This window comes from Sulfurospirillum sp. hDNRA2 (assembly GCF_024206095.2).
Lineage (GTDB): Bacteria > Campylobacterota > Campylobacteria > Campylobacterales > Sulfurospirillaceae > Sulfurospirillum.
Genome location: NZ_CP159800.1, coordinates 57672 through 170429, shown reverse-complemented (window position 1 = coordinate 170429; position 112758 = coordinate 57672). Strand labels below are relative to the sequence as shown.

Genomic DNA, 112758 nt, shown 5'->3' with positions numbered 1-112758 from the left:
TGGCAAACGTATCGAGAGCGACGCGCGGTTTTAAAGGAGCGCCCTTAGCGCGCTCGCTCGGTACACCGATGGTACACCCTAAAGCTAAAAAGGTTTTTTGAGGAAGGTTAAAAAGCTTGGTAAACGCCGGCGAATTTTTGCGTACCGCTCCGATGCACGTTGTTCCGTATCCTAACGCACCTGCGGCACTTTGGAGATGGTCTAGCATAATGCCCGCATCAATCGCGCCTACCACAATGCCCTCGGCACTCTGTTCGATGACGTGTTTTCGCCCCACGCTCTCCACGATAGCACTCGTGCGATTAAAGTCGATGACGACACCTACAAAGACGTCCGCATCGGCAATATGCGCTTGTCCGCCGCAAAGTTCTGCGATGGTTTTAAGCTTCTCTTTGTTGCGCGTATAAACAAGGCTAATTTGCTGCCCGTTGATAGAGGTTGGAGCGCGTTGCGCAGTTTTGAAGATGGTTTGCAAATCCTCTTCGCTCACGCGCTCACCCGTAAAATGGCGGATTGATTTTCGATTTTGTAAAAGACTCAACATTGCATTTTCCATGATTTATCCTTTAAAATTTTCGCTCAACACTTCGATCAGTCGTTTTTTCTCCGCTTCGATGTTAAGATCGCCTTTGAAAATATCGTGAACGGAAAACGTTTTCATCGGTGTCGCGCCGCAAAACTGCCATGTTTTGTGTGTCGCAATATGGGCTTCATCCAAGCTCAAGCCGTCAAAAAAGCCCTCTTTGTCGCTAAACTCAGAGATGGGACAATTATACGTCAAGGAGAGCATATAGCATTTGCCTTGCATCAAGCCGCCGCTACCGTAACGCTTGCTCGCATCGCTTCTGCTACGTCCGTCATTGGCGTAAATGCCGTTGTTCGCACCTGCGGAGAAGACTTCATCGATGTACTTTTTCATCATCCACGGAACGCCCATCCAATAGACCGGATATTGAATGATGAAATAATCCGCCCACTTAAATTTTTCAACCTCTTCAAGCGCGTCGTAGTCACTTTGGGCTTTGGAATGCTTCACGTTAAAGCCTCGGCTTTTTAAAAAGTCCTCCGCCGTATCGATAAAGATTTGCGTCAGTTTTCCCTCCGCGACATGCGGATAGTATTGGTGTCCGTTGATGATGAGTACGTTTTTCACGGTATTCCTTTTGAGGGTATTTTTGTCAAGACTCTGCGTTGCTCAATGACGCTAACGCCGAATTTTGTTCGGCAAACGCCCTGTATTTTTTTGACATGTAACGATAAAAGTATAAAAAGCTTGCACTTAAAATATCCTTACGATACTTTAGTAATGTAAGGATAAATATTTTATACTATGCTATAATTCCGATAACAAAACGATGACCAAAGGAATGCTATGTACCGCGTTAACGGCAAGGAGTACGTCTGCTCCGTCGCTATTGCCCAAGATATTTTCAACGACAAATGGAAACTAGGAATTATTTGGCATTTACTCGAAGGCGAAAAACGTTACAAAGACCTTTTTGAGGAAGTGCGCGACATCACGCAAAAAACGCTCACGGTTAAACTGCGCGATTTGGAAGAAAAAAAATTGATCAAACGCGTCGTTTTTGCCGAGATTCCTCCGCGCGTCGTTTACTCCTTAACACCCGTCGGAGAAAAACTCCGCCCCGTGCTCAAAGCAATGTTCGAATGGGGCATCGAGTACGTCAAAGAGTGCGGATCGTTTAGCCAAGACAATGTGTGCGAAGCTAAATTATCCGATACCAAAGAGCTTTAATACGACGATAAGGAACCGCTTTGGAAAACAACAAACACCGCCTCATTTCCGAGTTTGAAAAAGACCTCAAACACTATGAAAGTTTCAGCGATAAAATGCATCTTTTACTCAAAGAGCTTCTGAGACAAGAGCATATTTCCTACCACTCTATCGAAAATCGGGTCAAAGAAAAAAACAGCCTTTCCAAAAAAATCGACGGTAAAAACAAATACCAAAATCTAAGCGACATTACCGACATCGTGGGGTGCCGCATCATCAGTTATTTCGAAATCGACGTCGAAAAAATCGTAGCGCTTCTTTCCAAAGAGTTCAAAATCGACGAAGAAAATTCCATCGACAAAAAGAAAATGCTAGACCCCGACCGCTTCGGGTATCTCTCTTACCACATCATCTGCTCCATCAGCGACGAGCGGGCCACGCTTCGGGAGTACCAAAACTACAAAGACCTCAAATTTGAAATTCAGGTACGTACTATTTTGCAGCACGCATGGGCGGAGATAGAACACGACATCGGGTACAAATCTAACATCGCCGTTCCACGGGAATTTCGTAGAAAATTTTCACGTATTGCGAGCATTTTAGAAATTGCCGACGACGAATTTAGCCAACTGAAACGAGATATCCACGACTACGTGGAAACCATTGCCAAACAAGGGTTTGAAAACATCGACATTAACGCCGAGAGTCTCAAGCTTTTTATCGAACAATCAAGCGACCTTGAAGAGATCGAAGCGTACGTCATCGACGCGTTGGCGCTGAAAAACCTCTCCTTTTCGGAGCAGATGCAATCGGCGAACATCAGTCTTTTTTTAAATATCATCAACACGTTTACCACGTTTAAAGAGATTTTAGAGATTCAAAATTCCCTTCAAAAGCATCAAGAGCGTATCAAAAAATTTATCGTTAAATGGGCACATGCAAGAGGGACTTTGCTAGAGCGCTTTCGTGAAAATTTTGAACAAAAAGACGGATTTATCATCGGTTATGCGCTGATGATCGAGTTTTTAGAAACCAACCATACCGAAGGACTTGCCGCGTTTTTTCCAAGTGCTTCCCTGCATGAAAAAAGCGAAGCCGTCGCATTAGCGATGAAACTCTACAGAGAAATTACGCACGCAAACTAAGAGCGATACTTGACATGTCAACAAGACTCAAAGTGCGAAAACGTAACTTTGAGTCTTGTGAAAGCCAAACCTCACAACAAAGAGAGCCCGCATTCGCCTAAAGGTAGTAATGGCAAGCAAAATTTCACAAGATCAACTCCGCTGCCTTCGTCTAACTCTTCTTCGATTTTGGTTTTGACGATTTTATAGCCCTCACCCTTAACCGTTTCGATAAGATGAAGCGGTAAAAGTTTAGCACGTAGTTGCCGTACGAGCGAGCGAACCCTTTCTTGGCTGATGACTTCGTTGAGATACACATAGCATTCGATTTCGTCGAACGTAACGACATGCGGCGATTTTGCAAGAAGGTATTTGAGAAAAAGCGCCTCTTTTCTCCCTAAAAAAATTTTTTTCTCATGGAAGAGAAATAAAGCATTCTTAAAATCGAAACAGATGTCTTTCGCAAAACAAAATACATCGTCGTTCCAAATATGACACAACTTGTAAATACGAAATGCAATTTCATCGGGAGAGAAATCTTTGACAATAAGATCATCGTAAGAGAGATAATAGAGCGTTTTCATAATGGTAGGATCGGTCTCTTTTTCCAAAATTAATAAGATAGGCGCTTCGTTGCCCGCTTGCCTGATAAATTTCATTATAGAAGGATCGACGGGATTTTTAAGGTTTAAAATAAACAAAGAGTAGCTTAAAAGATCAAAACCTTCTTTGAAAACATCCTCCTCTTTTTGTATCTTTTTCATGCTCATTTTTAAACGCAATCGATTCATAAAGATATCGATATTATCCGCCAATACTCGATCCGGTTCAAGAAAAAGAACTTTCATTTTTCTCCTTTCACAGTAAGTGTATTTTGATGCACGGCACGTTCATTATCATTCATAATGCCAAGGAGTACGAAAGTATATCATACTCCTTGTGTAAAAATATTATTTTAGAATTTATACGATAGGTAAAAACGGGCGTACGTAAAGCTGTCTTCACCCGGAACGTCATACGTGCCGTATCCTGCCCAAAGGCGCGTCGAAAGTCCTTTGAGCGCTCCGCTGAAGGCGTACGTCAAATCGATATTCACTTCGTCGGCATCGTCAAGATACATACGATTGCCTACCCTGCCCGACGTTGCAATCGTTCCGGTCGTACCGCTGTTCATATACCCTTTTTCGCTTTGGGTATAGTGCGCGAACTTAAGCCCCGAGTTAAAGCCCGCAATGCCGAAACCGTAAAGCGCTTCGATCGAATAAGCGTCGACACCCGCAAAAATAGCGTTATTGGTTAACATGTCGGTATACGCGATCGTATCGGGAACATGTCCGAAGGTTCCGGGAAAATTGGCTTCATCGTCCATCGTCGTATAGGCAAGATTGAACTTCACGCCGCTGAGTGCCGTTGAGACTTTAAATCCGTACAACGTCGCATCGTCGTTACCCGCAACGCTCGGAGTATCGTAGTGCGCGCCGGCATACGTCATCGCTAAAGAGAGCGGAAAATCGATCGGAAGTTTGTATTCTGCTTGGAGATAATATTGATCGTACCCGCCCGCATTCACGAAAATGGGAGCATCCCAAAGCTTTTTATTTTCATCGGTCGTTAGGTATTGCCCGTCCAACGCTAAGCCCGTCAGCGAGGTATTTTTAACAAAGACGGAGTACATGCCTTTATCGAAATGCTCGTCTTTTTGCGTAGGAGAACTGGTCGCATCGCTTCCGTATCGCATCTTCCAATCTTGAATATAAAGCAATTTAATCATCGTTTTGGGAAGATCGTTAATCGTTACGACCGCCGCATCAAACGAATCTTCAAGCGCGAATGCCGTACTGGTCATAATAAGCGGTAATTTAATTTTTTGACGACCCACTTTAATGTCCGACTTGGAAAACGTGTATTGAAGGTACGCTTCCGAAAGCAAGGTCGTACTGACGGAGTTACGCGCATCATCTTCGCTCGCATAGTCCGTAGCCCCCGTAGAGTCTCTTTTTTGCAAGTCCAAATCGTGTGCCGATTGAACACCGAGTCCGAGTTTAAATCCTTTGAAGTCATCCGTGACGTACTTCAACTCGGCGGCAATCGAACCGACGTTGACGTTGTTGACGGGAGCCGTCTGGTTGATCGCATCCGATTTGCTACCGCCTGTATAGACAAATCTAAGATCGCCCGTCACCTTTGCGTTTTTAAAGGCTTCTTCCAAAGAGTCGCCCGCAAACGCCGTCGTCCCCAAGAGCACCGCCGCCGTTAAAGATAATCTAACCCATTTCATCGTTGTCTCCTTTTGTACCCGCGTGACACCTTACATGTCACGCACGATTCCTACTTTGCCCATTGACGTATCGCTTCAACGGATCGCTTTTCATTTCATCTCTTCGGCCAATTTTTTTTCGACCGCATCTTTATATTTGTCTAATTTGCCTTTATAATAGTCATACTCCGGATGATAGTAATTGAGCATACTTCGTAACCCTTGATGCCCGATTTCCGCGTGACAAGAGGCACAACCTATGGACTGATCCGTGTTTTTTAAACTCGCATAATGCGCATGCATCGAGCGACCTTTTTCACTGATGTGCGTATTGTCTCGGTAATTGACGTGGCAATGAATACACCCTTCGTCTTTAACGAAACGATCTTTAGCGGCACGATTGGCGTACCAATCAATCGCATCGACGTTTCCGAAGAAGTGAATCGCTCCCTCCACGACGCCGTTTTTCGCTTTCGTGAAAATATAGCCCAACACGTTGTCTTGCGGTAAGTGACATGTCACGCACGTTACTTTGATGCCGCTTTTACCGGCACCGCCGTGAACGTCGTTACGATACGCCGCAACCATCGGTTTCATTTCGTGGCACACGATACAAAAACGATCGTCGCTGGTTCGGTGCAAGCCCTCGTAAACGCCCAAAGAGAACAACACGCCGATCAATGCACCCCCTAGCGTTATCCAGAGAAGTTTACTTTTGAAGATGAGAGCTAGTTTTTTCATCATGGCGTTTTCCTCATCCAAATTTTCACGTCGTTACTATGGCAACTCAAGCACATGTTGTCCGAGGGTTTATGCTCGTTGTGGCATTCGTCGCAATAGAGTTTCGGCCCGTCGTGAATCGAGTTGTGCGGATTGACATGTAAGGCATCCATAAATTTAAGTCTGTCCGCCAAATACTGCTTCGTTTTGTGGCACGAAAGACAACCTTCATCGCCGATCGCCTTGAAATCTTCGGGGTTATCGCCTTGTTTTTCATGACAATCGGTACACCTAAGCGAAAGCTTCGCATGGTGTGCCTTGATAGGGTATTTTTCTTTGAGCTCGGGCGTCATCGTGACGTGAGGGGAAGCCGCAGGCGGCGACCCTTCACCGGCGATTAAAAAACTCACCGCACTCAAAATAACAAAAAACCCTACGGTGAAAAGAGTTTTTCTACTACGCATGGCTAGATGTTCTCTCCCGCAATCAAACCGAACGTAAGACAATCGGTCACCGCAACCGTTCCTAAGCGGCTCGCACCGTGCGTTCCGCCCGTGACTTCACCCGCGGCAAATAAGCCGGGGATCGGTTTACCCGTATTGCCGGAAATGACTTGCGCTTTGGTATTGATTTGTAAACCGCCCATCGTGTGGTGAGGTTTGGGCATCAAACGAATCGCATAGAAAGGTCCTTTCATCTCGATCGCTTCTTTGCCTTTCATATCTTTGAGGGTTTGTTTTTTAAACTGATCTTCAACGCCGTTTTTAGCATCTTCGTTATATTTTTTGATGGTTTCTTTGAGCGCATCCGCCGGAATTTTATAGTTTGCCGCCAAGGCGTCAAGCGTATCGAACTTTTTCATCACGCCTCCGGTTAAGCCTTTTTCTATAATCGGATAAACTTGCTCTTCAAAGGTATTGTACGTTCCGATCGTAACGGGATAGGCTTTGGGGTCTTCTCGTAAGATGACGTATTCGGCATCTGCTCTGGTTTTGCGATCCGCCATTTCGTTCATAAAACGTTTTCCGTTTCGCACGTCGACCGCAACGCCGAGTTTAAAGAGTCCTTGTTGGGTGAGAAGCGGTGCAACGCCGAAACCTCTCTCATCCGGACTTGCCCACGGTCCTTGTTGAATCCAGTCGATATGTACGGGCATCGCACCGATTTGAAAGGCTTTTAAAAGCGCGCCTGCGGTCGCGCCGTCATGGTTGGTCGCGTCTTGATCGGGCGTGATACGAGGGTCTTGCAATTTTCGGAACATTTTATCCATTGAAAAACCGCCGCTGGCAAGTACGACGCCTTTTTTGGCTTTGTAAACTTTTTTCTCGCCGGTTTTGTTTTCGATGTCGTCGCTGAAGAGTTTGTTATCGAAGCGGTAGTTAATACGTGCCGTGACGCCCACGACGCTCGTGCCGTCCGCACTCATGACGAAATCGTCCATTTTCGTACGCGTCATGATTTTACAACCGGGCAGTTTTTCGACAAATTCGTGCATCGGTTTAATAATGCCCGAACCGCTCATATTATCCGTGACAAGCGATCTTGGAGCAGAGTGTCCGCCAAACCATGCGGGTTTCACGTCTTGCCATTTCGCACCGCATTTGATGGAAAAATCAAGGGCGTCTTGAGCGCGTTTGACGATGGTCTCAAGTAATTCGACGTGGTTGATGCCAAGTCCTGCTTTAAGACAATCTTTGATGAAGAGCTCGCCCGAATCTTCGATACCGTATTTTTTTTGCCACGTACTGTTGGGAACCGCCATACCGCCGCCGTTGATGACGGAGTTGCCGCCTATACGTCCCATTTTTTCAAGAATCAAGACTTTGTAGCCGCGTTCCGCCGCTTTAGCCGCCGCCGCAAGCCCCGCAAATCCCGTACCGATAACGATCACGTCGTACTCTTCGTCAAATTTAACGTCTTTTTCGGTGGGAGCCGCCGCCATGGCGTTACTTGCGCTTAACATCGCCAAACCTGCCGTACTCAAAGCTCCGAATTTTAAAGCGTCTCTTCGAGACATCGTCTCTTTACTACTCATTGTAATACTCCTTTTGAAATAGTGTTTTTTATTTCTAACTTAATTCTAATGATTAATCGTGAGATTTAATGTGAGATAGTTTCAAAAGAGTTTAATCAAAAAAAAGAGTGTTACATGTCACACAAAATGATGGAAAGGAGCGCGAAAACATTTTTCTTTCAAAGGCTTAAACGAGCCGTTTGGCTTCATTGTGTATCATTGGTATACATATTAATGTAAGGATTTAAGCCGATGTCGACGATTGAGGGAGATCGGGAGCAGTGTTACCGCTGTTACCGACCGAAAAGTTCGTGTATGTGCGCTTACGTTCGTGCGATTGAGACGCAAACCAAGTTCGTTATTTTGATGCATCCCAAAGAGTTTAAAAAAACTAAAAACGGCACGGGACGACTCACGCATCTCTCGTTGCCCAATTCCGAGCTGTTTATCGGTATCGATTTTAGCGACAATGCTCGCATTAACGACATTATAGCGATGCATGAGAGTTTTATTCTTTACCCCTCCGAGCACGCGATCAACCTCAACCGTCAAAATCCGCTCGCTACAAAATCTTTACATGTAAAGAAACTCTTGGCGATTTTTCTCATCGATTCGACGTGGGCATGCTCACTCAAAATGATGCGTGAGAGCCAAAATTTACATGGGCTTTCGCACATCAGTTTTGATACCACGAAGCGTTCAGAGTTTAAGATCAAAGAGCAACCCTCGCCCTATTGCCTCTCGACGATCGAGTCCGTGTTAAGGGTTTTGGAGCTTTTGACGCAATGGCAAATCGAAACGATCGCGCCTGCACAACGTGAAGCATTTCTAACGCCTTTTCACGCAATGGTCGATTATCAACTAAAGCGTATCGCGCACCTTCGTACCTGAAAAACGTAGTATAGCGGCGTTTGGTTTAACGGTAGGCAAATTTGGCTTGGCTGGGCATCACGAAGAAAAAACCGACCGAAGCGATGATGAGAAGATTGACCAAGGTCGAAAAATCGAGCGTCAGCATAAAAACGACGAGCCCTACAATCGCGACGGCGTCAAAAATTGCCAAGTGTACGAACATCTGCGTCGTATAGACTTTTCTAAAAAACGCCGATGCCGCTTCTTCACTCTCAAACGTTTGTGTTTTCATGGAAGCAACCAACGCTTTATAAACACGGTTGAAGTGTAGCATGCCGATTGCCAAAACCGTCACGGAAAGAGCATAAATCACCGTAAGCCACGTCAATCCTAAAAAGACGGGCGTGTGCAAAACTTTGGGCGTATAACGCGGTTTGTAGGCGGTGTACGCCATCAGAAAATAGCAAATCGCCCCGTACACGAAAAGGGCATTTAACATCGTAAACCAAAGGATTTTTAAGGTATTGAACGCTTTTGCGTCTTCGGAAGAGGAACTTTGCATGCTCGCCCTTTATGTTGATGAAATAATAAAAACTTTATTATAGCCGATACTCCGTATTTTCATACGCACGCATCTCATTGAAACAAACCCTCATTAGAGTTCTTGCAGAACTCTTGGCACGTCTTTAAAGCAAAGCTCTAAAGAGTGCGTTTTCTTCTTGCAAAATGCGTTTTGCAAGAAGTTTATTGTCAATTCGACACACACTTTCACCTTACTTCGCTCTTAACCAAACGCCAACCACACGCCCACGCCGAACATCAACGTCCCCGCAACGCGGTTCATCAGCCTGACGTTGTTGCTCTTTTGTAAAAACTTCCGCATCGTAGAACCGCCGCTTGCGTAGATAATCAAACAGATAAATTCCAAGACCAAGATAATCGCCAAAAGCACCGATACTTGCGGTATCAGCGGTTTGGTTTGGTTGATAAACGGCGGTAAAAGTGCGATGAAAAACGCCCAGCCTTTGGGGTTGGCGATGGCGGTGATAAAACCTTGCGTCGCAAGCGAAAACGCGGAAATGTTCGGCGTACAGTGCATTTCTGAGAGCGCCATTTTACCGCGATTCAGCCAGAGTTGCACGCCCAAATAGCCAAGGTAAAGCCCGCCTGCGTACTTAAAAATCGTAAAAATATCAGGATGGTTGATCATGATCGCCGCAACGCCGATAACCGAAGAGAGTGCAACAATCGCCACACCGATGAGCTCACCCGCCATCATGTAAAACGTGCGTTTCAGACCGATGCTCATACCAAGGCTCATCGCGAGCGTCATGCACATCCCGGGCGTTACGGAGACAAAAAAGAAGGTAGGAAGAAAAAGCGCCATAATCGAAAAATCAACTGCGAAAATCACGTGAAATCCTTTATGCAAAAAGGCATTATACCCCAGATCGACGCGAAAAAACGTACCGACATGTTAAGTTTTAGTTTTGCTACAATACGCAAAAACAAAAGGCAATCCTATGCGACTTTTAGGCAATATCATCTGGTTTTTATTCGGCGGCGTTTTTATGGGACTGGCATGGTGTTTTTTCGGACTTTTCGCACTCGTGAGCATCGTGGGTATACCGTGGGCGAAAGCCTGCTTCGTCATCGCTCAGTTTACCTTTTTCCCCTTCGGCAAAGAGGCGATCAGCCGTAAAACGCTCCATCAAAAAGAGGATATCGGAACCGGAACGTGGGGGCTTATCGGCAATGTACTTTGGTTTATTTTTGCGGGTTTTTGGCTGGCTATCGGTCACATCATGTCCGCGTTTGCGTGTGCGATTACAATCATCGGCATTCCTTTTGCTATCCAGCATGTAAAGCTTGCGATCATCTCGTTAGCACCCATCGGTATGAGTGTCATCGATACAGAAACGGCGGAAATCCTTCGTCAAAGAGACGTCAATGAAAGGCAAAACCGCTAAAAGAAACCTTTAAAAAAACGATTACGCACAAAGTTTAGTTGCGCCATGACCTAGCGGGAGTACAATGTTCGTATTCTATTTTACAAAGAAGGATTGAACATGTACACCATTTTAGTCGCAAGTTTAAATGAAAATATGAACTTAGCACGCAAAATCCGACAAACGCTAGAAGCGATGCACCTCAAAAGCGAAATCATTAACGTGGTCGATTTGAACGTTACGATGTACGACACCGACAAAGAAGCCGCTCATGGGATTCCAAGTGCCGTCCTTACTCTATCCGAAACGATGAAAAAAGCGACCGGCTACATTATCGTCGCACCCGAATACAACTACTCCATCCCGCCCGTTTTAACCAACATCATCGCATGGCTCTCTCGAAGCGGCGAGAGTTTTCGCGAACTCTTTGCGCTCAAATACGTTCAACTCGCCACGCATTCGGGAAGCGGCGGTAACGACGTGTGCAACGCGATGCGCACGCAATTTTCCAAACTCGGTGCCATCGTAGCCCCCAGAGAAATCATCGCCACCTACGACACCCCGATCGAAGAGGAAAGCTTGGGAAGAATTTTGAGCCAATTTGTGGGGATTTCGCAGAGGTAATAGAATGTTATTACGAGTTTGCATCGACAAAGATCAAAAACTCTTGAGGCGACATCACTTTGATGGCTGAGTTTTTAAAGCCTGTTGTGTCGCGCGTGACGATGACGTCTATCTTGGTGTGTTTTGCACTGGTGTAAATCACGCTGTCTTCAAAGTCGCTCCCAACACTTCGCACACTATCGACCAAAACGGGCTTAGTGAGGTGGGTTGTTTCAAACAAAGCCAGCAGATTTTCCATCGTTTGATTGCATTGTTTTTTATCAAGGTGTTTACCTAAAAGATAGTAAAGCGTAGTCAGTGTCGTGGGGCATAAAAAGCCTTCCACGTGTTTTGATTCTACGTTTAAAAAGATCGCTTGTGCGAGTTCACTAAAAGGTTCGCGGTCTAAAAGTAGGTCTAAAACAACGTTTGTATCGAGTAAAACTCTCATAAGTATTTCTTCTCTAAGTGCGCCAAATACTCATCTTCCCCAGCCCCTTTTAAAACACCTCGAAGCTGTGACGTTTTAGACGATGGCATCGTTTTTTCCTCTTTTTTCAAAATAGACTCAAAAAATTGCGTAACCATTTTAGAAACGGATGTGTTGTGCTTTTTTGCATAGAGTTTCATATTTTCGATCAACTGCACATCGGTGTAAAGCGTTATTTTCGAGCTCATTTTCCGCTCCTTTTAGTCGTATATATTTTTTATTATTATACGGTATTTTTTGTTGTGTGTCAAAAGGGAATTTAGAGATAATCTTGTATAATTGAAGAATGGAAGAGATTATTGAGAGTGGGCTGACAAAAAAGTTAAAAGGGGATTTTTTATGTTTGATATAGCAACTATATCCACAGCCGTTAGTAGTGTTAAAACTGCAATTAACATAGCAAAACTTATAAAAGAGAGTTCAGGGTCTCTGCAAAAAGCAGAGCTTGATTTAAAACTAGCGGAACTTATTACCTCTCTTGCTGATGTCAAACTGCAAATGGCAGATATTAAAGATGCCCTTCTTGAAAGTGAAAACGAGAAAAAAGAACTCAAAGCAAAATTGGCATTACAAGCCAAACTTGAATTTGAAATGCCTTACTATTGGACGATAGAAGAAGATGGTAAAAAAGATGGACCATTTTGCCAACGCTGTTACGACAACGAAAAGAAACTTATTCGGTTGCAAAATAAAAAAAATGGACAATGGCATTGTTTAGCTTGCAACAGCCATTTTCAAGATAAAAACTATAGATATCAACCTATAAGAATAGCCAATCTTTAATCCATATAATTTTTTACTTTATTACATGTAAGGAAAAATCCTTACATGTAAACGCTTTCACTCCTCAATTTTCTGCATCTTATAGTACAACACAGGAATCACTAAAAGCGTTAAAATAGCCGAACTTACCACGCCGCCGATCATCGGGGCGGCGATGCGTTGCATGACTTCGCTTCCGACACCATCCAGCCACATAATCGGTAAAAGTCCACCAAGGATGGCGAAAACGGTCATCAGTTTGGGGCGCACCCTTAAGACAGCGCCTTCAAAGATGGCTTCTTGAATGTTTTTTGCCGTTCTTTCTTTTACATGTAACATCGCTTCTTCAAGGTAGATGATCATCACGATCGCTGTCTCCACCGCGATGCCAATCAGCGCTAAAAAGCCTACAATAACGGCAATGGAGAGGTTAAAGTTTAGGTAGTCCACATACAAAAACCCGCCCACCGCGGCAAGTGGCAAGGTCAAAAAGACCAAAAGCGCGTTTTTAAACGAACCAAGCCCTAAGTAGATGAGCATAAATGTGATGAGCAGTGTCAAAGGAAGAATGAACTGCAAACGCTCCATGGCACTTTCCAAGTACTCGCTCTCACCTGCCCAACCGATGTAAAAACCAGTAGGAAGTTCCACGCTCTCTTTTAAGAGTTTACTCGCCTCTTCTTTGTACGTTTTCGACGAAAAACCCTCTTGAAGCGTGATGTAGATGTAGTTGACCTTTTTGCCCATTTCGGACTTCAGCTCACTAGCCCCCACATCGTAGCCAAGCTCGACAAAATGCCCTAAGCGTTGGAAACCATACGCTGTTTTAATGGTCAAATCGCTGATGGCATTCAGGTCTTTACGACTCTCTTCTTCCAGTCTTAGCGTGATCGCATAACGCTCAATGCCTTGGTAAAACGTGCTCACTTTGGAACCGCCGATGGCGTTGTCGACAAAATTTAGGATTTCCTCTTTCGTAAGCCCGTACGCGGCAATGTTTTCAGGCTTCAGCGTCATATTCAGATAGTAACCGCTGTTGGCTTTGTCCGCAAAAACGCTTTTCGTTCCCGCATAGTTTGCCAACACACTAGCGATCTTGTTCGCATTTTCTTCCAACGCTTGGTCATTGTCGCCGTAAAGTTTGATGCCAAGCGGTGTGCGTATGCCTGTGATGAGCATGTCAATGCGCCCACGGATCGGGTACGTCCATGAGTTCGTTAAGCCTCGTAGTTGCAGTGCTTCGTTCATTTCATCTCGAAGTTTTTCATAGGTCATACCCACCCTCCACTGCTCTTTAGGCTTAAGCTGTATGATCGTCTCGATCATCGAAAGCGGAGCAGGGTCTGTCGCACTCTCGGCACGCCCTGATTTGGCAAAGGTGCTCAGCACTTCAGGGAAACTTTTGATAATCTCATTGCTTTGCTGTGCGTACTCTTTGGCGAGTTCGATGCTAATGCCAAACGGAGTCACGGGCATATACATAAACGTCTGCTCGTTGAGTGGGGGCATAAACTCCCAGCGCTGTTTCGTAAACGTGTGATACCCTAGCACCAAAAAGCCAACAAATGCCGCAATCGCCACATACCAAAAGCGCATGTGCAGTTTTAAAAGCGGTGCGTACAGCCAGATAAACAGACGGTTGAGCGGATTTTTATGCTCTTCAAGGATTTTTCCTTTGACAAAATAGATCATCAAAAGCGGAACCAAGGTGATGGAAAGCACCGCGCCGATGAGCATCGCAAAGGTTTTCGTGTACGCAAGCGGTTTAAAAAGTGCTCCTTCTTGACCAGAGAGCGCAAAGATGGGCAAGAAACTGACCACGATGAGCAAAAGCGCAAAAAAGATCGGGCGACCCACTTGCTTCGACGAAGTGATAATAAGCGCTTTACGTTCCGCCTCATCGTTGACCTCGCCATGCGAGAGTTTTTTATGCACATTTTCGATCATCACGATGCACGCATCGACCATCGCACCAATGGCTATGGCAATGCCACCCAAACTCATGATGTTTGACTCCAGCCCAAAGAGCTTCATACACAAAAACGTCAATGCGATGGTGAGGGGCAAAACGATGATGACAACCAAAGCGCTTCTAAAGTGCAATAAGAAAAGCATCACCACCGCCAAAACCACGATGCTCTCTTCCAAAAGAGCACGTTTGAGGTTATTGATCGCTTTGGTGATAAGATCGCTTCTATCGTACGTCGTGACCACTTCCACATCGTTTACATGTAACGATGCGAGCTTCTCTTTGACCGCTTGAATGACCTTGTACGCGTTCTCTTTGTAACGCACGACGACGACACCGCCGACCACTTCACCCTCGCCGTTGAGTTCTGCCATGCCGCTTCGATAGGTTGGAACCACGCGCACATCGGCGATGTCGGAGAGTTTGAGAGGAATGCCATTCACCGTTTTGATGGTAATGCCCGCTATCTCGTCCAATGAGCGCGCAAAACCTCTAGCTTGAACGATCTGCTCGAAGCCATTTTCAAGCACCACGCGCCCACCCAAATCGTTGTTGTTTTTAGACAGTGCATTCATCAGATCGTCGATGCTCAGGTCGTACTTGTAGAGCGCTTCTTGACGCAAGGTGACTTCATAGTCTTTAACATATCCGCCCACGCTCGCCACTTCGCTCACGCCCTCAACCCCCAAAAGCGCGTAGCGGTAAAGGTAGTCTTGAATACTTCTTAGCTCATCTAGACTTCGATTTTTAGATGTAAGCGCATACTCAAACGCCCAACCAATGCCCGTCGCGTCAGGTCCTAGCTTGATGGTCGCGTTTTTAGGGGCATTTTTGGAGACATTTTGGATGACTTCATTGACTCTATCGCGCGCCCAGTAAAGGTCGGTACCCTCTTCAAAGATGATGTAAACGATGGCATTTTCATACGACGTAAACGCGCGCACCGTTTTGGTTTTGGCAGTCGCCAAAAGAGCATTGGTTAGCTCATAAATAATCTGATCTTCGATGATTTTGGGTGACTGCCCCAAATACTTCACATTTACAATGACTTGCGGTGGTGTCAGGTCTGGTAATGCGTCCAATGGCGTCTGCCGAATCGCCCAGAACGACAAAAATGCCGCAATGAGCAAGGTGAGCAGAAGTAGCGCCTTGTTTTTGACGCTTTTTTCAATGATAGACTCTATCATTGCATTGCTCCACCGTTGTTTTGCGCGTCGGCATCAAACATGAAAAGCGCGTTGGCAACCACCACATCGCCCTCTTTGAGTCCTGAGAGAATCTCAAAAGTGTCATTGTTCAGCCGTTTTGCTTCGATCTCTCTAGGCTCATACTCGCCTTCAAATTCGCCTTTGACAAACACACTCGTCTTGGCACCCTTAGTCATCACCGCACTTTTTGGAAGGGCTAGGTACTCACGCTTGGCGGTTCCAAAACGTGCCTTAGCAAACGCGTTTTCGTAGATTTCAAGCTCTTTGTTTTCGATCACCAAACGCACATCCACGCTTTTGGTTTGCGGATCAACCTTAGGGTAGATAAAATCGATTTTGGCTTTATAAGGTTTAGAGCTCATATCAAAAAATATATCCGCATTTTGTGCACGTTTGACGAATTCTAGGTCTTTTTCATAGACTTTGACGATGAACCATAAGCTCGTATAGTCGCTGATCTCGTAAAGTTTCATTCCTTTGGGAACGAACGCGCCTTGATTGACCGCTTTTTGGGTGACGATGCCGCTATAAGGCGAAACGATGGTGATAGACTCAGGCACATTTTTATCCGCCATGATCTTTGAGATAGTTTTTTCATCAACCCCTAAGAGTTTAAGCTTTTGCGTGATGCTCTGCACCATGCTCTCACTTTTGATACGTCCAGCGTTTACAAGCTCCAACTCTGCGGTGTAAATCTCTTGCGAATAGAGCTTCGCAAGCGGTTCGCCCTTCTTTACATGTAAAAAGTTTTTGTTCACATAAAGTTGCTCGATAAACGCATCATAACGAAGCGCGATCTCTTTCACACTCTCTTCATTGGCTTTGGTGTAGCCGTAAAACTCTTTCGCGGAGCCTTCCAGCACCTTTTTCACTTCAACGGTTTTGACATTGAAAGCCTGCTTGGCGCTTAGCGGCGCGCTTAAACACAAAAGTACGGTAAAAAAAAGGGTGGTCAATTTCATAGCGGCTCTCCTAAAAGCGTGTAGATTTTGATGACAGACTCGTTATACGCAAAACTATAGGCGTTAATCTGCTTTTGCGCTTCAAGCATCTGCGCAAGGACATTTAAAAGACTTAAAAGCGTATCGTTTTGAGACAGAGCCGTGCTTTGAAGCACCTCGTACATCTTCTCATTTTCATGCAACACCTCTTTAGCAAGCGAGAGTTTGTCGTACTGAAGCTCTTTGTTCAAAAGCTCATCTTTGAGCTCAAATAGCAGCTGTTTATGCGTGTTGAGCACACTTTGCTCCGAAGCAGAATGCGTGAGCGTGGCTTTTTGAATGGAAGCGTTTTCTTTGCCGTAAATCGGAAGCGGTACGGAGACACCTAAAAAGGCGTAGTCGTCTCTGCCTTGTCTTCGATTGTACCCTAGCGTTACCGTGACATCGGGTGTTTTGTTCGCTTTTTCATAACGCAGATTGAGCAGTTCTTTGGCACTTTGCAAAGTCTGTATCTGAATCTTTGGCGTCTTTTCCAAGAGTTTCTCTTCATCACTGAGCGTGTAAGGCAACAAACCCTCATGTCCGCTCATTTCAGGGACTGGTGCTACGATGATGCTCTCTAACTTTCGCTCTATGGACGCTTTGTCACGAAGCAATGTCTTTTTCTCGATGGCAAGATTTTTTTGCAAAATCATATTGTTCAGCGTATCGACATAGTGCGCGGCAGTGGTGTTATAAGAGAGGTGAGCGTTTTTGAGGTCTTCCAAGATTTTCTCATACTTTGCAACTAATGCTAAATCTTGGTTGATACGAATGTAGTTTTGCTCCAACACACCGATCTCTTGTTGCATTTCCAGTTTTTTGGCTCTTAGTTCCAACTTTTTGATCGCTACATCTTGCATGGCAATCGACGCTTTGATGTCCAGCTTTCCACCCGTTGGGATTGTTTGGGAAAGAGAAATCGCTTCGTTTTGCATCTCTTTGTTTCGGGTGAGAGGCTCATTTAAAAAGATGTCGTTGACCCCAAGAGAGAGCATAGGGTTTTCCCAAATCTTGCTTATATCAACCTCTTTTTCAAGCGCACTTACCTCAGCTTCGAGTGCCTTTAGCTCATAGTTATGCTCATACGCTAATGAGGTCAATTCGCTTTGCGCCAAAGCGTAGCCCCAAAGGGCTACGAGCATTAAAATGACGCGTTTCATTAGAGGTTCACGCTTGATTTTAAGCGTTGTTTTTTGCCATCATTTGTTTCGATGACAATGCTGATTTGCCATGTACCGTTCATGGAAAACACCACATGCGCCATATACGCACCGTTGACGAACATCGCCTCAGAACTTTGCTCCATCGCTGGCATCCCTGGCATCGCCGGCATCGAAGCGGTGACGCTTACTTTTGCATCTTTGATCTCTTTGCCGTTCTCTTTGACTTTGATGTTGATCATATTCATGCCTTGCGTTAGAGGCTTTTCACTGCTGTACTCCACCTCTAAACTGCCAGCCATTCCTTTTTTAGACAAAGCATCTGCCGCAAAAGCCGCACTAAGGCTCAACGCCACCGCTAAAAACACACCTAAAATCTTCTTCATCACGCACTCCTTGTAAAGTTATAAGGGAAGTATAGAGGGCGTGTGTGGAATATTTGTGGAATGCGTGTATAATGCCTCTTATGAAAATCCTACTCCTAGAAGACGACCCCATTTTAAGCGAGATAATCGAAGAGTTTTTAGTCGAACATGGTTTACATGTAAAACTCTTTTACGATGGGAAAGAGGCGCTTGATGCCATTTTTGAGGGCAAATTTGACATCTTGGTTTTGGACATCAACGTCCCAAGTCTGAGCGGTTTTGAGCTTTTAAAAACACTCAAAGAAGCCAACATCACCACGCCTACCATCTTCATCACGTCACTGGATCAAATCAGCGATGTGAAAAAAGGTTTTGCGTTGGGAGCGGAGGATTACCTCAAAAAACCGTTTGAACTTGAAGAGCTTTTGGTTCGCATTGAGCGCACGAAAAAGTTGCACCACATTGAAGAAAACGTACTTTTAAACCTCTCTTCAACCATCAGTTACGATCCGCAGAACTATCAAATATTCACGCCTGAAACGTTGTACAAACTTCGCAAAAAAGAGGCACAGCTTTTGGAGTATTTTCTCTCTCACCAAAACCGTATGGTGAGTTTTGAGGAGATCATCGAAGAGGTGTGGCGCTTTGATGAAGTGCCGACCCATGCGACGGTGCGCACCTACATCAAAAACCTGCGCAGTTACGGACTTGAAGGTCTTATAGAGAACATCAAAGGAGTTGGTTATCGCTTTAAGTGCCTATGAAAAACGCTCGCTTGCGAGGTTTTTACTCATCTACCTTGGCTCTATTTACGCGTTCATCTGCCTGCTCGCGTGGATGTTTTACACCATCGAGATCAAAAATCTACACGAAAACTACGCCTTAAAAATGCGCGCCACCGCTTCTAGCATTGCCCATAAAATCGTCACGGCGCACATGATGGAAGACGACACGCTTCAAAAATGCCTCGCCGAAAAGCCCACAGAGACGTGTTTTGGTTTAGAAAAAGCGTACCAGCTCGGACTCTTTGGAGAGGGCAACACACCTTTACATGTAAGCTTTTCAGAGCCTGTAGATTTTACCAAAACGTTTTACCTTGCCAATGACAGTTTTTACGCACTCGATGAGAGCAGTCAAGAACATCTGGGCATTCACACCATCGTGCTCAAATACGCGCATATCTCCAACGCCATCAACCTTCTTCGCTCGCAAGTGCTGCTCTACTTTTTACTCAGCCTCTCCTTTGCCACCGTGTTGGGGTACGTCCTTGCCAAACAGTTTCTCAACCCTATTCAAGAAGAGATCAACCATCTGGACACCTTCATCAAAGACTCAACACACGAACTTAACACGCCCATTACGGCCATTTTGATGAGCATCGGTACGCTTAAAAATGTGGATGAAAAAAAGCTCAAGCGCATTGAACTGAGCGCGAAACGCATCGCAACACTCTATGGAAACCTGAGCTACATGCTTCTGCACGACAAACAAAATGAGGACAAAAGCGATGTCGATGTGAAAAAACTCATCGTCGAGAGAGTCGAATACTTTGCGGATTTAATGGCAAGTAAACAGATCAACTTAACCCTAAAATTAGAAGAAAAATCTTTACATGTAAACGAAGAGAGCCTCATCAAACTCATCGACAACCTGCTTTCTAACGCGATCAAATACAACCGTCTGGGCGGAACCATTGAGGTTTCACTTGAATCTGAAAAACTGAGTGTTAAAGACAATGGCATCGGCATAGCAAGCTCCAAACTAGGCGACATCACCAAACGCTACAAACGTGCCAATAGCGATAAAGGCGGCTTTGGCATCGGTTTGGACATTGTGAACACCATCTGCAAGACCAATAATTTTAGACTTGAAATAAGCTCCACGGAGGGCGAAGGCTCGACGTTTAGCATCTATTTTTAATTTATTTTTTTCGTCACTTATGGTTTGGATGAGTTTAAAAAATTTTGCACCTATTTTAATCTTGACTGTTTTAATAATTTTACTTGACATTATTTAAAAAACCCGATATTATTCTAAAAATTTAAAGGAGGCAACATGGTAGAGCACAAAAAACGCAGCATCGTTAAAGCGATCTCTTGGAGAACACTCGGAACAGTTGACACCATGTTGATCAGTTTTATCGTCACGGGAAGCCCACTTGCGGCTGTCTCTATCGGGGGATTTGAGCTTCTCACCAAAACGTTGCTATACTATTTCCATGAAAGAGCGTGGAATAAAATCGATTTTGGTCGAGAAAAAACACAACCAGAGTATCAAATATGAGCCAAACATACGACATTAAGGTCGCAGAAGCGATCAACACTTTGCAAGAACTCGTCGGAGCCAAAGCGCTTAAGGTCACGTTGGCATTTAGCCATCAAAATGAAGATGCCATCAACATCTCTCTAGCGCAAAAAGCGGGCATTGCGTTTGATCTGTTTACGCTTGAAACACACAAGCTTTTTGATGAATCCTTAGCGTATGAAAAAGAGATCGAAGCCTTTTTTGACGTTGAAATCAAACGCTTTAGCGCAAGTGATGAACAGATCAAGGCATTGGAAGCAAAGGTCGGAGAGTTTGGCATTTTTGATAACATTGATCTTCGCAAAGAGTGTTGTCATGTACGCAAACTCATTCCTTTGGCGCGTGCGCTTGAGGGCTATGATGGCTGGATCAGCGGTATTCGCATCGCGCAATCCATCACACGAAGTGACACCAAATTGGTCGAGTTTGATGGCAAATTTGAACTCTTAAAGTTCAACCCACTCACCCATTTTAGCGATGAGGATGTTGAGCGTTATATGCGTGAAAACGCTATACCTCAAAATACCTTGTATGCCAAAGGTTTTAAAAGTATCGGCTGCAAGCCCTGTACACGCGCCATTTCTGCGGGTGAAGATATACGAGCGGGCAGATGGTGGTGGGAAAATCCCGAACATAAAGAGTGCGGATTGCATCTGCATAAAAAATAATTCTGCCTCAAAGAGGCAAGCTTTAGTGCCATAGCGGCTAGCGTAGCCAAACGGAGCTTTGCTCTGTTGGCGTTATCAAAAATAGAAAAGCGAAGCGCGGGCTCACTGCCGAAGTGAACTCAGCGTTAGCGTAGCATCAAGAGCTTTGCTTTTGGTGCGTGTAAAAAGAATTAAGGATAAAAGATGGATCATTTAGACAGACTCGAAGCCCAGAGTATCTATATTTTAAGAGAAGCATACCGAAGCTTCCCAAATCTTGCCATGCTTTGGAGCATCGGTAAAGATAGCACGGTACTGTTGTGGCTCACACGAAAAGCATTTTTTTCCCATGTGCCCTACCCACTCGTGCACATCGACACGGCGTTTAAAGTTCCTGAGATGATTCGCTACCGTGATGAAATCGCCGTGCAATGGGACTTAAACTTAGTCGTAGGACAAAACAAAGAAGCCTTGGCGAAAGGTGAAACGTTTGTGAATGGACTCGATCGTCTTAGTTGCTGTAAAAAACTCAAAAGTGACGCGCTCAAACACACCCTTGATGGTACATGGGCGCGCCGCAAATGGAACCCTTACAAAAAAGTCTGGGAAGATGAGTTAAACGGAGCCCCTTACACGGGTGTTATCGTAGGCGTAAGAGCGGATGAAGAGGGAAGCCGCTCCAAAGAGCGCGTCTTTTCAGCACGTGATGAAAAGAGCGAATGGGACGCCAGTACACAACCGCCAGAACTGTGGAATCAGTACAAAACGGATTTTGCGCCAGGAACGCATGTGCGTATTCACCCACTTTTGGAGTGGACGGAGCTGAACATTTGGGAGTACATTGAGAGGGAGAATATTCCTATTATCAACCTCTATTTTAACCAAGGTAATGGCAAACGTTACCGCTCTTTAGGCTGTTTTCCATGTACGGCTCCTGTGGATTCAGTGGCTCGTAATCCAAAAGAGATCATCGAAGAGTTAACCAGTGGGAAGTTCAAAGACATCGCAGAACGTTCAGGTCGTGCTCAAGATAAAGACGGTGGTGGCACACTCGAAGCACTAAGAAAAGAAGGATATATGTAATGCAAAGACTCAATATTGTCATCACAGGGCACGTCGATCACGGTAAAAGTACGCTCATCGGGCGTTTGCTTGCCGACACCGACTCATTGCCACAAGGAAAACTAGAGAGTGTGAAAAAGATGTGTGAAAACAATGCACGCCCCTTTGAGTATGCTTTCTTACTTGACGCACTTGCCGATGAGCAGAAGCAAGGCATTACCATTGACAGTGCGCGCGTCTTTTTTCAAAGTAAAAAACGAGAGTACATCATCATCGACGCACCCGGTCACATCGAATTTTTGAAAAACATGATCAGTGGAGCGTCTCGTGCGGAGGCGGCACTGCTTCTCATCGACGCCAAAGAAGGCGTAGCGGAAAATTCCAAACGTCACGGCATGTTGCTCTCGCTTTTGGGCATTAAACAAGTCGCGATCGTGGTCAATAAAATGGACTTGGTGAACTTTAGCGAAGTCGCTTTTAATAAGCTCAGAATCGAGTACAGCGAATACCTCGCAACGCTGGGCGTGAAAGCCGATGTGTTTATCCCTATCAGCGCGCGTGAGGGTGTGAACCTCATCGAGCATTCCACACAGACAGCGTGGTATCAAGGACCAACCGTTTTAGAGATTTTGGACAGTTTCACCAGTGTAGAGGAAAAAGCAAACGAAGACTTTAGAATGCCTCTGCAAGACGTGTACAAATTTACACGCGACAACGATGACAGGCGCATCTACGCGGGAACCGTCACGAGCGGAGAGTTACATGTAAACGATGAAGTCATCTTTTACCCCTCTTTGAAACGTTCACGTGTCGCGAGTATCGAGAGTTTTAACACGCCTGTGAAAAGCAGTGTCAAAGAGAGCGAAGCCGTTGGCTTTACGCTTCAAACGCAAATTTACGTGCGCAATGGCGAAGTGGTCGCACGTGCCGATCAGAGCGCTCCAAAGGTGAGTAACCGCTTTGAAGCCAATCTTTTCTGGCTGGGTGCAAAACCGTTAGAGCTGGATAAACCCTACAAGATCAAGATCGGCTCGGCGCAAAGCACGATCTATCTTGAAGACATCAAACGTGTCATCGATGGCGATACGCTCGATCGTGCCGATGAACCAAGCGTTGGGCGTCACGAAGCGGCGTGCGTGGTCTTTAGGGTGCATGATCTTTTAGCGATGGAACTTTTTGCAGAGAACCAAAAACTCGGTCGTTTTGTCATCGTTGATGAGTTTGACATCGCAGGTGGTGGCATCATCACGGAAGTGTTGGAACAGTACACCAACCGTCGCACGAAATCTTTACATGTAAATGATGTTTTAGTCGACAAAGCAAGTAGCAATGCGGAATTTGAAGAGGAGCTTTTTGCCCTACTTCGTAAACATTTCCCACACCAATTTAATTAAGGAATAAAGAATGAAATTAACCATTAACGGCGATGTAAAAGAGATTAAGGACGGTATCGTTCTTTCGGAATTATTGATTATTGAAGATGTTGAACAACCTGACATGGTCTCCGTACAACTCAATGACGAATTTTTAACCAAAGATACCTATGCAACAACAACGCTTAAAGAGAATGATGAGATCAACTTTTTATACTTCATGGGAGGTGGTGCGTGAAAGAGTTTAGCGATGAGGAATTAGAGCGTTATTCACGTCACATCATCCTCCAAGATGTGGGGATCGAAGGACAAGAGAAGATTGCTAATTCTAAGATTTTAGTGATCGGTGCAGGCGGACTCGGCTCTCCCGTAGCACTTTATTTAGCTGCCGCAGGTGTGGGTGAAATCGGCATCGTAGATGGCGATGTGGTCGATCTTTCAAACCTTCAACGCCAAGTCATTCACGCCACAGCAGACATCGGAGTTCCCAAAGTGCTCTCCGCCAAAGCGAAGATGGAAGCGATCAATCCCAATGTCAAAGTAACGGTCTATCAAAAATTTTTAGACGCATCGAACATCTTGGACATCGTGAAAGGCTATGATTTTGTCATCGATGGAACGGACAATTTCTCGTCTAAGTTTCTCATCAATGACGCATGTGTTTTAGCCAATGTCCCCTATTCACACGGTGGTATTTTGCGTTTTGGTGGGCAAACGATGACGATCAAACCTCACGAGAGCGCATGTTACGCGTGTGTGTTTGACAGCCCACCACCGGCGAATGCCATCCCCACATGTTCAAGTGCGGGCATCTTAGGTGCGGTTGCGGGTATGCTTGGAACGATTCAAGCCGCAGAAGCACTCAAATACATCGTCGGTGTGGGTGAGCCACTGTACAACAGACTTTTAACGTTTGATGCGAAAACGATGAACTTTAGAAATGTCAATTTCAAGAAAAACCCTAAGTGCCGTGTCTGCGGTGGTGAAGGCATCAAAGAGATCAAAGACTACGAAGCGGTGGTCTGTGAGGCAAAACTATGATCAAAATGCCCCAAAGCGTGTACGATGAGATCGTCGCGCACGCCCTTAGAGACAATCCCATCGAAGCATGCGGTTATCTTGCAGGGATCAATGGCGAAGTGAAGTATGCGATTCCTATGAAAAATACGGATGCGAGCAACGAGCACTTCAGCTTTGATCCGCAAGAGCAGTTTGATGCGTTTAAAAAGACGCAAAAAGAGAGTCTTAGACTCATTTCGGTGTACCATTCACACCCCGAAACACCCGCACGCCCCAGCGAAGAGGACATTCGTTTGGCGTATGACCCAAATGTTAGCTATATTATTGTTTCATTAGCAGGTGAAACGCCTGATATGAAGTCATTTATTATTAAAAATAAAACGGTTGAAAAAGAAGAAATTGAAATTATTTAAAGTCCGTAAAGCGCGATGAAAAATGTAAAACAGCTTACGAAATAACCTTCTATCGACACGGTTGAGGCACGATGGGAGCCCCGAAACGCTCCGCTTTTTCGTCCCATCGGCTCAAAGTGTCTCTTTCAGGTCATTTCTCCGCGTTTTACTCTGAACTGCTTTACTTTTTTACATGTAACATCAAAGGAGTTACGATTATGAGCAAATACATTATCCCCCAACTTGTCTACGATGACCTCGAAGTTTTCAAAAAAAACCATGCCGATTTTTTAGCAGGCACACTCGATGAGCTGACCTTTAAAACGATGCGCGTCCCTTTTGGCGTGTACGAGCAACGAGAAGCCAACACCTTTATGGTGCGCATCAAACTCGCAGGCGGTATCTTAACCCCATCTCAGCTTTTAACGCTCTCTGATTTGGCGGAAAAATACGCGCACGAGGCGATTCACATCACCACACGCGGTGGCGCACAGCTTCACTACGTCAAGATTGAAGACATCATCGACATCATCACAACCTTGCACAGCATTGGTCTGAGCGGTCGCGGCGGCGGCGGTAACACCGTGCGCAATATCACAGCAGACCCTCTAGCAGGCACTGCCCCCGATGAAGTCTTTGACGTCTCACCGTACGCGCTTGCTTTAACGACCAAGATGCTGGAACAAAAAGACTCGTTCGCGCTTCCACGCAAATTCAAAATTACCTTTAGCGGCTCCGAGGCCGATCGCGGTTATGCGACGATTCACGATGTGGGCTTTATCGCCAAGATCGAAAACGGTGTGAAGGGCTTTAAACTCTTTGTCGCAGGCGGTATGGGTGCGAAGTCTCGCGTGGGAAGCAAATTTCTTGATTTTGTACCCGACACCGAAGTCTTTTTATACTCTCAAGCGATCAAACAGGTGTTTGACCAAAACGGTAACCGCAAAAACAAACACGCCGCACGCCTTCGCTTCTTGATCGAAGAGCTTGGCATGGACGAGTTTAGAAGGCTCGTCAATGTTGAGATCGAAGCGATTAAAGCCAAAGGTGACTGGCACATGCCTATCACACAGATCGAGCGAACCATTGGCAACACAACAGATGAGCCTTTTACCGTTCCAGAAGCGTACGCAAAATGGTGGAACCGTTACGTTTACGCCCAAAAACAAGCGGGATTGTACGGATGCAAAGTGCCTGTTTACTTGGGCGATATTCACTTTAAACACGCACGCGCCCTTGCCAATGCGCTGCTTCCTTTTGGCGAAGACGTGCTTCGTTTTACCGGCGATCAAAACCTCTACATCCGTAACCTGACTGCCTCACAGATGATCACATTGCACGACATTCTTCAAGAGTTTTCCAAAGATGTCTCCAAACCGACGTTTTTCGGCGATATGGTGGCGTGTACGGGTGCGGCGACATGTCAGCTCGGTATCGCGCGTCCTCGTGGTGCGGTGGAGGCGATTCAAAAACGTCTTGAAAAACTCTTTGACGAGCGCGACTACGACGCATTGCAAGGCTTTAAAATCCACCTCTCAGGCTGCCCAAACAGTTGTGGTAAACACCTCATCGGCGATCTTGGCTTTTTTGGCAAAGTGCAACGCAACGAGGGCTACTCCTACCCTGCCTACAACGTCGTTGCGGGAACGCGCACAAGTGGCGAGGGCACAGTGTTTGCGCAAAAAGCGGGCGATGTCGCGGCGTTTCATTTACCTGCATTCGTTGAAGAAGTGTTAGACACATGGCTTAACCATGTAAAGGCTTACGAGAGCTTCGCCGACTGGATTGACGATGGCGGACTGAAAATCGTCGAAGATATTTCTAAAAAATATGTGGAAATTCCCTCATTCAAAGACGATAAAAATCCGTACTTCGACTACAATGCCGTTGAGCTTTTCTCACTGAAAGGCAGAGGCGTGGGCGAATGTAGTGCGGGTATGTACGACCTCATCGAAGCCGATAAAAAAGCGCTGAAAGAAGCTTTGGAAAAAGACGAGAAAGACTACGAGCTGATTCGTCTCTTAAGCGCTCGAATGCTTCTTGTGACACGAGGAGAAGATGCGCGCGATAAAGCGGGCGTTTTGAAAGCGTTTAAAACGCATTTTATCGACACCACGCTTTTGAATGCCTACTTTGGCACGATGCTAGAGGGTGACGCCGATGAGAAGTCGATAGAGCTTGCCGAAGAGGTGATGAAGCTTTATGCGAGCATGGATCACACACTTAAATTTGCGAAAGAAAAAGAGCTTGCGGCCGCCGCCGAAGTCAAAGAAGAAAAAGCGGTGCATTTTAAAGATCTCAGCGGCGTGGCGTGTCCGATGAACTTTGTGAAAACCAAGATGGAGCTTGCCAAAATCGGAAGCGGTGAAGCCTTGGAAATTTTACTCGATGATGGAGCGCCAATTGATAACGTGCCCAAATCCGTCGCAGGAGAGGGTCACAAAGTCGAAGCCACCACCAAAGAGGGTAACGGCTGGCGCGTTAGGATCGTGAAAAAATGAGTACCTTAGGCATCGCGCTCACGCCCAAAAAAACGCTTCTTATCGGTGCTGGCAAAGTCGCCGCCCAAAAAGCGCGCGTGCTCGATAGCCTTGATTTTGCCTATGAGATTGTCGCAACTGAAGTTTTGGACGACTATTTTGCGTCCAAAACGTTTACATGTAAAGCGTTTGAAGATGCTGATGCTGAGGGTTTTGAGGTGATTATCGACGCAACGGGCAATGAAGCGGTAACCAACCGCCTCGTGGCGTTGAAGCCTCGCCTGCACTTTTGGCTCAATGTCGTGGATGTGCCTGAACTGTGCGATTTTTACTTTAGTGCGCTTACACGTCGTGGTGAGCTTCAAGTCGCCGTCAGCAGTGGCGGCAGTTCACCCACACTCGCGCAAGTGATTCGTGATAAGATCGAGAAGATTTTACCGCGCGATCTCACTTCGTTGATCGAACGTCTGAAAAACGAGCGCAAAAAGCCTGAGCGTGATCTGGGAAAACTCAAAGAGATTGCCAAAGAAGGCGTGGGAAAAGTTTTTCTCATCAGCTGTGGCACAGGCTATGTGGGAAACCTTACGTTGGACGCTTTAAACGCATTTGAACTGCTTGATGTCGCCCTTGTGGACGCGCTGGTCTCTGAGGAGATTCGCGCTTTGATACCGCTTACATGTAAAGTGGTTGACGTGAGTAAAAAGAAAGGCTTTCACTCTAAAAGCCAAGACGAGATCAACGCGCTTTTGGTCGAATACGCCAAACAAGGACTCGTCGTCGGACGTCTCAAAGGAGGCGAAGCGCTTCTGTTTGGGCGCTTGGGCGAAGAGAAACAGGTATTAGCTCAGCATGGCATCGCGTTTGAAGTCATTAACGGGGTGAGTTCCGCGTTTCGCTCGTGTACGATCTCAGGCATTGTGCCGACCATTCGCGACATCTCCAAAGGGGTGACCATCGTCTCAGCGCACCTTCGGGAAACGCTGTTTAATGACGACTGGGTCGGCATTTTAAAACAGCCCTTGCACACGGTCATCGTTTTGATGGCGCACAGTTTTGCAGGCAAAATCGAAGATGCGATCAAAAAAGAGGGCATCAACCCCAACCTTCCTGCGGCATTTGTCTCAAAAATCGACCTAGCGGATCAAGTCACGATAGTAGGAACTGTGGGAAATTTAGCTAAAATGGCAACATTATGTGCCACTCCAGCGGTCTTAATCATCGGTGAGTGCGTCGCACGTGAGAACATTTTACCCGCTGAAAATAGCGGCAAAATCATTTACATGTAAAGGCTAATCGCGTAGAAACAATTCCGCACGAGACACTTTGAGCCGATGGGACGAATAAGCGGAGCGTTTCGGGGTTCCCGTCGTGCCTCAACCGTGTCGAGAAAGGGTTTTTTCGATAGCTGATTTACATTCAAAAGAAGGATATTTTATGGGATTTACGACCAAAGCATTGCATGCCAAACCTGCACACAAAGACCAACACGGTGCGATGCGCTTCCCTATCTACCAATGTTCAGCCTTTGAGTTTGACAAGTCTGAAGACCTTGAAGCTGTTTTCAAAGGGCAAAAAATGGGGCATGTCTACACGCGCTCCTCAAACCCTTCCATCGAAGAGTTTGAACTCAAAGTCAAAGCGATCAGCGGTGCTTTCGGGGTTATCGCTACGGCAACAGGAATGGCGGCGATTGCCAATACTTTTTTTGCACTTTTAAAAAGCGGCGATAATATCATCACGACCAACTATCTCTTCGGCAATACCCTTTCTTTTTTCGAGACCCTGCTGAGCGACTTTGGCGTGGAAGTACGTTATGTTGACGTCAACGACCTTATCGCCGTCCAAGCCGCGATCGACGACAAGACGCGTTTGCTCTTTTGCGAAAGTATCAGCAATCCGCAACTGATCGTGCCCGATTTTCTAGCCCTCAAAAGCGTCCTTAAAGAGCGTAACGTCCCTTTCATCGTCGATACGACCATGACGCCGTGGAATATCTTCGATGCGAAAAAACACGGCGTGGATATCGAAATCGTCTCCGCAACCAAATACCTCAGCGGCGGCGGTCACGTCTTAGGCGGTTTGATCGTCGATAACGGCACGTTTGAGTGGAAAAACCATGCGACCTTAGCACCTTATTATAAAAAATTCGGTCCCAATGCTTTTCTTGCGCGCCTTCGCAAAGAGACTTTTCGCAATTTAGGCGCTTCTTTGACCGCGCAAAGCGCGTACCTGCTCTCTTTGGGACTGGAAACGCTCGATCTCAGAGTGCAAAGAAGCTGTCACAATGCACTGGTCGTTGCCAAACACTTGTATGCTAAAAACGAAGTAATCCGCGTGGATTATCCTCTGCTTGAGAGTTCCGCTTCGTTTGCCGCTTCTTCGAAACAATTTAGCGGCGGCGGTGCTATCGTCACGTTTAGCCTAGCAAGCAAAGAGAAAGCCTATGCCTTTTTAAACGCGCTTAAACTGATTCGTCGCGGAACCAATATCCAAGACAATAAATCCTTAGCGATTGCCCCCTATCATACGATTTATGCCGAATACTCCGACGAACAAAAGAAGAGGTTTTGTTTGAACGAGGGAATGATTCGTCTTTCGGTGGGTATCGAGGACGTGGAAGACTTACTTTTGGACATCGATCAGGCATTTGACGTGCATTAAAACGAGCTATGCCCTCAAAAATGAGTGAATTTGAATAAAAAAAATAAAAATTCACTCAAAAAGGCATTTTTTTAAAATAAAACAAGTAAACATGTAGTAAAATTTTACCGTTGCTGGTGTAGCTCAGCTGGTAGAGCAGTTGATCCGTAATCAACAGGTCGGGGGTTCGAGCCCCTTCACCAGCTCCAGCTCTTCTTACTTTTTACTCACATGTTTCCCGTCTCAAATTGCCTATTGTGAACCGTATCGTTTTGTTTTCAAGGTATTTTTCAACATAAAATCGTGTTTTTCAACCAACGGTGCCCAATTTTGGGTCAAACGAAACGTAAAGACTTTTACTCTTTAGACGTCGATAAGCGTAGCGTGGGCTTTCTGCCGAAGAAAACTCAGCGTTAGCGTAGCTTTTAGAGCTTTGCTTTAAAAGCGTATCAAATAAAATAAAAGAGAACACACCTATGAAAATTGCACTCCTTATGAGCGGCGGCATTGACTCTAGTTACTCCGCGTATTTACTCAAAAACGAAGGGCACGAGGTCGTCGGCATTTATCTTAAATTGCACGACGATGAAAGCAAACATACGATCAACATCGCCAACATCGAAAAAGTATCCCGACATTTGGGCATTGAAACGCACGTTATCGATGCCAAAGCACTCTTTAAAGAGCATGTGTACGACTATTTCGTGCGCTCGTATGAACAAGGTCGCACACCCAATCCTTGCGCCTTTTGCAATCCACGGATGAAATTTGGCTTCGCGTTTGAAAAAGCGATGGAGCTCGGTTGCGAAAAGATCGCGACGGGACATTACGCGAGGGTCAAAAACGGTCGTATCCAAGAAGCCTTTGACATGTCAAAAGACCAAAGTTATTTTTTATTCGGACTCAAAAAAGAGGTCATCGAAAAGATCGTTTTTCCGCTCGGCACGATGAAAAAAGAGGCTATTAAACCCGTGGCTTTGGAAAAACTCCCGTGGCTCGGCACACTTGAGAGTTACAAAGAGTCGCAAGAGATCTGTTTCGTCACCGATACCTATATCGATATTTTGAAAAAACATCTCAACGTCGATCAAAAAGGACTCATTAAAGATACCAAAGGAAAAGTGATCGGCGAGCACAAAGGCTACATGCACTATACCATCGGCAAGCGCAAAGGCTTAACGATAGGCGGCGCACACGAACCCCACTTCGTCGTAGGTATCGATGCCAAAACCAATACCGTCATCGCCGGAAAAAAAGAAGAGCTCCTTCAAAAACGCGTCGTCGCGCAGAACTTTTCCTTACCCGACGATTTCAAAGAGGGCATCTACGGCGTTAAAGTCCGTTACCGAAGTCCGCAGGCCAAAGCACATGTCAAACTTGAAAACAACACCATTATCGCGGAGTTGGAAGAAGGAGCGTACGGCATTGCAAGCGGTCAAGCCTTGGTTGTTTATCAAGACGATCTCGTGCTTGGCGGCGGTTGGATCGAAGCGTAAAGGCCGCTAAGGCTCTTTACGCGTTAAAATCCTCTCCACCTCTTCCGCGGCGAATGCCACGAAACGGTCGCATTTACACACCTTGCAATTTTGGGCTTTAAACATCTCTCCGGCATGTTCGTCGCTCAGGGAAAAACCTAAAAGCGTTGCACATTCGCAACTCTCGAAAAGGGTTTCGAAACGTTCCTTAAAGTCGGCAACACTTCGATACAGACGGTCCAAAGGAACATCCGGAACCTGACGTCCCTGTAAAAGCGATAGTGCCATAACGCCGCCGCTAAATGCCCCGCAAAAGCCGCCGTTCGTACGAGCCATACCGCTTCCGAATGCCGATGCTATCGGTAAGACGGTATTACTGTCGATCCCTTTGGCTTCGGCGACGCTTTTGAGCACCGCTTCGCTACAGGTATATCCGCTTGAAAAATAATCCAAGGCTTTTTGTACGATATCGTGTTTCATAACGCTTTGTTTCCTTTATAACGCCGCAATCACTTGATTTTTACCCGCTTTTTTTGCTTCGTAAAGGGCATGATCGACTTTATGAACCAAACCGTCTTGGCTCTCTAAAGCACTGAGCATTCCCACGCCTACGCTCACACTGAGCGGTCTTTGCAGCAATGCGATCAATGCGGCATCGTTTTGAACGGCATTGCATATCTTTTGAGCGACTTCGAGCGCATGTTTTTCTTCGATATTGCTCAGTAAAATCGCAAACTCTTCGCCTCCCCAACGCGCAATCGTATCCGATTGGCGTAACTGTTCTTTCAAAATCCGTGCCGTATGCACTAACGTTTGGTCGCCGACCAAATGTCCGAATGTATCGTTGACCGACTTAAAGTCGTCGATGTCGATCAGCAAAAGCGTGAGCGAGCGAATCTCTTTGGGGTAGCGTTTGTAGTACAGCTCAAACACTTCGTTAAATTTTCTTCGATTCGCAAGCCCCGTCAATACGTCTTCGCTGGCAAGTTGAATCAGTTGGTTTTGGTATAAATTGATCGTATAAACAATAATCAGCGTCACCGCCAACGTCACCAAAAGCGACAAAAAGAGATTTAAGTAAAACGTCTTGGTCAGTTCGTCCATATACTCTTTTTTGTTGATCTCGACAAAAAGATGCAGTTTGAGTTTGTCGATGTATTTGGTATTGAGCAGGTATTCGCCGTCTTTGTTTTTATACTCGAATTGATTTTGCTCGCCTTTGAAAATCGCTTCTTGAATCTTTTGAAGCCCATCGATCGAAGCGATATTGCCGCGTTTGTTCAAGCCTTTGGAAAAAAGTGTAATTTCTCCGCGCTGATCGACGAAATAAACATCGTATTTGTACTTCGTTTTAAACGAACCGAGCATGGCTTCAATGTTAATCAACTTAACGCCAACGCCCGTCACGCCGATTAACCTCTTTTGATAATCCATGACTTTATAGTTGATGAACATAATAAGCGTATCGCTGAGATTGGCGTTATGATCGAGGTTGATCTCGTAAGGCTCACTTTGTTTGCTAAAGCGAAAGTACCACGCGTCGGCACTGTTGTGTTCGTTAATCGTATCGATCAAACCGCGCGGGTGGTAGTAATTTTTGGTTTTTTCGGAAACGAGAAAAGTCGTAAAAATATCGTATTTTTGCTGAATTTCGGTGAGGTAACGCACAATGCCGTCCATATCGCTCTCGCCGTCCATAATCCAATCGCGCAAAAAGGTATCGTGCGACATTAAGGACGATACGAGCAGAGGTTCGATCATACGTTGTTGGATTTCGGTGTAGATATTGTCCACCGAAAGCGGCAAGGAGGTGTGAAGCAACTGCTCTTGCGTCGCATCGACGCTTTTGACGTAGTTGATCAACGAGCCCACGATCGAAACACAAAGCAATAAGCTCGAAATAATCAAAACCACTTTGGTTTTTAATCGCATCGTATCTCCTTAAAGAGTGCGATTATAACACAAAATCATCGATGCAACGGTAAAACGCTTGACGGATTTGCCGAGAAGGCAAGTACAATCGACGCCAAAACCGTGCCGGTATTTTAGAAAATCTACGGCGTTACCGTGTGCGTTGCCTTGTACGCTTCCAAAAACTCTTTCGCATTGTCGCCGCGTAAAAAATCCGCCGTTTTCAAAAGCCCGTCATTGAGGTATTTGGCGTTATAGCCGTTGAGCGTTAGAAAAAGCCTCGCCATACTCGATCGGTCATAATGCGGGCAAGCGGTAATGATGAGCTTATCTTTGGGAAGTTCTTGTAAACGTTGGGGTAATTCGTTCAGCGGAATATTTTTAGCAAAATTCATATGCCATACTTCAAATTCTTCAGGAAAGCGAACATCCACTAAAATCGCTTTTCCCTCTTCGACAAGGACTAACATGTCAGGTGTTTTGATCTTCATAGTTTCGCGTTCTTGATAATCAAACGAACGTAAATACGCTTCAAAGTCTATTTTTTTGGGCTCTGTCGCATACATAAGCCCAACCGCCGCACAAAGAATAAGCATCGTTTTTATCATAGTCGTTTCCTATAAAATAGCGTTGAAAAGATACCCGATCCCCATAATTCCCACTGCCACGATACCGAAAAACGTCGCGATGAGCTTTACATGTAAGATGCGTTTTAAAATCATCGCTTCGGGCAAGGAGAGTGCGGTAATCGCCATCATAAAGCTCAAAGCCGTACCGAGTAACATCCCTTTGCCGGTTAAAACCTCGATCAACGGCATAACGCCGGCGGCATTGGAATACATCGGCACCCCCAATAAAACCGCTAAAGGCACGCTGTACCACGCATCGCTTCCGGCATATTTTACGATAAATTCCGTCGGTACGTAACCGTGAATAAACGCCCCGATGCCCACACCTACCATCACGTAGAGATAGATCTTTTTCACGATATCCATCGTATACGCCCACGACTCTTTGAACCTTGTGCGCAGCGTCATCCTAATCTCAACCTCTGCCAAATCGCCGCTCATCGGCACGACGGGAATTAAAACGTATTTTTCCATACCGAGTTTTCCCACGATAAAACCGCCGATAATCGCGACCAACAGTCCAAAACCGATGTAAAGTGCCGTGATTTTCCAACCGAAAAGCCCGAATAAAAGGGCAATCGCTACTTCGTTGTTCATCGGAGAAGAGATTAAAAAACTAAACGTAATGCCGATAGGAATGCGCGCTTGCATAAACCCCAAAAACAGAGGAATCGCCGAACAGCTGCAAAAAGGGGTGATGACGCCGAAAAGCGACGCCAAAACATTGCCCGTCACTTCACTTTTGCCTTGCAAATAAACCCGAACCTTTTCGGTATTGAAATAGGTTCGTAAAAAACTAACCGCAAAAATGATCAAAACGAGTAACATGTAGATTTTGAGGGTATCGTAAATGAAAAAGTGAACCGTCCCTCCTATGGAAGATGCTTTGTCCATCCCGAATAAATCCAAAATCAATAGATCGACGATTCTTTCCCACCAATCAAACATTCTACACCCTTTTAAAATACCAATGTATCTATCATTTTAATTCCTATCGCATAAAGCGATAGTGCAATAAACTTTCGTGTCTGTTCTACACTTAGTTTAAAAATCATAATGTGATTGCCAAGCACACCCCCAAGGGCTGCGGCAACGGCAACGACACCTAAGAGAATCCAGTCAATTTCTATCAAATAAGCATAGGTCGAAAAAGCGGAAAAGGTTGAAAAAGGAATCATAAAACTAACGGTTATTGCCGTCTGTTTTGCATCGTATCCCAAATAAATAAGTAAAGGAACGATCATCGCTCCTCCACCAATGCCTAAAAGCCCGCTCAAAAAACCAACAACACCGCCCATCAGTACCATTACCCACGCTTTCGTATACGTAATAGTGCCTTTTTTTTTCTGCCTTAGCATCATTGTTGCACTAAAAAATAAAAAAAGTGCAAAAAAGAACTTGGCATAATACGTATCCATCTGTGTTGCACTATACGCTCCCAAAGGAGCACAGGCGACCGACATCGACACAAACGGTAATACCTGCTTAACATCAATGCTTTTACGCAATACGTTCATTATCGACGCACCTATCGTAGAAGCCGTATTGGCAAAAAGACCGACCGCTTTGGCTATATCAAATCCGACGCCTAGAAAACTAAGTATCGGAATAAGTGCCACCGAAGAGCCGACGCCACCGATGGAAAAGAGGGTTGAGACCGCTAAAGTAATCCCGAAATAAAATACATACTCCACCCCTAAACTTCCAAATGAAGGTCTTTAGCCTTACCCCCTTTAAGACGTTCCATCAACGTTATCATTCCGCATGTAAGGATTTTAGCGTTAAACCCTTTGAGGGAAAGATACTGCTTGGCGATATTGGAACGACAGGCTTCAGGACATGCGCACACGATGATTTTATCTTTAGGGAGTTCTCCTAAACGATCAGGAAGTTCGTTAAGAGGAATATTACATGTAAAAGAGAGTCCCCATACCTTATGCTCAAAACCATAGCGAACGTCTAGTAAAATTGCCTCGCCTTTGTTGTACATTTCTATAAAACTATCGGCTTCTACTTTTGCACTCACGATAGCCTGCATATCGAGGCTACGAATATAATTGTCCATCTTTTCTCCTTAGAAAGAATACCTACTATACAAACAACAAACTAAGCAATACGATCAGTAAAACCGGCGGAGTAACGAGAAGTCCGAATTTTGAGTATTGCCAAAAGCTTATTTTGACGCCTTTTTGCGCTAAAACGTATAACCATAAAAGCGTTGCCAAAGAACCAAACGGCGTCATTTTAGGCCCTAAATTACAACCGATGATATTGGCATACGCCAACGCCGTATGCGGAATATCGCTGAGGGCTATATCCATAATCATCACCGTCGGCATATTATTCATTAGCGCACTCAACACGGCGGCGATAAAACCGGTCGCAATCACGGCAACCGTCTCACCGTAGGCACTAAGTGCTTTGAGCACGAAGGTCAAATACTCGGTTAACCCCGCATTTTTCAAACCGTAGACGACGATATAAAGCCCGATGCTAAACCATACGACTTGCCACGGAGCCGTTTTAATAATGCGCAAAGCATCGGTCGTTCGCATCAACGACGCAATCAATAAAAAAACAAGCCCGCCGCCGAGCGCAAAAAGACTGATCGGCAAACGGTACGCGTCGCCGATAAAATAACCGCCCAACAATAAGGCTAGAAAAAACCATGAAAAACGAAAAAGCGTTTTGTTTTTCAAAACCGAATCGGGCTCTTTCAATAAGTCCGTGCGTACATGTAAAGGAATCTCTTTACGCAATACGATCCACAAAACCGCGATCGAAACCACCGTACTGACGATGTAAGGTATCGCCATCGTGGCACTATAGGCGGCAAAACCGATATGGAAATAATTGGCGGTTACGATATTGGTCAAGTTAGAAAAAACAAACGGAAGCGACGCCGAATCGCTGATAAATCCGCCCGCCAGCAAAAACGCTACGATCGTTTTAGGCTTGAGCTCTAAAATGCGCATCTTCGCTAGTAAAATCGGCGTCAAAATCAATGCCGCACCGTCATTTGCAAACCAAGCGGATACCAAACTTCCTAAGAGAAGCGAATAAACGAACATGATATGCCCGTTTCCTCGACTCAATTTTGCCATATGGATCGCGCACCATTCAAAAAAGCCGATTTCGTCTAGAACCATCGAAAGAATAATGATACCGATGAAAGCCAAAGTCGCATCCCACACAATGCGTGTTACCGTCAAAACATCCGTAAAACTTACGACGCCGAGCACCAAAGCGCATACCGCGCCGATCAACGCCGTCGTACCGATTTGCAATCCGCGCGGCTGCCAGATGACAAAAATAAGCGTTACGCTAAATACTAAACCGGCAACAAACATCGCTCAACGCTCCTTTCACCAAAAGGGTAGTAAAAAGGTATCGGTAACACGGGATTACGCGAGTAAAGCGAGGATTTCATCGACGCTTAACACTTTACCGCTGCTTTTTACGACACCGTCGATAACCAACGCCGGCGTGCTCATCACGCCGTAATTCATAATCGCGATACTATCTTCCACTTTGTCGATTTGCGCAAATTTTCCGCTTTTAGCAACCGCCTCTTTAGTAGCTTGCATGAGTGCTTGGCATTTGGAACACCCCGTTCCTAAAACTTCGATTTTCATCGCTTTCTCCTTTTTTAATTCGGCTTGAATTACTGGTAAAAGCTCGGCTTCGATCGCTTGATATGTCAGAACGAACGCGCCGTAATCTTTACCGTCGGGATCGGAAAATCCTACGTGGATTTTAGGTAAGGGACGCGGAAACATCGGGCATGTTTCGTTGGCATGGTCGCACACCGTAACCACCAAATCAAAGTCGACATGTAAGACTTCATCCAAGGCTTTAGAATGATACGAATCCTTCCAAATACCCTCTTCTTCTAAAACTCTTTTTGCATAAGCGTTCACTTTTTTGCTTGCTCTCACACCCGCACTGTAGGCTTCAACACCTTCTAACTTGGCATTGACCAACGCTTCGGCGATAATGCTTCGGCAACTGTTTCCCGTACATAAAATCAGAACTTTTTTCATTATGAAACCTTACATGTAAACCATCGCAAGAATGGTAGCATAAAATTATCTTTATATCAAGATATATTGATATATTTATGCCGACAAAGCTTTTAAAACGTCATTTCGCCTTTTTAGGCGGTCTGCGCAATAAACGCTAAGACGGCTATTTTTATCTCTTCTTTCACGTGACGTATTTTCGCAAGTTGCGCTTCGTGATCGCCTTGAAACGTACTCGGATCTTCGAAACTCCAATGAATCCGTTTGGTTTGTCCTGGGAAAATAGGACATCTTTGACTGTTACCCTCATCGCAAACCGTAATAACGTAATTGAACAGCTTTCCGTCCTTAAATAAATCGAACACGGATTGCGTCTCTTTTCCGGCGATATCGATATCCTCTTCTTTTAGAATTTCCACGGTAAGAGGGTTCAATAACCCCGGTTGCAGTCCGGCACTCTGAACGTTAAAATGATCGCCGCCGTATTTTTTCAATAACGCTTCGGCAATTTGACTACGAGCACTGTTGTGAATGCACACAAATAAAACTTTGACCATCGTTTCTCCTTTTTAACATAGCTTTTCAAACGCAAACCAGTGTACAAGGGAAAATCTACAAAATGGTTACAACAAGGCGCCTAACGCGTTATTAGCCTTGTCTCAGGCTTCTAAAAGTGCCGCGTAACGCGTATCTTCCAGCGCACGCCCCGCACCTAAGATAATATTGTGCAAAGGATTTTCCACGCAGTGAAGATCGATTTTGAGCTTTTCGCCGATGTAGCGATCCAATCCTTGAAGCATCGAAGAGCCGCCCGTGAGTAAAATGCCGTGATCGTAAATGTCTTGCGCGAACATCGGCGGTAGTTCCGAAAGTATTTTATGCGTTAATCCGACGATTTTATCGGCTAAGGGCACAATGGCTTTGTGAATGTCGTACGAGCTGATTTCGACGCTTTGCGGCATGCGCGTCAACATATTTTTAACGCTGATACGGAGATGCTTCTCTTCCGTCGAACACAGATTTCCCAAGGTTTTTTTGAGCATTTCCGCGTCGCGCTGCGACATCAAAAGACGATGGTGCGTCTTAAAATGTTCGATGATCGCCTCGTCAAAATCGTTACCTGCCATACGTAGCGATTTATTCATCACGATACCGTTGCACGAAAGTAACGATATATCGCTCACGCCCGCTCCGATATCGAGAACTAAAACGCCCTGAGGCCGCTCGATCGCTTGAAACGAACCCAATGCCGCCGAGAAAGGATCTTTAATCAAAAATACGTCACGCGCGCCGCCTTCTTTGCACGCTTCGGTCACGGCATTGCGCTCCATGGCGTTTAGATCGCTCGGTACGCTTACCACGACATTCGGTCGGAACAAGCGACGCGGCGTCATACGTCTGATCACCTCTTTGATATATGCTTTTGCTACGGTTAAATTGGAGATAGCACCCTTTGAAAGCGGATGCATCACTTCGATATGCTCGGGGTTTTTTCCGAACATGCGCTTCGAGCTCTCACCGCAATCGAAAAACGAGCGACGCCTTTGATCATACGCGATCGACGTGGGTTCTTCTAAAATAATACCGCGATTTGGTTGATACACAAGCGTATTGTTGGTTCCCAAATCGATCGCAAACCCTTGTGAAAAACGCCCTGAAAATAGCATCGTTACGCCTCTTTTTTGACTGCTCTGCTTATGGATCGCTTAGCTTTTTTCTTGCGACTGTAGATATTGATCGATTCGACCGCCAACGAAAACGCCATCGCAAAATAGACATAGGCTTTTGAAATATGCAGATCAAGTCCTTCGGCAATCAACGTAACGCCGACTAAAATCAAGAATGAAAGTGCCAACATTTTAATTGTCGGATTCGCGTCGATAAACTCCGAAATGGCTTTAGAAGCGAACATCATCACGCCTACGGCAATCACGACGGCTAAAATCATAATGATAATATTATTGGCCATTCCCACGGCGGTAATAACCGAATCGAGCGAAAAAACGATGTCTAAAACCGCAATTTGAATCAGCGTATTCAAAAACCCTCGAGCACTTTTTTTCAACTCTTTGGTCTCTTCTGCGGGATCTTCTTCGACGTCGTGGTGAATCTCCATCGTCGATTTGGCAAGCAAGAATAATCCTCCGATAATCAAAATAAGATCGCGGCCGGAAATCTCTTGCGCAAACACCGTAAACAAAGGAGCGGTCAGTTTCATAATCCAAAAAAGCGACAACAAGAGCATAATACGCGTCAACATCGCCAATGCCAATCCGAAAACACGTGCGCGGTCGCGTTGATGCGCGGGTAAACGCCCGACCAAAATGGCGATGAAAATAATATTGTCGATACCCAAAACGATTTCCAACGCCGTTAGCGTCACCAATGCCATCAACGCTTCGGCGTTTAATAACGATTCTATCATCTCTTTTGATTCCTCACGATTTTTTGATCTTTTGTAGAACACTCGCGCTTTTACTTTCTCAAAAACACGTTCTTGCTAGCTCTATTGTATCAAGATAGTTCTATAAAGCCTCTTAGAAAGAGAATTTCGCCGCCATACGTACGAAGTCCGCTCAAGGTTGGCTATAATAGTCCCTTGACTTTAATTCCAAAGGAGTCGTTATGGTCTTTGGAAAGATAGATTACATCAATCTTCTTCCGTTTCACGTTTTTCTCAAAAAATCTTCTTTACCTAACGCTTTTAAACGCTCATGCGAACACCAAAAAGACGTTCCTTCCGTCATCAACCGCAAATTACGCAAACGCAAAGTCGATGCCGCTTTTATCTCCAGCATCGAGAGCAAACGCAAAACCGTTACGCCTCTAAACGTCGGTATCGTCGCACAAAAAAATGTTAAAAGCGTAATTATTTCGCAAGGTATGCGTAAAACAGACCCCGCTTCGGCAACGTCCAATATGCTCTGTCGCGTCTTGGGTCTAGAGGGGGAGGTGTTTATCGGAGATAGAGCGCTCAAACTCTATTTGCAAAACCCTACCGCATACGTCGATTTGGCGGAAGTTTGGCATACGCGCACGCATTTACCGTTTGTTTTTGCACGCTTTTGCGTCAATCGTCACCAAACGTTTTATAAAAAACTTGCCAAACGTTTTATCAAAGCTCCGATTAAAATTCCCCGCTACGTTTTGGAGACTTACGCAAGCGAACGCGCGATATCCGCGCGCGACATTCGTGAATATCTAAAGCTCATCAGCTATACGATTGCAACGAAAGAACAAAAAGCCCTTTCGCTATTTTTGAAAAAATCTCGCTTCCTCGACACCCATTTTGTTTCAAAGGAGTCTCATGCCGATTAAACACGTGATCGAACGTCTTTTACACACTACAAGACAAAGCACGCCCGGACAAGCCGAGTTTTATCAAGCCGTCGAAGAGGTACTTGTATCCTTAGAGCCTCTTTTAGCATCCGAACCGAAATACCTTCACAATAATGTTTTGGAACGTCTCGTTATTCCCGAGCGGCAAATTATTTTCCGCGTCGTTTGGATGGACGATAGCGGCAAAATTCAAACCAATATCGGTTACCGCGTTCAGTTTAACTCCGCCATAGGACCGTACAAAGGCGGCCTTCGCTTTCATCCGAGCGTCAATTTGGGAATCGTCAAATTTTTAGGATTTGAACAAATTTTCAAAAACTCCCTTACGGGACTGGCGATCGGCGGCGCGAAAGGCGGGAGCAATTTCGATCCTAAGGGCAAAAGCGAAGGTGAAATTATGCGTTTTTGTCAGGCATTTATGTCCGAACTTGCCAAATACGTCGGCGAAACCAAAGATATTCCCGCAGGCGATATCGGCGTAGGAGGCAGAGAAATCGGCTACATGTACGGCGAATACAAACGCCTCACGGGACGTTTCGACGGCGTATTAACCGGTAAAGGATTGAATTGGGGAGGCTCGTTAGCACGCACGGAAGCAACGGGATACGGCTCGGTCTATTTTGCGGAAAATATTCTCAACAAACAAGGCGATTCGCTCAAAGGTAAAATTTGTACGGTCTCGGGTGCCGGAAACGTCGCGTTATATACGATTCAAAAACTCTACGAAATGGGAGCGACACCCGTTACATGTAGCGATTCCAAAGGGATGCTTTACGATAAAGACGGTATCGATTTTAACACCCTTAAAACGATTAAAGAGATCAAACGCCAAGAACTAAGCGAGTACCTCAAACACTATCCGAACGCCCGCTACATTCCGGTCGATGCGTATGAAAAAGGAACCAACGGCGTTTGGTCGATTCCGTGTTTTGCGGCATTTCCGAGTGCGACGCAAAACGAACTTAACCTTCGCGATATTCAAACCTTGCATCACAACGGATGCCGTTTGGTCAACGAAGGTGCCAATATGCCAAGTACGCCCGAAGCCATCGCTTACATGTTAGCCAACCGTATCCTCTACGGACCTGCAAAAGCCGCAAACGCAGGCGGTGTTGCGACCAGTCAATTGGAAATGAGTCAAAACGCCAGCATGCAAAAATGGAGTTTTTCCGAAGTCGATACCAAGCTTCACGCGATTATGAAGTCGATCTTCGATCTTGCGTATGCCACTTCAAAAGAGTTCAACGCAGAAGGGAATCTCATGCTTGGAGCCAATATCGCGGGATTTCGAAAAGTAGCCGACTCCATGATCGATCAAGGAGCGGTGTAAAAAGATGAGCCCTTTAAAGGGCTCATGAGCGGTTATTTAACCGAAACGCCTTGGGTATTAAAAACTCTATCTCCCGCATCTCCAAGACCGGGAACGATGTACCCGTGTTGGTTCAATCCTTCATCGATACATGTCGTAAATACCGGAACGTCCGGATGAACTTCGTAAAAACGTTTCAAGCCTTCGGGTGCCGAAACAAGCGATAAAAAGCGAATATCTTTGACTCCTTTGGACTTCAAGAAATTCACCGCATCGATGGCGGTTCCGCCCGTGGCAAACATCGGATCGATAATAATCGCGGTGCGCTCGGTATGGTCTGAAGGAAGTTTCGCATAATAAAATTCCGCTTCCAAGGTTTGCTCATTGCGTTGAAATCCCAAAAAGCCCACACTCGCATCGGGAATTAACTTGAAAACGCTATCGAGCATACCAAGAGCCGCCCGAAGAATCGGGCAGATCATGATCTTCGCGTCAAGCTTTTTCGTTTGTGCGGTTGCTACGGGCGTTTTGACGCTCACGTCGCGCAAAGGCAAATCGCGCGTCGCTTCAAAGAGCATCAAATAAGAGATTTCATCGACCAAAAGTCGAAACTGAAACGGTTCCGTTCGTTCATCGCGTAAGATAGAAAGCTTGTGCTCAATCAACGGATGTTTGATGACATGGACGTTTTTCACTTATTTTTGCTCCGCATCGATGATGGCTTGAAGTTTTGCTTTGTACGCGTTAAGATCAAAATTTTCGACGCGTGCGACGCCGTCTTTGATCGCAGCTTCGGCAACGGCAACGGAAACCCATACCAAAACGCGTCTATCAAACGGTTTGGGGATAATATAGTTGTAGCCGAATTTCAACTCTTCGCCGTTATACGCCGCTTTTACGTAGGCGGGAACGTCCTCTTTCGCCAATTGAGCCAAAGCAACTGCCGCCGCCATTTTCATGCCTTCGGTCACTTTCGTCGCTTTTACGTCCAATGCGCCTCTGAAGATAAACGGAAAGCCTAAAACGTTGTTCACTTGGTTCGGATAGTCGCTTCTGCCCGTTCCCATCATAACGTCGTCTCTAACGGCATGTACTTCTTCGGGTAAAATCTCCGGCGTCGGATTGGCAAGTGCAAAAATAATCGGATGCGGATTCATCGATTTGACCATTTCGGCCGTTACGACGCCCGGAGCAGAAAGTCCTAAGAACATATCCGAGCCCTTCATCGCATCTTCAAGCGTTCGATCGCTTGTCTCAAGTGCAAATTCCGCTTTATAGGCGTTTAAGTCCGTTCTTCCCTTATGGATTACGCCTTTAGAGTCAATCATAACGATATTCTTCGCACCTAAAAGTTTGTACATTTTAGCGCACGCAATCCCTGCGGCTCCTGCGCCCGAAACGACGATTTTCATCTCTTCGATTTTTTTACCGCTGATTTCAAGCGCGTTAATCAATCCCGCGGAAGTAATCATCGCCGTACCGTGCTGATCGTCGTGCATAACGGGAATATTCACGCATGCTTGAAGTTTTTGTTCGATTTCAAAACATTTCGGTGCTTTAATATCTTCCAAGTTAATACCGCCGAACGTCGGAGCAAGGGCTTTACAAATCGCAATAATTTTATCGGTATCTTTTTCGTCTAACTCAATATCGAAAGCATCAACGTCGGCAAATTTTTTAAATAAAACCGATTTACCTTCCATAACGGGTTTTCCGGCAACCGCACCGATATCACCGAGTCCAAGAACCGCCGTACCGTCCGTAATGACCGCAACCAGATTCCCTTTATTGGTATACGTATACGCCAACTCGTTGTCTTTTTCGATTTCCAAGCACGGATGCGCAACACCCGGAGTATACGCCATAGAAAGATCTCTTGCACTGTCGCAACGTGTTTTAACGTTAATTGCGATTTTACCGCCGACGTGGTACTCTAATGCTTCTTCTTTCGTCACTTTACCTTTACTACTCACCTAAACTCCTTTTTTGTAAATGATTAATGCTTCAATTCTCTCGATAACATGTACAAAGCCGATAATTTCTAAAACTTCAAAAATCGAAGGGCTGATGGAATTACCGACCATGGCAATGCGTATGGCTTGCGCTAAATCTTTCAGCTTTAAGCCGCGTTCTTCCAAAAAGTTTTTTGTCAGTGTTTCAAATTCACTCGCTTTTTCAAGAGTGGGAGCGTTTTTAAGCGTATTTTTGTATTCACTCAAAATTTCTACGGCTTTTGTGTCCAAAAATTTCTCAATTGCCTTCTCGTCATAGGTTTTCGGAGCATCGACGATCTGTCGAATCATCGTTGCAAACTCGACCAAGGTTTTAGCACGATCGCGCACGGCATCAATCAAAAGCTCTTTTTTGGGATGCGGCGCAAGATCGACGTCAAAAAAGCGCAATGCTTCGATTAAACGCTCATAGCTTGCCTCTTTAATATAATGAGAATTCAGCCATAGCAATTTTTCTTGATTGTACGCCGAAGCCGATTTATTGATATGGGAAGGATCAAAAAAGGCGATCATCTCTTCCATCGAAAAGATCTCTTGATCTCCGTGGCTCCACCCTAAACGAATCAAAAAGTTCAGTAGCGTTTCGGGCAAATATCCCTCTTTTTGATATGCCATAACGTCCATCGCACCGTCGCGTTTGGAGAGCTTTTTTCCTTCGGGATTGAGGATCATCGGAACATGATAGAATTTCGGAACGTCAAATCCTAACGCCTCGTATAAAATAATCTGTTTGGGCGTATTGGAGAGGTGATCGTCGCCTCGGATGACTTCGTTCACGCCCATGAGCGCATCGTCGATAACGACGACGAAGTTATACGTCGGTGTACCGTCGCTTCGTGCAATAATAAAATCGTCTAACATATCGCTGGCATTAAAACTCACTTCGCCTTTAACGCCGTCCACAAACGAAATCACTCCGCTTGTCGGTGCTTTAATACGAATGACGGGCTCAACGCCCTTCGGAGGCGTACCCGTAAAATCACGGTATCGACCGTCGTAACGGGGACGTTCTTTTCGGGCACTTTGCTCCTCTCGGAGCTGATCCAATTCTTCTTTACTCATATAGCATTTGTATGCCTTTCCGGCATCAAGAAGTTTTTGTACGTAGCTTTTGTATAAGTCAAAACGCTCGGATTGATAGACGATTTCGCCTTCAAAATCCAACCCGACCCATTGAAATGCCTCTTTTATCGCTTCTGCCGCCTCTTTCGAGTTGCGTGCCAAATCGGTATCTTCGATACGGAGTAAAAATTTACCGTTGTTTCTCTTTGCCCATAAATAACTGTACAGTGCCGTTCTTAGCCCGCCGATATGCAAATATCCCGTAGGACTCGGGGCAAAACGTGTCACGATCATGACTAACCTTTATCAATTGAAGTGGAATTATGTAAAAATTATGTATCATTTTGTTACGAGAAAAACAAAAATTCTACGCGAGGAGCTTAATAACCGTTTTTTTAATTTTTTTTGTCAAAAAAAATGTTATCATTCGTGGCCTCTTATTTTTAATACAGTTACGATTATATAGCGATTTTTCTTAAAAAAAAGGATTATGGATGAAGCTTAAACGCACAATGTTAACTTTGGTAACTTTAGGGGTTACCCTATTTTTAACGCCATCGATAGTGACCGCCGCTACCTTAGACGGTGTTTCGGTTATTATCAATAAAGAACCGATTACGCTTTTCGACGTTTTCAAATATTCTCAACGTTTTCAAATTTCCAAAAAAGAAGCTTTAGATATTTTGGTTCGTCAAAAACTCGAAGATTCCGAAATTAAAAAACAAGGTATTAGCGTCGACGGTTTTGAAATCGACCAACATATCGACAAACTGGCGATCAACAACCAAATGAGCACCTACGACTTTTTAAATATGCTTCGTTCCAAAAATATCGATACTTTAGAGTACAAAGAAGAAATTAAGAAAAAATTGCAACGCGATAAACTGTATCAAAAAATCGTACGCGATAAGATGAAACAACTAAGCGACGGTGAATTGCTGGCGTATTACAACGAAAACCAAAACGAATTTTCGCAAGCCGCTTCCTTTGACGTTTCTATTTATTCGAGTGCCAATCAACAAAGCTTAACGACGATTCAAAACAACCCTATGAGTGCTATGAGCGACGTTGAGCTCAAAGATACGACGTTTGAAGCAACGAAAATGGATCAAAACTTAGCCGGATTGTTGAACAAAACGCCGGTCGGAAAATTTTCGTCCGTTGTTAAAACCGATCAAGGCTACGTGATGTTTTTTGTCAAAAACAAACATGACGTTAAAGCCATTTCGTTCGACAACGCTAAAAATTATATTTATGGAAAATTAGCCGACGGCAAAGAGAAACAATCGATCGACGATTATTTTGAAAAACTCAAATCTTCCGCCAATATACAAGTGGTACGAGCACCTTAACACTCTTAAACGTTTAAAAGAGAAGTACCCCAAAAGGGGAGTTTGCGGTTTAACGCAAACTCCCCTTTTTTTATGGGAATTGAGTAGTTCAGATGTTAATGATGGGAAAGATAGTTCGTGTCGAAGCGGTTGTCGATAAAATCTTGATTGTTCATCATTGCTAGATGAAAATCGCGGACGGTTTTAATACCTTCGATTTGTAACTCGCTGAGTGCTTGTTTCATCTTTGCGATGGCACGTTCTCGGTTCTCGCCCCACACGATCAATTTACCGATCATCGAGTCGTAATGCGGCGGCACGGTATAGCCTTGATACGCATGCGAATCCATACGGACGTTGCGCCCTCCGGGAACGATGTACTTCGTAATTTTTCCGGGGCTTGGGATAAACTTCACGGGGTCTTCCGCGGTAATTCGGCATTCGATAGCATGCCCTTTAAAATGAAGCGCGCTTTGATCGAAAAGTTTTTCACCCTCGGCAACGCGAATCATCCATTCGATAATATCGATACCGCTGACCATTTCGCTGACACAGTGTTCGACTTGCAAACGCGTGTTCATTTCCATAAAGTAGAAGTTTTTATCCGCATCCAAGAGAAACTCAAACGTTCCTGCATTTTCATAGCCGATGTATTTGGTGGCTTTAACCGCCACTTCGTGAAGGCGCGCTCTGGTTTTATCATCCAGCGCGATGGCAGGTGACTCTTCGATTAGTTTTTGGTGGCGTCGCTGCATGGAACAGTCGCGCTCACCGATATGCACCACGTTTCCGTGGCTATCGCCGATGACTTGCACTTCGATATGACGCGGATTTTTGATGTATTTTTCCATGTAAAGCGTACCGTCGCCAAAGGCACTGAGTGCTTCGCTTTCTGCGGCAAGATAGGATTTTTCCAAATCTTCCATTTTTTCAACCACACGCATACCGCGTCCGCCGCCGCCCGCACTGGCTTTGATGATGACGGGAAGTCCGATTTGCGTTGCGAGATCTTTTGCTTCTTGCACGTCTTTGAGCGCACCGTCGCTTCCTAAAATAACGGGAACGCCTGCTTTTTTCATCACTTCTTTGGCTTTGGATTTGTCGCTCATCAAAACCATCGAATCCACGGAAGGTCCGATAAATTTGATGTTATGGTGTTGGCATACCTCGACAAACGTTTGGTTTTCACTCAAAAAGCCGTATCCGGGAAAAATAGCGTCGCATCCGCTAATCTCCGCAGCACTAATGATGGAAGGAATGCTCAAATAGCTCTCGCTTGATTTTGCCCCGCCGATGCAAATGCTCGCATCCGCATGTTGAAGATAGAGCGCATCTTTGTCCGCCGTGGAGTAAACGGCAATGGCTTGTTTGCCCATTTCTTTGATGGTTCTTATTGCACGAAGAGCGATTTCGCCGCGATTGGCAATAAGAATTCTTTCAATTTTCATTACACTTTCTCCACCAAGAAGATCGGCATGTCAAACTCGACCGGCTGACCGTCTTCAACGAGAATATCTAAAATCTTACAATCAAATTCCGCTTCCAATTCGTTCATAATTTTCATCGCTTCGATGATCGCGATCGGTTGACCTTTACGGATAACATCGCCGATTTTGGCAAACGGAGCGGCTCCGGGAGACGGAGATTTGTAAAACGTACCGACCATCGGCGATTTGATGTTTAGCCCCGAAGGAGCGGCGTTGATGCTCGCTTCTCCGCCCATAGCCGGAGCGGAGGCTGCCGCAACCGGTGCAACTTGAGGCATTGTAGCAGGCATCGGCATCATAGGTGCGGGAGCACTTGCGTAACTGACGTTGCTTTCAAATCCCTTTTGAAGCTCAATGCTAAAATCGCCTTCTTTGATTTTTAATTTCGTAATATCGCTTTTATCAAAAATTCGCATTAACTCTCTAATTTCATTTTTGTCCATTCGGTTTCTCCTCAAATTTTGCCGTTTTTCGGCATGACATAAAATGTGTTATAATACCATACTAAAGATATACACTCACTTAATACGATAAAGGTACTTTTATGGGCTTAAAAGCAGACAGTTGGATACGGGAAAAATCACTCAAAGAGCGCATGATAGAGCCTTTTTGCGAAGACCAAGTCGGACGCGACGTCGTCAGTTACGGCGTGAGCAGTTACGGATACGACATCCGCGTCGGGCGTGAATTTAAGATTTTCACGAACGTCAATTCGACCGTGGTCGATCCTAAAGAATTTGACGATAAAAATGTGATTGATTTTGAAGGCGATATTTGTATCGTTCCGCCTAATTCGTTTGCGTTGGCACGCACGGTCGAATACTTTCGCATCCCCAAAAACGTCTTGGCGATTTGCCTCGGAAAAAGCACGTATGCACGTTGCGGCATCATTGTAAACGTGACGCCGTTCGAGCCGGAGTTTGAAGGTCACATCACTATTGAAATTTCAAATACCACGCCGCTTCCGGCAAAAATCTATGCTAACGAGGGTATCGCACAAGTGCTCTTTTTAGAGGGCGATACCGCATGTGAGACCACTTACAAAGACAAACACGGTAAGTACCAAGGTCAAACGGGCATCACTTTACCGCGCATCTTAAAATAACGCGCCATGCCTTTACATGTTAAAGCTTTAGAGCACGATCATACACAAGAGTTCGATGGCTTTTACGCCATCTACTCGACCGCGTTTCCGCTAAGCGAACAAAAACCCCGTGAGGTACTTTCGGCAATGTGCCGTGCCTCTTTTTACACCATTTACCTTGCCTATAACGACGAAAAAATTGTCGGATTTTGCATTATGTATCATCCGTGGGACGAAGACTTTTTTTTGTTAGAATATATGGCGGTCGATAAGACGCTTCGCGGTATCGGTCTTGGCTCGACGCTCTTAAAACAAAGCGTCGACGCACTGTATCAAAACTACGGTGTTCGTGCGCTTTTGATCGAAATCGATTCGCCTGAAAAGAGCTCCGCGGAGCAAGAAATTCGTGAAAAAAGGGAGATGTTTTACCGCCGTTTGGGCGCGTTGAAAATCGACCCGTTTGATTATATTTTGCCTTCACAAACAAAAGAAGACGCTCCGCCGATGGAGCTTTTGGTGTACCATCCAAGCCTGCGCGAAGTTTCGAAAGAGCGGCTTCAAACGTGGCTTGAAAAACTCTATACGAACGTTTACGGATGCAAAGCGAACGACGATCGTATCGCGCTTATGCTCAAAGACGCCCCGCACTCTTTTACTTTGATTTAAAAGGATCATCGATGGAAATTTTCCTGAATGACGAATATGAAACCATGTGGACGGCCATTAGTTCGATGATGGGCGTCGTTGCGACGTTGCTTGCAATTTTTGCACTTTTATACTCGATGCGCACCTACCGAAAGACGATGCAAGTTATGCACTACGGCGAATTGGATAAAATGTATTTTGAAATTCTCAAAGAAGCCCTTAGCAAGCCGCATCTCGTGCGCAAAGAGTTCGAAAGAAACGACGAACAAAAAGCCGAATACCGTCTTTACGCCTTTATCGTCTGGAACTTCCTAGAGTCCATTTACGACCGATGCATGCTCGATCACGATCTACAAAAAACATGGTTTCCCATCATCGAAGCCGAACGCTCCATTCACCTTGCATGGATTCAAGAAAAAGAAAATCGCACGAAATTCAAAGCCGAATTTTTGAGTTTTATCGATAAAGGGAAGTTTGAGATAGCTATTTAGTAACTTTAGATACTTTTCCCAAAAAGTCTTTATGTGAAAAATTATGTTCTATCTTTTCAATTTGAGAATTAGGAATGACTACTATATGGTCAGGTATTGTGTCATAGAAAAAAGAATATTGAGAAATACTTTTAATAAAAATTAGTGAATTTATATCTTCTTTATTTAACAATTTATAGTTATATACATTTTGAGTTTTACTGTCTAGTATTCTATTTATTTCATTTGTCGCATTTATGTAAATTTCCATAATAAAATATAAAAATGCCAAGATAACTGCTTGCTTCAATATATGGTTATTGATGCTTTTAAAAATTGATATTGTTTGGAATATTAATATACTTGAAAATAGAATGATTCCTTCTAATAAATTTAATGAAAAATTATTCAAAAAAATAACTATTATCAAAAAAACTAAAAGAATTATGGTTAACCAAACTTGCTTTATTTTATTCTTAATTTCAATTGATTGTATTTCTTGAAGCGAAAGTGAAACAGTTTGTTCATTATTTTTCTCAAATTTTTTAGGTAAATAATAAGCTGCAAAAAATGATATATAAAACACTATTGAAGAAATTAGCACTGTTCCTATAACATCTAAGCTAGAAGCAATATAGTCTGTAGTCGTAAAAAAATTACTAATTTTCAAATCAAAATAAGAAAAAATCAAGAAATTATATAAATATCCTCCAGAAATCAATAATGCAGATATTATTGATACAATGGAAGTAACAGAAGTCATTGAAAATAAGGTTGCTTCTTGCTTGTTTGGGATATTATTCATTTACTATTTCTCAACCCTGAGCAACAACCCATTCAGATAAAACGAAGCATTTGCGTTAATCAAACACGGATGGTCTGAGTCTTGTTGCATCTGTTCTAAGAGGATGTATTGCACTTTGAGGTCATGTGAGACTTCCATCGCGATCTCTAAGAGCTCTTTTTTACCCACATGAAACGAACACGAAAACAGCGCGATTAAGCCGCTATCTTTCACCGCTTTGGTGCTTTCCATCAAGAGGTGTTTGAAGCCTCGTTTAGCGCCGTTGGCTTGTTCTTTGGTTTTGGCAAACGATGGCGGGTCAAGGACGATCATATCAAAACTGTTTTTGTACTTTTTCTCTTTCATAAAAGTAAATGCATCGGCGGCATAGGCTTCGAAATGCTCCATCGTGTTGGCTTCTAAATTGGCTTTGGTTTGCGCTATTGCTGATTCGGAGATGTCGACAAACACGGCATTTTTTGCGCCCTTTAAGAGCGCGTAGATGCCAAAGCCACCCGCGTTACAGCAGAGGTCAAGCACGGTGTCATTCTCTTTGATATAGCCAGCACAGATTGCTCTGTTTTTGCGTTGGTCAAGGTAAAAGCCTGTCTTTTGCGCATCTTCGATGTCAACTAAAAAGTTCAAACCATTTTCGAGAAGAGTAAACTGCTTTATCGGTGTACCAAACAGTGTGCCGTTTTTGCTCTCCAAGCCTTCGATTTCTCGTGAATGTACGTCAGATTTTTCAACGATCCACGAGGGATTGAGCAACTGCTTAAGGGTGCTAATGATCAACTCACGAAATACTTCCATACCTGCGGTGTTGATCTGAACGGAGAGCGCATCGCCGTATTGATCGACGATCAATCCCGGTAAAAAGTCGGCTTCAGAGTGAACAAGGCGAACCGCGTTGGTACCGTGTAAAAGCGCTTTACGCTTTGCAATGGCTCTTTTGATGCGGTTATGGAAAAACTTTTTGCCGATCTCCTCTTTGCCAAAACTAAGGATTCGTGCGAAAATAGCGCACTTGGGATTGACGTACGCCGTTCCTAAAAAGCCGTCTTTTTTGGAAAAAAGTGCAACGACTTCGCCGCTTTGAAACTCTTCCGGATCGGAGTCAATTTCGTTGGCGTAAATCCACGGCGTAAACCGCCTTATTTTTGCAACGACGGAGTGTTTTACGTATACTTTATTCATCCATTTTTCCTAGTAAAATTTGTAATTGCGGGGTAAAATTCGGGTCGTCTAAGACCTTTTGATGCGTCGTTTGAGTCAATACGACATGCATAGGCTCGCAAGGCATTGCTTCTAGCAGTTTTTCCAAATGGTAACGCGGAATCATCCCATCGTTTTCCACTTCGATAATGCCGATAGGCGCGCTCACGAAAGGCATATAGCGCGTCGTCTCGAAAGGATGATTCAACAACACGGCAACCGGAAAAAGCGGGTATTTGCGTTGAGCTAAAGAGAGAATCGAATCGTACGGCGTGATCAAAATTAACCCGTCTACGACGCGTTTGCTTGCTAAAAACGTTGCGACGCACGTTCCTAAACTCCGCCCGATCACAAACACTTTACGCCCTTTGGCGTAGTGATCGTAAATTTTCAGGGCATCGTGAAACAAAGCTTCTTCGGAAGGCTTGCCCGTGCTTCCGACGTAACCGCGATAGTTAAATGCGATCATATCGTAGCCTTGCGGCGATTGCACGGCAAAATGCGTTGCATCGTCGCCGTTCCCTCCGAAATAGAGAATCAACGGCGCGTTCGGCTCTTCGTCTTTTTTCAACACTCCTTCCAAAACCGCACCGTCAGCGACATGTAAGCTCAAAGGGCTGATCGCATCGCTCATCGGCGGTGCTTCTTTGAGGACATGCTTTATCGGAAAAATTTGATCGTCTTGCGTCAAATATATATAGCCTATGGCAAGCACATACAGTGCCGCTACGCCTGCGAGCATACGTAAGATCATTCCGTCGCCTCTTTTAAAAGTAACACCGTAAAATCTCCCTCCATATAATCGTCTTTAATCTTCACGTCGTAAGCGAATTCATTCACGTATGCTTCAATTTCGTGCGGCAAAAAATAGTTAAAATGTCCCTCTTTATCTTCGCCTTTGAGCAAATTGAATACGAAACCTTTGCGCGAAGCTTCAAAACAACGACGAATAAACAAAAAAGTCTCGAAACGGTTTAAAATATTCATCGAACCGCTCGCGATGTAAAAGTCGGCATCTTCGAGCACGTCGTTTAAAATATCGCATTTGACGATGCGTTGCTTTGTGCGTTTGTGTGCCACGAAAACGGCTTCGTCCACAAGATCGTACCCGACGTAACAACGCGGGAGCGAACCTCTTTGTTTCAGAAAAAAATACAAATCCCCGAAACCGCAACCGGCATCGACGATTTTTGACGAGGATAGCGCATCGCCCACAAGATCGTGAATCATCTCAAATCGAAGGTATTGGGAGTATTTTGAGTTCCAGTTCAAGCCTCGCGCGGTACATCCGTACCGCTTGATGGCTTTTTCGTAAAATGCTTGATTGTTAATACGGGGCATTCAAAAAAAGGTTAGATCAACAGTGCCGAAATGCTTTGTTGCATCATACTGTTTTGGTGAATCTGAGACAAAACGGAGCTTGTCAGTTTGATCTCGTCGCTGTTCATTTGTGCGATCTTTTGATCTAAAGGTGTTTGTGAAATTTGAGAATCGGCGCTGCTCAAATTCGTAATCGTCGTTAACGCGTTGGTAATATCGCTAGTCGCACCGTTAATACGCGAACTTGCCGTTGCGGAAAGCGAAGCAATACTTTGCGAAAAATCGTTAATGCCTTGCTGATCGTCGATGCTTAACGTGCTTAATCCCGAGACGTCGAGCCCGTAGCTTTGCGAAAGCAAATTAATGCCGTTATACGTCGTTTGGTTCGCGATGTCTTGCATCGATTGGTTGATCGCGTCGAATTCTTCTTGAAGCATCGCTTTTTGATCGCTGTTTAAAGAAGCACTGTTATAGCGTACGGAAAGATCGTTCAGTCGCTCCGTCCCCGCACCGATCGCTTGTAAAGAGCTGTCCGCGATTTGGTACATACTAACCGTTTCGTTGGCGTTTTGGACATTTTGACTGATAGACGAAATCTGTGAAGCGAGGGCATCGGAAATAATCAGGTTTGCACTATCGGCTCCCGTTAATTCGCGTGTTGCCGCAAGTTTTTCCAAGGTCGTATCGGCAGAGTTTTTATTTTGAGAAATGAGGTTTAAAATTTGGTTATTGGAACTGCTTGAAATGGTCATCACAGGCTCCTTTTGTAAAGATCTCTTTATTATACTACTCCAAAGATACGCTTGTCAAATGACGAAGCGGAATCAAAATTGCTTTTTAAAATTTTAATACATTGAATTCTTTCGAGAAAGGCTGATCGTGTTTAACGGAAAAAATATTCTTATCACGGGCGGAACAGGCAGTTTTGGCAAAAAATATACCGAGATTCTTTTAAAAAATTACAAACCCAATAAAATCATCATCTACTCCAGAGATGAGCTCAAACAGTACGAGATGGCACAGCAATTCAGCGATCCTTGTATGCGCTTTTTCATCGGCGATGTGCGCGATGTCGATCGTTTGAAAAATGCGATGTACGGCGTACATTATGTGATTCACGCCGCAGCACTTAAGCATGTTCCTATTGCCGAATACAACCCGATGGAGTGCATCAAAACCAACATTTACGGAGCGCAAAACGTCATCGACGCCGCACTGGAATGTGGTGTGCAAAAAGTCATAGCACTCTCCACCGACAAAGCTGCTAACCCCATCAATCTTTACGGTGCGACTAAACTTGCGAGCGATAAACTCTTCATCGCCGCCAATAACATCAGAGGTGCGCGAAGAACCCAGTTTGCTGTTGTGCGTTATGGCAATGTTGTAGGAAGCCGCGGCTCCGTTGTGCCTCTATTTAAAAAACTGATTGCCGAGGGGGTTAAAGAGCTTCCCATCACCGAAGCGGAGATGACACGCTTTTGGATTACGCTTGAGCAAGGAGTTAATTTCGTGCTTAAAAACTTTGAGCGTATGCAAGGCGGTGAAATATTCATCCCTAAAATTCCATCGATGAAGATGGTCGATCTTGCCAAAAGTATGGCGCCACAGTTGGGCGTGAAGATCATCGGTATTCGCCCCGGTGAAAAGATGCACGAGGTGATGGTGCCCAAAGATGACAGCCACCTAACGCTGGAGTTTCACGACCATTATGTCATTCAGCCGAGCATCGCTTTTACCCAACGCAATGACTTTACATGTAACGTGCTTGGAGAGAAGGGAACTCCCGTCAAATACGGCTTTGAGTACAGCTCAGAGACCAATACCCAGTGGCTAGACGCCAAAGGCTTAATGGAGATGATAAACGCATGATTCCTTACAGCAGACAAAGTATCGACCAAAGCGACATAGACGCGGTTGTTGAGACGCTCAAAGGCGATTTTTTAACGGGTGGGAAAAAAGTGAGTGACTTTGAAGAGGCACTCGCACGCTATATTGGAGTCAAGCATGTGTGTGTGATGAACTCTGCCACGTCGGCGTTGCATGTTGCGTATCAGATCATCAATCTTCAAGCGGGTGATGAAGTCATCACCACACCACTGACTTTTTCCGCCACTTCTAACACTGCCATCCAATGCGGCGCAACCCCTGTATTTTGCGACATCCATTACGATGGAAATATAGATGAGCGCAAACTAGAGGCATTAATCACGCCTCGAACCAAGGCAATAGCGCCTGTGGATTTTGGCGGAAATCCACTGCCTATTGACACCATCAAAGCACTGTGTGATAAACATAAACTCTTTCTTATCGAAGATGCGAGCCATGCGCTTGGCAGTGAAATCAATGGGCAAAAAGTGGGAAATGTGGCAGATATGACCATCTTTAGTTTTCACGCGATTAAACCCATTACCACCTTTGAAGGTGGTGCGATTGCCACGAATAACACCGCTTTTTACGAACACGCCAAATTGCTTAGAAGTCACGGCATTGTCAAAAAAGAGTTGTGGAATTCGGATATGGTGATGCTGGGTGAAAACTACCGCCTTAGCGACGTTGCGTGTGCTCTTGGGCTTTCACAGCTTAAACGTTTGGAGCGTTTCATCGCCAAACGCAACGAGATCGCGCATTACTACGATGAGCGCTTTTTAAACAATCCTTTTTTTACGACGATTGCCATCGATCAGACCAAACGAAGCACTTACCATCTCTACCCAATTTTACTCGATCGCTCGCTGTGGTGTTCCAAAGAAGACATCTTCAAAGCGTTACATGTAAAGGGTTTAGGTGTGCAAGTTCACTACAAACCTGTGTACCACTTTAGCTACTACCAAGAGCGTTTTGGCGAGCAACGTTTAGAGACCACCGAAGATTTTTACCGAGCAGAACTCTCCATTCCTTGTCATCAAGGTATGAGCATGGATGACGCGAAGATGGTCGCCGATACCTTGCTTGAAGTGCTAGCTTCCATCAAAGGATGCCACCTATGAGACTTGCCATTATCCCCGCGCGAGGCGGTAGTAAACGCATTCCTCGTAAAAACATTAAAGCATTTTGTGGCAAACCGATGATCGCCTATAGCATTGAAGCCGCCCAAAAAAGTGGCTGTTTTGATAAAATCGTTGTGAGCACTGACGATGAAGAGATCGCCGCGTACGCTCGCTCCCTTGGAGCCGACGTTCCTTTTATGCGCCCCAAAGAGCTGAGTGATGACCACACGGCAACCATTCCGGTTATCGCCCATGCGATCACGGCTTCGGTACACGACATCAGCGAGGTGGAAGCGGTCTGTTGCATCTATGCCACCGCCCCTTTTGTGCAACCAACTTACATTCAAGAAGCCTACCAAAAACTGCTTACATGTAAAGCCGCGTACTGCTTTAGTGCCACCAGTTTTCCCTTTCCCATTCAGCGTGCCATCAGGCTCACCAACGACGACCGCGTCGAGATGTTCTCGCCTGAACACTTTAACACGAGAAGCCAAGATTTGGAAGAAGCGTACCACGATGCGGGGCAGTTTTACTGGGGAACACCTCAGGCATGGCTGGAAGGAAAAGTCATCTTTGCACCCCACTCCACCGCTGTTTTGTTACCGCGCCATTTGGTGCAAGACATCGACACGCCAGAAGATTGGACGCGCGCAGAATTTATGATGAGAGCACTGAATCTCGCATGAGAACCTTGATTCGAAGTGACAGCTCAAGCACCATTGGGCTTGGGCACATCATGCGTGATTTGGTGCTTGCCAAAAGTTGTGAGGGTGAAGTCATCTTTGCCTGCCAAAACCTAGAGGGCAACATCATCGCCTCGATTCCTTACGAAGTCAAAATTTTAAACTCAAACGATGCAGACGAACTTATAGCCCTCATTAAAGATTTACATGTAAACCTTTTGGTGATTGATCATTACGGTATTGACGCCGATTTTGAGCGCAAAGTCAAAGAGGCTACAGGGGTGAAAATCCTAAGCTTCGATGACACCTACCAAGCGCACCACTGTGACATCTTACTCAACCACAATATTTCAGCCGACAAAAAGCGTTACAAAGGTTTAGTGCCACCACGGTGTGAGCTTCGTTGTGGCATTTTATACACGCTCATTCGTGATGAATTTAAAGAAGAAAAAAAACAGACACGTGAAAAAATCTACGATGTTTTAGTCGCCATGGGTGGAACGGACGCTTCTAACATCACGCTTTGCATCTTAAAAACGCTTCCGCACTCTTTACATGTAAGCGTACTCACGACTGGTGCAAACGCTCATCTTAGCGAGCTTCAAAACTACGTCAAAGATAAGCCCAACATTGCTTTACATGTAAACTCCAACGAAGTTGCCAAGCTATTGCATCAAAGCCGTCTTGCCATTGTGACACCCAGCGTCATGGTGCATGAGGTGCTTTTCATGGAAGTGCCTTTCATCGCCATTAAAGTGGCAAGCAATCAAGACGATATGTTTGCATATCTTCAAAAGCAGGAATACCCTGTTTTAAAGGAGTGGGATGCGTCTTTATTTATGCAACTTTACAACGCTCAGTGAGCCTCAAAAACAGATGATTTTGGCATGGCGCAACCATGAAGCTGTGAGAGCGCACATGTACAATGAAAAGACCATCAGCGAAGCGGAGCATTTTAGCTTTATCGAGAGTTTAAAAACGCGTGAAGATAGATGTTACTTCTTAGTGCAGCATGAAGGTGTTGATATAGGCGTGATCGACTTTAATAACATCTCAAATGAGCGTGCTGTGATGGGACTTTATGCCAACCCCACGCTTCATCAAAAAGGCGTCGGCTCACTTTTGATGGATGCCATCGTAACGTATGCCTTTGAAACCTTAAAAGTACGCATTCTCAAAGCGGAAGTTTTTGAGAGCAACACGAAGGCTAAAGCGTTGTATGAAAAATTTGGATTTTGCGAAAAAGGGCGTAAAATGGTCAATGAAAAAGAGGTTATTTGCATGGAGCTAAGTCATGAACATCGGTCATTTTAATTTAGATAGCACACGAACCCTTATCATCGCTGAACTTTCCGCCAATCATGGGCACAGTCTTGAGACTGCCAAAGAGACCATAAGAGCGGCTAAAAAAGCGGGGGCGGATGCCATCAAGCTTCAAACCTATACGGCTGATACCTTAACACTCAACTGCGACAAAGAGGATTTCGTCGTCAAAGGCGGCACACTTTGGGATAATAAAACGCTCTATGAACTCTATAAAGATGCCTACACCCCGTGGGAGTGGCACAAAGAGCTTTTCAAGGTTGCCAAAGAGGAAGGACTGCTTTGTTTTTCCACACCGTTTGATAAAAGCGCTGTGGATTTTTTAGAGACACTCAATCCGCCAGCCTACAAAGTAGCGAGCTTTGAGATCACAGACTATGAGTTGGTGCGCTATATGGCGTCCAAACAACGACCTATGATTATCTCCACGGGCATCGCGACACTAGGTGAGATCGAAGATGTGGTGCGCATCTGCCAAAGGGAAGATAACTCTGATATTATTTTATTGCAATGCACCTCCTCATACCCTGCCCCACTGGAGGGTGCAAACCTTTTAACGATACCCGATCTTGCCAAACGTTTTGGCGTTATCGCGGGATTTTCAGACCATACTTTAGGCATTACCGCTCCTATTACCGCCGTAGCACTGGGGGCTAAAGTCATCGAAAAACATTTCATTTTAGACAAAAGCATCGGTGGTGCGGACGCCTCTTTTTCGCTCGATATGGAAGCGTTTACGCAAATGGTTCAAGCGGTGCGTGACACAGAAAAACTCTTAGGGAAACCCACCTACAACACCGATGAAAAAAGCATCAAAGGCAGACAATTTTCGCGCAGTCTTTACGTCGCCAAAGAGGTTGCCAAAGGCGAAATTTTGAGCGAAGAAAATATCCGCTCTATTCGTCCCGGGTATGGACTGCATCCAAAATATCTCAAAGAGGTTTTAGGCAAACGCGCCACAAAAGCGTTAAACTTTGGAGAGCGTCTTTGCAAGGAAGATGTCGAGTGAGAAAAATCGCTCTTTTTGCCCATGATGCAGGAGGCGCTGAGATACTCTTAGAGCTACTCAAAGCCTCTTTACATGGTGGGGAATTTCGCATCTTCTCTTTGGCCGATTCGCCGTGTTACACGCTCATCAAAGCGAAAAAACTAGAGCATTTTTGGTGTGAGATAACGCCAGAGAAAAGCGATATAGAAGCGAAACTTTCTTCATTTGCCCCTTCTATCATCCTCTATGGCACGGGCTGGCAAAACCACCTTGAGTACCACTTTTTAGCCTACGCTAAAGCAAACGCTCTTCCTAGCATTGCCTTTTTAGACCACTGGACAAATTACCGTGAACGCTTCGGATACCCTGAAAAAAATTGGGAAAACAACCTGCCCTCTTTCATCGCGGCGCACGATCAAACCAGCTTCGATAAAGCCAAAGACTTGGGGCTTCCTAACGTTATCGCTATCAAAAACTATGCTTTAGTAACGCAACTCAAAGAGGCGCAAAATGTTTTAGGAAGTATTCAAGAGAGTGACACCTTGCTTTTTTTAAGTGAACCCACCGCTAAAGTAGCAACACGCATCTTTGGCGATGCCTATGCTTGGGGGTTTACTGAAAAAGAGGTCTTTGAAGACATCCTTACATGTAAAGCTCTTTTTGAATGCGAAAATATCTTGATTCGCCTTCATCCCTCTGACACACCTGAATGCTACCGAGCGATTGACCCAAGTGCTGAGTTTAGCCACGCGACACTTTTAGAAGACATTGCCCGTGCTAAAGTGGTCATCGGCGTCGACACCATCGCACTTTATACAGCATACCTCTTGGGTAAAAAAGTGATCTCCTACATCCCTTCAAACCAAAGAGAGTGTTGCGTTCCTCTGCCCAAAACCAACCAGCTGAAAAGCTTTGAAAACTTCACACTGTCTCAACTTCACATCATTGGCGAAAACCACGAAGATTTCGGTATGGATTTTGCTTTATTCTTAGAAAAACAGCTAGGAAACTAATGCAAAAAGTCCTCTCATGTGCCATCGTTGGAGCAGGAAGCATCGGCGGTTTGATCGACTCGCCTAAGAGTGCGAACATCGCCTCACATGCTCACGCATTTTTGAAGCATCCACATTGCAAACTAGTCGCCATCTGTGAGCCAAATAGCACCAACCAAAGCGCGTTTATCGGTCGTTGGGGCGAAATGGGCGTTTACCATTCGCTAGACGCACTTTTGCAGTATGAAACCATCGACCTGCTCGCCATTGCATCCCCAACACAGTTTCACGCCAGCGCATTGGAAGAGGCTTTACATGTAAAAAGTTTGCAAGCGATTATCTGTGAAAAACCGCTGGTCTCAACCGCCAAAGAGCTCGCTCACATTGCACCACTACTCCTCTCTAGCGAGAAAAAAGTCTTGCTTCATCTAATGCGCAGATATGACCCCTCATTTATCAAACTTGCCCATGACATTGCCGCACAAAAATGGGGCAAAGCCGTGCGTTTTCAAGGCGTTTTCACCAAAGGACTGCTGCACAATGGGGTGCATATGCTAGCCGCCCTGAGCCACTTTTTTGGCGAAATCAAGAGCATCACGTCTTTACATGTAAACCCTTTACACGAAGATATCGGCGGCGATTTTGAAGTTACATGTAAAGAGGCAAGAGGCATTCTTAGTTGCATGGAAGCGCTTCCTTATTCCGCGTTTGAACTAACCCTCTGGTTTGAAAACGGCAAAGTGGAGATCAAAGAGGGCGGTGCGCGCATCGACACCTTTGTCAAAAAACCCTCCCCTCTGTACGAAGGCTATTTTAGTTTGGAGCACGAAGAGACCCTGCCCAATACCTTGCAACACTACGCGCTTCATTCCCTTGAATTTTTGCTCCAAAACGACGATATAACCTGCAAACAGATACTGCAAGAACAGATCAATGTTCATGCGAAAATTTTTGAAACCATTGCAAAAGAGAAATGAAAATGAAAAAATTAGCGATTAACGGTGCAGAAAAACTAAGATCTACTCCTTTTCCCGCGTACAACACCATAGGAGTGGAGGAAGAAGAGGCCGTACTTCGTGTACTTCGTAGCGGAAAACTCTCCACGTATCTGGGTGCTTGGCATGAGGATTTTTACGGCGGCAATGAAGTGCGCGCTTTTGAGCAAGAGTGGGCAGCCTTTTTTGGCGTCAAACATGCCATCAGTGTGAACTCCGCCACGTCCGGACTCATCTGCGCAGTAGGTGCTGCGGGTATCGAAGCGGGCGATGAAGTGATCGTGAGCCCCTACACCATGTCAGCTTCCGCCGTTGCGCCACTTTTTTACGGTGGTATTCCCGTATTTGCCGATGTGGAAAAAGAGACCTATTGTTTAGATCCTAAAAGCGTTGAGCAAAAGATTACCCAAAAAACCAAAGCCATCATCGTTGTCGACATCTTTGGACAACCTTATGATGTTGAAGCCATCAATGCCATTGCTAAAAAACATAACCTCATCGTTATCGAAGATGCGGCGCAAGCCCCGGGTGCCATGTACAAAGAAAAGTTTGCGGGCACGCTTGGCGATATGGGTGTTTTTTCACTCAACTACCACAAACACATCCACTCAGGTGAAGGCGGTGTCATCGTCACTAATGATGACACACTGGCTAACAAACTCCAACTCATCCGCAACCACGCCGAATCCGTCATGGCAAATAAAGGCTTTAGCACGCCAGATGAACTGGTCAACATGATCGGTTTTAACTTTCGTATGACCGAGATGGAGTGTGCAGTGGCGCGTGAACAGCTTAAAAAACTGCCCTCTTTACTCAAAACGCGTCAAGAAAATGTCGCTTACATTAACGAGGCGCTTAAAAGTATTCCTTGCCTTAAAACAACCACCATTCGCAAACATGCCAAACACGCTTTTTACGTGCATCCTTTAGAGTTTGATGCCACGTTAGCAGGTGTACCCCGTGATGTTTTCATCAAAGCGGTCAAAGCGGAACTTCCTCGCACCATCATGCGCGATGATTCCGATGTTTTAATCGGATGTGGGTATGTAAAACCGATCTACTTACAACCACTTTTTGCGCACAAAATCGCGTTTGGAAGCAAAGGCTATCCGTTTAACCTCTCCACTGCAACCTACCAAAAAGGCGACTGTCCTGTGTGCGAAAGCCTGCATTTTGAGCGCCTTTTTACCCACGAGCTGATGCGTCCTGGCATGAGCAAAGACGATATGGACGATGTGGTAAGAGCGTTTAGCAAAGTCTGGGAAAACAAAGAGGAACTGTTCACGGATCGACACTCATGAATTTTATTTTTAAGCATGAAGATGCACCGACGTTTGAACGATTATGGAACGAGTACCTCGGCACACATCGTAGCGACTTTCATTACGCCTTAGCACTCATAGAATACGCGCTCTCCTATAGCAGTCGGTTGCATATGGATCAAAGTTTCGTTGTAGAAGAGAATAACCGATGCGTAGGTATTTGCTTTCTGCCGATAGAGACGAGTACGCACGACGGGTTATCGATTTCGATAGCCGAAGGATACGTCATAGCACCCTTGGCATGCTCTCATAAATACGAAGAAGCGATTTTTGAAAAAATTGACGCTATTTGTGCACTTTTCAATATTTCACTCGTCAAATTTAAACTCTCGGCGTTCGAAGATAGCCGCTTTAATCGACTACGATTATACGGTTTTATAGATACGACGAGCACGACAGGTACGCTCGATCTGCAAACTTCAAAAGAAGAGCTTTGGACAAACCTTCGAAAACGCTACAAATCTTTCATCAACTCCGTCATTAAAAACGATGCGTTTTCCATTCTTTACTCGGATCCTTCCAATGCGCAAACCCTGCATCAGACGTATGTCGCTTTTCATAAAATTCATATGCAAAATGCCGGTAAAATTCCAAAAAGCGATGAAATATACCGCAAGCAATTTACCCTTATCGAAAACCGCTTAGCAACCCTCATTGCCGTTTGTTATCAAGACTCCATCGTAATGGCAAACTATTTTTTCCACGACACCCGCAACGTTATTTACGCCAGTAGTGCTTACGACACACGTGAACTTTTTCACCATTTACCGTTAAATCATTACTTGCTATGGCATGCTATCGTCTATTTCAAAGAACAAAATTTCACGACTTTCGGATTCGGAGAGCCGTGTATCTTAAATGCAATTAACGGTTTTACCGATTATGCGGACGAAAAAGAGCTCAATATCTCGCATTTTAAGCGAGGCATGGGTGCCCAGACGATCTCGCATATGCAAGCTATCAAGTTCTATCACTATGAGCCTTTGATTCGACTCATTGATCAATTTAAGTTGGAGGTCACGAATGCATTCTGCAAACATTAAAGAAAACGCTATTGCTATTTACAACGATTCGGCTCACAAATTCGGTGCGCATACCTTAGCGTCCGTACACTGGGACGACGAACAAAAAGCCCTTTATCGTTATCATCTGATTGCCAAACATATCCCCAATGAGAGTAATGTTTCCGTTTTAGACATCGGTTGCGGCAACGGCGGCTTATTGAGGCATTTGAACTACTCCGGTTTTCGAGGAACATACAACGGCTACGATATCAACGCGCTTTTAATCGATTGTGCTAAAGAGCTTTATCCAAAGTATAGCGAGCGTTTTAGCGTGGTTGATATTTTAAACGATACGCTCGACGATACATTTGATTACGTCGTTCTCAGCGGTCTTTTTAACAGTAATTACGGACAAGATTTTCAATGGATTTGTTCTTTTATTGAAAAAATGTACGCTTTGGCGAACAAAAAAGTTATTTTTAACGCGATTTCAACCTATACGAATTTTAAAGAAGAGACGATGTTCTACATCAATCCGTTTGAAATTTCGGATTTTATTATTCAAAACCTTTCACGAGAGATCATCGTCGAACACGGACAACTCCCTTATAATTTTCAAATCAGCATTACCAAAGAGGCGGCGTGGAAATCGCTCAACGCATAATACCTCGGAATACTTGTTGCTTACTAGATTAAACTTTGATGAGGATGGAGCTATTGATGGAAACGTATCAAACCGAGCAAGAAAAATTTTGGGCCGGAAAATTTGGCGATGAGTACATTCAACGAAACCAAGAAGCATGGCTTTTAGCCTCTAATACGGCACTTTTTGCATCGATTTTGAAACGCACGAATCATGTTCAATCCGTCATCGAATTCGGTGCCAATATCGGTATGAATATCCATGCTTTAAAAAATCTCCTACCGCATGCGCAGCTCAATGCCGTCGAAATTAACGAAACGGCAGTCAACGAACTCAAAAAAATTCACGACCTTCACGTACACCACAAATCCATTTTAGATTTTTCGGCACCTTTGCCTTATGACCTCGTCTTTTCCAAAGGCGTTTTGATTCATATTGACCCTCAAGCCCTTCCGCACGTCTATCAAACAATGTACGAGAGCTCTCGACGCTACATCTGCCTGATCGAATATTACAATCCGACGCCGATGGAAATTCCCTATAGAGGCTTTAGCGAAAAAATGTATAAACGCGATTTTGCCGGAGAGCTCATGGATACGTATCCTGATTTACAGTTAATCGACTATGGCTTTGTATACCGTAGAGATCCCGTCTTTATTCAAGGAGATTTAACGTGGTTTTTAATGGAAAAAAGAGGCTAAATGGAAAACATCGAACAGCAAGCACTCACAACGTTTCAAAAAAATTTAGCGTATTTCCAAACCTCTCATAAAGCCGTCTACGACAAAATCGCTCTTTTAAACACGCTAATCGAAGAAGGAAAATATGCGGAACAATACGCATTAGAGTATAAAGACGAAGGGTATTTCGACGTTTGCGAGCTCTCTTCTTTGCAATACCTTTATAATGAGAATAGCCTACGTAGTGCGCAAAAAATAATCGATGCATACGATCTCAAAAAAACGGGCGGTGTTTTTAAAGCGCAAAAATATTGTCGAGCCAGTGAAGAACAAGCCGAACTCATCGACAAAAGCGAACTCTCTTTTCATAACGCTTTATGGGCAACCATTAAAATTATCAACTATACGAAAAAATATGCACCGGATACGACGCATATGAAACAATCCGCGAAAGTCATCTTTTTAGGCGTCGGATTAGGGCTCTATCTTCAAGGAATTATCAAAAAATTAAAGTCGAAAATTATCTTCATCAAAGAAAAAAATTTAGAACTTTTCAGATTATCCCTGTTTGTCACGGATTATGCACACGTTTTAAATGATCGTATCGCTTTTTTTTCGCTTACGGACGATGAAGTGGCGGAGAGGGAACTCTTTGTGGCATTTTTAAATACCGGCAACAATCACAACCTTAACATCAAACATGTTCCTTTTATGCTTCATTACCAAAGCGAATTACAAAGGTTACAAGGACATGTACTTTCGCAAGATTATATCAATTACGGTTACAGTGCCATTTTATTGCGCTACGTCGATTCCCCGAAATACTTGGTTCAAAATTATGCTTTTATCAATCTTATGACGCGTTATCACGGCAGAGAAGGAAACATTTTGAGCAACAAGCCTGTTCTGATGGTTTTTTCCGGCCCTTCGACCCTCAAAAATATCGAATGGCTCACCGCCAATCGCGATCGGTTCATCATCGTTTCCGCACTTTCGACATGTCGACTTTTACACGCACACGGGATTAAGCCGAACATCGTCGTACACATCGATCCGGGTGAAAACAGTGCTTTACTCTTTGAAGGCTTAGATCCGCAAACCTATTTTCATGACGTTATCGCTATTCTTGCTTCCAATGTCGATGAGAAAACCGTTAGTCGCTTTCATAAGGATCGTATCTATTTTATCGAGCAAGGAACCGAGTACAAAAAAGGATTCGGCTATTTTTCAGCACCGAGCGTAGGTGAATATACGCTTGGAATTATGATGATTTTGGGTATCTCCGACATGTACATGTTAGGTGTAGACTTAGCACTGGATCCCGATACCATGCAAACGCACGGCGGATATCATCCGTATCAAGCAAAAGGTGCCGTAGAAACGCACAATGCGTCTTTAGATCCTAACGCTTCCGCAACATACGTCAAAGGCAATTTTGTAGAACGCATTCCTACGCTTGAGGCTTATAAACTCTCCATCGAGCAGGCTGCTTTATTTACCGAACGGCTCAAAAAAGAGCATCATCACATCTACAACTTGAGTAACGGTGCTTATTTGGAAAACTGTGAACCTTTACATGTCGAAACGTACGACTGGCAAAAGTTTGAACCGCTTAACTACACGGCAATCCAAACACAACTCGGTACTTTTTTCAGTACGATTTCCGAAGCACACTTTAACCAAGAAGACCGTGCACAAATGCTTTACCAAGTTAACGAAGCTAAAAAACTTGAGAAAGTCATCAAAACGTTCCAAAAGAAAAAATACGCTACCGTTGAAGCATATCTCACGACGCTAGCAAAGCTTTCATGGGATTTAAGCGATATGGAGAATAAAACCGGCTCGAATTTGGCAGAAGTTTATTATCAATACTTTCAAATTATTCTCAGTTATATCTACGACTTCTTCAACACCGAAGAGCTCGAGCAGCCTCTTAAACATATTCAACCGCTTAATACGCTCCTAATACGTCAATTGCTTAAGATCTCTACGACATACGTTTCAAAATTAGAAAGTTTTTTAAAGGCATAAAAAAACCCGCGTTGCGAAATGACGCGACGCGGGTTTGAAGTGTCTATCCAAGGTTCTTTAGAACCTTGGATATTCATTGAAGAACGTTTTCGCAGAAACTTATCTAAAACTATTGAAGTAGTTTAAGAACGTTTTGTTGTACAGAGTTTGCTTGACTCATCGCATAACTTCCTGATTGTGCAAGGATGTTATATTTTGAGAAGCTTGCAGACTCGGCAGCAAAGTCAACATCACGGATATTAGATTCCGCTGATTTAACGTTTACTTGCGTTACGGAGATGTTGTTAATCGTACTCGTGATTTGGTTTTGAACAGAACCGAGATCGGAACGAATACTATCAAGGTTGGTAATCGCCGCAGTAACGATGTCGATCGCTTTCATAGCGCCTTCCAAGGTCGTAACGTCAATTTTTGAAAGGTTGCTAAACGCTTCATTTTCAAGTTCAACGCTATCTTGTCCGCCTTTAGAGTTCATGGCAATCGTAGAACCTGACTCGATTGTTGCATTCGTACCGGAAGTTCCTTTGATCATCGTAAAGTCGTCGGTAACAACCATACTTGCCGTCAACGTAACGTCTGTACCTAAAGTCGTACCGGCTTTAATTCCAGGACCGCTACCTGAGCCAACTTGTGCGGCAGTAAGGTCTTGATTGATAACCGTACCGGCTTTTAAGATGGTACCCGTTGCTAAAATAGAGCCTTCTTTAATGACCATATCTTGGTTAAGCGTTACGTCGGCATTATTTTGAACGGAAGCACCGAGTGTAGAGTTTTCTTTAATCGTAGCACCCGTACTTAAAACAGATGAACCGGCAAGTTTAGACTCGATCGTCGTCGTAAGCGTATTGCCTCCGAGTGCTAATTTATCACCAAGAACCGTTCCGGCTTTCATGATACTACCGGTTACGAGAACCGTATCATCTTTGATCGCCATATCTTGGCTTGTCGTCACTTTAGAAGAAACAACGATATCCGCTCCGAGTACCGTACCGGCTAAAAGCTTACTGCCTGCTGCGATCATAGCATCCGCATCAAGAACATCCACTTTCATCAACATATCTTTTGCGAGCGTTACTTGATCGGACAAAGTAAGATCGGTATGAAGAACCGTTCCGGCTTTATACAACGTACCGCCGTTATCGATATCTTGCATCAAGGTCGTACCTGCGTCTAAAATAGAACCTGTCGCAAGAACGGAACCGGCTTTAATCAACATATCACTGCTGAGTGTAGCATTCGCATTCGTATTTAACGTAGCACCTAATGTCGTATCTTTGCTGATAGTTGAACCAGAAGCAATCGTAGAACCTGTTTTCAACAAGGTGTCCGTACTTGCGGTAAAGGATGCCGTTAACGTAAAATCGCCACCCAAAGAACTGCCTGCAGCTAAAGTACTCTCTGCCGCAAACGAACTACCGATTGCAAGAACGGAGTCTTCAACCGTTGTGACAGTAGCAGCGGTCGTAATATCTTCACCGACTGCCGCACCCATTTTAGAACCCGTAATTTGGAACGTAGAAGAACCGGCTTGTGTTACTTCAAGGTGTCCTACGGTGCTTAAGTCTTTATTGGTGCTTGTCGTTACGCCGGAAAGATCGCCCGTAACGCTGATAGCTCTACCGTCTGATGACGTAAGTTTAATCTTGCCGTCTGTCGTTTTGCTTGCCGTTACGCCCGTTTCGGTTGATTTGTTATTGATTGCCGTTAAAAGCGTACCGTCTGCATCGTTTGCCGTAACGTTAATAGCACCGATGTTAACGCCGTTGATTGCAAAATCGCTACCCGTCGTACCGGCAGTAATGGCCGCCGTCGTACTCGTAACAACCGCTTTTGCAGAAATTCCCGTGTCACCCGTGTATTGGTTAATCAAGTCGGCAAGTTTTCCCATACCGTGTTCTGGGTCATTGTCGGATTGAATATTAACGGAGGCAAGTTGAATTTCTTTGCCTGAAGTAGCACTTTTAAGCGTAAGTTGATTAACGCCTGCACTGGCAAGTGACAAATCAGCCGTACTAACTTGTCCGATTTGGCTTGTTTGTGCAGAAGCGATACTGACTTTTACGCTTTCGTTTGCACTTGCACCCATTTGGAATTCTTTGTTGGTAAACGTACCGGAAAGAAGTTTTTGACCGTTGAAAGACGTCGTTTTTGCGATGATGTTAAGTTCTTCCATCAACTTATCGATATCTTTTTGGATCGCCAAACGTGTTGTAGAGTTTTGACCATCACTTGCGGCTTGTGTAGCTTTGGTTTTGATGGTATCAAGAATTGAAGAGTACTCGTTAAGAGCACCGTCCGCCGTTTGAATCAAACCGATCGCATCGTTACCGTTAGAGACCGCTTGAGCCAAAGAACTTGCTTGAGATCTCAAAGAGTCTGCAATTGCAAGACCTGAAGCGTCATCTGCCGCTTTATTGATGCGAAGACCTGAAGAAAGTTTGGCAAGAGAGTTGTCCAAACTTCTGTTGTTCATCGTTGCACTTGTGTGAGCCGTCAAGGCAGCGGTGTTAGTATTAATACGGAAACCCATGATAAATCCTTTTATCTGTAATTTCGCAGGCATCCTTGCCTTTGATGAAAACAAGATCGACACCCTCAAAAAAAACTTTAGTTTTAACGCATAGTTTTCAAAAGATTTTTTTTTCGATAGAATACGCAAAAATGTTTACATGTAAAGATGGAAAAATTAGTGAAAAATCTCATTATCGTCGAATCCCCGACAAAAGCAAAAACGATTAAAAATTTTTTAGGCAAAAACTATACGGTTGTCGCATCTAAGGGTCATATTCGCGATCTTCCCAAAAGCAGTTTCGGTATCAAAATCGAAGATAAAGCCTTTATACCCGAATACCGCGTCTCCAAAGATCACGCAAGCGTGGTCAAAGAGATCAAAGAGTTAGCAAAAGAAGCGGATCAAGTCTATATCGCGACCGATGAGGACCGAGAAGGAGAGGCAATAGGCTTTCACATCGCTACGGCGATCGGAAAAGACCCCAAAAGCTTGCCGCGTATCGTATTTCACGAAATTACCAAACATGCCATCACGCATGCATTAGAGCATCCGCGCATCTTAGACGAAAGCAGCATCAACGCGCAACAAGCCAGACGTTTGTTGGACCGTATCGTCGGTTATAAACTCTCGCCTTTGCTCTCTTCTAAAATCCAAAAGGGACTCAGTGCCGGCAGGGTACAATCCTCCACGCTCAAAATCGTCGTCGATCGCGAAAAAGAGATCCGCGCGTTTAAAGCAGAGGAGTTTTGGAGCATCGATGCGCTCTTTAACAAAACCGTCGAAGCCTCGTTAATCGAGTTTGAAGGCGAAAAAATCGAAAAAATGAGCATCCAGAACGCGGCACGCGCTGCTGCAATCAAAGAGACGCTACTTCACGAGAACTTTCAGGTTGCGTTGATTGAGAAGAAAGAGCGCGAAAGCTCTCCGAGTCCGGCATTTATGACCTCGACGCTTCAACAAAGTGCTTCGAGTTCGCTAGGATACTCTCCGAAAAAAACAATGATTTTGGCGCAAACGCTTTATGAGGGTGTGCAAACGCACTTAGGCACGATGGGCGTCATCACGTACATGCGAACCGACTCTTTAAACGTTGCGCAAGAAGCGATTCATGCGGCGCGCGAAACGATTCAAAAAACCTACGGCGAAGCTTATTTGCCGGAGAAACCCCGCTTTTACGCCAACAAAAGTAAAGGCGCGCAAGAGGCGCACGAAGCGATTCGTCCGACCATTTTATCGTTTACGCCCGAAATTGCCAAAGAGTACCTTAAACCCGATGAGTTCAAACTCTACGCGCTGATTTACAATCGCTTTTTAGCGTCTCAAATGACCAACGCGCGTTTCGAGTCGCAAACCCTCGTTTTTGAAAGTACGCACGGGAAGTTTAAAGCAACGGGAAGAAAGCTTCTTTTCGACGGCTTTTACAAAGTGTACGGCGATAACGACAAAGACAAACTGCTTCCGAACCTCTCACTCCAGCAAACCGTCACGCTCAGCAAATTAGACGCCAATCAGCATTTTACCGAACCGCCTTCACGCTACTCCGAAGCAAGCTTGATCAAAAAGCTCGAAAGTTTGGGTATCGGACGTCCTTCGACGTACGCGCCGACGATCTCGGTATTGAGCGCACGCGAATACATCGGCATCGAGAAAAAGCAGATCGTTCCTACCGAAATTGCGTTTCAAGTCACCGAACTTTTGGAAAAACATTTTCCGCAAATCGTCGATTCTTCGTTTACCTCGACGATGGAAGAGCGTTTAGACCTTATCGCCGAAGATAAAGAGGACTGGCAATCGATTTTATGGGAGTTTTACGAACCGTTTGAGGCGCAAGTCACTCAAGGTAAAACGGGCATCGAAAGCCAAAAAGTGGTCGTTTTTACCGGCGAAATGTGCCCTGAGTGCGGCAAAGAACTCGTTAGACGCAAAGGACGCTTCGGCGAGTTTATCGCATGCAGTACCTATCCGACATGTAAGTACACCCAAAACCTCAAAAAAACAACCGCCGCCGCGCCGAAGGAAAAAATTACCTTAAGCGTTCCGTGTCCCGAATGCGGAGGCGAGATTATCGAGCGAAGTTCCCGTCGCGGAAAATTTTTCGGTTGCGGAAACTATCCTAAGTGCAAATTTATCTCCAACTACGAACCGACCGATAAAAAATGCCCCGAATGCGGCTACATTATGGCAAAACGCGAACTGCGTAAAAAAGAGATTTTTGAGTGCATCAAATGCAAGCATAAAGAAGACGCCTAAAAAGCGTCTTGGCTTCTTTAGCTCAATGTATCTCCTTGCAAAACTCTATTAATTACGAAGGAAAATACCGTCTATGAAAAAATCCATCTTTTTATGTGCTATTAGTAATATCTCTAGCGGAAGTTGTGCGGAAGATTGCGGCTTTTGTACGCAAAGCGCGCATCATCGAGCCGATATTGCGCATTATAAATACAAATCGATCGAGCAAATCGTTTTTGAAGCAAAAAATGCGGCAAAAAACGGAGCGATCGGCTTTTGTTTGGTCACTTCGGGCTTAGGCTTAGACGATAAAAAACTCGCCTACGTCTGCGAAGCCGCACGTGCGATCAAGGCGGAACTTCAAGACATTCATCTCATCGCCTGTAACGGCATCGCCAGCGTCGATCAACTCAAAACACTGAAAGGTGCCGGCATCGATGCGTATAACCATAATCTCGAGACCTCTCAAGCCTTTTACGAACGTATTTGTACGACGCATTCGTGGGAAGCGCGTTACCAAACCTGTCTTAATGCGAAAGAAGCGGGACTAGCACTTTGTAGCGGAGGCATCTTCGGACTGGGAGAGAGCGAAGAAGACCGCCAAGCGTTCATTCAAAGCGTTCAGTCGCTCAATCCTTTTACGATGCCGATCAACTTTTTCATCCATAATTCGGCATTGCCGCTTCAAACGGCGCACCTGAGCGAAGAAGAGGCATTGACTATTCTTCGGCAAATACGCCAAGCCCTTCCGCAAACACGCTTAATGATTGCAGGTGGGAGAGAGACGACCTTTTCGCCCGAATGCGATATTTTTGAAGCGGGTGCGGACGCGATCGTCATCGGCGATTACCTCACGACCAAAGGGGAACTGCCTGAGCGCGATCGTGCGATGATCGAACGCTTAGGCTACGAAATCGCCCGTACATGTCATGCCTAAAACCTTCAAAAACGATGCACGATAAACCGTTGCCCGCAATGCTTGAAAGAGGCATTTTAGGCTTTGTGCTCAACGGTTTATGCCTGTGTCGCATGCGTTGATTGTACTCATACTCCATTTTGCGCGAAGCCTATTCTAAAATTTTTGAACTAACTTTTTAAATCATCTTCTCTCTAATTCAATTGTGCTTACAATTTAGACTATCTGCAAAACGAAAGATTTGATATAATAAATTATTATTTGAAAAAGGATGCGTATGAGTAAAGATTCTATTAGCCTGACCGACAACCGTACGGGTAAAACTTTTGAATTTCCGATTTTAAAATCTACGATGGGACCCGATGTCGTGGATATCTCTACGTTTTATCCCGAAACGGGAATGTTTACGCTCGATCGCGGATTTACCTCGACCGCAAGCTGTCGCTCACGCATCACGTACATCGACGGCGATATCGGCAAATTGATGTATCGAGGATACGATATCGAATATTTGGCGACGAAAAAATCTTTTTTGGATACGGCGTATCTGCTTTTGCACAAAGAGTTACCCTCTAAAGACGAATACAAAAACTTTTTAATGGAACTCAAAAAACGTTCGTTTATTCATGAAAGTATGCGAAAACTCTTCGACGCGTTTCCGGACAACGCGCATCCGATGGCGATTCTCTCGGCGGCGGTCTCCGCACTTTCGGCTTTTTATTTTGATCACTTGGATTTGGATTCGCCCGATCAAGTGAAAGAGATGGCGCACCGCGTCGTTGCAAAAATTCCTACGATTGCGGCATTTTCGTACCGTTATTCGCAAGGGCTTCCGATTATCTATCCCGATTTGGATAAAGGATTTACCGAAAACTTCTTGTACATGTTGCGAGGCTACCCGCATCATCATATCGATCTCAAACCGATCGAAGTCAAAGCGCTCGATACGATTTTTACCTTGCATGCCGACCATGAGCAAAATGCTTCCACGACGGCGGTTCGCGTCGTTGCGTCCACCCATGCGCATCCTTACGCGGCTATCAGTGCCGGTATCGGAGCCTTATGGGGTCGAGCCCACGGCGGTGCGAATGAATCGGTCATTCGCCAATTGGAGATGATCGGTAAAGTCGAAAACGTCGATAAATTTATCGCGAAAGCCAAAGACCCTAACGATCCGTTTCGATTGATGGGCTTTGGACACAGGGTGTATAAAAACTTCGATCCCCGTGCGACGATTTTGAAAAACCTTCAAAAACAATTGGTGAGCGATTTAGCGTTGGATACCGAATTGATGGCGGTTGCGCACCGTATCGAAGAGATCGCTTTAAACGACGATTATTTTATCAAACGCAAGCTCTATCCGAATATCGATTTTTACTCCGGACTCATTTTGCAAGCGCTCAAAATCCCCAAAGAGATGTTTGCGGTTATTTTCGTTATCGGTCGAACGCCCGGATGGATCGCGCAATGGATCGAACTCAAAGAACAACCCGATATGAAAATCGCCCGACCGCGACAACACTATTTAGGACCGCTTGAGAGAACACCCAAATACGAACTTTAAAAAGTAACATGTAAGGATTCCCCTTACATGTTACGCGCTCTTTTTTATTTTCTTTCCGACATGTCAAAAAGAATCAACGTAAACTTATTTGAGTTTAATCACATACCCGCCGTTAAAGGGCAAAATATCGTACCGATAATGCCCGTCTAGCAAAATCGCCACCCTGTAAAATCCGTCATGCCCGCCAAGTGTCGCCGAAACGAAAGGAGCTTGCGCAATCGTCAGCGTTTGCGTGGCAAGCGTATTGTTCTTTTTAAAATCAACCACGACTTTATACGGATCGGCAATCAAAAAATCGCGCACTTTCGTATCTTGCGTAAAAATAGAAATCTCGTTACCGTTCACGCTTAAAGCCAACGTAGTGTTAAATTTTAAAGGATCGGGTTCTTTTTTAGGAGTCGTTATCTTCGGTAACGTAACGCTTTTGGGAGCTTCTTCTTTTTTCTCTTTGATGGCGTTAACAAGAGCTTGCGTGGTATTGGACTCTTTGGTTTCTTTCAAGGGCGCTGCTTTTTGCGCCGAGAGGATTAAGGGTTGGTGCCAATCGATATTTTGATCGATGGCAACGATCTCTTCGCTAATCGAGCCGTCAAGGTTTTGAAACGTAAGGGTAAGACTGCGTAAAATACGGGCACTGGAGGGAAGTGTAGCGGAAACGGTGGAAAAATCCGTACGCGTTTCTTCGATTTGCGTTGCTTTGCCGATCGTTTTGGATTCAGCGGATTCGAAAGGATTTTCCCTCGCTTCTGCAATCATAAAAAGTGATAGTAAAAGCCAAAGAACCTTGTGCATCTGCTCTCCTTATTTAGCGTTTATCGGGGTCTAACTGCCTAAGCTCAAAATACTCTTTTTGTAACACCGCATTCTCTTCTTTAAGGCTTTGAATCTTAACGCTTAGGGTATCTTTGTCGGCCTGAAGATTGAGTAAGACGTCTAACGAACTTTTACCGAAAAGCACGTCTCCGATATAAAGACCAAAACCTACTACGACGACGACCAAACCCAAAATTTTCAAAGAAAAGAGAGCCGTTCCGCCCTCTTCTTCTTTTTCATCTTCAAATTCGTCTAAAACATCGCTCATTAAACAAAGAGTTCTTTACCGATATACTCGCCTACGACGAGTTCGTTATCGATCGCAAGCAAGCGATTGTATTTTGCCGTTCGCTCACCGCGCGCCGTTGCTCCCGTTTTGATTTCGCCCGTATTGAGAGCTACCGCGAAATCGGCGATAAACGCGTCTTCGCTCTCTCCGCTTCGATGGCTCATAATACATTTGTAGTTATTACGTTGTGCCAAACGAACGGTTTGCATCGTCTCGGTAACGGTACCGATTTGATTCGGTTTAATTAAAATGGCATTACCGATACCTTTAGCGATACCTTCGGCTAAGATTTTTTTATTGGTAACGAAAAGATCGTCGCCGACGAGTTGGACTTTAGCACCGAGTCTCTCTGTCAAGAGTTTCCAGCCTTCCCAGTCATCTTCGCTCAAACCGTCTTCGATAGAAACGATCGGATATTTTGCGCAGAGGTTTTCATAATACGTCACCATTTCGGCACTGCTGAGCGTTCGTTTTTCGGATTCGAGTCGGTAACCGCCTTCACAGACCAGCTCGCTACTCGCAACATCAAGTGCAATCGCAATATCGATACCGGGTTTATAGCCCGCTTTTTCAATCGCTTCCATAATCACTTTAATCGGCTCTTCGTTATCTTTAAGATTCGGAGCAAAGCCGCCCTCGTCGCCCAAAGCCGTACTCTCGCCCATTGCCGCGATTAATTTTTTCAAATGATGGTACACTTCGGTCGCCGCACGAAGCGCTTCGGTAAAGCTCTCGAAATTTAAAGGCATAATCATATACTCTTGGAAATCGACGCTGTTGTTGGCGTGGCTACCGCCGTTGATAATGTTAAACATCGGCGTAGGAAGCGTCATCGCATTGCTGCCGCCCAAATAGCGGTACAAAGGAATATCCAAACTCAACGCCGCCGCACGTGCGACCGCCATTGAAACGCCCAAAACCGCATTGGCGCCTAAACGTCCGTAATTGTCCGTACCGTCAAGCGTTTTCATCGCCTGATCGATCACGGCTTGATTAAACGGACTAAGCCCGATTAGCTCGTCCGAAATTTCACCGTTCACGTTTTCGCAAGCTTTTAATACGCCTTTGCCCATATAGCGATTATCGCCGTCTCGAAGCTCTAACGCTTCGCGTTTGCCCGTACTTGCACCGCTTGGAACGATTGCGCTTGCGCACGTACCGTCGCTCAAGGTGACCGTAGCGCGTACGGTAGGATTTCCCCTACTGTCCAACACTTCGTCTGCTACAATATCTTCAATATAAATCATTCATCGTCCTTTATGTCGTCTGCTCCGCATGCCATGACCATGGCATTGCCGTTGATCGCTTGTTTTATTTTTTCTTCAATTTCTATGGCTAGTTCTTTATTTTCTTTCAAGAAGGCCTTCACGTTTTCACGCCCTTGCCCGAGTTTGGTTTCGTTGTAGCTAAACCATGCACCGCTTTTATCGATAATATCGAGCTTAACGCCGTAATCGACGAGTTCGCCCTCTTTAGAGATACCCTCTCCGAACATAATATCAAACTCTGCTTGACGAAACGGAGGCGCTACTTTATTTTTAATCACTTTTGCTTTGACCCTGTTACCGATTTGCTCTTCGCCTTGTTTCAGCGTTGCGATCTTGCGTACGTCGATACGTACCGATGCGTAAAATTTCAAAGCGTTTCCGCCGGTAGTCGTCTCGGGCGATCCGTATCCCATCGTTCCGATTTTCATACGAATTTGGTTGATAAAAATAACCGTCGTGTTCATTTTATGAACGACCGCCGTTAGCTTGCGGAGTGCTTGACTCATCAACCTTGCTTGAAGACCTACATGTGAATCGCCCATATCGCCTTCGATCTCGCTTTTAGGCGTTAACGCCGCAACGGAGTCGATGACGATCACGTCGACCGCGCCGCTTCTGGCTAAGGTCTCGACGATGTCGAGTGCTTGTTCGCCGAAATCCGGTTGCGATACCAAAAGGTTTTCGATATCCACGCCCAAATTACCCGCGTATTTCACGTCCAACGCATGCTCGGCGTCCACAAACGCGCACACGCTTCCTTTGGCTTGCGCTTCGGCGATAATTTGAAGCGAAAGCGTCGTTTTACCCGAGCTTTCTGGTCCGTACACTTCGACAATACGTCCCTGAGGAATCCCTCCGATTCCCAAAGCTAAATCCAATCCGAGCGAACCGGTGCTAATCGACGCGATCGGCTCGACGACGCGATCGCCGAGTCTAACGAGCGCACCTTTTCCAAACGCCTTATCGATCTGCTTGATCGCCAAGTCTAACGCTTTTTTCTTATTTTCGTCAATTTGCATGAATGACCCTTTTCCGTAATGATATTATTGTAGCATTTCGAGCTTGAAAAAGCCCTTTGAACGGATTGTAGTGAAAAATTAAAACCCGCTCTCAAAATATTTCAATCTGCAATATGCTAAAATAAGCCACTCTATTTTTAAAGGATCGTTTTGAGGAGATTAACCGTAGCGCATTCCCCCGACGCCGACGATATTTTTATGTATTACGCGATTAAATTCGGCTGGGTCGATCTTAAAGATATGCGCTTTGACAACATCGCTTTAGACATCGAAACGTTGAACCTTGAGGCACTCAAAAACACTTACGACGTCACCGCCATCAGCTTTGCGCTTTATCCTAAAATTCGAAACGACTACGCACTGCTTCGCACGGCGGTCAGTTTCGGCGAAGGGTACGGACCGAAGCTCATTAAGAAAAAAGAGACCAAACTCAAACGCAATTTTAAAGTCGCACTGAGCGGAACGCATACGACCAACGCGCTACTCTTCAAAATCGCTTATCCGGATGCTCGCATCGTTTACAAAAACTTTTTAGAGATTGAAAAAGCCGTTTTGCAAGGCGAAGTCGACGCGGGCGTTTTGATTCACGAAAGCATTCTCGGCTACGACGATACCCTCGTCGTCGAAAAAGAGCTTTGGGATATTTGGAAAGAGCTTTGTCCCAAAGAGTTACCGCTTCCTTTAGGCGGTATGGCGTTACGCCGCTCAATGCCGCTATTATGCGCTATCGAATGCGAAAAAGCACTGATCCGAGCCGTAGAGATCGCCCATACGCATCAAAATATGCTTTCCAAAATGCTCTTAGAACGCCGCCTCGTACGCGTCGATCATGCCACGCTGCAAACGTATCTCGGGCTTTACGCCAACGAACACTCTATCGAGATGAACGACGCTCAATACGAAGCGATCGACTTGCTTTTTTCATTGGGATATACCCACGGCTTTTTCGACCAAAAAATACATGCGCGCGACTTTTTGATCCCCAAAGAGTACGAAGCGTTGCGAAACGATTAAGGAAAAAGTTTATGGAAGCAAAACTCATCGGCTTGGGCGTCGAAACGTTTAAAATAGCGCTCTACCTCTCGTTGCCGATGCTGCTTGCGGGTATGGTGGCGGGTCTTGCGATCAGCATTTTTCAAGCCGTCACGCAAATCAACGAATCGACCCTGAGTTTTGTTCCTAAAATTCTCATCACGATTGTCGTCGCCATTTTTACGATGCCGTGGATGATGAACATGATGATCGAGTTTACGACCCGCATGATCGAGATGATTCCCTCGTTTGTTTTTTAGATGACAAAATCCATCAATTTTTCTACCTTTTCCAGCATTAAAATCGGCCCCACGCTGGATGTTTTACTGCTAGATGCCATCATGCCGCTCCCCCAAGGTTGCACCATTATCGGCGGCGCGAATAACCTTTTGGTAAGCCCTACGCCGCCGCCGCTTGCAATGCTTGGCAAGACGTTTGATTTTATCCGTTTGGAAGGAAACGTCTTACATGTAGGCGGTGCAACGCCGAGCGGGAAAATCCTCTCCTTTGCCAAAAAGCACAACCTTTCAGGCTTCGAGTTGATGCAAAAACTCCCCGGCACACTCGGCGGTATGGTCGCGATGAATGCCGGACTCAAAGAGTGGGAAATCTTTAATCACCTCATCGCCGTTCGCACCGAACACGGCTGGAGCGAAAAATCAACGCTAGAATACGGTTACCGCTTCGCCAAAATCAAAGGCGTCATTTATGAAGCAACCTTTACATGTCAAAACGGTTTTGATGAAAATCTCCTTGCCATGTTTAAAAAAATGCGCGATAACCAGCCCAAAGAACCGAGTGCCGGAAGCTGTTTTAAAAATCCCGAAGGGCACTTTGCGGGCAAACTGATCGAAGAGGCAGGCTTTAAAGGCAAACGCGTTGGCAATATGATGTTTAGCAACGTCCACGCCAACTTTTTGGTCAATCTCGGCGGCGGAACCTACGAGGAAGCTATCATGCTGATAACCGAAGTCAAAGAGGAAGTTTTAAAACGTTTCGGCATCCGACTGGAAGAAGAGATTATTATTTTATAATTTTTATACAAAGTAGCACAAATGCAACAACCTGTATTGTATATTTTTTCCGGACTTCCGGGCACCGGTAAAACCACTATCGCAAAAGAATTGGCTCGCACGACACAAGCCACTTATCTTAGGCTTGATACCATAGAACAAGGTATACAAGATTTATGCAATTACAGAGTTCAAGGAGAAGGCTATCGGCTAGCCTATCGTATCGCCGGGGATAATCTTGTGCTTGGGCAAAATGTCATTGCCGATAGTTGCAATCCATGGAAAATGACTCGGGAGGAATGGGAAGCCGTTGCTTTATCGCATAACGCTTTATTTGTCAATATCGAAATAATATGTTCGGATCCAAAAGAACATCGTTTGCGTATTGAGACACGAAAAACCGATATCAAAAATCTTCATCTCCCGACTTGGCAAGATATATTTAAACGAGAATACCATCCGTGGGAACAAGAACATATCATCATTGATACCGCTCATAAATCGTTACACGATTCACGCATAGAGCTAGAAAATAAACTTAAAGTTTATTTTGAGAACTAGTAAAAAATATCTTTCGACGTACTGCGTACTTTTAAATCTTCCAGACGGACAAACGCTTTTTGCGCATAGGCTTCAACCGCACATCGCCCTATCATCGCGGCATTGTCGGAGCAAAATTCCATTTTTGCAGTATGCAGCGTTGCTTTTTTAGCGGCGCAAAAAGCCTCAAGTTCGCCTCTCAAGTAGAGGTTCGCACTAGCACCCCCCACCACGCCGAAATGCTCGACGGTTCGCTCTTTGTACGCTTTTTTGATCTTTTGCATCAGGTGCGCCACGGCGACTCGTTGAAACGAAGCACATACATCGCACAGCGTTTGCTCATCTAAGACTCCTAACGCCTCGATGCAAAGCCTCACTTGGTTTTTAAGTCCCGAGTAGCTAAACGCAAGCAGTTTTGACGAAGTGCCTTGCAAAGGAATCGTAAAATCAAACCGCTTTGCATCGCCTCTTTGGGCGTACTTTTCGATAATAGAACCCGCAGGATAGGGAAGTCCCAACATTTTTCCCACTTTATCAAAACTCTCACCAAAGCTGTCATCCATCGTGGTTGCAAGCAGTTTTATCTCGTTCAAACTCTTTACATGTAAAAGCTGCGTATGCCCGCCAGAGACCAGTAAAACGTCCATGGGGAACAGGGTTTCCTCTTCGATAAACAAAGAGCAGATATGCCCTTTGAGATGATTAATCCCCAAAAGAGGAAGTTCAAGCGCAACGCTAAGGGCTTTTGCCATGCTCACACCTTCCACCAAGCTCACGGAGAGTCCCGGCTCATTAGTGACGGCGATGGCTTTGAGTTCGTTAAAATAAGGCTTCGCCTCTTCAAGAATTTTAGGAAGTGTCACCGCATGCAAGCGTGCGGCAAGTTCGGGTACGACACCGCCGTATTTCGCGTGCTCCGCGTCTTGAGAAATTTTTTTGTGAAAAAGAAGTTTTTTATCGTTTAGGCGTGTGATCGCGATCGAGCTATCGTCGCAGCTACTTTCAATGCTTAAAATCATCTATACGATCTTCACGTGCCACGGCTCGAAACGCACTCCGTCTCCGTTTCCAAGCGTATACCGCATGGAGATATACGCCAATTTTTGAAGCTTCCAGAACTCTTCGGTACGTGCAAATTCGGCGGTAAAATTTTGAGCACCCCACCCTTTTTTACCGACGTCAAAGTCGCCTACGGTGTGGTATGAGTATGCCGGCGGCACCAAAGAGCGCGTCGCAACGGTAATGTTGCCTTTTTCGTCGCGGATTTTTTCCAAATGCAAATTGAGTTGTTTGACGACGCTTCGTACGCCGGAAGTTAAAATAACGGTTTTACCGATGTCTTTGACGATGCGTTCAAGCGCGGCTTGCGATTCGCCTTTAAAGAGATAATGCCCGCTTCCTTGAATTTTAACGACCTCTTTTTCGTCAACGACGCTGGTAAGTTTCTCAACCGTTTTTTTACCGTAAAAGCCGTAAATCACGGGATCGGTGTAAAATACCTCTTCGATATAGGCAAGTTCGCTCGGACTAAAAGCACCGATTTTGGAGAAATTTTTAGCGATTTTTAATGCTTCGTCAAAACTTAAGATATTAAAATTGGCATAGCCGACCGTCTTTTCGATCTGATCGAGCTTTTTGAGCACCGTGTTAAAAACCTCTTTCTGATCGTCGCGTAGCCAAATATCGGGGTGCTTGATCTCATCGGCCATCACCGTACCGCTTAAAACGCTCGCTCCCATCCAGCCTAAAAATGCTCTTCGTACCATCGCTTATAAACCTATTGCATCGTTTTATATGATTATAACATACGCCCTTGATTTTTGAGCATGGTTTCAATCTCCTCCGCACATACGGGACGACTAAAAAGATACCCTTGCATCAATTCGCAACCGCTTGCGTAGATAAACTCTTTTTGCTCTTTCGTTTCGACGCCTTCGGCAAGGACTTTGAGCCCCAAACCGCGTCCGAGCTCGATAATCGTTCGGGCGATCGCGCGATCCTCTTTGCTCTCTTCAAGGCTTTGTACGAAACTTTGATCGATTTTCAGCTTGGTAATCGGCAATTGTTTCAGATACGCCAAAGAGGAGTGCCCCGTACCGAAATCGTCGATCGAAATATCAAGCCCCAATTCGCGAAAGCGTTTCAATAAAGCAATCGACTTGATCGTATCTTTCATAATAAAACGCTCGACGATCTCCATTTCGAGCCATTCGGGACGACAGCCGCTTTGACGCAGACTTTGAATTAAAAAGCTAATCAGCTCGCTTGATTCGAGTTGTTTTCCGGCAATGTTGATCGCCGTTTTTCCCGGATTTAATCCTTGATCGTACCACGATTTCATCTGTTTCATGACTTCGATGATGACCCAATTGCCGATTTCGACGATCAGTTCGCTCTCTTCGGCGACGTGAATAAAATAATTCGGCGTCGTTAGCCCGCGCGTCGGATGATTCCAGCGAATCAAAGCTTCCAGTCCGACGATACGTTCCGTTTGCAAGTTGATCTGCGGTTGGTAATATATGACGAATTCTTCGCGTTCAAGTGCTTTGCGCAAGTTTTTTTCGATTTCCAAATGCTCGTTGGTCTCTTGGTTCATCTCTTGATCGAAAAAGACGTAACGGTTACGCCCTTTTGATTTGGCCTTGTACATCGCAATATCGGCATTTTTTAAAAGCTTGCTTGCCGCTTCGCCGTCGTGCGGATAGACGCTGACGCCGATACTGGTCGTGATCTGGAAACTTTCGTTTCCGAAAATAAAAGGTTCTTGGAACGAATAAACGAGTTTTTTGATAGCGACAAAAATATCGCTAACGTCTTTACAACCGTCTAAAAGTACGATAAACTCATCTCCGCTCAAGCGTGCGACGGTATCGGTGTCGCGAACGTTCTGGCGCATTCTTGCCGCTATAATCTTCAAAAGCATATCGCCGGCGTCGTGCCCCAAAGAGTCGTTAATATTTTTAAATTTATCGATGTCCACGAACATCACTCCCAAGACTTTGTTGTCGCGACTCGCTTTTTTAATCGCTTGCGTCAAACGATCTTGCAACAAGTTACGATTGGGCAGTCCCGTGAGCGTATCGTGTTCGACTTGGTGCATTAAAAGATTTTTTTGTTTTTTATTCTCTTCTTCAAGCTCTTTTCGAATCGTAATATCACGAACCGAGCAGTGCTGAATGATGCCCTTATCCATATGAATCGTCGTCATCATAACGCTGATCCAAAAAAGTTTTCCTTCACAATCGCGTACTTGCCACTCAAATTTATGCGTACCGTTTTTTAATGCCAACTCGTTCATCCACAACGCTTTTTCGTACGAACTTTGCTCGTCGGGTTGAACTTTAGGAGAGAGATCGGCTAAGGTCACGTTCACGAGCACGTCTTTGTTTTTGGCTTTAAACATCTTCACGATCGCTTCGTTACAATCGACGAAAATCCCCTCTTTGAGCAGCCAAATACCGTCCGCCGATTTTTGGTAGAGCGTTTCAAAAACCTGTTTTTGCTCTTTGATTTGCTTATTATTGAGCAAGAGATGGTTTTCGTAGCGCGCCAAAACCGAACGCAGTTTGGTCGAAATGAAAAACATTACGCCCATTACCAAGAGCATAATGATGATAGAAACCGCTAACATGTTAACCAGCGTCGATTGCATTTTCGTCTTTAACGCTTCTTCTTGCTGCACGAGCGCATTGTTCTCTTCCATCAGATAAACGCCCGTACCCACAACCCATTCAAACTGAGGAATGGAGCGCACGAAAGAGATTTTACGTTTGTCTTGGTTATCAGGGTGGTACGAAGCCTCGTAAGTCATAAAAAACCCTTCAAGGTTGCGCTTTCCGCCTTCCACGATGTCGCGGATAATGTACTGGTTATTGGTCGTGACGTTCAGTCGATTTTGCCCTATCAAAGCGTGATCGCCGTGCGAAATCGTATTGCCGTAATAGTCGTAGGCAAAAATATAGCCGTATTCGCCGTAACGCGTGCTTAAAAGAAATTTTTGCGTCTCTTTTTTGATACGCTCGCGAACTTCGTCTTCATACCTTCCGCTGGCGATGTAAATGTTTAAAGGCTTGTAACTGCGAATATAGCCTATTTTTTTTCGAGGTGCTTTGTCCGTCGAGTTTTTCCACTCGTACGTCGTTGCAAACGCCTCCTCTTTTTTCAGGCGCGCCAACCCTTCACGCATAATGTAGCGACCGCTTGAGTCTTGCAAATCGATAAAGTTTTTCCCCTCCAAACTACGGTCCATCCCGTTCATTTCACAGGTGCCGTCCAGACCAAAGATGACGTAATAGCCGCTTAGGTCATTGAAAAAACGCGTGTTTCGGAGCTTGGTTTTGATTTTTTCGAGAATCTCGTCTCGAGGAAGACGGGTGTTTTCTCGGTAGGTATCTTCGCTGATTTGATAGGCAAGGTTCACAAGATTTTTCACATCTTCTTGCACTTCGCTCATCAAAATTTTCTCGTTTTCATTGACGTACTCGACGATTTTATCGATACGCTCTTTGGCTTGCAGTTTTGAGCGTTTCACATAATCGATTCGAGCCGCTTCCAACGCTTTTTTATATTCGGTACGTTCGGTCGAAACCACGATCGTTACGATCATTAAGAACGTCAATAAAATGGCGGAAGCGGGTAAAAAAACAATCCATTTCGTAATATTTTGTTTCCTAAGGTTTAGCAACCTCTTCTCCGACAATGTTAATCTAGGTTTAGCGTTATTACTTTATCAAAATTTTCTAAAATTTTTCGAACTCTTTCTTGCCAGAGCATTTCAAACAGTGTTTTTTCTTCAAACGATAAGCTCTCTTGCGCAAGTTTGTTCATAAGCGGTTGCAAACGCGAATCGCCCCGAATGCAGGAAGGATCGTACGTAATGCCTACGCTTTGATGCGTATCGAGTCGTTCGATTTTGATCGGCGTCGCGATATTGGCTTGAAAAAAGAGGCGATCCGTGCGTGAAAAGCGCGTACCGATACCCTTAAATCCCCACGTATCGGTTGCACCGCTTATCAACGAAAAAACATTGGCTACCACGCCCGTCGCACCCTGTTCTTTAGCGTCGCGAAAAAAAACGGCGATATTGCCTCTCTCAGGCATTTTCCCTTCGTATAACGCCTTAAGCCCTTCACGCACGCTAAGATACGCACCGGCGATCGTCGGACAACTGTGTCCCGCATTTTTAACGACGTCCAGATACGTGAACGAGACGATACCGTTCTCAAACGTTCCTAACGCTTCGGATAGAGCATCGTAAAGACGAATCTCCTCGATTGCTTCGAAAAAAAGAGGGTATTTCATGGTAACTCCTTCGTTGTTTTGATCTTTAACACGCGTTTAGAGCGAAGCTCCAAAGACTACGCTAACGCTGAGTTCTCTCACACAGAGTGCCCGCGCACCTTCGGTGCTTTTTTATCTTTGTCACGCCTTTAGAGCTAAGCTCTAAAAGCTACGCTAACGCTGAGTTCTCTCACACAGAGTGCCCGCGCACCTTCGGTGCTTTTTTATCTTTGTCACGCCTTTAGAGCCAAGCTCTAAAAGCTACGCTAACGCTGAGTTCTCTTCGGCAGAGTGCCCGCGCACCTTCGGTGCTTTTTTATCTTTAACACGCCTTTAGAGCTAAGCTCTAAAAGCTACGCTAACGCTGAGTTCTCTTCGGCAGAGTGCCCGCGCACCTTCGGTGCTTTTTTACTTGTAAAACTCATTTTGTGAGAAGTTTAGTATAACGTACTTCAAAAAGGATTGCATTGATTTAAATTGTGTTACAATAATTTTAACGTCACAAAAGGAAGTCGATGCAAGCATTTTGGAATGAAAAATTTCAAACGGCCCAAATGATCTACGGCGAAACGCCCAACGCTTTTATCAAAGAACATGTCGATCTCTTAGTGCACGCAAAACGGTGCATCTGCTTAGGCGAAGGCGAAGGTCGCAATGCAATCTACCTTGCCGATTTGGGCTTAAACGTCGAAGCTCTCGACGCTTCCGACGTGGCGCTCGCCAAACTGCGAAAGCGTGCCAAAGAGCACTATGTCGCAATCAAAACACGTCATACCCTTTTAGAATATTGGCAGCCCGAACCCATCTATGACGCAGTCGTTTGCACCTATTTGGATTTGGCAAAAAACGAGCAAAGGATGCTTTTTGAAAAAGCCGTTGCCGCATTGGCTCCGGAGGGGATTTTTATCGCCGAACTTTTCAGCGAAAGTCAAATTCACTTCAACAGCGGGGGTCCGAAAAACGCACTGTTGCTTTACGATATTAACGCGATTATCGCTTGGATTAAACGCCTAGCGTGCAAAGTGCTCAAGCTCTCTCAAGAGATCGTGATGCTCAACGAAGGCACGCAACATGTCGGACGTGCCAGCGTGATTCGTATTATTCTGAAAAAAAACCTTACTGCGTAACCGTACCGAAATATTTGCTACGAGAGAGATTTTCAACCCATCGGTATTCCGGATCGTCCGAGATTTTCGCCCAATACAATATGCCCGAATGTCGCCAAGGATCGATTAAAATACCCGTTTGAAACGCGCCGCCTTTGGCTACGACGACCACCGAATTATGTTCGTTCAACTCGCCTTTATTCGCAACGCCCCAACGTAAATCGAAACTTTGAAGGTGCAAGCCCTTCAGATGCGCCATCATATCTTCGCTCCATTGATAACAAAGTCCGCGCTCTTTCAGTCCCGTATTGATTAAAAGATTGTGAAGTGTAGGAGGATAGACTAAGCCGTAACGCTCCGCCAAAGTTTGCGGGTACGACAACGCTTCATAGGCAAATAAGCGCGCTTCGCTATACTCGACGTCATCGCCCAACGCTTGCAAGTCCGACGTTAATTGTGCCACGTTTTGCGGCTCTACATGTAAGCCCTCGACTTTCGCGCTGCATCCGGCAAAGAAAACCGCGCAAGCGATGATCCAAAAAAATCTCATACCTTTGCCTTTAACCTTAATGTAACGATCTCGCTCGGTGCCATCACGCGTACCGGCGGACCCCAATACCCCGCTCCGTTACTCACGAAAACCTGCGTACGGGCGGAATGGCGGTACAAACCGCTTAAGTAGGGCTGATCTAAAAGCACCAAAAGCCCAAACGGAAAAATCTGCCCGCCGTGCGTATGCCCGCTAAGGACCAAGTCGACCTTTTCGTCGGTAAGGTCTTGAACGATTTTAGGTTGATGCGAGAGCAAAACCGTCGGCAAATCGTTTCTAACATGTAAGAAAGCTTGCGGCAAATCGGGCGGTAAAAAATCAAAACGTTTTCCCATCATATCGGTGACGCCCACCAGATTGATGCGCCCATCGATGAGAACCGATCGGTTTTTCAGCACCGTGACGCCTAAAGCTTCCAAACGCTCCATAATCGTATGCACTCCGTAAAAATATTCATGATTGCCCGGAACGAAATAGACCCCGAAACGGCTCTTTAGCGTTCGTAAACTCTCCAGTTGATCGCCGATTTTGGAGACGGGCATATCGACCAAATCGCCCGTAATAACGACAATATCTGCATCCAACGAATTGATACGTAAGACCAAATCGTCCAAAAACGCTTTGCCCAAGCTTTTACCCAAATGCACGTCGCTTAACTGTACGATACTCAATGTCTCGCTCAATCCGTCGATGAAAACTTCTTTCTCGTTCAAAACGGGTGCTTTAAAGCCGTTGATAAAGCCTTTGAACATATACGAAAACGCCAAAAGCAACATCGTTACGTCGAGCACCGTTTTGAGAAAAAGACGTCTGGAATAATCGTGCGGAATTTTGGCATACGGAACATGCACCAGATCGTACACGATCGCCACGCAAAAGAGCATAAACGAAATGCCGACAAGCGAAGAAAAAAGACCGAAAAGAAGAGGGTTGAGGGCATCGAGGCGTAACACCGCGAAATAGAGAATTTCGCAAAGCGTTACCACGATCGTCCCCCACATCATACCTTTGCCCAAGCGCGCGAAAAGCTCCAAACGTCGTAAAAACCTCCGATACGTATAGAAGTTAATCAACGTTAAAACCGCAACGGCGGCTAAGGCAAAGGAGAGGCGAAACATCGTTCCCTACTTTAAACTCTCAAAATAGCGTTTGCTTTCGCTTGCAATCACTTTGGAGAGCAATAAAAGCGCAATCAAATTGGGAATTGCCATCATACCGTTCATTAAATCCGAGAAGTTCCACACGAACTCCAGCTTCATCATCGAACCGACCATAACGCCCGCGATAAATAAAACGCGGTACAAACGAATAAAGCGTTCGCCCAAAAGGTACTCAAACGCCTTTTCGCCGTAATAACTCCATCCCAAAATCGTCGAGTACGCAAACAACACCGTCGAAACGACCACGACGATCGTACCGAACGATCCTAAGTAAAGCTCAAAACTCTTCATCGTCAAGAGCCCCGGGCTCACGCCTTCTTGCCAAAACGGAGAAATTAAAATAATCAAAGCCGTCATAGAACAGACGACCAACGTATCGATAAACGTTTGCGTCATACTCACGAGTGCTTGACGTACCGGATCGTTCGTTTTTGCCGCCGCCGCCGCAATCGGAGCAGAACCTAAACCCGATTCGTTCGAAAAAACGCCGCGCGCTACGCCGTAACGAATCGCTGCCGCCATCGTCGCACCCACAAATCCGCCGCCTGCGGCTATCGGATTAAACGCATGGTAAAAAATCAAACTCAACGCATGCGGTAATTTATCGAGATTCATACATAAAATCACCAACGAAACCGCAACGTACACCAAAATCATAAACGGAACGAGAAACGACGTAAAACGTCCGATGGATTTGATACCGCCCAAAATAACGACCGCCGTCAACGTTAAAAGCACGACGCCCGTCACCCATGTCGGAACGCTCATTTGCGTTTCCAAAATCGTCGCAACCGCATTGGCTTGCGTCATATTTCCGATACCGAATGCCGCCAATGCCGTAAAAAGCGCAAACGCAAGACCGAGTTTAGGCATGTTAAGACCGTACGTCAAATAATACATCGGTCCGCCCTTAAAGCCGTGGTGGTGGCTATGTTGACGGTATTTGACCGCTAAAACCGCTTCGGAATATTTGGTCGCCATTCCGACCAATCCCGTCATCCACATCCAAAACACGGCACCCGGACCGCCAAGCGTAATCGCAGTCGCAACGCCCACGATATTTCCGATACCGACCGTGGCGGCAAGAGCCGTCATTAACGCCGCAAAATGGCTAATTTCGCCCGCACCGTCTTCTTCTTTATGAAAAATCAGCTTCATCGCATGCGGTAATGCCCAAAACTGCATGCCTTTTAAAATTACCGTCAAATAAATGCCCGTTCCGACGAGCAAGACCAGCATCGGAGCGCCCCAGACGATACCTGAGAGCGTCGATACGATTTTTTCAATCAACTCCATTCCTCTTCCTTTAATTTATTCGTGTTCGTTCGTATAATGCCCTTGCGGCAAAACCAAGTTGAGTACGATGCCCGCGATCGCACCTAAACCGATACCGCTAAACGCGACGCCGCCCATATCGACGACCATGCCGCCGATGGCAAGGACTAAGATCATCGAGACGATAATCATATTGCGCGGGTTATTCATATCGACTTTCTCCCGCACCATCGTTCCGATACCGATAGAAGCGATAATGCCGAAAAGCAACAGTAAAATGCCGCCCATAACGGGAACGGGGATTGTCGCCAAAAGTCCGCCGAGTTTTCCAACAAACGCCAAGATAATCGCAAAAATCGCCGCCCACGTCATAATCGCGGGATTAAACGCTTTCGTGATGGTCACGGCTCCCGTCACTTCCGAATAGGTCGTATTCGGCGGTCCTCCGAGCAATGAAGCCGCGCTTGTGGCGATCGCATCGCCTAAAAGCGTCGTTTTTAAACCCGGTTTTTTCAAATAATCCGTCTTCGTCACGTTGCTGATCGTCAAAATACCGCCGACATGTTCGACCGCCGGAGCGATGGCTATCGGTAAAATATAGATGATCGCTTCCGCGTTCCATTCGGGAAATACGAAATGGGGAATCGCAAACCACGCAGCCTTCGCGACCGCGTCAAAATTGACGATACCTAAAAACAAAGAAACGCTATACCCCGCGACGATACCGCATAAAATAGGCAATAACCGAAGCACGCCTTTGCCCAAAAGTGCCACCAGCAACGTCACCAACAATGCCGCAGAAGAAACTGCCATCGCTTGATGGAGCGGCACGAGAACGATAGCTCCGTCTCCCGTTTTTCCCATCGCCATATTGACCGCCACCGGAGAGAGAATTAAGCCGATCGTCATAATGACGGGGCCTACGACGACCGCCGGAAAAATTTTATGCAAAAATTCCGTTCCTTTTAAGCGAACGAGAATGCTTAGAAAAAGATAGAAAAGTCCCGCCGCCGCAAGACCGCATAACGTTCCGGGTAAACCCCACGTTTTGAGTCCGTAGATAATCGGAGCGATAAACGAGAAAGACGAAGCAAGAAAGATCGGAGGAATTTGCTCGCGCGTCGTCAATTGAAACAAAAGCGTTCCAAGCCCCGCGGTAAACAACGCCACGTTAGGATCAAGCCCCGTGAGAATCGGTACCAACACCAATGCCCCAAAGGCAACAAATAAGAACTGAAGCCCGATAATACTGTCTTTAAGCCGAAAGTTATAGTCGGTACGACTTAGCATTCACACCTCTTTGCGATAGATTTTTTCACACACGATTTTTAGATTTAGCGTAAACAAAAAGCCCGTACTTCCCGATCGATTTCAAAGACTTCTTGTAAATTGCTCGGCGAAACCTCTTTAAAACGGAAAAAGGCTCTTTTACTCAATTCCGCCAACTCGAGGATATTAATTTCGCGGTTATAAAATTTCGTAATGCCCACTTCGTTGGCGGCGTTAATCACGACGCCTCGTGTGGGATTGGCTAAAATTTCCTCTTTAATTTCCCAGATCGGATAACGCCTCGGATCGATTGCTTGGAACGAAAAGCCCTGAAGCGTACTCAAATCAAGCGGAGGGAGTATCTCTTCTTTGATTTCGCCCAACATCGCAAACGCGATAGGAAGTTTCATATCCGCTTGCGCCAAGTGTGCGGTCGTACTGCCGTCTTTAAAGCTCACGAAAGCATGAATCAGCGAGCTAGGTTCGATCATTGCGTCAAGTTGCTCGCATCCAAAAAGCCAACGGGCTTCTAACAGTTCGAAGAGTTTATTGGTCATGCTAGCACTATCGATCGTAATTTTTGCACCCATACTCCAATTGGGGTGTTTCAGGGCGTCTTGAAACGACATGTGAGGCAAAGCTTCCAACGGCGTATCGCGAAACGCGCCGCCGCTTGCGGTAATCATCATCCGCGTTACGGGACGTTTGCCCTGCAAATACCATAAACCGAAGTGCTCGCTATCGATCGGCGTAATACGCGCGGTATCCAAAAGGTGCCCCGCTACGACCAAGGATTCTTTATTGGCAAGGGCGAGTTGCTTACCCAAACGCAACGCTTCGATACTCGGAGCCAAACCGACAAAACCGACCAACGCGTTCAAAACGATGTGGCTTTTGCATTTGCCCAAGAGCTCCAAAATCCCCTCTTTGCCGACAAACACGTGCGCGTGTTTCACGAAAGGGCGATCGTTAGGATCGCTGATAGCAACGTATTCGGGATGAAATTTTTCGATTTGTTCGTTCAAAAGTGCGATATTTTTTCCGGCAACCAACGCTTCGACGTAAACGTTAAAACGCTCCGCAATGATCAGCGCATTGACGCCGATAGAGCCGGTAGAGCCTAGTATGACCATTTATGCGAGTCCTCGAAGCAAAATTACCATCACGACGCCGCCGAAAAGATAACCGTCCAAACGATCTAGCATTCCGCCGTGTCCGGGGAATAGCGTACCGCTGTCTTTCACACCCGCTTCACGCTTAAGGTAACTCTCGAAAAGATCGCCGAAGATGGCCGCAACCGAGCTGAATAACGCAATCGCCAAGGAGAGCCATAACGGAACGAAAAGTGTGCCGTACAACGCTCCTGCTACGGTTGCACTGCCTACACCGCCGAAAAAACCTTCCCATGTTTTGTTCGGAGAAGTTGCGCTAAAAGGCGTCTTTCCGATACTCTTACCGACAAAATACGCTCCCGTATCCGTTAACGCTACGATAATCACCAACCAAATTAAAACACTCATGCCGAAATCATGGTAGAGCGTATACAAAAACAACATCGAAATCGAAGGGTAAAAAAACGGCGCAAGGAGTTTATAATCGACCTCTTTACGGTACGCCATTACCGCTAGATAAAGCACGAGAGAGAGGTACACCAAATCGTCTGGGTTCGGGTAGAAAAACGCCGCAAGCCACAACAAGACGGCATAAACGTAAAGCTTCACGTCTTTCACGTTAAAAAGTGCCATCGCTTCATGAAACGCAAACAGATACATGACACCTAAAATGGCCCACGTCAATAGCGTGCTATTGACAAAAGCGATCACGGCGGCGAGTGCCAAGAGGCCAAATCCCGTGACGACGCGCTCTTTATTGCTTTCGTACAACGTTTTAAAGTTCATAAGTACTCTTTATGTCGATTTTATGTTCACGAATCATAGCAAAGCGGACGTGAAGTTAAGCTTTGACATCCAAAAGACCTTGATGCAACGGCACTTCTTCTTCCTCTTTGGACTCTTTGGCGTGTTCTTCGCGGTGTTGCGCCTGCTCTTCTTGCTCTTCGTCGCTCTTTTGACGCTCATGCTCGTTTTCAGGATCGATCTTGTAACTCTCTTCGGCAGGGCGCACTTCTTGGACGACCTCTTCTTTCTCGTTTTGCATCGCCGCCGCCAAAGCTTGCTGCATCTGCGCACTGCTGTTATAATCCGCCTCTTTCGAGGCTTGAATGTGCATCATCTGATTTGCATAAATCAGACTACCGATGGGACCTACCGCCATGTTCGCCTCCCAATGCGTGTAACGGGCATTGTAAAACGCCCCCGTTTCAGCCGCTACGGCACGTGAATTGCTCTTTTTCCCCGATACGGCTCTTGCGAGCCGGAATTTATGCTTTGTAAATCTTTAAGGTCTGATACGTTTCATAAGCAACATTTGCTCCATCATACGGTTTGACGTTTTTGCGCGGGGTATAATCGACTAAATAACCACCCTTTTGCGTCATGCTAAAATCAACGCACACCTTCGCTGCAAAGACCAAAACCGTCTCCGGAACACTCTGTTTTTCGGTACAAATAATGACATGTGCGGACGGAACGTCCTTGACATGTAACCAAATATCGCTCTTTTTCGCCTCTTGCAAAAGCGCGATATTGCCTTTTTCGTTTTTGCCGAGCAAAATGCGATACCCTTCCAAAAAGAACGTCTCGTAGTTTTTATCGTCACCTTTTTGTTTGCTTTTCGTTACTTTCGGCGTCAAAATACCGATCTCTTCTACGTCGCTCGCCGCACCGACGACACTGACCATACGTTCCAAAAAGAGCTTCTTCTCCTCGAGATTTTCACGCTGTCGATGGATCGAAAGCGCTTTTTGTCGCAATTTTTTCGATTTTTTAAACAAAAGATTGGCGGCGTGCTGAGGCGAATGCGCCAAGGGTAATTCAATGTCGACTTCGTTACCCTCAAAATCGTACAAACGTACTTTTTCTTGATACGCTTTGACCGCATGCAAATTAGCAAGGACGATCGACGCTTGCGTTTGCGCTTGCGTACTTCGCGCTAAGAGTTCTTCTTCGTTTTCCAATGCCTCGATTGCCGCGACTAAGGTTTCGATTTTCTTGCGTAAGTGCGCTATTTTTTGATTTTTAAGCTCGAAAAGCTTGACATGTAACCTTTTTTCATACGCATGTTTCAAATACTCCTCAAAAGGCTCTTCCAAAACAAACGGCTTTTCTTTCATCTCTTTGGGCGGCAGTTTCTCCAAAATTTCGCCCACCTTAACGCTTCGAAACGAAACGCTCGGGTCGATATGCCGTAACGCTTCCAGCACGACTTCGTTTTCGTCCAACAAAATCGCGTTGGTATTGCGTCCCGTAAACTCCAACTGCAAGGTCGTTAAAAGTGCTTTGTAGCTGGAACTTGCTTTGACATGTAAGCGTAAAATCCGATTGTTTTTTTCAACCGCGATCTTCTCGATCGTCGCATTGGCGAAACGCTTGTTCAACAACACGTCAAAAGGCGCGCTATAGCGTTTGGATTGTTTAAAATCGCTTTTGTAAAACAGGTACGAATCATTCCGAGAAAGGTCGATAAATAAAGGCTCTCCCGATTCGAAAACGATGCGAAGCACGCTATCGTCTACCCGATGAATGGACGAGATCTTACGATAGTTGCGTAAAAAATCGTTCAGTAAAATCAACTCTTGGTATTTCATAATCCTACTTTCGTCGCACGGCTTGAATCAGCCGAAAAATTTCTTTAACGCTCTGGCGCGTCAGCTTTTGCGCATTGGCTTTGTCCATCGCCTCTTCTAAACGCATGGGATAGCGCATAATCGAAAAAAGCGCGTCGATACCGACATGTTCTTCCAAAGCGTCGTCAATACCGCCGCCTAAAGCGATGAGCGGGACATGCGCTTTTTGACACCGCTTGGCAACGCCGCTGAGGACTTTTCCCATCAACGATTGCGCATCGATGCGTCCTTCGCCGCTGATCACAAGATCGGCATCTTCGATCAGTGCGTCAAAACGCATCTCGTCCAATAGAATGTCGATTCCGGACGCTAAACGCGCATTTAAAAAAGCACGCAAACCTCCACCGATACCGCCGGCGGCTCCGGAACCTTTTTGCGACGCGACATCGTGCCCCAGCACCCGCTCCAAACATTGCGCGAAGTGTTGCATGCCCGATTCCAAACGCTCTATCATCAAAGCGTCCGCCCCTTTTTGCGCCGCATAGACACGCGCGCTACCGTTAACGCCTGTCATCGGATTTTCCACGTCGCACGCGGCAACAAACTCGCACGATTTTAATGCGTTGAGCGCACCGCTTCGATCGATCGTATGAATCTTTTCCAAAACCTCTCCGCCTTGAAAAAGCACGCGACCTTCGCGGTCGAGAAAACGAAAGCCCAAAGCGTGAAGCATGCCGATTCCCGCATCGTTGGTCGCACTTCCGCCAAGTCCGATGATCACCTTTTTACATCCTCGCGCAAGCGCATCGTGAATAAGTTCACCCACGCCGTACGTCGTCGTTAATAAAGGATTTCTTTGCGACGCTTGAACCAAAGGCAACCCTGCGGCTTGCGCCATCTCGATAACGGCCGTCGTACCGTCTTTTAAAATGGCGTAATGCGCTTCGATTTCGCGCATTAAAGGATCGTGAACCTTACATGTAAGGCGTGTACCCTCAACGTTGGCAAGCAGAGCGTCGATCATTCCCTCTCCGCCGTCGGCAATCATACACGAATGCACGCTTGCATCGGGAAAGACCTCTAAAATTGCCTCGCGAACCCACGAAGAGAGTTCCGAAGAACTTGCACACCCTTTAAACGAATCGATGACCGAAACGACTTTCATCGATACTTTGCCTCTAACGCAAGCAGATACTCTTTACGCCAAAGTCCGCCGCTGTATCCGCCGATACCGCCGTTCTTGGCAATCACGCGGTGGCAGGGAATAATAATCGCAATTTTATTTTTGCCGTTGGCGTTTGCCACCGCTCGAACGGCTTTGGGATGTTCCAACATGGACGCTTCGGTACTGTAAGAGACCGTCGCTCCGTAGGGAATACGCGTCAACGTTTGCCAAACCGTTTTTTGAAAAGGCGTTCCTTTGGGTGCAAGAGGCAGGCTAAAGGATTTGCGTTTTCCTTCGAAATAGTCGCGTAACTCACTTTTGAGTTTGTCTAAAAGCGGATGTTCGTCACGGTAAACTTCGCCGTCTTGCTCAAAATCCAACGCTAAGAGTGCGTCGTCGTTGACCTCGGCGATCAATCTCCCCACGGGAGAGTCTATGGTACACTTAGCCATCGTTGCTCCTTAGAGATTTTTGCATGCACACGCTGTTGTCCATGCCCACGTAAGGTGGAAAGTTTTCGACGACCTCGTAACCGCATTTGCGATACAAGGCGATCGCCTCGGGTTGGGATTTGCCCGTTTCCAATCGCGCCCGTTGATACCCAAGCGTACACGCCCACGATTCGAGTTCCGCTAAAATACGCGACGAAAAGCCGCGCCTTCGATACGCCGGCATCACGAACATGCGTTTGATCTCGACCGTTTGAGCATCGATGATTTTAAAACATCCGCAGGCCATAGGCGTTGTACCTTCATAACCGACCAACGCCGTCTCGATCGGATCGATGACGTTATGGCGGTCGTATGCTGCTTGCATCGCTCCGTAACGCGCGTTTAATTCGGCGTCCAACGCACGCGTTAAGGCACGAAAATCTTCATGCGCATTGCTTGTTTGACGGGTTAACATGTCAAGCCTTGAATGATTTTCTTATTATTATACCCTCATTTGTTTACTTTTTGATCACGGTTTCGGCGCGTATCGTGGTATGATTTTCACCAAGGAGCACGCAATGACACACCTCTTTACGTACGGATCATTAATGTTTGAAGACGTCTGGCACCGACTGGTAAAGGGCAACTACCTTGCCCAAAAAGCGACTTTGTCCCATTACGAAAGGCGCGCGATCAAAAACGACGTTTATCCCGTCATTTTTCCGCTAAAAGACGCGTCGGTCGAGGGCGTCGTTTACTACGACGTGTGCGACGAAGATTTGGTCATCCTTGATACTTTTGAAGGCGAGTATTACGAGCGTAAAGAGGTGGAGCTTCTTGTAGAAGGTCGTTACGTCAAAGCATCGGCGTATGTTTTAAAAGAAGCCTATTTTGATTTGATCGATACGAAACCGTGGAGCGATACCCTCTTTGCACAAGAGGGTATCCATAATTTTCTGAGTGACTATAAGGGCTTTTTACGATAAGATCTCTTCGATCGTAATGTAATCGCCCACGCGTCCCGTCATCTTCTCAACGTCGGTTGCTACCGGCAAGGTCTTTTTGCCCGGTCTCCAGCCCGCAGGACATACTTCGCCCGTTTTGCTTGCATGTTGCCATGCTCTGACTTGGCGTAAAAATTCATTGACGTTACGTCCTACCATCGGTGCTTGTACTTCTTGCGCAACGCACACGCCCTCGGGATTGATAAGAAAACGTCCGCGAAGCGCGATTCCCTCTTCTTCGATCATCACGCCGAAAGCGCGACTAACCGTACCGGTCGGATCCGCACCGATCGTCAGTTTTAAACCCGCCAAAAGAGGTTCGGTTTCGACAAAACGTTTGTGCGAAAATTTGGTATCGGTCGAAACCGCCAAAATTTCGACGCCAAGTTCTTGAAATTCGTCGTATTTGGCGTTCATCGCCGCAATTTCCGTCGGACATACAAAGGTAAAATCTGCCGGATAAAAGCAGACGACATGCCATTTGCCTTGATAATCCTCGCTGTTTACGCTCGTAAAATGACCTGTTTTGGCGTTATACGCATCCATTTTGAATGACGGTGCTTTTTGTAGAACTAAAGATGAACTCATGTTTTTTTTCTCCTGTGTTTTCATTTCGTTGATGTGATTGTCTTGCACGGTTTCAGAAGCGATTGCTTCAACTTTGTTGGTATCGCATGCCATAATTGCTCCTTATGTTTATTTTTGTTTTTGATGATGGAAGTATATCAAATTGATAAATATTTGTCAATAGTAATTTTTATTATTTAGATTTTTAACCGATTTATTTTTAGAATAGGATATAATAACTCCTAAATTATCAAAACCAAGGAGTCATTCATGAAATGCAACGTAGGAAAAACCGATAGAGCCGTTCGTTTTATCGTAGGAATTGCCATTATTTTAGCAGGCGTAGCGTATCAAAGCTGGTTCGGCATCATCGGCGTTATCGTTTTAGGAAGTGCGATTATTCGCTTTTGCCCCGCGTATCTTCCTTTCAAAATCGACACCTCTAAAAACGACGATTCAAGCAGTTGCGGCGGCGGTTGCGGCTGCGGACGTTAAGCGCGCCTGGGAAGGGTTGCATAAGCAACTCTTCTTTTTCTTAAACCTTTTTGTGTTACAATCTTCCCATTATTCTTACATGTAAGGTTTTATCATGGGACAAACCATCACCGAAAAAATTTTCAGCGAACACGTCGGACACGCGGTATATGCCGGAGAAATTATCAAATGCAATATCGATATGGTCATAGGCAACGACATCACGACGCCCATTTCCATCCGAGCGTTTGAAGAGAGCGGCGCGACCAAACTTGCCAATCCGGACGGGTTTAGTATCGTTATGGATCACTATATTCCCGCCAAAGATATTGCCAGTGCCAACCAAGCCAAAATCAGCCGTGATTTTGCCTACAAACACGATCTCAAACACTACTTCGACGAAAAAGACATGGGCATCGAACACGCCTTGCTTCCCGAAAAAGGGCTGGTCGTTCCGGGCGACGTGATTATCGGCGCAGACTCACACACCTGTACGCACGGCGCGTTAGGTGCGTTTGCGACGGGTATGGGCTCAACCGACCTCGCGTTTGCGATGATTACGGGAGAAAATTGGTTTAAAGTTCCCGAATCCATCAAGGTCGTCTTTAGCGGCAAACCCAAACGCCACGTCTACGGGAAAGACCTCATCTTAGAAGTCATCCGCCGACTCGGCGTCGACGGTGCCTTGTACCGCACGCTCGAATTTACGGGCGATACGATCCAACACCTCACCATGGACGATCGTTTCTCTTTGTGTAACATGGCAATTGAAGCGGGAGCCAAAAGCGGTATCGTTGCCGTCGATGAAACGACCAAAGCCTTTTTAAGCGATAAAAAACTTGCGCGTGAGCCGAAATTTTTCTATTCCGACGACGATGCGACGTATGTTCACGTCCTTCATATCGATGTCGCAAACCTCGATCCAGTCATTGCCTATCCGTTTTTGCCGTCCAACGGCAAGTCCATTAACGAAGCGGTCAAAGACGATCTAGCGATCGATCAAGTCTTTATCGGCAGTTGTACCAACGGTCGTTTGGAAGACTTACGCATCGCGGCAAGCATCTTAAAAGGGCGTAAAGTCGCGCGTAAAACACGTCTTATCATCACGCCTGCAACGCAAAAGATCTCTTTGCAAGCCCAAAAAGAAGGTTTGGTGGATATTTTCGTCGAAGCGGGCGCGGTGTTTAGTAACCCAACGTGTGGCGCTTGTTTGGGCGGATACATGGGTATCTTAGGCGAAGGCGAACGTTGCGTAGCAACGACCAATCGTAACTTCGTAGGACGTATGGGAGCGCGCACCAGCGAGATTTACCTTGCCAACTCCGCCGTAGCGGCCGCCAGTGCCGTTATGGGCAAAATTACCGATCCAAGAACGCTCTAATGGTCCATGTCCCGCTGCCCTTAGTCATTATTGCCGGCGGGAAAAGCTCTCGCATGGGAAGCGACAAAGCGTTGCTTCCTTTTGGAGCGTGTGAAACACTCACGCAATTTCAACTGCAACGTTTAAAACCTTTTTTTCAAAGCCTACATGTCAGTGCTAAAAGCCGCGCAAAATTTAACTTTGATGCTTCTTTTATCGAAGATACCGCATCGTATCAAGAGCATTCGCCGCTGGTGGCACTTTTATCGATTTTGGAATATTTCCAAATTCCCGTGTGTGTTTTAAGCGTCGATACGCCTTTTGTCACCCCCGAAGTCTTTGAAACGCTGTATGCGAACCTCAATGACGAAACCGATGCGCTCGTTGCGACATCCTCTTCGTCTTCGCATCAATTGTGCGCAATCTATGCACCCTCGATCATTCCGGTCATTCGAACGCTTTTGGAACGTAACGAACACAAAATACGTTCGGTTTTAGCACAAAGCCGTACACGTTTCGTTTCGTTTCAAGACGACGCACTTTTTTTTAACGTCAATCATCCCGACGAATACGAAGAGGCAAAAAAACGCTTATGAAAGATCGGCTAACCGACGTCGCTTCGCTCGATGCTTTTGTAGAAGCGGTAACGACATGTAAGCACCCGAAGCTGTTTCTCGTCGATATCAAACGTTTTAAAGCTATTACGATCGCGCACGGCGACGAAGGCGGCGATTTTATTTTACGTCGTTTTGCCCAAACGCTCCAAACCTTTGCCCTATCGCATGAAATGACGCTTTACCGCTTCGTCGACGACACATTTTTACTCTTGCAAAATGCTCCGTTTGAACTTTCCAAGATGGAAAACCTCATCTTTGCACTGCTCGATACGCTGAAAAATCTCGCCTACGATTATAACGATCAGACCATTCGCGTCGAGACCGTTATCGGCATCAGTTTCGATCATTTCAACGCTCTGGAAAAAGCTCAAAAAGCACTACGCGTTGCCAAAACGGAAGATCAACCTTTCGTAACCTACTCTGAATTTGCCAATACGCTCCTTAGCGAAAGCGAAGAAGCGGTAGAAGCGATGATGAAACAAGCGATCGAACGCGAAAATATTACGCTTCATTGCCAAGCCGTCGTCGATCTTTCAGAACAGGCATGCTATTACGAAGGTCTTTTGCGCTTGTGTGATCGCCAAACGTTACAGTCGCCGAAACTTTTCCTCAAAATCGCACACGAACGCGGTTTATACGATGCTTTGTTTCGCAGTATCGTCCACAAAGCGTGCCAATTGACCCAAGCTGCGCATCACCGTATTGCACTCAATCTCCCGTACGAAGATCTCCTCGATGCGGAGCGTTTGGCTTTTTTACGACACCGCGTCGATCCGAAAAACGTATGGCTTGAAGTTGAATGCGAAGGAAAAACGCCGTGCGAATCGCTTCTAAAAAGCTTAAGTACGCTGAAACAAGAGGGATTTACGCTGATTTTAGATAACGTTAAAAGTGCGGAATATCTTGCTTATTTTCCGCAAGGATGTGTGGATTACGTGAAGCTTCACGGACGTCTTATCCGTGATTTTGCGATTGATCCTAACGCACAAACAACCTGCAATGCCATGATCGATCTCGCCCGCAAGCAGGGCATCCAAACAATCGCTTCACAACTCAACTCGCGCGCCGCACGTGAGATTGCGCGAAACCTCGGCTGTGATCTTTTCCAAGGCTTTATCGTCGAACAACCTCACGACATTGCGTAAAAACTATTTGTCTTGCTCGTACACAAGTGCTTCGTCGATTTCATTGAGGCGAAGAACGCGTTTTCCTTTATGATCTTTCAAAAAGCTTTGCGCGCTTGCTTCATCTTTAAACGGAATAAATTCTCTGCCCATTGGACCGTACATGTCGCTTCCAACGACGTAAAAAGCCGCTTTGCCGTCAATCGCTTCTTGCGTATAATAATCCGTCACCAATAAAGCGACTTTATCATCGGGTTGTTTTGCATAGTTCCCCCATTTAGAAGGGTTGTGGTAAAACTTGAGCATGTCTTTCACGCCGTCAAAGGCATGGCTAACGTTTTTACCGTTATCGACGTAGTTCATACGCGCCGCCCAACGCGGGTATTTGTAAACAAACATACCGCATACGGGACATTTTTCATCTTTTTCGACATGTATCATATTTTTATGGGCATGTCCGTGTGCCTCCTCACGCAAAATCTCCCACACGTACAAAGAAACGGCTTGCAGTTTTTGTTCATCGAGTTCGCCGCATACTTTGTTGTTTTTCAAAAATACTTTCAATGCGCTAATCGTCGTAAAATCGTCTAAATGAATTTTATCTTTCGCGCACGCTGCGTTATAGATTTTCTCACCCATCGGGTACATGCCTTTTTGCTTCTTTTGAATAAAAGCATCCACGTCTTGCGCCAAAGAGGCTTTTGCCGAGGCAAACGCTTTATCAAAGCTCATCAACTCGCCGCCGTACTCTTTCATAAACGCTTCGGCGTCGGTTTTTTGAGCAAATGCCAATTTACTGACTTGACTCATCGTACCGGGAACTTTAGAGCCGACGACGTAAAACGCGTCTTTCGCATCGATGAGTTTTTCACTTTTGGCATCGGTCACGACGATTTTTTTAACACGTGCTTCAATGGCATTCCAATCCGCCGCAAGGCATCGAATCGAACAATATTGCGTTGCGGTTCCGTCGTTTAAAATAGCCCCGTGAGACGTTTTATAGAACTGCTTTAAACTCATACCGCATATCGGACAATAGGCCTTCGTATCGCCTTGCTGAATCAACTCAGGCTCGCCCGAAGCCGCTTTGTTAAACTCCTCGGCATGCAATCCGAGCGTCAAGAAGAGTGCTAGAACACTCCATACGATAAACTTTACCATCGTTACTCCCTATGAAATAATTTGTCACAGTGTAGTCATGAAGTGTTAAATTAACGTTAAATTCCTTCGCAGATTCGTGATAAAGTTTTGCTATAATAGCTCTCAAAAAGGAGTAACGATGGTTCGCCATATCGTATTTTTCAAGCTTCCCGACAATTCCGAAACGAATAAACAAGCGATGCGCGATCGCATTATGAGCATGCAGGGGAAATTGGATATCGTCAAACATTTGGAAGTCGGACTTAACTTCTCGCCTGAAGAACGTGCCTTTGATGTTGCACTCATCAGCGATTTTGAAACCAAAGAAGATTTATCAACCTATGCAACCCATCCGATTCACCTTGAAGTCGTTGCGTTTATTAAATCCCTCAACGCACTGAGTAAAGTCGTCGATTACGAATATTAAACCTCTTTTCTTTCGGCCTCGTTACCCGCGCGGTCGAAATCCTTCCCGTAATACGCATAGTTGCGCTATAATTGTGTTTTAATTTTAGAAGGTACCTCTTATGAAACACTCCCTTATCACATTTTTCATACTCTTTAGCACGTCTTTGCTTCTTCATGCAACGGAAGCAACGTCGCTCTTAGAAGAAAAAGCCCTCGGCGGCGATGCCTCGGCGGCTTTAAATCTCGCTAAGTATTATGAAGCGCACGACGACAAAGACAGAGCACTGCTATGGTACAAACATGCCGCAACGCTGAGTATCGAGAAAACGCCGCTGACCCAACAAACGTCTGAGCCTGAAACCGTCGAGCGACTGCAAAGAATCGAACGTACCGAAGCCGTCTACGGCTCTTTCTTGCGATCGTACGACGGTGACGACGAAACCAAAGCTTCGATGAAACAGATGCTGACTCAAGCGTTTGACATCGCACCCTATAAAATCAACTATCTTTTGCCGATGACTTACGATGCAGTCTCTCACGACGATAGAAAACACGCCGAAACCAAATTTCAGCTCAGTCTTCAAAAAGGACTTTCCGACAATCTCTTAGGGTTACACGAAAGTTTCGTTGTTGCCTATACGCAAACCTCATGGTGGCAAACGACGGACGACTCCGCTCCGTTTAGAGAGACCAATTATCAACCCGAACTTTTTATGATTATGCCGCATTTTAGCGACGATAGTTTTATCAAAGCTTACCAAATCGGCGTACTACACGAATCCAACGGTCAAGGAGGCGATAAATCGCGTTCGTGGAATCGCGTCTATGCCAAAACCTATTTGCAAGCGGGCGATTGGGTCATTTCTCCACGCATATGGTACCGCATCCCCGAAGATGCCAACAGTGACGACAATCCCGATATCGACGATTATTTAGGTATTGCGGATTTGGAGCTGATGTACCCGTGGAAACAACACACGTTTAAAATTTTAGTGCGTAACAATTTTCATCGTGACGACAATAGAGGTGCCGTTCAAGCAGATTGGACATTTCCGTTATGGGAGAAGAATCTGTTCGGTTACATTCAACTCTACAGCGGTTATGCGGAAAGTTTAATCGATTATAATAAACGAAGCGATCGTATCGGTATAGGCTTTGCCTTATCGAGGTAAAAAAGCGTTAAAGATTCGCGACCGTTCGGCGCGAATCTTTTGAACGGGAAACGTCTTAGTTGAACTCTCTTGGGGATCTTCTCGGGCGTTCTTCGCGAGGTCTCGCTTCATTGACTTTAAGCGTTCTTCCTCCGACCTCTTTTTCATTTGTCGACTCGATAGCCACTTTAGCTTCCGCATCGTTTGGCATCTCGACAAAACCAAATCCTTTAGAACGACCGGTTTCCCTGTCGCTAATAATGCGTGCACTACTGACCTCACCGTATGCGGAAAACATCTCTTTAAGTTGTTCTCCCGTCATCTCATACTTAACATTACCTACGTAAATGTTCATCGTTACCATACTCCTCGTGTTTGAATCATTCACGTCATCTTTTTTGCCCGTAACTACGTTATTATGAAGAAAACACTGAATGACTTTGCAAAATCATTGTAGCATATAATTTCGTTTTATATACTTTAGAATAACGCCTTGATGCGCCAAGTGAGAAAAAATGACACACTCTTATCACGCGCTTACGAACGGTATTAAGAAAAATGGTGCTATAATAAATTAAAAACAAAAGAGATAAGAGCATGAAATTAACCCATTTGGATGAAAAAGATCGCCCTAAAATGGTCGATGTCAGCGACAAAGAAGAGACATTTCGCGTTGCGGTCGCTAGCGGTACAATCACGATGAGCTCGCATGCATACGAGATGATTATTTCAGAGCAAACCAAAAAAGGTCCCGTGCTCCAAACCGCCATCGTTGCCGCGATCATGGGAACCAAACGTACCAGCGATTTAATCCCTATGTGCCATCCCTTAATGCTCACGTCGGTTAACTGCGACGTCGAAGAGCTACCGGAATTGCCGGGGTTTAGGTTACGCGTAACGGCAAAACTCAAAGGACAAACCGGCGTCGAGATGGAAGCGCTTACGGGTGTAAGCATCGGATTGTTGACGATTTACGATATGGCAAAAGCGATCGACAAATCGATGATTATCAACGCCGTTTGCTTGGAGTCCAAAAGCGGAGGAAAAAGTGGAAACTACGCCAGAACTCCAGCTTGATTACCCTTGCCATTGGGAATACAAATTGGTTTTGGACGCTAAACATGATATTCGTGCTATCGTTACGGAACTTCTAGAAGAGCGCGTTCATGAAATCGCCAAATCGCAAAAGAGCAAACAAGGCAACTATGTCAGTTACACTTTGCGTGTTTTAGTCCACGGAACAGACGATCGAAAAATGCTTTATCATTTACTCAAAGCACACCAACACATTAAATTCGTATTGTAAAAGAGAGGTTTATATGGAATCGACGTACACCATTTTTTTGGCAACCGTTAAGGAAAACAAAGACAGTCCCAAACTTTACCCGCTGATTTCCGAACTCTGTTTTGAACTTTCGCGTAAAAAAATTCAACGCCTTAAAGATGAGCACAATATTTACAATCGATTGGGCGAATTGTTTGAGCTTTACGCAAAAGCGTTACATGAAGAAGGACTCAAAAATACGCGAGCCCTCAATAGCGTTATTGACGGTCTTTTAAAAGCTTCTAGCTATGAACAAGAGGCATTTCTATACAAAACGATTTACGAAAAAGAACAATTGGAAAAGAGTATTTTTCACCAAAAACAACACATTCGCGCCACGTTAACTCAAATGTTCGATACGCTTGAACATCATATCGAATCGATGCAAGAAGAAACGAAACATCATGCTTTATCGGCACTCAGCGACGCAAAGCTCAAAGGTATCGAAATGCTCGGTATTTTACATGAAACAACCAGTGAAGCCTTGCTAACGACACTGGAGAAAGGAAGCGATATTGTCGATACGATTTACGAAATTACGAAAAATCTCTCTTTTCAAGCGATTAGCGAGCGCGAATTGAGTAAAAAGCGTATGATGGATATTTCACATACCGTTATTTCCGCAGCTATCGAAATTGCCGACGAAGATTTAGGGAATGCCAAAGATATTTTAGAAGGTACGGTTAACGGCGTTAGAGAAGGTATCGCTAAAGCCATCGATAAATTTAAAAATGATTTAAAATTTGCTCCAACGGAAGAGATTGAAGGTCTTGTCGAAACCGATTTGACGCAGTTGCGCAAAGAGTTGCTTAAAGTCGATGAACAATTTATGAAACTTCTCGAAGCACTTGCCGCACAAAACGAAGGCATCTCCGCTTCGCTTATTCAAGAAATTTTAAAAGAGATGAACAGTTCGACCGCTAAAATGATGCGTGCGGCAAACGAGGCAAAAGAAGCCATTAGCGAACGCATCGAACAGCTCAAAGCCGAGGCATTTGTTTTGGAAAAAACGTTCAAAGAAAAAGCCGAAAAAAGACTCGAATCCTTTAAAAAAGACGTCAATGAATTTGAAAAAATCGCAACATCCAAAGTCGAGTCTTTGAAACAATTCGAATTTGAAAATGAAAAAGCGAAACAAGTGGCACAAGAGGCTAAAAAATTAGGTTTTCATGCATGGAAAGTCGCTAAAAACATGGTCGACGGTGCCGTAAAAAGTGCCAAAGAAGCGATGAAAAAAGAAGAAAAATAGACTTCGTAAATTCTGACATGTAAGAATAATTCTTACATGTCAGTTTGCATTAGTGCATTGCGGGAACGCTAAAGACTATCTTTAAAATAGCGTCGTTGGTCGTCTCGTTAGCTTTTGCAATTTCCAAGATAGATTGCCTGCCGGAAGCCGATATGTGCCTATTGGCTAACTCTTTAACCATAAGCTCTTCATCGATATCCGTAAAGGCGGCTAGTTTAGAAAGCGGTGCACTCATCATCGTTTGAAAAATCAATCCTTTTGGGTTGATCGTGCGCTCTTGCGGCTGAAACAACGGCATCGCTACAAACACTACTATGACACAAAGTCCGAATAAAAAAGTAAAATGCGTTGAGCGTTTCGTAAAATAGATACAGACGTTATTCCAATTTTTCATTACATGTAAGCACGATATTAACACAAAAACAAAACCTAACCATATGTGCAGCACTTCGCTGGAAAGTATTCGGATTTTGAAAAACATCATCACACCGGTTACGGATACGACGCTAAAGAGTATCATTAAGAGACTACTGACAATATTTCGAGCTATAACATTCATCTAACATTCCTTTTTTATGTATTTGAAATTATAGATGAGAGATGTGAATCTTTTGTTAACTACTCGATACCTTGCGCATGCATCAACATCACTTTATCGGTAATAAATTTAACTTTGACGTAACGTTTTTCATCACCCCAAGTACAATCGCTCATACCCGCAAGCGTGTTACACTCGGTTGCTTTACCTAAAATATCGATCACCTGAGCATAACTCATACCGATCTCAATTTTATCGTACTTCTCTTTCGTAAGATTTGAGCATCCGCTCAAAAAAAGTAAAAGCAAGGCAAGACTGATCCATCGCATGAAACTTCCTTTGCTCGAAGATGCTATAGCTTAACATAGTTTGACTGTTTTGCGGCTTTGTTTTAAGAAGAAAAAAGAGAGGTTTTAAAACCTCTCTTGTGTGAAGAAGATAGATTAATATCTGTAGCGTAAAGAAGCACGGACATTTTGGGCTGTTTTAACGGCACCTGGCATCGTATCGACATCCATAGGTGTTCCTGTCCAACCGAAGAACGTATCGCTACCGGTATAATCATAGTCGATATACACGTAACTGAGCTGTGCCGTCAAGTTCTTTCCGACAACCGGCATAATATAATAGATTTCGTAAGCATCACCGCGCGCAGCAAGTTTTGAACCCACTAAAGTGTCCTCACCGTAAGTGAAGCTTCTCCAGTATTTACTACCGTGGTTATACTCAAGTCCAAGCCTTTGTCCTTTCATAATACCGGGAACTTGAACGCCTGTATAAACAGAAGAACCCGTTTCTTTATCAGTTGATCCCAACATACCAGGCATTGGCATTAAACTAGTACCGTACATTCCAATAGGTTGATTTTTATTTGGATCGGTTTTACTAAAGGCATAGGATAAGAAGAAAATACTATCATCTAAGAAATCGCTAATACCGTCACCAATACCGTTAACCTGCAAAGACAATGCTCCACCAGACATATCACCGACATCCATAAAGTTAAACATTGGTGCATATACTGTTGCCATAGGATCCATCGGATTGGTTGTATATGCGGCACGTACACCGAATACATTCATATCCATAAGATTTTTGGCAATAAAATAGTTACCCATAACCTTATACTGTCCGTTGTCAAAGAACTGGATAATTAAACCTGCCAAATCCATGTCGGGATTATTATTGTCATTAATATATCCCGGATTAAATCCGGTGCTACTCATAGCATACGAACCCGTTGTATCAGAGAAACCTCTACCTAAACAAAGCTTTGCATACAAGCCGGAAATACCCGTTACTTTATCAAAATCAAATTTAAAGCTTGCACCATCAAATTCCATATTGATATTATGACCGATTGGAGAAGCAGGATCGTCGTTACCGGCTCTTAAGTTTGTTAAGAATCCGTCAACTGATGGTCTACGACCGAAGCTAGCACTGTAATGAACGTCACCGAGGTCACCGAAATAGAGAAAATAAGCTTCTCTTAAACGAATTGTCGAGTCATTTGGCTTTTGAGAATCATACCAATCAAAATTTTGGAAATAACTCGTATTAGCAACGTTGTTTTGACCAAATGCTTTATATGCGGCTAAAGAGCCTTTGAAGACTAAATTATCGACAGGTTGCGAAGCCATACCCAAAATTAACTTGTTCGTCCAAATACCGTTATCTTGTTTCTCAGAACCTTGGATTTTATAATCAACATAGTCATATGCCGTTCTAAAATCGACGGTCCATTTGATATTATCGCCGGCATCGTGTGCTTTGACTTCAGAGAGCTGATTTTTAAGTGCTTCAACGTTTACTTTTGCTTGGGCACTTTTAAGCTCCGCCATTTGTGCTTTTAAAGCTTCGATTTCTTGCTTTAACGACTCATCGGCACCGAAAGCCGATGTAAGAGCTGCTCCAACGAGCAGTGGAGCGATGAATTTTTTCATCTTTTTTTACCTTTTTAAGTAAGATTTTTAAACCCGATTAGCAAGAAGGAACGTTACCGCTGTCGCTTGCGTATTCAACACAGAAATCTTTAATATCTGCCATAAACTTCTCAAATTTATCGCCTTTTAAAAAGGACTCAAGACCGGGATATTTTTTGCTGTATTCTGCAACAAATTTCTCGCCTTTTCCGTCAAATAAAGCTTTCCACTCTGCTTGCGTATGTTGCGTAGCAAATTTAGCACCGTTCATGCCGGCACCCTCTTTCATGTACTTAAGATAGTACTTTTGACCTTTCGCCGCATCTGCCATCGCATGGGTACTCATAAGTCCCAATACAAAAAACGCAGAAACCAATAAACTGATGACTTTTTTCATCATCTCTCCTTTGCATTTTTAATGTAAAGCCATCATAACAAAAGTAAAATAAATTTTAATTTAAAAAACAGTAATAGCAAAAAAATAAGGAATTATTATGTCTACTTTTCTTTACTTTTCTTAAAGAATGCACGAGAATGTCTAATTTTTGGGAATTTTTAGGTTAATTAAACTTTACAATATAGAGTAAACTTTGATCGTTTTAAAACGATCAAAGTTAAAGAAACTTGAGATTAGCAAGAGGGAACGTTACCGCTATCGCTAGCAAACTCAACGCAGAAATCTTTAATATCTGCCATAAATTTCTCAAATTTATCGCCTTTTAAAAAGGACTCTAGACCGGGATATTTTTTGCTGTATTCTGCAACAAATTTCTCGCCTTTCCCGTCAAATAGAGCTTTCCACTCTGCTTGCGTATGTTGCGTAGCAAATTTAGCACCGTTCATGCCGGCACCCTCTTTCATGTACTTAAGATAGTACTTTTGACCTTTCGCCGCATCTGCCATCGCATGGGTGCTCATAAGACCCATAAGTAAAAATGCTGAAACTACGAAGCCGATAAGCTTTTTCATAGGAATTCCTTTATGTTTAGTTGTGAAATTATAGTAACGCAAAGAGGCTAAAAGCTAGTTGAAGATAAAAAGTAATATATATAATAAAAAAATATAATAAATTTACTATCTTTATCACTAAAATACACTATTTTATCATGCAAATTAATCGTTAAAATCTGGACAATGTTGAAAAAGCTAAAGTTAAAAGAAAGAGCCTATAATATAATGCTACTGTTGACCAAAGAAAGACAGATAAGAAAGCGAATAAATAAGCTTTTAATTGATTTTTTTCCAAGAAAGACCGCCTTTGTAGAAGACGAAATAGTGGATAATCGAGTGAGGGAATCACGGAACTGGCGGCGACCTACGTTTCCATCCCAGTAAGGGAAAGTATTATCGGCGATGAAGAGCTTAGCTTCCTGGTTCGAAATGGGACAGGGCGTTTCCTCTTCTCAATAGCCACCAGAATCGTGAAGTAAATCTATGTCGTATTATAGCGAAATAGGCTTAATTCACCATTCTTTAGGTGATTTTAGTATTGTCTAGTCAACAAAGCGCTTTACACTTAATAAGGAAGTGAAATAGCATTATCATACGTTAATATAGAATAAGCCAAACGACCTATTAGTACTGGTCAGCTAAAGGGCTCTCACCCATTACACACCCAGCCTATCAAACATGTAGTCTTCATGAGGTCTTCAGGGAAAGTTCATCTTGGAGTTGGCTTCCCGCTTAGATGCTTTCAGCGGTTATCACATCCGAACATAGCTACCGGGCGATGCTCTTGGCAGAACAACCCGTACACCAGTGGTTCGTTCGACCCGGTCCTCTCGTACTAGGGTCAACTCTCCTCAACTTTCCTACGCCCACGGCAGATAGGGACCGAACTGTCTCACGACGTTCTGAACCCAGCTCGCGTACCGCTTTAAATGGCGAACAGCCATACCCTTGGGACCTGCTCCAGCCCCAGGATGCGATGAGCCGACATCGAGGTGCCAAACCTCCCCGTCGATGTGAGCTCTTGGGGGAGATCAGCCTGTTATCCCCGGGGTACCTTTTATCCTTTGAGCGATGGCCCTTCCACACAGAACCACCGGATCACTATGACCGACTTTCGTCTCTGCTCGAGGTGTATCTCTCACAGTCAAGCTGGCTTGTACCATTATACTCTACGAACGATTTCCAACCGTTCTGAGCCAACCTTTGTAAGCCTCCGTTACTTTTTAGGAGGCGACCGCCCCAGTCAAACTACCCACCAGACATTGTCCTGAACATAGATAATATGTCCCAGTTAGCTATCAGAATAAAGAAGAGTGGTATCTCAACAATGGCTCAGGTGCAACTGGCGTCACACCCTCAAAGCCTCCCACCTATCCTGCACATCTTTATCCCAACAGCAGTGTCAAGCTATAGTAAAGGTCCACGGGGTCTTTCCGTCTTGCCGCGGGTAGGAGGAATTTTCACCTCCACTACAATTTCACTGGATTCCTGGTCGAGACAGCTCCCATCTCGTTACGCCATTCATGCAGGTCGATATTTAATCGACAAGGAATTTCGCTACCTTAGGACCGTTATAGTTACGGCCGCCGTTTACTGGGGCTTCGATCAATGGCTTCGCTTGCGCTAACCACATCAATTAACCTTCCAGCACCGGGCAGGCGTCACACCCTATACATCCTCTTACGAGTTAGCAGAGTGCTGTGTTTTTGGTAAACAGTCGGGAGGGACTCTTTGTTGCAACCTTTTCCGCTTTCAGAAGCAAGTTCTTATACAGAAGGAGGCACACCTTATACCGAAGATACGGTGCTATTTTGCAGAGTTCCTTAACCAGATTTCTTCCACGCGCCTTAGAATACTCATCTCACCCACCTGTGTCGGTTTACGGTACGAGCAATAACAGATATACTTAGAAACTTTTCTTGGCTCGACGGCATCAACGATTCACCATCCACTCCGAAGAG

At 45.1% G+C, this 112758-nt stretch carries 119 protein-coding genes, 1 tRNA gene, 2 rRNA genes and 2 pseudogenes (2 of these 124 running past the window's edge); 57 read left to right on the top strand and 67 right to left on the bottom strand.

Annotated elements, in window-relative coordinates:
- Together NL930_RS00900 and NL930_RS00895 are read right to left on the bottom strand one after the other, a co-directional pair.
- On the bottom strand, positions 1–556 hold the 5' portion of the coding sequence (locus NL930_RS00900; protein ID WP_254377254.1) for a nitroreductase family protein. 200 nt of this gene lie to the left of the window's left edge; the window shows 556 of its 756 coding nt (coding positions 1–556); its start codon is at positions 554–556; the stop codon falls past the left edge of the window.
- A 3-nt stretch (positions 557–559) separates the two neighbouring features.
- Positions 560–1153 carry an NAD(P)H-dependent oxidoreductase gene (locus NL930_RS00895; protein ID WP_254377255.1) on the bottom strand — a complete coding sequence of 198 codons (594 nt, stop codon included), beginning with the start codon at positions 1151–1153 and terminating at the stop codon, positions 560–562.
- A gap of 219 nt (positions 1154–1372) precedes the next feature.
- Here NL930_RS00895 and NL930_RS00890 point away from each other — a divergent pair, with 219 nt between their 5' ends.
- Both NL930_RS00890 and NL930_RS00885 read left to right on the top strand, forming a co-directional pair.
- Positions 1373–1756, top strand: a complete 384-nt coding sequence (locus tag NL930_RS00890; protein ID WP_041963232.1) for a helix-turn-helix domain-containing protein — start codon at positions 1373–1375, stop codon at positions 1754–1756.
- Positions 1757–1776: 20 nt separating this feature from the next.
- The gene (locus NL930_RS00885) at positions 1777–2880 is read left to right on the top strand and encodes a GTP pyrophosphokinase family protein (RefSeq protein WP_254377256.1); all 1104 of its coding nucleotides are present in this window, start codon (positions 1777–1779) and stop codon (positions 2878–2880) included.
- Positions 2881–2951: 71 nt separating this feature from the next.
- On the opposite strand, the gene NL930_RS00880 is transcribed toward NL930_RS00885, so the two are convergent.
- The 5 genes from NL930_RS00880 to NL930_RS00860 form a co-directional block, all read right to left on the bottom strand.
- A complete protein-coding gene (locus NL930_RS00880) occupies positions 2952–3707 on the bottom strand; it encodes a winged helix-turn-helix domain-containing protein (protein WP_254377257.1) in 756 nt (251 codons plus the stop codon).
- 107 nt (positions 3708–3814) lie between these two features.
- Positions 3815–5137: an OprD family outer membrane porin gene (locus NL930_RS00875; protein ID WP_254377258.1), complete on the bottom strand. Its 1323-nt coding sequence runs from the start codon at positions 5135–5137 to the stop codon at positions 3815–3817.
- Between the two features lie 90 nt (positions 5138–5227).
- A complete protein-coding gene (locus NL930_RS00870; protein WP_254377259.1) occupies positions 5228–5860 on the bottom strand; it encodes a NapC/NirT family cytochrome c in 633 nt (210 codons plus the stop codon).
- Entirely contained in the window at positions 5857–6300 is a 444-nt protein-coding gene (locus NL930_RS00865) for a cytochrome c3 family protein (RefSeq protein ID WP_254377260.1), read from the bottom strand. Before NL930_RS00865 ends, NL930_RS00870 begins: the two co-directional genes overlap by 4 nt.
- A gap of 2 nt (positions 6301–6302) precedes the next feature.
- A complete protein-coding gene (locus NL930_RS00860) occupies positions 6303–7871 on the bottom strand; it encodes a flavocytochrome c (protein ID WP_254377261.1) in 1569 nt (522 codons plus the stop codon).
- A 231-nt stretch (positions 7872–8102) separates the two neighbouring features.
- Between NL930_RS00860 and NL930_RS00855 the strand changes: the two genes are divergently transcribed.
- Positions 8103–8741 carry a tRNA-uridine aminocarboxypropyltransferase gene (locus NL930_RS00855; protein WP_254377262.1) on the top strand — a complete coding sequence of 213 codons (639 nt, stop codon included), beginning with the start codon at positions 8103–8105 and terminating at the stop codon, positions 8739–8741.
- Between the two features lie 25 nt (positions 8742–8766).
- Here NL930_RS00855 and NL930_RS00850 read toward each other — a convergent pair whose 3' ends face one another.
- Positions 8767–9264, bottom strand: coding sequence for a hypothetical protein (locus tag NL930_RS00850; protein ID WP_254377263.1), 498 nt, complete (start codon positions 9262–9264; stop codon positions 8767–8769).
- 222 nt (positions 9265–9486) lie between these two features.
- Positions 9487–10116: a LysE family translocator gene (locus tag NL930_RS00845; protein ID WP_254377264.1), complete on the bottom strand. Its 630-nt coding sequence runs from the start codon at positions 10114–10116 to the stop codon at positions 9487–9489.
- A 109-nt stretch (positions 10117–10225) separates the two neighbouring features.
- On the opposite strand from NL930_RS00845, the gene NL930_RS00840 reads away from it, so the two are divergent.
- Complete coding sequence (locus tag NL930_RS00840; protein WP_041963224.1) at positions 10226–10672, top strand: YccF domain-containing protein; 447 nt, start codon at positions 10226–10228, stop codon at positions 10670–10672.
- Between the two features lie 99 nt (positions 10673–10771).
- Positions 10772–11275, top strand: a complete 504-nt coding sequence (locus tag NL930_RS00835) for an NADPH-dependent FMN reductase (protein WP_039675268.1) — start codon at positions 10772–10774, stop codon at positions 11273–11275.
- 10 nt (positions 11276–11285) lie between these two features.
- Here the strand turns inward: NL930_RS00835 and NL930_RS00830 are convergent, their stop codons facing one another.
- Both NL930_RS00830 and NL930_RS00825 read right to left on the bottom strand, forming a co-directional pair.
- On the bottom strand, positions 11286–11705 hold the full coding sequence (locus NL930_RS00830; RefSeq protein WP_254377265.1) for a PIN domain-containing protein: 420 nt from the start codon (positions 11703–11705) through the stop codon (positions 11286–11288).
- Positions 11702–11932 carry a DUF6364 family protein gene (locus NL930_RS00825; RefSeq protein ID WP_254377266.1) on the bottom strand — a complete coding sequence of 77 codons (231 nt, stop codon included), beginning with the start codon at positions 11930–11932 and terminating at the stop codon, positions 11702–11704. Before NL930_RS00825 ends, NL930_RS00830 begins: the two co-directional genes overlap by 4 nt.
- 151 nt (positions 11933–12083) lie before the next feature.
- Here NL930_RS00825 and NL930_RS00820 point away from each other — a divergent pair, with 151 nt between their 5' ends.
- The gene (locus tag NL930_RS00820) at positions 12084–12527 is read left to right on the top strand and encodes a hypothetical protein (protein WP_254377267.1); all 444 of its coding nucleotides are present in this window, start codon (positions 12084–12086) and stop codon (positions 12525–12527) included.
- Between the two features lie 57 nt (positions 12528–12584).
- Here the strand turns inward: NL930_RS00820 and NL930_RS00815 are convergent, their stop codons facing one another.
- From NL930_RS00815 to NL930_RS00800, 4 genes are read right to left on the bottom strand one after another with little or no spacing between them, the layout of a single operon-like run.
- On the bottom strand, positions 12585–15662 hold the full coding sequence (locus NL930_RS00815) for an efflux RND transporter permease subunit (protein WP_254377268.1): 3078 nt from the start codon (positions 15660–15662) through the stop codon (positions 12585–12587).
- Positions 15659–16645: an efflux RND transporter periplasmic adaptor subunit gene (locus tag NL930_RS00810; protein ID WP_254377269.1), complete on the bottom strand. Its 987-nt coding sequence runs from the start codon at positions 16643–16645 to the stop codon at positions 15659–15661. The genes NL930_RS00815 and NL930_RS00810 overlap by 4 nt, the downstream gene beginning before the upstream one ends.
- Entirely contained in the window at positions 16642–17826 is a 1185-nt protein-coding gene (locus NL930_RS00805; protein WP_254377270.1) for a TolC family protein, read from the bottom strand. The genes NL930_RS00810 and NL930_RS00805 overlap by 4 nt, the downstream gene beginning before the upstream one ends.
- A complete protein-coding gene (locus NL930_RS00800; protein ID WP_039675285.1) occupies positions 17826–18212 on the bottom strand; it encodes a FixH family protein in 387 nt (128 codons plus the stop codon). Before NL930_RS00800 ends, NL930_RS00805 begins: the two co-directional genes overlap by 1 nt.
- An 80-nt stretch (positions 18213–18292) precedes the next feature.
- On the opposite strand from NL930_RS00800, the gene NL930_RS00795 reads away from it, so the two are divergent.
- The 14 genes and pseudogenes from NL930_RS00795 to mnmA form a co-directional block, all read left to right on the top strand.
- Complete coding sequence (locus tag NL930_RS00795) at positions 18293–18955, top strand: response regulator transcription factor (RefSeq protein WP_254377271.1); 663 nt, start codon at positions 18293–18295, stop codon at positions 18953–18955.
- Positions 18930–20111: a HAMP domain-containing sensor histidine kinase gene (locus NL930_RS00790; protein ID WP_254377272.1), complete on the top strand. Its 1182-nt coding sequence runs from the start codon at positions 18930–18932 to the stop codon at positions 20109–20111. The genes NL930_RS00795 and NL930_RS00790 overlap by 26 nt, the downstream gene beginning before the upstream one ends.
- A gap of 135 nt (positions 20112–20246) precedes the next feature.
- Positions 20247–20474, top strand: coding sequence for a DUF2061 domain-containing protein (locus NL930_RS00785; RefSeq protein WP_039675289.1), 228 nt, complete (start codon positions 20247–20249; stop codon positions 20472–20474).
- Positions 20471–21163, top strand: coding sequence for a phosphoadenylyl-sulfate reductase (locus tag NL930_RS00780; protein ID WP_254377273.1), 693 nt, complete (start codon positions 20471–20473; stop codon positions 21161–21163). The genes NL930_RS00785 and NL930_RS00780 overlap by 4 nt, the downstream gene beginning before the upstream one ends.
- 183 nt (positions 21164–21346) lie before the next feature.
- Positions 21347–22225 carry a sulfate adenylyltransferase subunit CysD gene (gene cysD / locus NL930_RS00775; RefSeq protein WP_254377274.1) on the top strand — a complete coding sequence of 293 codons (879 nt, stop codon included), beginning with the start codon at positions 21347–21349 and terminating at the stop codon, positions 22223–22225.
- A complete protein-coding gene (locus NL930_RS00770) occupies positions 22225–23598 on the top strand; it encodes a sulfate adenylyltransferase subunit 1 (protein ID WP_254377275.1) in 1374 nt (457 codons plus the stop codon). Before cysD ends, NL930_RS00770 begins: the two co-directional genes overlap by 1 nt.
- A gap of 10 nt (positions 23599–23608) precedes the next feature.
- The gene (thiS, locus tag NL930_RS00765) at positions 23609–23815 is read left to right on the top strand and encodes a sulfur carrier protein ThiS (protein ID WP_254377276.1); all 207 of its coding nucleotides are present in this window, start codon (positions 23609–23611) and stop codon (positions 23813–23815) included.
- Positions 23812–24618, top strand: coding sequence for a molybdopterin-synthase adenylyltransferase MoeB (locus NL930_RS00760; RefSeq protein ID WP_254377277.1), 807 nt, complete (start codon positions 23812–23814; stop codon positions 24616–24618). Before thiS ends, NL930_RS00760 begins: the two co-directional genes overlap by 4 nt.
- Positions 24615–25010 carry a M67 family metallopeptidase gene (locus NL930_RS00755; RefSeq protein ID WP_254377278.1) on the top strand — a complete coding sequence of 132 codons (396 nt, stop codon included), beginning with the start codon at positions 24615–24617 and terminating at the stop codon, positions 25008–25010. The genes NL930_RS00760 and NL930_RS00755 overlap by 4 nt, the downstream gene beginning before the upstream one ends.
- Before the next feature lie 197 nt (positions 25011–25207).
- A complete protein-coding gene (locus NL930_RS00750) occupies positions 25208–27490 on the top strand; it encodes a sulfurtransferase TusA family protein (protein WP_254377279.1) in 2283 nt (760 codons plus the stop codon).
- On the top strand, positions 27487–28755 hold the full coding sequence (locus tag NL930_RS00745; RefSeq protein WP_254377280.1) for a siroheme synthase: 1269 nt from the start codon (positions 27487–27489) through the stop codon (positions 28753–28755). The genes NL930_RS00750 and NL930_RS00745 overlap by 4 nt, the downstream gene beginning before the upstream one ends.
- Before the next feature lie 148 nt (positions 28756–28903).
- Positions 28904–30130: an aminotransferase class V-fold PLP-dependent enzyme gene (locus tag NL930_RS00740; RefSeq protein ID WP_254377281.1), complete on the top strand. Its 1227-nt coding sequence runs from the start codon at positions 28904–28906 to the stop codon at positions 30128–30130.
- A 112-nt stretch (positions 30131–30242) separates the two neighbouring features.
- A tRNA-Thr gene (locus NL930_RS00735) sits at positions 30243–30318 on the top strand.
- A gap of 240 nt (positions 30319–30558) precedes the next feature.
- Positions 30559–31605: pseudogene (mnmA, locus tag NL930_RS00730) on the top strand (tRNA 2-thiouridine(34) synthase MnmA); the annotation flags it as partial.
- Positions 31606–31611: 6 nt separating this feature from the next.
- Here mnmA and NL930_RS00725 read toward each other — a convergent pair.
- The 12 genes and pseudogenes from NL930_RS00725 to NL930_RS00670 all read right to left on the bottom strand — a co-directional run bounded on the left by NL930_RS00725 (position 31612) and on the right by NL930_RS00670 (position 40571).
- A complete protein-coding gene (locus tag NL930_RS00725; RefSeq protein WP_254377283.1) occupies positions 31612–32064 on the bottom strand; it encodes a C-GCAxxG-C-C family protein in 453 nt (150 codons plus the stop codon).
- A 15-nt stretch (positions 32065–32079) separates the two neighbouring features.
- Positions 32080–33516: a sensor domain-containing diguanylate cyclase gene (locus NL930_RS00720; protein WP_254377284.1), complete on the bottom strand. Its 1437-nt coding sequence runs from the start codon at positions 33514–33516 to the stop codon at positions 32080–32082.
- 122 nt (positions 33517–33638) lie between these two features.
- Positions 33639–34103, bottom strand: coding sequence for a rhodanese-like domain-containing protein (locus NL930_RS00715; protein WP_254377285.1), 465 nt, complete (start codon positions 34101–34103; stop codon positions 33639–33641).
- Between the two features lie 9 nt (positions 34104–34112).
- A complete protein-coding gene (locus NL930_RS00710; protein WP_254377286.1) occupies positions 34113–35072 on the bottom strand; it encodes a permease in 960 nt (319 codons plus the stop codon).
- Positions 35073–35083: 11 nt separating this feature from the next.
- On the bottom strand, positions 35084–35818 hold the full coding sequence (locus NL930_RS00705; protein WP_254377287.1) for a sulfite exporter TauE/SafE family protein: 735 nt from the start codon (positions 35816–35818) through the stop codon (positions 35084–35086).
- A gap of 2 nt (positions 35819–35820) precedes the next feature.
- Positions 35821–36189, bottom strand: a complete 369-nt coding sequence (locus NL930_RS00700) for a rhodanese-like domain-containing protein (RefSeq protein ID WP_039675313.1) — start codon at positions 36187–36189, stop codon at positions 35821–35823.
- A gap of 25 nt (positions 36190–36214) precedes the next feature.
- On the bottom strand, positions 36215–37474 hold the full coding sequence (locus tag NL930_RS00695) for an arsenic transporter (RefSeq protein ID WP_254377288.1): 1260 nt from the start codon (positions 37472–37474) through the stop codon (positions 36215–36217).
- A 54-nt stretch (positions 37475–37528) separates the two neighbouring features.
- Complete coding sequence (locus tag NL930_RS00690) at positions 37529–37759, bottom strand: thioredoxin family protein (RefSeq protein ID WP_254377345.1); 231 nt, start codon at positions 37757–37759, stop codon at positions 37529–37531.
- 15 nt (positions 37760–37774) lie between these two features.
- Positions 37775–38167 (bottom strand): annotated as a pseudogene (locus NL930_RS00685) (arsenate reductase ArsC); the annotation flags it as partial.
- Between the two features lie 113 nt (positions 38168–38280).
- A complete protein-coding gene (locus NL930_RS00680) occupies positions 38281–38703 on the bottom strand; it encodes an arsenate reductase ArsC (RefSeq protein ID WP_254377289.1) in 423 nt (140 codons plus the stop codon).
- A 102-nt stretch (positions 38704–38805) separates the two neighbouring features.
- Positions 38806–39813, bottom strand: a complete 1008-nt coding sequence (locus NL930_RS00675) for a rod shape-determining protein (RefSeq protein ID WP_254377290.1) — start codon at positions 39811–39813, stop codon at positions 38806–38808.
- Positions 39814–39815: 2 nt separating this feature from the next.
- Complete coding sequence (locus tag NL930_RS00670; RefSeq protein WP_254377291.1) at positions 39816–40571, bottom strand: TerC family protein; 756 nt, start codon at positions 40569–40571, stop codon at positions 39816–39818.
- A gap of 200 nt (positions 40572–40771) precedes the next feature.
- On the opposite strand from NL930_RS00670, the gene NL930_RS00665 reads away from it, so the two are divergent.
- Both NL930_RS00665 and gdhA read left to right on the top strand, forming a co-directional pair.
- Complete coding sequence (locus NL930_RS00665) at positions 40772–41464, top strand: MqnA/MqnD/SBP family protein (protein WP_254377292.1); 693 nt, start codon at positions 40772–40774, stop codon at positions 41462–41464.
- On the top strand, positions 41454–42815 hold the full coding sequence (gdhA, locus tag NL930_RS00660; RefSeq protein ID WP_254377293.1) for an NADP-specific glutamate dehydrogenase: 1362 nt from the start codon (positions 41454–41456) through the stop codon (positions 42813–42815). The genes NL930_RS00665 and gdhA overlap by 11 nt, the downstream gene beginning before the upstream one ends.
- 32 nt (positions 42816–42847) lie before the next feature.
- On the opposite strand, the gene upp is transcribed toward gdhA, so the two are convergent.
- From upp to gltX, 3 genes are read right to left on the bottom strand one after another with little or no spacing between them, the layout of a single operon-like run.
- Positions 42848–43489 (bottom strand): uracil phosphoribosyltransferase, encoded by a 642-nt coding sequence (gene upp / locus NL930_RS00655; RefSeq protein ID WP_254377294.1) that lies wholly within the window; start codon positions 43487–43489, stop codon positions 42848–42850.
- A complete protein-coding gene (locus tag NL930_RS00650) occupies positions 43490–44767 on the bottom strand; it encodes a malic enzyme-like NAD(P)-binding protein (protein ID WP_197051125.1) in 1278 nt (425 codons plus the stop codon). It abuts the gene before it with no gap.
- Positions 44768–46162, bottom strand: a complete 1395-nt coding sequence (gltX, locus tag NL930_RS00645; protein WP_254377295.1) for a glutamate--tRNA ligase — start codon at positions 46160–46162, stop codon at positions 44768–44770. It lies immediately after the preceding gene.
- 200 nt (positions 46163–46362) lie between these two features.
- Between gltX and NL930_RS00640 the strand changes: the two genes are divergently transcribed.
- Positions 46363–47220 carry a peptidylprolyl isomerase gene (locus tag NL930_RS00640; RefSeq protein WP_254377296.1) on the top strand — a complete coding sequence of 286 codons (858 nt, stop codon included), beginning with the start codon at positions 46363–46365 and terminating at the stop codon, positions 47218–47220.
- A gap of 95 nt (positions 47221–47315) precedes the next feature.
- Here NL930_RS00640 and NL930_RS00635 read toward each other — a convergent pair whose 3' ends face one another.
- Positions 47316–48647 (bottom strand): acetyl-CoA carboxylase biotin carboxylase subunit, encoded by a 1332-nt coding sequence (locus NL930_RS00635; RefSeq protein ID WP_039675332.1) that lies wholly within the window; start codon positions 48645–48647, stop codon positions 47316–47318.
- Positions 48647–49129, bottom strand: coding sequence for an acetyl-CoA carboxylase biotin carboxyl carrier protein (accB, locus tag NL930_RS00630; protein ID WP_039675334.1), 483 nt, complete (start codon positions 49127–49129; stop codon positions 48647–48649). The genes NL930_RS00635 and accB overlap by 1 nt, the downstream gene beginning before the upstream one ends.
- Positions 49130–49230: 101 nt before the next feature.
- On the opposite strand from accB, the gene dcd reads away from it, so the two are divergent.
- From dcd to NL930_RS00615, 3 genes are read left to right on the top strand one after another with little or no spacing between them, the layout of a single operon-like run.
- A complete protein-coding gene (gene dcd, locus NL930_RS00625; protein WP_039675336.1) occupies positions 49231–49791 on the top strand; it encodes a dCTP deaminase in 561 nt (186 codons plus the stop codon).
- A 6-nt stretch (positions 49792–49797) separates the two neighbouring features.
- Positions 49798–50436, top strand: coding sequence for a GNAT family N-acetyltransferase (locus NL930_RS00620; protein WP_254377297.1), 639 nt, complete (start codon positions 49798–49800; stop codon positions 50434–50436).
- Between the two features lie 11 nt (positions 50437–50447).
- Positions 50448–50906, top strand: a complete 459-nt coding sequence (locus NL930_RS00615) for a hypothetical protein (RefSeq protein WP_254377298.1) — start codon at positions 50448–50450, stop codon at positions 50904–50906.
- Here NL930_RS00615 and NL930_RS00610 read toward each other — a convergent pair.
- From NL930_RS00610 to NL930_RS00590, 5 genes are read right to left on the bottom strand one after another with little or no spacing between them, the layout of a single operon-like run.
- Positions 50899–51690 (bottom strand): hypothetical protein, encoded by a 792-nt coding sequence (locus tag NL930_RS00610; RefSeq protein ID WP_254377299.1) that lies wholly within the window; start codon positions 51688–51690, stop codon positions 50899–50901. The two genes, NL930_RS00615 and NL930_RS00610, sit on opposite strands and share 8 nt — an antisense overlap.
- A gap of 3 nt (positions 51691–51693) precedes the next feature.
- Complete coding sequence (locus NL930_RS00605) at positions 51694–52866, bottom strand: class I SAM-dependent rRNA methyltransferase (RefSeq protein ID WP_254377300.1); 1173 nt, start codon at positions 52864–52866, stop codon at positions 51694–51696.
- The gene (locus NL930_RS00600; protein WP_254377301.1) at positions 52859–53638 is read right to left on the bottom strand and encodes an alpha/beta hydrolase; all 780 of its coding nucleotides are present in this window, start codon (positions 53636–53638) and stop codon (positions 52859–52861) included. Before NL930_RS00600 ends, NL930_RS00605 begins: the two co-directional genes overlap by 8 nt.
- A complete protein-coding gene (locus NL930_RS00595; RefSeq protein WP_039675347.1) occupies positions 53635–54225 on the bottom strand; it encodes a class I SAM-dependent methyltransferase in 591 nt (196 codons plus the stop codon). Before NL930_RS00595 ends, NL930_RS00600 begins: the two co-directional genes overlap by 4 nt.
- Positions 54226–54236: 11 nt before the next feature.
- Entirely contained in the window at positions 54237–54956 is a 720-nt protein-coding gene (locus NL930_RS00590) for a flagellin (RefSeq protein WP_254377302.1), read from the bottom strand.
- 127 nt (positions 54957–55083) lie between these two features.
- Here NL930_RS00590 and pseB point away from each other — a divergent pair, with 127 nt between their 5' ends.
- The 13 genes from pseB to NL930_RS00525 are packed head-to-tail and all read left to right on the top strand — an operon-like array spanning position 55084 to position 67852.
- The gene (gene pseB, locus NL930_RS00585) at positions 55084–56073 is read left to right on the top strand and encodes a UDP-N-acetylglucosamine 4,6-dehydratase (inverting) (RefSeq protein ID WP_254377303.1); all 990 of its coding nucleotides are present in this window, start codon (positions 55084–55086) and stop codon (positions 56071–56073) included.
- Complete coding sequence (gene pseC / locus NL930_RS00580; protein ID WP_254377304.1) at positions 56070–57191, top strand: UDP-4-amino-4,6-dideoxy-N-acetyl-beta-L-altrosamine transaminase; 1122 nt, start codon at positions 56070–56072, stop codon at positions 57189–57191. The genes pseB and pseC overlap by 4 nt, the downstream gene beginning before the upstream one ends.
- Positions 57188–57877 carry a pseudaminic acid cytidylyltransferase gene (pseF, locus tag NL930_RS00575; RefSeq protein WP_254377305.1) on the top strand — a complete coding sequence of 230 codons (690 nt, stop codon included), beginning with the start codon at positions 57188–57190 and terminating at the stop codon, positions 57875–57877. Before pseC ends, pseF begins: the two co-directional genes overlap by 4 nt.
- Complete coding sequence (gene pseG, locus NL930_RS00570; RefSeq protein ID WP_254377306.1) at positions 57874–58737, top strand: UDP-2,4-diacetamido-2,4,6-trideoxy-beta-L-altropyranose hydrolase; 864 nt, start codon at positions 57874–57876, stop codon at positions 58735–58737. The genes pseF and pseG overlap by 4 nt, the downstream gene beginning before the upstream one ends.
- The gene (gene pseH, locus NL930_RS00565; RefSeq protein WP_254377307.1) at positions 58700–59188 is read left to right on the top strand and encodes a UDP-4-amino-4,6-dideoxy-N-acetyl-beta-L-altrosamine N-acetyltransferase; all 489 of its coding nucleotides are present in this window, start codon (positions 58700–58702) and stop codon (positions 59186–59188) included. The genes pseG and pseH overlap by 38 nt, the downstream gene beginning before the upstream one ends.
- Complete coding sequence (gene pseI, locus NL930_RS00560; protein ID WP_254377308.1) at positions 59169–60206, top strand: pseudaminic acid synthase; 1038 nt, start codon at positions 59169–59171, stop codon at positions 60204–60206. The genes pseH and pseI overlap by 20 nt, the downstream gene beginning before the upstream one ends.
- Positions 60203–61198: a hypothetical protein gene (locus NL930_RS00555; RefSeq protein ID WP_254377309.1), complete on the top strand. Its 996-nt coding sequence runs from the start codon at positions 60203–60205 to the stop codon at positions 61196–61198. The genes pseI and NL930_RS00555 overlap by 4 nt, the downstream gene beginning before the upstream one ends.
- The gene (locus NL930_RS00550; protein WP_254377310.1) at positions 61198–62154 is read left to right on the top strand and encodes a Gfo/Idh/MocA family protein; all 957 of its coding nucleotides are present in this window, start codon (positions 61198–61200) and stop codon (positions 62152–62154) included. The genes NL930_RS00555 and NL930_RS00550 overlap by 1 nt, the downstream gene beginning before the upstream one ends.
- Positions 62155–62156: 2 nt before the next feature.
- On the top strand, positions 62157–63473 hold the full coding sequence (locus NL930_RS00545; RefSeq protein WP_254377311.1) for a DegT/DnrJ/EryC1/StrS aminotransferase family protein: 1317 nt from the start codon (positions 62157–62159) through the stop codon (positions 63471–63473).
- The gene (locus NL930_RS00540; RefSeq protein WP_254377312.1) at positions 63470–64537 is read left to right on the top strand and encodes a GNAT family N-acetyltransferase; all 1068 of its coding nucleotides are present in this window, start codon (positions 63470–63472) and stop codon (positions 64535–64537) included. Before NL930_RS00545 ends, NL930_RS00540 begins: the two co-directional genes overlap by 4 nt.
- The gene (locus tag NL930_RS00535; protein ID WP_254377313.1) at positions 64518–65162 is read left to right on the top strand and encodes a bifunctional 2-polyprenyl-6-hydroxyphenol methylase/3-demethylubiquinol 3-O-methyltransferase UbiG; all 645 of its coding nucleotides are present in this window, start codon (positions 64518–64520) and stop codon (positions 65160–65162) included. The genes NL930_RS00540 and NL930_RS00535 overlap by 20 nt, the downstream gene beginning before the upstream one ends.
- A gap of 56 nt (positions 65163–65218) precedes the next feature.
- A complete protein-coding gene (locus NL930_RS00530; RefSeq protein ID WP_254377314.1) occupies positions 65219–65842 on the top strand; it encodes a pseudaminic acid biosynthesis-associated methylase in 624 nt (207 codons plus the stop codon).
- Positions 65843–67852 (top strand): 6-hydroxymethylpterin diphosphokinase MptE-like protein, encoded by a 2010-nt coding sequence (locus NL930_RS00525; RefSeq protein ID WP_254377315.1) that lies wholly within the window; start codon positions 65843–65845, stop codon positions 67850–67852. It begins immediately after the preceding gene.
- A 109-nt stretch (positions 67853–67961) separates the two neighbouring features.
- Here the strand turns inward: NL930_RS00525 and NL930_RS00520 are convergent, their stop codons facing one another.
- Entirely contained in the window at positions 67962–70382 is a 2421-nt protein-coding gene (locus tag NL930_RS00520; protein ID WP_254377316.1) for a flagellin, read from the bottom strand.
- A gap of 159 nt (positions 70383–70541) precedes the next feature.
- On the opposite strand from NL930_RS00520, the gene topA reads away from it, so the two are divergent.
- From topA to NL930_RS00505, 3 genes are all read left to right on the top strand, one after another.
- Positions 70542–72614 carry a type I DNA topoisomerase gene (gene topA / locus NL930_RS00515; RefSeq protein ID WP_254377317.1) on the top strand — a complete coding sequence of 691 codons (2073 nt, stop codon included), beginning with the start codon at positions 70542–70544 and terminating at the stop codon, positions 72612–72614.
- A 73-nt stretch (positions 72615–72687) separates the two neighbouring features.
- Entirely contained in the window at positions 72688–73530 is an 843-nt protein-coding gene (locus tag NL930_RS00510; protein ID WP_254377318.1) for a biotin synthase, read from the top strand.
- Positions 73531–73786: 256 nt separating this feature from the next.
- Complete coding sequence (locus NL930_RS00505; protein ID WP_039675621.1) at positions 73787–75073, top strand: citrate synthase; 1287 nt, start codon at positions 73787–73789, stop codon at positions 75071–75073.
- A gap of 84 nt (positions 75074–75157) precedes the next feature.
- Here NL930_RS00505 and NL930_RS00500 read toward each other — a convergent pair whose 3' ends face one another.
- The 4 genes from NL930_RS00500 to recA are packed head-to-tail and all read right to left on the bottom strand — an operon-like array spanning position 75158 to position 78456.
- On the bottom strand, positions 75158–75865 hold the full coding sequence (locus NL930_RS00500) for an AMIN domain-containing protein (protein ID WP_254377319.1): 708 nt from the start codon (positions 75863–75865) through the stop codon (positions 75158–75160).
- Between the two features lie 13 nt (positions 75866–75878).
- A complete protein-coding gene (locus NL930_RS00495; protein WP_039675619.1) occupies positions 75879–76154 on the bottom strand; it encodes a hypothetical protein in 276 nt (91 codons plus the stop codon).
- Positions 76154–77422 (bottom strand): phosphopyruvate hydratase, encoded by a 1269-nt coding sequence (gene eno / locus NL930_RS00490; RefSeq protein WP_254377320.1) that lies wholly within the window; start codon positions 77420–77422, stop codon positions 76154–76156. The genes NL930_RS00495 and eno overlap by 1 nt, the downstream gene beginning before the upstream one ends.
- Entirely contained in the window at positions 77419–78456 is a 1038-nt protein-coding gene (gene recA, locus NL930_RS00485) for a recombinase RecA (RefSeq protein WP_286683025.1), read from the bottom strand. The genes eno and recA overlap by 4 nt, the downstream gene beginning before the upstream one ends.
- A gap of 156 nt (positions 78457–78612) precedes the next feature.
- Between recA and NL930_RS00480 the strand changes: the two genes are divergently transcribed.
- Genes NL930_RS00480 through NL930_RS00465 form a run of 4 tightly spaced genes read left to right on the top strand, consistent with a single transcriptional unit; the run spans position 78613 to position 81068 of the window.
- Entirely contained in the window at positions 78613–79476 is an 864-nt protein-coding gene (locus NL930_RS00480; protein ID WP_039675613.1) for a menaquinone biosynthesis family protein, read from the top strand.
- Between the two features lie 11 nt (positions 79477–79487).
- On the top strand, positions 79488–79754 hold the full coding sequence (gene fliQ, locus NL930_RS00475) for a flagellar biosynthesis protein FliQ (RefSeq protein WP_039675611.1): 267 nt from the start codon (positions 79488–79490) through the stop codon (positions 79752–79754).
- Positions 79755–80528, top strand: coding sequence for a UDP-N-acetylmuramate dehydrogenase (locus NL930_RS00470; RefSeq protein WP_039675609.1), 774 nt, complete (start codon positions 79755–79757; stop codon positions 80526–80528).
- A gap of 21 nt (positions 80529–80549) precedes the next feature.
- A complete protein-coding gene (locus NL930_RS00465; RefSeq protein ID WP_039675607.1) occupies positions 80550–81068 on the top strand; it encodes an AAA family ATPase in 519 nt (172 codons plus the stop codon).
- On the opposite strand, the gene tsaD is transcribed toward NL930_RS00465, so the two are convergent.
- The 4 genes from tsaD to NL930_RS00445 are packed head-to-tail and all read right to left on the bottom strand — an operon-like array spanning position 81065 to position 86348.
- Complete coding sequence (gene tsaD, locus NL930_RS00460; RefSeq protein WP_254377321.1) at positions 81065–82066, bottom strand: tRNA (adenosine(37)-N6)-threonylcarbamoyltransferase complex transferase subunit TsaD; 1002 nt, start codon at positions 82064–82066, stop codon at positions 81065–81067. The genes NL930_RS00465 and tsaD overlap by 4 nt on opposite strands.
- Complete coding sequence (locus tag NL930_RS00455) at positions 82067–82813, bottom strand: M15 family metallopeptidase (RefSeq protein ID WP_041963161.1); 747 nt, start codon at positions 82811–82813, stop codon at positions 82067–82069. It lies immediately after the preceding gene.
- A gap of 32 nt (positions 82814–82845) precedes the next feature.
- Positions 82846–85731, bottom strand: a complete 2886-nt coding sequence (locus tag NL930_RS00450) for an EAL domain-containing protein (RefSeq protein WP_254377322.1) — start codon at positions 85729–85731, stop codon at positions 82846–82848.
- Between the two features lie 17 nt (positions 85732–85748).
- Positions 85749–86348 carry a hypothetical protein gene (locus NL930_RS00445; protein ID WP_254377323.1) on the bottom strand — a complete coding sequence of 200 codons (600 nt, stop codon included), beginning with the start codon at positions 86346–86348 and terminating at the stop codon, positions 85749–85751.
- Between the two features lie 494 nt (positions 86349–86842).
- On the opposite strand from NL930_RS00445, the gene NL930_RS00440 reads away from it, so the two are divergent.
- Positions 86843–87454, top strand: coding sequence for a bifunctional 2-polyprenyl-6-hydroxyphenol methylase/3-demethylubiquinol 3-O-methyltransferase UbiG (locus NL930_RS00440; protein ID WP_041963158.1), 612 nt, complete (start codon positions 86843–86845; stop codon positions 87452–87454).
- On the opposite strand, the gene NL930_RS00435 is transcribed toward NL930_RS00440, so the two are convergent.
- The 11 genes from NL930_RS00435 to NL930_RS00385 form a co-directional block, all read right to left on the bottom strand.
- Complete coding sequence (locus NL930_RS00435; protein WP_254377324.1) at positions 87444–87983, bottom strand: hypothetical protein; 540 nt, start codon at positions 87981–87983, stop codon at positions 87444–87446. The two genes, NL930_RS00440 and NL930_RS00435, sit on opposite strands and share 11 nt — an antisense overlap.
- Positions 87980–89101: a metallophosphoesterase gene (locus NL930_RS00430; protein ID WP_254377325.1), complete on the bottom strand. Its 1122-nt coding sequence runs from the start codon at positions 89099–89101 to the stop codon at positions 87980–87982. The genes NL930_RS00435 and NL930_RS00430 overlap by 4 nt, the downstream gene beginning before the upstream one ends.
- Positions 89102–89107: 6 nt before the next feature.
- A complete protein-coding gene (locus NL930_RS00425; protein ID WP_039675594.1) occupies positions 89108–90439 on the bottom strand; it encodes a sodium:alanine symporter family protein in 1332 nt (443 codons plus the stop codon).
- A 15-nt stretch (positions 90440–90454) separates the two neighbouring features.
- A complete protein-coding gene (locus tag NL930_RS00420) occupies positions 90455–91708 on the bottom strand; it encodes a uracil-xanthine permease family protein (protein ID WP_060824971.1) in 1254 nt (417 codons plus the stop codon).
- A 44-nt stretch (positions 91709–91752) separates the two neighbouring features.
- Positions 91753–92820 carry a 1-deoxy-D-xylulose-5-phosphate reductoisomerase gene (dxr, locus tag NL930_RS00415; protein ID WP_254377326.1) on the bottom strand — a complete coding sequence of 356 codons (1068 nt, stop codon included), beginning with the start codon at positions 92818–92820 and terminating at the stop codon, positions 91753–91755.
- On the bottom strand, positions 92821–93585 hold the full coding sequence (locus NL930_RS00410; protein WP_039675588.1) for a phosphatidate cytidylyltransferase: 765 nt from the start codon (positions 93583–93585) through the stop codon (positions 92821–92823).
- A gap of 55 nt (positions 93586–93640) precedes the next feature.
- On the bottom strand, positions 93641–93961 hold the full coding sequence (locus NL930_RS00405; protein ID WP_254377327.1) for a hypothetical protein: 321 nt from the start codon (positions 93959–93961) through the stop codon (positions 93641–93643).
- A gap of 106 nt (positions 93962–94067) precedes the next feature.
- Positions 94068–95393: an NFACT RNA binding domain-containing protein gene (locus tag NL930_RS00400; RefSeq protein WP_254377328.1), complete on the bottom strand. Its 1326-nt coding sequence runs from the start codon at positions 95391–95393 to the stop codon at positions 94068–94070.
- Positions 95394–95397: 4 nt separating this feature from the next.
- Complete coding sequence (locus NL930_RS00395; RefSeq protein ID WP_254377329.1) at positions 95398–96537, bottom strand: glycerate kinase; 1140 nt, start codon at positions 96535–96537, stop codon at positions 95398–95400.
- Positions 96534–96989: a methylated-DNA--[protein]-cysteine S-methyltransferase gene (locus NL930_RS00390; RefSeq protein WP_039675581.1), complete on the bottom strand. Its 456-nt coding sequence runs from the start codon at positions 96987–96989 to the stop codon at positions 96534–96536. The genes NL930_RS00395 and NL930_RS00390 overlap by 4 nt, the downstream gene beginning before the upstream one ends.
- Positions 96982–97443 (bottom strand): GNAT family N-acetyltransferase, encoded by a 462-nt coding sequence (locus NL930_RS00385; RefSeq protein WP_254377330.1) that lies wholly within the window; start codon positions 97441–97443, stop codon positions 96982–96984. Before NL930_RS00385 ends, NL930_RS00390 begins: the two co-directional genes overlap by 8 nt.
- A gap of 103 nt (positions 97444–97546) precedes the next feature.
- Between NL930_RS00385 and NL930_RS00380 the strand changes: the two genes are divergently transcribed.
- Complete coding sequence (locus NL930_RS00380; protein WP_039675577.1) at positions 97547–97954, top strand: gamma-glutamylcyclotransferase family protein; 408 nt, start codon at positions 97547–97549, stop codon at positions 97952–97954.
- Here NL930_RS00380 and NL930_RS00375 read toward each other — a convergent pair.
- Positions 97946–98653 (bottom strand): peroxiredoxin, encoded by a 708-nt coding sequence (locus NL930_RS00375; RefSeq protein ID WP_254377331.1) that lies wholly within the window; start codon positions 98651–98653, stop codon positions 97946–97948. The genes NL930_RS00380 and NL930_RS00375 overlap by 9 nt on opposite strands.
- A gap of 156 nt (positions 98654–98809) precedes the next feature.
- Between NL930_RS00375 and NL930_RS00370 the strand changes: the two genes are divergently transcribed.
- The 4 genes from NL930_RS00370 (at position 98810) to NL930_RS00355 (ending at position 102135) form a co-directional block, all read left to right on the top strand.
- Entirely contained in the window at positions 98810–99034 is a 225-nt protein-coding gene (locus NL930_RS00370; protein WP_039675573.1) for a DUF2892 domain-containing protein, read from the top strand.
- A gap of 94 nt (positions 99035–99128) precedes the next feature.
- Complete coding sequence (leuC, locus tag NL930_RS00365; RefSeq protein ID WP_254377332.1) at positions 99129–100394, top strand: 3-isopropylmalate dehydratase large subunit; 1266 nt, start codon at positions 99129–99131, stop codon at positions 100392–100394.
- The gene (locus NL930_RS00360) at positions 100394–100969 is read left to right on the top strand and encodes a molybdenum cofactor guanylyltransferase (RefSeq protein WP_254377333.1); all 576 of its coding nucleotides are present in this window, start codon (positions 100394–100396) and stop codon (positions 100967–100969) included. The genes leuC and NL930_RS00360 overlap by 1 nt, the downstream gene beginning before the upstream one ends.
- Entirely contained in the window at positions 100966–102135 is a 1170-nt protein-coding gene (locus NL930_RS00355) for an EAL domain-containing protein (RefSeq protein WP_254377334.1), read from the top strand. Before NL930_RS00360 ends, NL930_RS00355 begins: the two co-directional genes overlap by 4 nt.
- A gap of 3 nt (positions 102136–102138) precedes the next feature.
- Here NL930_RS00355 and NL930_RS00350 read toward each other — a convergent pair whose 3' ends face one another.
- Entirely contained in the window at positions 102139–103275 is a 1137-nt protein-coding gene (locus tag NL930_RS00350) for a nitrous oxide reductase accessory protein NosL (RefSeq protein WP_254377335.1), read from the bottom strand.
- A gap of 118 nt (positions 103276–103393) precedes the next feature.
- On the opposite strand from NL930_RS00350, the gene NL930_RS00345 reads away from it, so the two are divergent.
- On the top strand, positions 103394–103681 hold the full coding sequence (locus NL930_RS00345; RefSeq protein WP_039675563.1) for a Dabb family protein: 288 nt from the start codon (positions 103394–103396) through the stop codon (positions 103679–103681).
- Between the two features lie 100 nt (positions 103682–103781).
- Positions 103782–104834 (top strand): phospholipase A, encoded by a 1053-nt coding sequence (locus NL930_RS00340; RefSeq protein WP_231964790.1) that lies wholly within the window; start codon positions 103782–103784, stop codon positions 104832–104834.
- A 55-nt stretch (positions 104835–104889) separates the two neighbouring features.
- On the opposite strand, the gene NL930_RS00335 is transcribed toward NL930_RS00340, so the two are convergent.
- The gene (locus NL930_RS00335; protein ID WP_039675561.1) at positions 104890–105168 is read right to left on the bottom strand and encodes an RNA-binding protein; all 279 of its coding nucleotides are present in this window, start codon (positions 105166–105168) and stop codon (positions 104890–104892) included.
- Positions 105169–105410: 242 nt separating this feature from the next.
- On the opposite strand from NL930_RS00335, the gene moaC reads away from it, so the two are divergent.
- Genes moaC through NL930_RS00320 form a run of 3 tightly spaced genes read left to right on the top strand, consistent with a single transcriptional unit; the run spans position 105411 to position 107386 of the window.
- Positions 105411–105890, top strand: coding sequence for a cyclic pyranopterin monophosphate synthase MoaC (gene moaC / locus NL930_RS00330; RefSeq protein WP_254377336.1), 480 nt, complete (start codon positions 105411–105413; stop codon positions 105888–105890).
- A complete protein-coding gene (locus NL930_RS00325) occupies positions 105862–106119 on the top strand; it encodes a YbeD family protein (RefSeq protein ID WP_039676210.1) in 258 nt (85 codons plus the stop codon). The genes moaC and NL930_RS00325 overlap by 29 nt, the downstream gene beginning before the upstream one ends.
- 13 nt (positions 106120–106132) lie before the next feature.
- Positions 106133–107386 carry a DUF6781 family protein gene (locus NL930_RS00320; protein WP_254377337.1) on the top strand — a complete coding sequence of 418 codons (1254 nt, stop codon included), beginning with the start codon at positions 106133–106135 and terminating at the stop codon, positions 107384–107386.
- A 49-nt stretch (positions 107387–107435) separates the two neighbouring features.
- Here NL930_RS00320 and NL930_RS00315 read toward each other — a convergent pair whose 3' ends face one another.
- The 7 genes from NL930_RS00315 to NL930_RS00285 all read right to left on the bottom strand — a co-directional run.
- Positions 107436–107945 (bottom strand): DUF4405 domain-containing protein, encoded by a 510-nt coding sequence (locus NL930_RS00315; RefSeq protein ID WP_254377338.1) that lies wholly within the window; start codon positions 107943–107945, stop codon positions 107436–107438.
- Positions 107946–108004: 59 nt separating this feature from the next.
- Positions 108005–108253: a lipoprotein gene (locus tag NL930_RS00310; RefSeq protein WP_039675554.1), complete on the bottom strand. Its 249-nt coding sequence runs from the start codon at positions 108251–108253 to the stop codon at positions 108005–108007.
- Positions 108254–108367: 114 nt separating this feature from the next.
- A complete protein-coding gene (locus NL930_RS00305) occupies positions 108368–109867 on the bottom strand; it encodes a DUF3373 family protein (protein ID WP_254377339.1) in 1500 nt (499 codons plus the stop codon).
- A gap of 37 nt (positions 109868–109904) precedes the next feature.
- Positions 109905–110243 (bottom strand): hypothetical protein, encoded by a 339-nt coding sequence (locus tag NL930_RS00300; protein WP_039675552.1) that lies wholly within the window; start codon positions 110241–110243, stop codon positions 109905–109907.
- Positions 110244–110476: 233 nt separating this feature from the next.
- A complete protein-coding gene (locus tag NL930_RS00295; protein WP_254377340.1) occupies positions 110477–110815 on the bottom strand; it encodes a hypothetical protein in 339 nt (112 codons plus the stop codon).
- A 333-nt stretch (positions 110816–111148) separates the two neighbouring features.
- A 5S ribosomal RNA gene (gene rrf, locus NL930_RS00290) occupies positions 111149–111264 on the bottom strand.
- Between the two features lie 136 nt (positions 111265–111400).
- Positions 111401–112758, bottom strand: a 23S ribosomal RNA gene (locus NL930_RS00285); it runs 1555 nt beyond the window's last position.

Excerpts from the sequence above, each read along its gene's own strand:
- NL930_RS00820 (WP_254377267.1), top strand. The coding sequence starts at position 12,084 with ATGTTTGATATAGCAACTATATCCACAGCCGTTAGTAGTGTTAAAACT.
- NL930_RS00525 (WP_254377315.1), top strand. The coding sequence starts at position 65,843 with ATGGAAAACATCGAACAGCAAGCACTCACAACGTTTCAAAAAAATTTA.
- NL930_RS00640 (WP_254377296.1), top strand. The coding sequence starts at position 46,363 with ATGAAGCTTAAACGCACAATGTTAACTTTGGTAACTTTAGGGGTTACC.
- NL930_RS00785 (WP_039675289.1), top strand. The coding sequence starts at position 20,247 with ATGGTAGAGCACAAAAAACGCAGCATCGTTAAAGCGATCTCTTGGAGA.
- NL930_RS00835 (WP_039675268.1), top strand. The coding sequence starts at position 10,772 with ATGTACACCATTTTAGTCGCAAGTTTAAATGAAAATATGAACTTAGCA.
- NL930_RS00615 (WP_254377298.1), top strand. The coding sequence starts at position 50,448 with ATGGAAATTTTCCTGAATGACGAATATGAAACCATGTGGACGGCCATT.
- NL930_RS00320 (WP_254377337.1), top strand. The coding sequence starts at position 106,133 with ATGGAATCGACGTACACCATTTTTTTGGCAACCGTTAAGGAAAACAAA.
- NL930_RS00400 (WP_254377328.1), bottom strand. The coding sequence starts at position 95,393 with ATGAAATACCAAGAGTTGATTTTACTGAACGATTTTTTACGCAACTAT.
- moaC (WP_254377336.1), top strand. The coding sequence starts at position 105,411 with ATGAAATTAACCCATTTGGATGAAAAAGATCGCCCTAAAATGGTCGAT.
- NL930_RS00395 (WP_254377329.1), bottom strand. The coding sequence starts at position 96,537 with ATGAAAGTCGTTTCGGTCATCGATTCGTTTAAAGGGTGTGCAAGTTCT.
- NL930_RS00470 (WP_039675609.1), top strand. The coding sequence starts at position 79,755 with ATGACAAAATCCATCAATTTTTCTACCTTTTCCAGCATTAAAATCGGC.
- dxr (WP_254377326.1), bottom strand. The coding sequence starts at position 92,820 with ATGGTCATACTAGGCTCTACCGGCTCTATCGGCGTCAATGCGCTGATC.
- NL930_RS00595 (WP_039675347.1), bottom strand. The coding sequence starts at position 54,225 with ATGCCCCGTATTAACAATCAAGCATTTTACGAAAAAGCCATCAAGCGG.
- gltX (WP_254377295.1), bottom strand. The coding sequence starts at position 46,162 with ATGATCGTGACACGTTTTGCCCCGAGTCCTACGGGATATTTGCATATC.
- pseF (WP_254377305.1), top strand. The coding sequence starts at position 57,188 with ATGAGACTTGCCATTATCCCCGCGCGAGGCGGTAGTAAACGCATTCCT.
- NL930_RS00540 (WP_254377312.1), top strand. The coding sequence starts at position 63,470 with ATGAATTTTATTTTTAAGCATGAAGATGCACCGACGTTTGAACGATTA.
- eno (WP_254377320.1), bottom strand. The coding sequence starts at position 77,422 with ATGATTTATATTGAAGATATTGTAGCAGACGAAGTGTTGGACAGTAGG.
- NL930_RS00600 (WP_254377301.1), bottom strand. The coding sequence starts at position 53,638 with ATGATCTTACGTATGCTCGCAGGCGTAGCGGCACTGTATGTGCTTGCC.
- NL930_RS00390 (WP_039675581.1), bottom strand. The coding sequence starts at position 96,989 with ATGGCTAAGTGTACCATAGACTCTCCCGTGGGGAGATTGATCGCCGAG.
- NL930_RS00420 (WP_060824971.1), bottom strand. The coding sequence starts at position 91,708 with ATGCTAAGTCGTACCGACTATAACTTTCGGCTTAAAGACAGTATTATC.
- NL930_RS00300 (WP_039675552.1), bottom strand. The coding sequence starts at position 110,243 with ATGAAAAAAGTCATCAGTTTATTGGTTTCTGCGTTTTTTGTATTGGGA.
- thiS (WP_254377276.1), top strand. The coding sequence starts at position 23,609 with ATGAAATTAACCATTAACGGCGATGTAAAAGAGATTAAGGACGGTATC.
- NL930_RS00890 (WP_041963232.1), top strand. The coding sequence starts at position 1,373 with ATGTACCGCGTTAACGGCAAGGAGTACGTCTGCTCCGTCGCTATTGCC.
- NL930_RS00750 (WP_254377279.1), top strand. The coding sequence starts at position 25,208 with ATGAGCAAATACATTATCCCCCAACTTGTCTACGATGACCTCGAAGTT.
- NL930_RS00370 (WP_039675573.1), top strand. The coding sequence starts at position 98,810 with ATGAAATGCAACGTAGGAAAAACCGATAGAGCCGTTCGTTTTATCGTA.
- NL930_RS00495 (WP_039675619.1), bottom strand. The coding sequence starts at position 76,154 with ATGAGCGATGTTTTAGACGAATTTGAAGATGAAAAAGAAGAAGAGGGC.
- NL930_RS00430 (WP_254377325.1), bottom strand. The coding sequence starts at position 89,101 with ATGTTTCGCCTCTCCTTTGCCTTAGCCGCCGTTGCGGTTTTAACGTTG.
- NL930_RS00780 (WP_254377273.1), top strand. The coding sequence starts at position 20,471 with ATGAGCCAAACATACGACATTAAGGTCGCAGAAGCGATCAACACTTTG.
- tsaD (WP_254377321.1), bottom strand. The coding sequence starts at position 82,066 with ATGATTTTAAGCATTGAAAGTAGCTGCGACGATAGCTCGATCGCGATC.
- pseI (WP_254377308.1), top strand. The coding sequence starts at position 59,169 with ATGAACATCGGTCATTTTAATTTAGATAGCACACGAACCCTTATCATC.
- NL930_RS00505 (WP_039675621.1), top strand. The coding sequence starts at position 73,787 with ATGAGTAAAGATTCTATTAGCCTGACCGACAACCGTACGGGTAAAACT.
- NL930_RS00345 (WP_039675563.1), top strand. The coding sequence starts at position 103,394 with ATGGTTCGCCATATCGTATTTTTCAAGCTTCCCGACAATTCCGAAACG.
- NL930_RS00725 (WP_254377283.1), bottom strand. The coding sequence starts at position 32,064 with ATGAAACACGATATCGTACAAAAAGCCTTGGATTATTTTTCAAGCGGA.
- NL930_RS00810 (WP_254377269.1), bottom strand. The coding sequence starts at position 16,645 with ATGAAATTGACCACCCTTTTTTTTACCGTACTTTTGTGTTTAAGCGCG.
- NL930_RS00880 (WP_254377257.1), bottom strand. The coding sequence starts at position 3,707 with ATGAAAGTTCTTTTTCTTGAACCGGATCGAGTATTGGCGGATAATATC.
- NL930_RS00675 (WP_254377290.1), bottom strand. The coding sequence starts at position 39,813 with ATGCTATTTTCAGGGCGTTTTTCACAAGGGTTTGCGATCGATTTGGGA.
- NL930_RS00720 (WP_254377284.1), bottom strand. The coding sequence starts at position 33,516 with ATGCGATTAAAAACCAAAGTGGTTTTGATTATTTCGAGCTTATTGCTT.
- NL930_RS00865 (WP_254377260.1), bottom strand. The coding sequence starts at position 6,300 with ATGCGTAGTAGAAAAACTCTTTTCACCGTAGGGTTTTTTGTTATTTTG.
- leuC (WP_254377332.1), top strand. The coding sequence starts at position 99,129 with ATGGGACAAACCATCACCGAAAAAATTTTCAGCGAACACGTCGGACAC.
- NL930_RS00715 (WP_254377285.1), bottom strand. The coding sequence starts at position 34,103 with ATGATAAAAACGATGCTTATTCTTTGTGCGGCGGTTGGGCTTATGTAT.
- gdhA (WP_254377293.1), top strand. The coding sequence starts at position 41,454 with ATGCCGATTAAACACGTGATCGAACGTCTTTTACACACTACAAGACAA.
- pseG (WP_254377306.1), top strand. The coding sequence starts at position 57,874 with ATGAGAACCTTGATTCGAAGTGACAGCTCAAGCACCATTGGGCTTGGG.
- NL930_RS00385 (WP_254377330.1), bottom strand. The coding sequence starts at position 97,443 with ATGTTAACCCGTCAAACAAGCAATGCGCATGAAGATTTTCGTGCCTTA.
- NL930_RS00710 (WP_254377286.1), bottom strand. The coding sequence starts at position 35,072 with ATGTTTGATTGGTGGGAAAGAATCGTCGATCTATTGATTTTGGATTTA.
- NL930_RS00870 (WP_254377259.1), bottom strand. The coding sequence starts at position 5,860 with ATGATGAAAAAACTAGCTCTCATCTTCAAAAGTAAACTTCTCTGGATA.
- NL930_RS00805 (WP_254377270.1), bottom strand. The coding sequence starts at position 17,826 with ATGAAACGCGTCATTTTAATGCTCGTAGCCCTTTGGGGCTACGCTTTG.
- NL930_RS00335 (WP_039675561.1), bottom strand. The coding sequence starts at position 105,168 with ATGAACATTTACGTAGGTAATGTTAAGTATGAGATGACGGGAGAACAA.
- NL930_RS00800 (WP_039675285.1), bottom strand. The coding sequence starts at position 18,212 with ATGAAGAAGATTTTAGGTGTGTTTTTAGCGGTGGCGTTGAGCCTTAGT.
- NL930_RS00680 (WP_254377289.1), bottom strand. The coding sequence starts at position 38,703 with ATGGTCAAAGTTTTATTTGTGTGCATTCACAACAGTGCTCGTAGTCAA.
- NL930_RS00310 (WP_039675554.1), bottom strand. The coding sequence starts at position 108,253 with ATGCGATGGATCAGTCTTGCCTTGCTTTTACTTTTTTTGAGCGGATGC.
- NL930_RS00700 (WP_039675313.1), bottom strand. The coding sequence starts at position 36,189 with ATGGACAATTATATTCGTAGCCTCGATATGCAGGCTATCGTGAGTGCA.
- NL930_RS00635 (WP_039675332.1), bottom strand. The coding sequence starts at position 48,647 with ATGAAAATTGAAAGAATTCTTATTGCCAATCGCGGCGAAATCGCTCTT.
- NL930_RS00350 (WP_254377335.1), bottom strand. The coding sequence starts at position 103,275 with ATGGTAAAGTTTATCGTATGGAGTGTTCTAGCACTCTTCTTGACGCTC.
- NL930_RS00815 (WP_254377268.1), bottom strand. The coding sequence starts at position 15,662 with ATGATAGAGTCTATCATTGAAAAAAGCGTCAAAAACAAGGCGCTACTT.
- NL930_RS00405 (WP_254377327.1), bottom strand. The coding sequence starts at position 93,961 with ATGGCGGTAGGTCCCATCGGTAGTCTGATTTATGCAAATCAGATGATG.
- accB (WP_039675334.1), bottom strand. The coding sequence starts at position 49,129 with ATGGACAAAAATGAAATTAGAGAGTTAATGCGAATTTTTGATAAAAGC.
- NL930_RS00665 (WP_254377292.1), top strand. The coding sequence starts at position 40,772 with ATGGTCTTTGGAAAGATAGATTACATCAATCTTCTTCCGTTTCACGTT.
- NL930_RS00510 (WP_254377318.1), top strand. The coding sequence starts at position 72,688 with ATGAAAAAATCCATCTTTTTATGTGCTATTAGTAATATCTCTAGCGGA.
- NL930_RS00545 (WP_254377311.1), top strand. The coding sequence starts at position 62,157 with ATGAAAAAATTAGCGATTAACGGTGCAGAAAAACTAAGATCTACTCCT.
- NL930_RS00520 (WP_254377316.1), bottom strand. The coding sequence starts at position 70,382 with ATGGGTTTCCGTATTAATACTAACACCGCTGCCTTGACGGCTCACACA.
- NL930_RS00425 (WP_039675594.1), bottom strand. The coding sequence starts at position 90,439 with ATGGAGTTGATTGAAAAAATCGTATCGACGCTCTCAGGTATCGTCTGG.
- NL930_RS00360 (WP_254377333.1), top strand. The coding sequence starts at position 100,394 with ATGGTCCATGTCCCGCTGCCCTTAGTCATTATTGCCGGCGGGAAAAGC.
- NL930_RS00740 (WP_254377281.1), top strand. The coding sequence starts at position 28,904 with ATGGGATTTACGACCAAAGCATTGCATGCCAAACCTGCACACAAAGAC.
- NL930_RS00795 (WP_254377271.1), top strand. The coding sequence starts at position 18,293 with ATGAAAATCCTACTCCTAGAAGACGACCCCATTTTAAGCGAGATAATC.
- NL930_RS00440 (WP_041963158.1), top strand. The coding sequence starts at position 86,843 with ATGCAAGCATTTTGGAATGAAAAATTTCAAACGGCCCAAATGATCTAC.
- NL930_RS00745 (WP_254377280.1), top strand. The coding sequence starts at position 27,487 with ATGAGTACCTTAGGCATCGCGCTCACGCCCAAAAAAACGCTTCTTATC.
- NL930_RS00770 (WP_254377275.1), top strand. The coding sequence starts at position 22,225 with ATGCAAAGACTCAATATTGTCATCACAGGGCACGTCGATCACGGTAAA.
- NL930_RS00755 (WP_254377278.1), top strand. The coding sequence starts at position 24,615 with ATGATCAAAATGCCCCAAAGCGTGTACGATGAGATCGTCGCGCACGCC.
- NL930_RS00530 (WP_254377314.1), top strand. The coding sequence starts at position 65,219 with ATGGAAACGTATCAAACCGAGCAAGAAAAATTTTGGGCCGGAAAATTT.
- NL930_RS00670 (WP_254377291.1), bottom strand. The coding sequence starts at position 40,571 with ATGATAGAATCGTTATTAAACGCCGAAGCGTTGATGGCATTGGTGACG.
- NL930_RS00610 (WP_254377299.1), bottom strand. The coding sequence starts at position 51,690 with ATGAATAATATCCCAAACAAGCAAGAAGCAACCTTATTTTCAATGACT.
- NL930_RS00435 (WP_254377324.1), bottom strand. The coding sequence starts at position 87,983 with ATGAGATTTTTTTGGATCATCGCTTGCGCGGTTTTCTTTGCCGGATGC.
- NL930_RS00850 (WP_254377263.1), bottom strand. The coding sequence starts at position 9,264 with ATGCAAAGTTCCTCTTCCGAAGACGCAAAAGCGTTCAATACCTTAAAA.
- NL930_RS00465 (WP_039675607.1), top strand. The coding sequence starts at position 80,550 with ATGCAACAACCTGTATTGTATATTTTTTCCGGACTTCCGGGCACCGGT.
- pseC (WP_254377304.1), top strand. The coding sequence starts at position 56,070 with ATGATTCCTTACAGCAGACAAAGTATCGACCAAAGCGACATAGACGCG.
- NL930_RS00695 (WP_254377288.1), bottom strand. The coding sequence starts at position 37,474 with ATGTTTGTTGCCGGTTTAGTATTTAGCGTAACGCTTATTTTTGTCATC.
- NL930_RS00620 (WP_254377297.1), top strand. The coding sequence starts at position 49,798 with ATGCCTTTACATGTTAAAGCTTTAGAGCACGATCATACACAAGAGTTC.
- NL930_RS00690 (WP_254377345.1), bottom strand. The coding sequence starts at position 37,759 with ATGAAAATCGAAGTTTTAGGAACGGGGTGTTCCAAATGCCAAGCACTC.
- NL930_RS00445 (WP_254377323.1), bottom strand. The coding sequence starts at position 86,348 with ATGAAATACCCTCTTTTTTTCGAAGCAATCGAGGAGATTCGTCTTTAC.
- NL930_RS00860 (WP_254377261.1), bottom strand. The coding sequence starts at position 7,871 with ATGAGTAGTAAAGAGACGATGTCTCGAAGAGACGCTTTAAAATTCGGA.
- NL930_RS00355 (WP_254377334.1), top strand. The coding sequence starts at position 100,966 with ATGAAAGATCGGCTAACCGACGTCGCTTCGCTCGATGCTTTTGTAGAA.
- NL930_RS00825 (WP_254377266.1), bottom strand. The coding sequence starts at position 11,932 with ATGAGCTCGAAAATAACGCTTTACACCGATGTGCAGTTGATCGAAAAT.
- NL930_RS00410 (WP_039675588.1), bottom strand. The coding sequence starts at position 93,585 with ATGAACTTTAAAACGTTGTACGAAAGCAATAAAGAGCGCGTCGTCACG.
- NL930_RS00840 (WP_041963224.1), top strand. The coding sequence starts at position 10,226 with ATGCGACTTTTAGGCAATATCATCTGGTTTTTATTCGGCGGCGTTTTT.
- NL930_RS00295 (WP_254377340.1), bottom strand. The coding sequence starts at position 110,815 with ATGAAAAAGCTTATCGGCTTCGTAGTTTCAGCATTTTTACTTATGGGT.
- NL930_RS00305 (WP_254377339.1), bottom strand. The coding sequence starts at position 109,867 with ATGAAAAAATTCATCGCTCCACTGCTCGTTGGAGCAGCTCTTACATCG.
- NL930_RS00875 (WP_254377258.1), bottom strand. The coding sequence starts at position 5,137 with ATGAAATGGGTTAGATTATCTTTAACGGCGGCGGTGCTCTTGGGGACG.
- fliQ (WP_039675611.1), top strand. The coding sequence starts at position 79,488 with ATGGAAGCAAAACTCATCGGCTTGGGCGTCGAAACGTTTAAAATAGCG.
- NL930_RS00830 (WP_254377265.1), bottom strand. The coding sequence starts at position 11,705 with ATGAGAGTTTTACTCGATACAAACGTTGTTTTAGACCTACTTTTAGAC.
- cysD (WP_254377274.1), top strand. The coding sequence starts at position 21,347 with ATGGATCATTTAGACAGACTCGAAGCCCAGAGTATCTATATTTTAAGA.
- pseH (WP_254377307.1), top strand. The coding sequence starts at position 58,700 with ATGCGTCTTTATTTATGCAACTTTACAACGCTCAGTGAGCCTCAAAAA.
- NL930_RS00550 (WP_254377310.1), top strand. The coding sequence starts at position 61,198 with ATGCAAAAAGTCCTCTCATGTGCCATCGTTGGAGCAGGAAGCATCGGC.
- NL930_RS00455 (WP_041963161.1), bottom strand. The coding sequence starts at position 82,813 with ATGGTACGAAGAGCATTTTTAGGCTGGATGGGAGCGAGCGTTTTAAGC.
- NL930_RS00500 (WP_254377319.1), bottom strand. The coding sequence starts at position 75,865 with ATGCACAAGGTTCTTTGGCTTTTACTATCACTTTTTATGATTGCAGAA.
- NL930_RS00380 (WP_039675577.1), top strand. The coding sequence starts at position 97,547 with ATGACACACCTCTTTACGTACGGATCATTAATGTTTGAAGACGTCTGG.
- dcd (WP_039675336.1), top strand. The coding sequence starts at position 49,231 with ATGGGCTTAAAAGCAGACAGTTGGATACGGGAAAAATCACTCAAAGAG.
- NL930_RS00590 (WP_254377302.1), bottom strand. The coding sequence starts at position 54,956 with ATGACCATTTCAAGCAGTTCCAATAACCAAATTTTAAACCTCATTTCT.
- NL930_RS00315 (WP_254377338.1), bottom strand. The coding sequence starts at position 107,945 with ATGAATGTTATAGCTCGAAATATTGTCAGTAGTCTCTTAATGATACTC.
- NL930_RS00340 (WP_231964790.1), top strand. The coding sequence starts at position 103,782 with ATGAAACACTCCCTTATCACATTTTTCATACTCTTTAGCACGTCTTTG.
- NL930_RS00375 (WP_254377331.1), bottom strand. The coding sequence starts at position 98,653 with ATGGCATGCGATACCAACAAAGTTGAAGCAATCGCTTCTGAAACCGTG.
- NL930_RS00535 (WP_254377313.1), top strand. The coding sequence starts at position 64,518 with ATGCATTCTGCAAACATTAAAGAAAACGCTATTGCTATTTACAACGAT.
- NL930_RS00605 (WP_254377300.1), bottom strand. The coding sequence starts at position 52,866 with ATGAATAAAGTATACGTAAAACACTCCGTCGTTGCAAAAATAAGGCGG.
- NL930_RS00855 (WP_254377262.1), top strand. The coding sequence starts at position 8,103 with ATGTCGACGATTGAGGGAGATCGGGAGCAGTGTTACCGCTGTTACCGA.